We start from the raw sequence: 115,343 nt of genomic DNA on the forward strand, positions 1-115,343 counted from the left end.
GACTTCCTCGAAGGCTCATATCAAAGTGATTGGATTCGACGTTGAAAGAATGGCGCTGTGAATGCGCAGTGAAAATAAAAATGCCACCATCCCGTGAGCGTTGGGTACGCGATGGGAACGGGTGGCAGCATGGGTTATTTCTGTAGCCACTCAGGGAATGGGTACAAAAATATTGGGTTTAGTTTCAGTGAGTAACTAATTGTTAAGCATTATTCGCTTGTTGTTGGGTGAAGATGGGTTTATGTGTTGCTGTACCTAATCTTTGAGGGAATTATTATGTCTCAGTTTCACCAAGCAGCTTATAACACACTCAGACAATCTATTCGCATGTTTGAACGTGCTGGTGTCTCGTCATTATGTGTACCGATTGCAATCAGTAACTTACGGGCTCAATATCCCCATGTTTTTGGTGGTACCTACCATCGAACAAATACATTGCTCAACGAATTAGGATTTGTTTCCAGAAATGTAGACTCGTTGATTGCAGATGGTGCATCTTTACAACTTCGTACTATTGCCGGCCGTAGCCAACGAATATTAACCTTACTTCCCCACCGCTGCGATATAAGTCAGAGAATTTACGAGCAAGCAATACTTCCCTATATAGTCAATGGTCTCAATGGGGTCAGTGTGGATTTTGCTACGATTGTCCAGCTCCAATACAGCGATATTGTAGCGGCAGGAGTGATGACTTATTTGAGGCGTTCAGGAAATTATAACTTCTGATAGTTCAAGATATTCACCACCTCAGAACAAATGATACTGAGGTGGTGGCGTGCCTATTTGATAAGCGCAGCCGCATACTCAATTAACCAGACTTTGGGTGCTACAACTATCTGAATGACAGTAAACGCACAACGTAGGGAGGTAAAACCAAGCGCACAAACAACAGCAAAAAGAACTATATACACGCCACCTTCATTGTAAACATAGCTCTCTGTCGCTCTCTTCCATATGTAGCCAGCCAATAACGCCAGTGCCAGAAACAAGATAAACAACAAACCATTTACCCATAGCTGCCAAAGCATCAATTGTTCTATAACCACAGGCAGCTGATCTTTGCCAAACCCTATCATGCCGTCGATGCCAGACAGTGTCTTGTTAATTAGTTCGGCTAATGCCTTGTCAGTGTTTTCCATCTTTTCCTCTGCATTCAGCATTCACATACTCCTGCAAATATCTCAGTTTTGCTCGGTCGTTGATAATGCCTTCTCGGACATCGAGAACAGCTTGTCCAGCTTCTCTACTGAGTTCGACGGTGGTGTCATTGACCACGCTGCTGGAGGAAGCGGTTTCAGACACGGGACAGACGGCTTTGATGCGCAGCTTGCGACGGCCAGCGGCAACATCAGCGCGCAAAGTATCGATTTCAGTCTGGGCATTGGCGAGTTCCTGAGTGTGTTTGGTGTCCAGCTCGTGGAGTTGCTGAATTCGTGCTTGCTGGTTGGTGTTGATGGCGAGTTGTTCGTCATACTGTAGCTCTAACCTACGGTATTCTTCGGCCTTGTTCTGATACTCACTGTAGTAGAACCAGAGCAGGCCAGCGACAATCACCATTGCACCCAGAGTGAAGTACTGGCTATTGAGTTTCATATCACCCACCTTATTCAGTGCGTGTTGTTTTACCCTTACCTATTTCAGTCAGAACGAGATCCAACACTAAGTCAGTGGCTTGCCCGACCAATCCCCTTATCTTGCTTTCATGTTCAGGCCTGACAGACTTCCATGCATTAAGGCCCGTACCAAACACACTAGCGAGCTGCTTGTCTCTTTTTAACTCAGCACAGGCCTGATTTAGTTCTTCCATCACGTTACGTTTACGGGGATTAATCACTACACCCTTTGTCCAGTATTCATAAAGCACATCGTCGCATTCATCCTGATAGCGGATCACCTTATCCCTAATTTCAGGCTTAACTTTATTGGGGCTAATCGTGGCTAACCAGCCAGCCAACTTACGAAGGGCAAGGCAGGTCATTAATTGTAAGCCACCTTTTGTAGGTATTGAGATTTCCTCAACACCTTTACTAAATCTTTGTTTTAACTTGGTATATTGACCTGCCCAGTCCATCCCCATACCTTCGACAATAGGTCTCATTGGCACGTAGGGTTCATTGTTGTATTCCACTACATAAAGTTCATCATCATAAAAAGGGACTGTAATTGTATGCATCTTGCGTATTCCTATAGAAATAAGAGCCTGCTGACGTAGAAATATCGCCCATGAGAGGTCGCCACCTGGCGATAATTCTCAGGCTCTATTTCTATAAGCTCATGATTGGGTTTCGCGCACGTCAGTACGCAGATAAAAAGAAGCCCCGCAGATACGAGGCTCAGGATTCAGATTAAGCTGTAGGCTTTTTTGAATGTTTCTTCGGGGTAAGGCTGCTTGCCATTCTCCATCTGGATCATCGCCTTGACTAATGCTGTCATGACACGCTGATTGTTAACATCAATCACCGCATCGCGAGAGATATCCACCATATCGCTGACATAGGCAATGTAACTCTCGGTGTCATTTTCTATCTCCGGTGCCCAGCGAGAAATAAACTGGCGGATGGTGTTATGGCCATACTTGAGTTTGTAATTGCGCAGGATTTTGAGCATCGCCCGAATACCATATTCTGGTGCGATAAACTGACAGAATGACTTATCAGTCTGCCTGCTGCATAACCCCTGCCATTTGTCCCCGTGGCGAATGTTGCCAGGATTGTTATTGCGAATGCCTCTGCTCACTATTTATCCCCCAACCGTTTATTAATGGCACGAACAGCAAACTCGCGGATTTTCTCAACACCAATAAATCCAACAGCGCCTCCAATGGCAGGGGCAAAACTGATAGGAATGCCGAACATTTCCAGACCGCTGGATACGCTCCATGACAAAGCACCACAAAGCAGCGCCTCTACCCAACGGTTCTTGCGTTCCACCCCGTCGTAAATCAGGCGTCCGTAACAAATCAATGCAGCCAAAACTGAGCCGGATATCTGCGGCCACGAGTTTTTTAGGCCGTTTAGCATGTCAGCCCATAAATCAGGATTTTCTTTCATCTTCATATTCCACCCCATTAGAACAATGGGCGTCCGTGGGGTGAACGATGGTTACCCCTGTGAGTTGGTTAAAAGTAATAGGTTGATAGTTAAGGTAAGCTGCTAGATCAGCCAAAAATCAATCAACTAGTAGAGGGATGGCTGATTACCTCTGAACAAGGAAAAACATGGCATCTTTTGAAATAGGAACAGCTCTTGCAGAGTCAACATCAGATTATGATGTTGCTGCTGAGGCAGTGCTGATTTCCCTGATTGCCGTACTGGCAAAGCAATCTGAAAACGCCAATTCATTCATTTGGGAAATAGAGAACGAAGTGAAAGAACGTCTTTCTCTTAATAGGAGGCAAAATTCTCTTAGTATTGCACAGGGGATTCTTTCAGCGGTTCGCGCAAAAGCCCTGAAATAAATTCTCTTTTAGTTCAAGTGAGATCGCTGTAGCGGTTTCACTTTTTTCTGATATACCGTATCCCAAAACACTTGGATTCAAAACTGAATCAATAACAGAACGCTGATCTTCGGCATTACTCAATGAGATTTGTGAACGAAGTAATTTTTCTGTTATTTTCACCATTAAAGCCGCTTTGGTTACATCAATATCAACCTTTTTAACACCCCATGCAGCACTAGTCATTACCAAATGTTGGAGATCTGCCAAATGCTTATCTCTCTCTGAAATCATTCCCGTAATAACTTCATCAATTTCATTCATCATCATTCACCTCACGTGAGTTAATAGGTTGCCAGCCGCAATAGCGATACTGAGGTTCTGTGAGTGATTGCGGTGGCAGATATGAAAAAAGCCACGCCACGCGCAGCCTTGAATTTATAACCGATTGAATTTATTCCGTTATGGGATTTCCCATGTCGACTGAAAGCTCGGATATGAAATCACTAGTATTCTTTGAACGAGAATAATCAGCAAAATTTTTTCCAGCAGCTTTACACATAGCCGTTGCGTTAATATACCCATCATACGCACGCTGAGCTATTACCACGTTGTTCTCTTCACGAGCAATAAGTGGTAAGTCTAACTGTTTCATCTAACCTCCGTTCTAATTGCGTCAGATGAACACTCTAGCTCGTATCTAATTCATGCAAAATAACTTTTTTAGGTTATGTGACAAAGGCCACGCCATGCGCAGCCTTGGATAATTTTAAACTTAAAAGCAGGTATATTCGGAAGTTTATGTAGTAAGCTCCCAGTCACACCATGTCATGTCATCTTGCCCTGGCTGCCAAGAAACCAACCCAGAGTTACCATATTCGCCAGTCACCTGAATATTTTGAATGTTAGAGTTATTATTAACAGTGTACATTCCAATATACATGTTGGTAGGCCAAACCTTACGTCGCACAGTTTTATTCAAATACATCTGAATTAGCGCCCACGGGAATGAGCCTACTGGGGCAACTGTATCATTTTCAATTGTGACTTTGACTTTATATTGTTCAGGATTGAACGAACACTGTGTACTATCCAGCTTATTAACGTCAGACATCATTTCCTCACTTATTTATCGTTAAAGTTTAAGGTCATTTCATCTACTGCTAACTAGCCAGTTAATATTACTTAGGTCAGATTTTTATCTCAATGAGATGCGGTCTCACAATGATTAATACGCATTAATATAGGGCATCGCATTATAAAATATGACTATTCACTAAGCCAGTAATCCGCTGGAGTGTAAATTTGAAGTTTACTGCTGACAAATACCCTTTATTGAATACAGGGCAATAAAAAACCCCGCACGATGGCGAGGTAAAATGTCTGAAATTAAATAAACCTGTGATAACACTACGTCACTATTTCTCACTATTCGAGAAAAGCTAATAAGCTACGTGACATAGCTATCACTCTTATCACAATATATCGACTTTTGTAATTACGCAACCTGATTGACGACTTTTTTTTGTACGCATTTATCAAATTCCAAAATAATCCCGGAAACTGCTAAAACGCCTTCAATAAATCCCTCGGCAGCCTGCAATCTTTTAGCGACTTCGTTATGAGAAATGCCTAATTTATTTCCCATCGCCCTTAATGGCAGCGCTTTAATGTAGTGCATCACGATTAACTGGAAGTAATAGGCGTTGTACTTCTTCAATCGCAGAACAGCCGCATCAATGGCAATCCCATCATCATCACAACATTGTGTACGGCTCTTTCGGGTACTGGGAACCAGACCTTTGAACCCGGCCGCAATGGGTGACCAGTCAACATCACTATTCCCATTACCCGCCCATGCGCCCCATTGGTTGAGTATCATCCGCATATCACGCATTTGCACACTCCCTCACCAGCATTCCCATGAAGCCTCTTTTTTTCTGACAGTGTAAGTTAAGTAATTTTTTCATAATGCCTCTGCTGTACTGTCCTTTTATTTTCCCATTTGATGTTGTCTCAAAACCCCTGTTTGTTGTCTCATGTTGTCTCAATTTAAAAGTAAATATAATTACAATTCATATAGTTAATAAAAATGAGACAACTGAGACAACTGAGACAACAGGTTTAACCCTCACATGAGAAATTATTCGTCGTCGGGTTCTGGCACCAATACCATGATATAAGCCCGTTGCTGGATACCCCCCAAGTGCTTAAGGCGCGGTGTCTTTCCCTGAAAGCTCCTGCCACTGGCCGGCTTCCTGAGAATGCCATTTTTCACTAACGTATCCGCGAACATATCCACGTTAAACCCTTTGGCGATCTCCTGTTTGAATGTGCCAGGCAACGTATAGAAAACAATCGGCGCATCATCATGAACCCCCTTCTTCTCCCGGTAACCCGCTAAATCCCGTATCGGTAGATCCCTTTCGTCATAAGGCAACGGGGCATAACGGCTCATGCCATGAACATTCAAAAATGAAACGGCCTGCTCCACAATTTGCTCAAGCTCTTTATTCCCGGTGCCAAACTCAGCCACCCAGACATTAAAGATATATTGCAGGGCATCCCGGCACTCGCGCTCACTCCACCCGGTCACAACGCGCCCTAACAGCATGGCCGCTTCCAGCACCGCAAAGCGATCACTAACCCGCTGCACCTGCTCACCGTAGCTTTCAGGAATTAACTTGCCCCATCGGGTTTGGGCGTCAATATAGGCTTGCCTGGCTTCTTTTTGATGTGAGGACAAATAATCAATCCATTTCCTGCCTGCTGCTCCGTGGTGTTCCCGGCAACCCTGTTTTAAGGCGTCAGCATGTGCCTTGCCATTTTCCAGGCCGTGTAGCTCTTTGGCGCGTTCCATCGGAATATTCAGTAATCTGACCAATTGCCCGGCGTTAATTTTAATGCCCGCTTCAATGAGGAACGTGGGGATATCTTTTTCACCAGTACTGATAGCCACTGTTCGCCAGCTTGCCATAGGGCGGTTACCGCCTTCTTTCGCGCCCTGAATTTTGCCCTTTCCGTTAAACAGCGTGTAGGCTGACATGTGAACATGTTTCGGGTTCGCGCCCTGTCCGACTTCATCCAGCGATAACAGGCCGTCATTGTGTGCCAGGGCTTCATTGGCAATACCTAACGCAGTTCCGTACCATGTCAGACGCTGCTTATCGGGTTCACCGTATAAACTGGTGGCAATATCGGCGGTTGTCGTTTTACCTGCGGTTGACTGAGCATACAGATGAATGCCGAAGCCATCAGCCCCGACAATGCCCGCCAGAGGCGCAGCTAATGCAGTTGCAATACCCAGCATCATAAACGGGTTATTATTCGCCAGTGTTGCTACATGCTCACGCCAGCTTTCCGGCGTTCCTGAGACGGTATAGGCATTTGCTGACGCACTTCCCCCGTTAAACAAGACCGGTTGCCGGGGAATGCCAATCACTGAGCCATCCGGCATAATGTAGGCGCCTTCATGCCAGCCTGATTTTGCTGTGATACTCCAGATGTCCCTGGTATGGCTGCGGATTAACCAGTCAGCCAGGGTCGCCCTGAGATGACTTTTGGTTGTTACCTGTACGCCCCCTGCCTTGAGTATCCGCCAGCCTTCGCGCTCACCGATATCGGCTGACGCAATCCCTTTGGTGATCGGCTCCTTATTGCCGGTTGCTTCCCAGCGAACAATCAGGTATCGCTCATCATTTTCATCAATGCCTGTTCCGATAACCTCAACCCGTGAGCACAGCCATTGTTCTGATTTGACGATTTCACCCGTTTCCTTGTCTAACTTCGGTGTCACGTAAAAAATCCCCTCATTGCGCACATCAACAAACGGTATCAGCGGATCCTGTTCTTTCTCGCGATATGCTTCTAAATTAATCACCACTGACATTGGCTCCTTCTTCCCCACCGGATACAACCCGTTACTGAATGCCTGTTTTGCTGCCTCGATGCCGTTTTGCTGGCGATAATCGTCCCAGTCGGCTTTATGCTCTGTCGGTGGTAACGATACCCAGCCGTTAATAGCCCTGGCGGTCTTCTCTGCCGCTATCTTGCCGACATTCTTTTTGGGTTTACCCTTGTCGTCCAGTTCGTCCGGTGTGTGCCAGTCGTTATCTGCCGCCAGAATGATTTTTGCTTCTGACCATCGTTCTCTCACCAGTCCGGCAACCGTGGATAAATTGCCTTCATCAATTGCTGCCAGTATTAATCCCTCATGTAACTGGTTTACGGTTAAAGCGGTGGCGTAACCCTCGGTAATAATGATCGTGTCCGGCGTTCCAGTAATGGGGGATAAGGGGATAAAACTCCCCTTTTTCCGGGTACCAGAAACAAGGCGCTTTTCACCATTCGGCTTAATGACCTGAGCACCGGTAATTGTGCCGTCTAATACCTGAGTGACCAGTAACAACGAGCCATCTTTCAATAGCTTCTGATCGGGGCATTGCAGCCCCTTTTTAGTCAGATAATCAGATTGTCCGAAAACCGATTGAGCAAGCAACTTGTTAACCTTTTCGGCTATCGGAGGAGCCTCCGATTTCGGAGCCTCCTTTCTGGCGGGCTTGGGTTCAGGTAAAGGTGGCACCAGCGCCTCAGAAGCCGCTTTCACCGCCTCTGTGATCGTTATTCCCTTCGCCCTCATCAGTAAATCAAAGCCATCCCCGTAATTCGGGTTATCACACTGGCGACAGTGCCAGTCCCCGTTATCGTGGTCGTCCATGAAATGAAAGCGGTCAGTACCGCCGCATATCGGGCAAGCACCATGCTTACCCTTTGCCGGAACATCCACCCCACAGGCTGCCAGCACCCCTTGCCACTGCCCTTGCGCCGCTGTTTTCACTGACCGAACATCAATAGATTTCATTGAAATGCTCCCTTGGCTGCGTAGGTGTTCGCCAGTGCGTTGAGGCGGAAGTTTTTTGTTATGAGTGCCATACTTCCCCCTTAGTGTACTGTTGGTGTGGCGTTATTCAGAGCGCCATTGGCAACATCAAGCGTAAAGGCTTCGTGTAGGTTATCCATCACCTCAACCCCCATTGGTGACAGCTTTAAAGGGCCGTTATCGTCCAGCATGCCGCTGTACATTAAGATGGCGTTCTCTGTGCCTTGCACCTTACCGAACCGCTCAAGCAGCGCGCCCTCGATATTGTTTGCCATGGCAAAGCGTTCACAGTCCATTAGCAAAGGCAATGACACGCCATGATTACAGTAGTAAGGCATCTTGTTTTTGGCGGTGGTTTCCATGATGTAAAGCGTTGCGACCAGCCAGCGGAAAGCAAGTAAATCTTTCTCTGGATCGCCCTGTGCGTGGTCTAAATATTCTGCAATCAGGCGCATTCCTAACACTTTTTCGTTATCCCATTCACCGGCATTAGCACGAGTGGGAATATCTGCCAACGGTATCAGGCCACTATGCTCAAATATCCCGTTCTCGTTGCGCTTCATGACATTTACGTCTGCTCCGATAATTTCAGTGTGATATTTGTTCATTACTTACCCTCCATAGCGTCATTCAGTGACTGGTCAATTTCTCGTGCGCACGTTAAAGCGACACAAATCATATTGCGCGTTTCGTTATCTCGTTCCGCATCCAACCATGTAGAAAGTAAAGTGATTATCTGCTCAGTTTTTGCCTGGGGTATTTCAATTAAGCACTCAATCAGGCGTTTTTGCTCCGCACTCATTCCATCCCCTCCGCTGTCTTGTTAGCTTCCTCAATCAAAAACACCGCAATATCACCGGATAACCTCGCCATTAACGAAGAAATAACGGCTATTTCACTGCCCTCTATTCGATGGGGGTATGACTCAATCAGCTGGTTAATAAATTCGAGTTGTTGCGCCTTTTCAGCCGCTTGATGAAGGGTGATAAGCTTGCTCATTCTTCACCCCCGGTTAGTGCTTCACCTACGCGACGAAAACCCTTTCTGACTTCAATATGACTTACCATTTTGGAAATCCCTCCCGGTGATGAATTTCAAAATCTGCATGCTGCGCTGTGTCATTCAGAGCTTCGGCGATCCGTGGTAAATACATCAGCGCTTCACCGATACGACGTAAATCCTCTCTTGCCTGACGATTGTCATAGTTTTCGTTATCGGCTGACCAGAAAGCCAGTTCGCCCATTGCCGACATCGCCGCCATCACTGCGCTATGTGCACCGTCTGAATGCTTGCGTAAGTCTTTCAGTTCTTCAGTGTCCATCGTGCTGAGATTAGTACGTACCAAGTGGTTATAAATATCAGACATAATCAGGCTCTCCCTGCGTAGGTGTGTTCTTTAGTGAAACGGCTTAAAGGCATGGTGCACGGGCTTTGATACCCTTCACGGACAAACGTCACGCGATTAAAGGCAACTGACAGCACCTGAACGGTATCTCCGTTCTTATGGGTGTAATAGTCATGGGGGGTGGGGTTACGCATGGTTCACCCCCTGAACGGTAGACATATCGCTATGGTTGAAAGGGGTATCGATACCGATATCCCATGCTTGACGAGAGACGAATACCAGAGAGGGAATACCTGCCAGTAGACGGGCTTCACCTTCACTGTCTGCCAGTACGGTAATCAGGCGCACCGGGTGAATATCCACCAGCCGCTGAGTGCCGAATGCAATTAGGAATGTAAATTTAAGGCGAGTTTGGTTATGCTGTGGGGTATCCATAGCGTAAGCCTCCTTTACGTTATTGGTTAGAGGCCCAGTTAGTGTTCGCGCACTACTGGGCTTCGCTATTTGTATTCCTTGAACATTCAAGGTGTGTTTCATGTTATTTCTATGAGAAACACACGTCAAGGCTTTTTTGTATTTCTTTTTTGTGTATAATGAAACACACTTATTGTAAGGAGTTTCATTAATGCCAACGCCAAACAAAAATGCAAAGTCACAGTTAACTACCGTCCGTGTACCACATGATGTAATGGAGGGAATGGAAGAGGTAAAACAAGATAATGAAAGCAACGCCAGATTTATTGTTACTGCTATGCGTGGAGAAATAGCCCGCCGCCAAAGTGAGGGCGATTGCAAAGATCCGCTGCTCTCCTCCCTTGATGCCCTTGCCCGTGTTGAAGAAATCGGCACAAAAGCCAATGAAGAAATAAGACTGCTTATCAGTGTTGCGCAGGAAGAACTCCAGCAACGCAAAGCCAAAACTTCATCTGAGCAATAAATAACCAAGGCAATAATATTGACTTGGTTGACTGACCCTCTTAAAGAGGGGTAGTTAACTGTTTGATTTAATTCATGACGCAAATTTGCGTGATCCCAAAGGGTAGCATTCGCCGTGCTATCCTTTTCTTTTTGTGCTCCTCTTAATGATGACTGCAAAGTTTGCGCGTCGCTAAATGATACGAGCAAAGTTTGTGCAACCCTTAATGAGGTGTGCAAATTCTGTGAGTCAGTATTACTGCCCTGCAAAGTTTGCGAGTAACTAATAGTAACCCGCAAAGTCCGATTATCGGACATTGGATTTTGCAGCGACGAATTTCGTCGGCACAAATAATCACCTGTTTGCATACCGATATTTTCGGTGGTCAAATTATGACCAGACTGCATATTTGCAGCTTGATTAAATATCAATGGGTTAGGTAGCCACCCCGAAATTATCGGGGAGCCTAAACTATGACCAAACGCCAAATATGGCGTCTGGATATTTATCAATGAGTTATTGAGGTGTGAGAAATTTTTCGCATACCCATCAGCTAAAATTTCAGCCGATGATTGGAAAACCAAAGTGACGGCCTCGGACAAATCAATGAGTTGCTGTAGGTGTAACTGAACGGAAAATTTCGCTGAGTATTCATTGGTCATTGATTCAGTGGCCATTGAGCCAGCCAAAGTGAGGACCTCGGCTACAGCTTGGTATGCTAAGCATACTGAGTATTTTATAACCATACCTCTTAAAGAGGTGAGCCTCTGAGATTGAGAACTCCTTAACTTCAAGGAGTCACCAGAAATAATTGGATAACTTAAATCGATAAAATTGCTTCCGCGCATCATTTTATTTCTCTCACCTCAATACCATTAGCTGTATACCCCTGAACCCGAACGCCCTCGACACGGTGGCGCTTTTTAGTCAGAAAGCGAATGTGATCGGCATAGACATAGAGCCACTGACCATCTACAGCAATGCGCTTAAATGTTTTTATTGGTCGTTTTGTATACTGGACAAATGGAGTTATCTTATTGTTTTCACGTGATTGTTTTGAGCACACCTCTTTGAATCCTTTATCTTTGTGCCGATAAACCCAAAACAATTGATATTCACCTGTAATCTGACGAGTACGAACTTTGACATAACCCAGCCTGCGCATGAGTTTGCTAAATTCGGCATCATTGCGGATCAGCCTGCTCAGATATTCCAACGGCTCACGCTTCCAGCCTTTCGCCTGATAGCACTTCGCCAGTTCATGATGGTGCTGCTTATTGAGAATAGTGTATTTGTCCGGCTGGTTTGGATTGCGGTATAAAACCCAATTATCCACCGCTTGTTTTCGTTGTTTTTGCTCAATCAGTAATGCGAACGTCGTTAAGGGCACACCATTTTTGCGCGTGTGATATTCGGAACTGATTGAAGCGATGATATTTAGGGCATAGCTATCAATATCTTTTAGCTGGACAAATCCATAATAGTTACCACTATTCAAATGGTTAACTGAGCACACCTCTGAATAATACTCATAGGACTGCTTATCCCTCCCCGTCAGCCCTGTATCACTATCCGCATCGTGAACCGACACACCAGAATTAATCCAGACCAACCCTTGTCCATTGTGACGCAAGCCCAAATCAGTGAGTGTACAAATACCCCTATTAATCGATGACCAGTCACCGGAAATAACCACTTTACGGATAACTGAAATATCGTTCTGGCTGTTTTCAGAGTGAGCGAGTCCCTGACCATTTAAAGCCACCTTTTTAGATGTCATATTCTTACCCTGTCTTAATTAATTTGATTTTCGGCTATAGGGGTTATTTACATTCTCTACTGTTGGCGGGTTACGAACCCAATGAAGTAGATCACTGAGCAACCAAGCACAGGAGTTACGCCCAAAATGACAGCGGGGCGGGAATAAACCTAATCTTTCTAATTTATGGCAATGACTGCGAGAAATACCGGATATTTTCTCCCGTTCCCTTTCTCTTATTCGCCGTTCAATTTCACCATAAGCGGAAAGAATATATTTCCGCTGTTCGTCGGTAGGTAATATAAATTTCGGCATTACATCACCTCACTGCGAGATTCAGCGATGCGTTGTGATATCCAGTCATCTATTTCTGACTCAATAAAAGCAACTGAACGAGTGCCGATTTTGACTTGTTTAGGGAATCTATTATCTGCAATAAGTTTGTAGATCCACGCTTTACCGTAGCCAGTTCTGCGTTGAACTTCGGGTAAGCGGATAAGATTTTCTTTAAGTGGTGTTATTGCTGGCATGTAGCCCTCCCGTTATCTAGTCCTAGATATGTCTTAATGGACGTTATTTGATTTCAGGGAATGCTAAGCTAATTTTATTGAACAAGAAATGACACATTAATATAAATATGCACACTAATATGCCATGTTAATAACTAATTCTATAAGAAAGTAGAGAGTCATGACAAAAATGAGTGATTGTCTCTCTATCTTTGTCCTTTATAGGTTTTCCAACTCATACTCAAATTTATGCCTCAATAAATGTTTTCTACTGGAAAGCGGGTTTACATATTGACCTCTTCTCGTATCGGGAAAGTAGCATTGTGATCTTACCAACTCTTTTATTTTGTTTTTATTTTCACTTATAACCTCATTATAATATATTAAAGAATTATGTTTTTTTTCTTTGCTTTCCTTTGTTTTTTTTACAATCCTAGAGATTGTTCTTGGGTCAATGTAATTATTTAGCATGGGTGATGCAGATATTAGAAGTAACGCTTTTTGAATGCCCTCTTTATCATAACTCAAGAGGGATTTTGCAATTTCAGAAAGAAGCACTCTTTCTCTTTTTGTTTCATCATCTCTTTTAGTTATTAGTTCATTTTTAAGTGTGTTTATTTTTGAATCTATAACTATAGGATTTAAATTGCTGTCTCCATTTATAATATTATAATAATCCTCATTTGTATTTGAGGATAAAATCCAATGTGTATTTAACTCTAGTACATCTTGCAGTTTTTCTTTATATTTTTCTAAAAAAATTATTTTTCTCTCTAAATAGTTTGTTAAATCAAATTTAGCTAAGTATGCTGCAAAATGATTTGCTATTCTACATAATAATTGTATGTCATCAATTTTCTTAAACTCGCCGCTATCACATTTTGTTTCTTTATATCCATCAATGGATAAAAAATAAAGACTATACTCATAAAAATTTACGTTGTAATTATATTCCATTCCAAGCAATTCAATAGCCCGGTTAATAGAAGCCGTGGATATAAAATCATTAATGATTTTATGTGAATCATTAATTTTTACATCAAGTGAAAATTTTTCTAAGACCTTCTCACATTTTTTTGCCGTTTCCATTTTACCTTCAATAGTGTCAGTGCTTATCCTTATAGAAGCTAACGCACATAGCCTTATATCTCGATAAAATTGAAGGATTTGCATTGCATGGTAATTGATCAAATCAAAATCAATCGATTTAATATCCATATGCTACCCCACACCCTCTATTTAGTAGGAGCTATGCCAGCCCGTAGAGGTGTGCGGGTTTTCGGGAGCGACCCTAGACATAGCTTTATTCTTTAACATATTGTATAGTCTACTAAAGTCAATTACCTCTGTCTATTCATCCAGTTAGGCTCGTTTCCCAAATTTGCCATGTACCACATTTTCGCCTCGTTCGAGCGCTTCCATAAAATCAGCGTACCATTGAAGCATTTCCCTGCGTCCATCCAAATGAAGGGCATGATTATACGTGCCCCTAATAGTATTTTTATCAACATGAGCAAGCTGCAATTCCACCCATTCAGAAGGGAAACGTTGTTCATGTAGTACAGTGCTCATAGTGTGCCGGAACCCATCCCCGTAGCTCTACCGCCATACCCCATACGCTTCATCATCATGGTATTCATAGCCATTTCACTGAGAGGTTTTTTATAATCAGTTCGACTAGGGAATACATATTGGTATTCACCACTAATTGGGATTAATTGCTGAAACAAAGTCACCACCTGATCTGACAAAGGTACGCTGGTGCGGCCTACGCATCTTCATTCTTTCCGCAGGGATTTGAATAACCTTCTTTTCTAAATCAACTTCACTCCACTCTAATTTTCTTAATTCACCAGGGCGCAATTTCCGGTAATAATTAAAATTCTCAGTGCATGTCTAACAACCTGACTGCCCATGTGCTTATCAATGGATTTTAGGAATTCGGGTAACTCATCAACATCAAGGTGAGGGTAGTGCTCTCTTTTGTGGGGAATAAAAGCACTGGCAAGATCGGGGGCTGGATTATACTCAGCTCGACCGGTGATAATTGCGTATTTCCAAACTTCGCCACAACGTTGACGGACTTTTTTTAACTTCTCAGTCGCCCCACGTTTTTCCATTCTCGAAAGAACATCCAGTAATTCCAAGGGCTTTATATCTGCTATTGGTCTATTGCCAATATAAGGAAAGACGTCATTTTCAAAAGCACTCATCATGTCAGCGCGATACCCTGCCGACCACCTATCTTTGCGTTTTTCGTACCATTCAAGAGTAATTTTTTCAAAAGTATTTTCAGACATGATAGCGCTTTCTCGCTTCTTCTGCTTTCTATCTTCAGAAGGATTAACGCCATCAGCTAGAGCGGCACTCTGCTTCTCCTTGCCTTGCTTCCGCTAAAGATACCTCAGGGTAAGTACCTAAAGAAATCATCTTCTGTTTACCGTCAAAACGATAACGGAATCGCCAACCTCTAGATCCATTTGGTTCTATCAACAACCAAAGCCCATTTCCGTCAGATAGCGTATAAGACTTTGCTTCTGGCTTGGCTCTCTTAATTGCCACGTCTGTTAGCTTCATCATTTCACCCATGTGTATAGGAAGATATGTATAGGAAAAACTATACACAAAACTATACACAATTTCATGTCGCTTTCAGAAGACGTTAGTGAGATATTAGGAGACTTGGGTTTATTATTATTTATTGATTTTACTTGAAAAAGTGGACTTTAGGAGACGTTAGAAGAAGTGTAAATGGCGGAGGAGGAGAGATTCGAACTCTCGGATGGTTTCCCATCGGCGGTTTTCAAGACCGCTGCCTTCAGCCGCTCGGCCACCCCTCCGCGATGTCGAGCACTATAAACATCACCGTTCCCAATGTAAAGTATTTGTCTGTTCAACTGCCGTTAATTTATTCACAACACTGTCTCTTGGTCTATTTATTCAGCATTTTTGGTAATCTTTCTTGGGGATAGTAGTGATTTTTGCTAAATTGCGGCCATCGTTATTAGATGGTAAAAAGTTATGTTGGTATTTGAAAGTCGTGAGATCGAAACTGATGCACAAGGTTATCTAAAAAACTACCGTGATTGGCAAGAAGCCATGGCTCCTATCATTGCCGAGCAGGAATCAATCGCTCTAACCGAACAGCATTGGGAAGTTATCCGTTTTGTACGTGAGTTCTATGAAGAATTTAATACTTCACCCGCTATTCGTATGCTCGTCAAAGCGATCGCCCAAAAATATGGGGAGGAGAAAGGGAATAGCCGTTACCTCTATCGCCTGTTTCCCAAAGGGCCTGCAAAACAAGCAACAAAAATTGCAGGCCTTCCCAAGCCAGTCAAATGTATTTGATCTATTCATCCGCCGCTAATGGCGGATGCTAAAATCACTCATTTCTTCTACTTCACAAAACTGAGATTGAAAATGTTCTATTTTGGCACCAGGAGGCCCACCCCGCTCTAGCCAATGTGTTAACATTTTGATTTGTCCATCATTGCCACAAGCGACAATCTTCACACTTCCATCATTCATATTACGAACATATCCCACCAGCTTATTTTTCTTTGCCCAATGGTAAGTGTGATAACGGAATCCAACTCCCTGTACCTTTCCGTAAACATAAATAGTCATGCTGCATTTAGTCATCGTTATATTCCTCCCGGATAAGATGGTAAGAACTTTGAAACGTTAAACCTGCTTTTGTTATTGTATTTTATATACGCAACAGCTAACCTGAAATTATGAGATGGCGGTCACATGCTATCTTGATTTCAAAAATCATGCAAAATTCCGGCTACCGTTACCGGGAGTGCGCTTGAAATTCACCTTACCGCCCTTATATAAGAGTCATTGCAAGGTTTCTTTGGAGGTGGCTATGATGATCGCCAGCAAATTTGGTATCGGCCAGCAAGTACGACATAGATTGCTGGGTTACTTGGGTGTTATTGTAGATATTGATGCTGAATATTCTTTAGAACAGCCGCAGGAAAATGATATTGCATCTAATGCTACCTTACGTTCAGCGCCGTGGTATCACGTTGTGATGGAAGATGATGATGGTCAACCTATCCATACTTATTTGGCAGAGGCCCAATTGACTTACGAAACATCAGATGAACATCCAGAACAATCTTCTCTGGATGAGTTAGCCGAATCTATCCGCAGTCAATTACAAGCTCCACGACTACGAAATTAAATACTTTTATTACCGTTATCCAATGCATAACAGTAAGGTGGTGAATAATGAACCAATCGCCGCCTTATTCACTTTTCCATCCCCAACCGCGGGATTTCAATTTTTGGGCAACGATCCATCACAACGTCTAGCCCTTCATTTTCCGCCAATAATTTTGCTTCTTCATTGATAATGCCTTTTTGTAACCAAAGAACTTTGGCACCAATGGCAATTGCTTCCTCCGCAACACCATAAACAGCTTCTGCGTTACGAAATACATCAACCATATCGACGGGTTGTTTAATATCAGATAATTGCCTCACAACAGGCTGGTTCAATAAAGTCCGCCCTGCCAGTTTAGGGCTGACAGGAATAACTTTATACCCCTGATTCAGTAAGTATTCCATAACCTTATAACTTGGACGATCTGTTTTCTCACTCGCTCCGACTAACGCGATGGTTTTTACCTTTACCAATATATTCGCTATATGTTGATCACTCATTTTGTCCTCCCATCTCCTCTCAGCATTTTTCATTTGGTTTATCTGCTACAGTGTTTATGATAAATAATTTAACGCGATGCTCGACTTTAACATCCTATAACGTTGGCTTGTTGAAGCCAGTCGCGTTGACTTTTACCTTGTTTAAAATTGGCAAAAATACCCAACGTGTGAGAAAGCAGTTTTCTGGCAATTCGATTACCCAAATGCCACAAATCCCGCGCCCAGCACTTCTCGATAGCAAATTGCCCGGCGAGTTGACCAATCACGGTTTCAATTAAACGGCGTTTGTCATTAATACGCTTTCTGATTTCCCTGGGGATCGGATCATCCATATTGGCACGCACCGGCGTAATCATCTCAATGCCCTGCTTTTTCATTTCCTGTTTAAACTCAACGCCTAAATACCCTTTATCGCCCAGCAAATAGCCTTTTATCGGGACGGACAAATCCCAGGCCGCTTCACGCTCACTGACGCTCGCAGGTGTTAACGTGAGCCCCGTGACTACGCCGGTTTCATCTATCATCAGATGCCCCTTAAAGCCGTAGTATGTTTCGTTCTTGGCGGCACAATATCCATAATCCGCTTGCCCTTTAAAGTTGGCGCTGCCTTTCGCTCTTTTGAATCCACAGACGGGCAGGGGAAATCCGTCGATAATATGCACCGGTCTGTCGAGCGCGCCCAATAACGTCGCCAGCTGCTCTTGCAGCTTTTGTTTGACAACCCAAAGATTTGCCGCCTGTTTAGCAAAATTGGCGCGTGAGCCCAGTCCCGGAAACCACTCGCGCCAGTGGTCAAAAAAGTATTTCCAAATCCCTTTATCTGTTGAAAACCCTAAGAATTCACCAATCACTTCCATCGTGATGACTTCGGCATCGCTCATCTTAGGTGGGTGCCCCCGGCTTCGTAATCGTGTGCCTTGCTGTAACGCCGTTAAATTATCGTCTACCCAACAAAACACCCAAATGATAAAATCTTGCTGTGACATAGCCTTTTGTTCCTTTATTTCTCTATTTTTGGCGATTTAAAGTTATAAAGGAGCGGCTATGTCATTCAACTCAATAAAAGTCGAGATTGTATTCATATAAAGGTATCTCTATGGAATCAACTGGTCGCACCTTAGCTGAATCGAAAAATATTGCTCTTGTCGCACACGATCATTGTAAAAATTCCCTGCTGGCCTGGGTTAATACCCACAAGGCTTTGTTAGCAAAGCATACTTTATATGCCACAGGAACGACGGGGCATTTAATTCAGCAGAAAACAGGATTGTCTGTAACAAGTATGTTGAGTGGGCCAATGGGAGGCGACCAACAAATCGGTGCGCTGATATCGGAAGGCAAAATCGATGTTTTAATCTTCTTTTGGGATCCTTTGAACGCGGTTCCTCATGATCCTGATGTTAAAGCGCTGCTACGCGTGGCAACGGTTTGGAATATTCCTGTCGCAACAAACTGTTCAACTGCCGATTTTCTTATCAATTCAGCACTTTTCTCTCAAGATGTTGATATTAGCGTGCCAGATTATCAGCGCTATCTCAATGAGAGATTGAAGTGATTTCAACAGCCATCAGGGTGAAATTTAGGGCTTACGTTGAATCGGTACGCCCAATTGCGCCAGTTGATGAATGAAAATAGAAGAGTTTTTCAGCTTCTGCATTAGCCAAACCTGCTTTTTTGCTCGTGTCAATGCGACGTATAAAAGACGACGCTCTTCCGCATCAGGGAAATTTTCAGGTTGTGGCAATAGAACTTGTTCTATCACAGATTCCCTTTCCGGCGCCGGAAAACCGTCTTTGCCCTGTTGCAATCCCAATATAATGACATAATCCGCTTGCTGCCCTTTAGCCGCATGAATTGTCATGAATTCAATCTTCAAATTTGGCCAGCGCGTCGGCGCTTTTTTCAATAATTCGGGTTTGAGATAGTGATAGCGAGCCAATAATAAGATGGTTTCTTGTCGGGTAACATAACCACTCATTTTATTAAGTAATGCCTCTAATTGCTCTTCCGGTAAAATAACAACCGATTTTTTATTGCCTTTCGTCAGACTACTAAGAGGCTTTTTTAATTGATAAGGATTTTGTTGCACAAATTGGTTGGCAATCTCCCTAATACGGTCATTAAGACGATAAGTCGTATCCAATGCACATTCAGCTCCTTTACCAAAATAGGTTGAAAATGCTGTCGGTAACGATAATTCAGTGCCACTAAAGCGATAGATTGCCTGCCAATCATCTCCCACAACAAATAAATGACTTTGCTTATTTTGTGCCTGCAATGCCGTTAATAATTTGATCCCCAAAGGAGAAATATCCTGAAATTCGTCCACCAGAATATGTTTCCACGGGCTGATAAATCGACCTTTCTGTAAAATATTCACCACCTGATGGATCAAACCAGAAAAATCGATCGCGCCCTCAGATTTCAATGCCGATTTCCAGGCTTTCAGCAAAGGTGCCATCAGCCGCAGACGCTTCTGAAATGCATCAATATAAGCAGCAGGTGCCTGTTCAAACATCTCTTTTTGGCTGCCACCCTGCATACGCATTAATTCCAGCCAACCTTCTAAACGAACCGATAAACGAGACGTCAATGACCTATCATGCCAATATTCACCTTCCGGCAATTGCCAATTCAATTCTGCATTCAACCATTCTCGCCAACCTTTAGCCTGTGCTTTTTTTTCTCCACACTGTTTTTGCCATTCTTGAATGAGAAAATCACGGCGCTTTTGCATATTAATTTCCAGCTCGCTAATTTTTGGTGACTTATTACTGCCTTGCTGAATAATATGCAATGCCAGGGCATGAAATGTTTTGGCTTTTATTTCTTGGGTTCCTAAACGAGTCTGAATACGTTCATTCATTTTATCAGCAGCCTGGCAATCGAAAGCCAACAACAAAATTTGCTCTGGAAGTGCGTATTGACGTAACAATAACCACCCTGAACGCGCAATTAAAACAGCAGTTTTCCCACTGCCCGCCCCCGCTAATACCAGAATATTTTGTTCACCATTAATCACTGCCTGACACTGAGACGATCAAGTGGTGACACTTCTATTGTCTGGAAAAATTGTCCATATTGTACCCGCATATGATCAACCCATTGCCGGTTCAGCGTTTGGATTATTTTTTCGCCTTCTTCTGACCAATCCAGACAAATCTTATAATTGTCACGACAATTTTCAAATTGTGCGACTCGTTGTAATGGCAAAGGTAAAGCCTGAAATGTTTCCTGAATTTGTTGCTGCACGGAAGCTAAATCCGTAGTTTTCAGCCAACGATTCTGTTGTTTGACTTTAGTTATATCATTTACTTGAGCGGCCAAAACATCAGCACTGACTTCGCTCATGGCGAGGCTCCATTTTTGCCATTCTTTTAATAGATAATGATAAAAACGTTGTGTTTGCTGCCATTCAGTGCCATGCAAGCGAACCACTTTTCCTTCTGGCAGTTCAAATTCCAGTTCCCCCCAAACAATCCCTCGCTTACACTGGATACCAATTAATTGATTAAATGGGATAAGGTACTGGTGCTTATCACCGCTAATTTCAATGCCAGCATTAAGTAGACGTACCCGATTATAAGGATGCTGCGCGAGGCGTTGGCCGATTTGCGTTGATTTTAGTTCTATTGTCATGGCACCGTACCTGAAAATTGTTGAACTTCTTCATCACGTCAAGGTTGCTAGGGGTATTTTGTGCTAACGGTTTTATCCAGTTCCCGCCATTTTCTGTATAACAGTCATACCCTCTATTATATCCGTATATTCATTGCACTAACAGGAACCACCCTTATTCCCTGGTTATTAGGGGAAGAACTCAAAATAATCATTCCACTGCTACTGGGTGTTGTTGCGGCAGCATTAACCGATTTGGATGACCGTTTAGTTGGCCGATTACGTAACCTCACCATTACCTTAATTTCTTTCTTTGTTGCTTCCGCTTCTATTACATTGCTGTTTCCTTATCCATGGCTTTTTATGCCTGGTTTAGCTGTATCCACTTGTGGTTTTATTCTGCTTGGAGCATTAGGGCAACGTTACGCCACGATCGCTTTTGGTGCTTTGCTAATCGCCATTTATACCATGCTCGGTTCGTCAATCTTCCCTGTCTGGTATCAACAGCCTTTATTACTGCTTACCGGAGCAATCTGGTATAACTTATTAACATTAACAGGCCATTTATTATTTCCGATCCGTCCCTTGCAAGAAAATTTAGCGCGCTGTTATCAGCAACTTTCAGCGTATCTCTATACCAAAAACAGCCTGTTTGATCCCGATTCTGAGGCTGAGGAATATAAACAATCAATGTTTGATGTTGCCATGGCGAACAGTGCATTAGTCGCCACGTTCAATCAGGCCAAAAGTTCTTTGTTAAGTCGTTTAAAGGGAGACAGAGGACAACGGGGGACTCGCCATACATTGCATTATTATTTTGTGGCCCAGGATATCCATGAACGTGCCAGTTCATCCCATGTTCAATATCAAAAACTACGTGAAGTGTTTCGCCATAGCGATATTATGTTCCGCGTCCAGAGATTGCTTTCCATGCAAGCCCGGGCATGTGAACAGGTTGCACAATCTATTATCCTGCGTAAGCAATATCAACATAACCCACGGTTTGAAAGTGCATTCAGCTACCTTGAAAGTTCGATTGAACGTTTAAGAAATCAGCAAGGCACTGACACTAAGATGATGGCATTTGATAATTTGTTGAAAAATTTACGTGCCATTGACGCCCAATTAGCCGGGCTGGGTTCAGATCAATATCTTCTTTCTCAGAACACCTTTCTAAAAGATAAACAAGAAGAAACACAGTTATCCGAGGAGGCTTTAACTGGCTGGCGTGATATCTGGTTTAGGATCAGAAGTCACCTGACACCACAATCTGCCCTATTTCGCCATGCTATTCGTATGTCCATTTTGCTGTGTACTGGTTATGCCATTATTCAGCTATTTGATTTACAGCGTGGATATTGGATCTTGCTCACCAGTTTATTTGTCTGCCAACCGAACTATAGCGCCACTCGCCGCCGTCTGGCCTTACGTGTGATTGGTACACTGGCGGGAATTTTAATTGGCCTGCCCATTCTCTATTTTGTCCCTTCCATTGAAGGCCAATTAGTGTTGATTGTTATTTCTGGTATGCTGTTCTTTGTCTTTCGTAATAGCCAATATGCACATGCAACACTCTTTATCACTTTGCTGGTATTACTGAGTTTCAATTTATTAGGCGAAGGGTTTGAAGTAGCGCTGCCAAGAATCATTGATACATTAGTAGGTTGTGGTATTGCTTTACTTGCTGTTAGTTTTATCTGGCCAGATTGGAAGTTCCGTCAATTGCCTCAAGTGATTACCCGCACAATGGGAGCTAATTGCCGCTATCTTAGTGCAATTTTAATCCAATACCACCAAGGCAAAAGTAATAGCCTGAATTATCGGGTCGCCCGTCGTGAAGCTCACAATTGTGATGCTGAACTGGCATCAGTGATCTCAAATATGGCATCGGAACCCAAAAATTATCGTATTTCCCAAGAAGCCGCTTTTCGTCTGCTATGCCTCAATCACACCATGTTAAGTTATATTTCTGCATTAGGTGCCCATCGAGATAAACTTAACGATCCGGCAATCTTAGAAATTCTTAATAATGCAATCTGTTATGTTGAATCCACATTAGAACAAGGCCTGGTAAATGATGCTACATTGCAAGCCAAGGTGAATAATATGTTAGAAAAAATTAATCTGATACCTTCTGAAAGTAACAGTAAAGTCCAGCTTATACTACAGCAAATAGGATTGCTCATTGAACTATTACCGGAAATTGTTTGTTTAAAAAGACAATTTAGTGAGCAAGATCCACACTAATCAGTTATATCCAGGGGCAGTATCGCCTCTGGATATATGAGGGAATGATTGTCTCCTAATAAATTATTAAACACCATTAAAAAACCACCATCAAATAAATTATATAAATAAACACTCCATCAATTTTCAATAAAATTGATATTTACAAAAATTAATATCATAAGTGTTCGTTTTTGATATTGATTATATGTGAAACTTCTATAGAGTCGCAAATCTATAAAAAAACAATAACAAATTATATTTATTTGATTTTTTATTAATAGCGATAATTATCACTTTTGAATTTATAAACAAATGGAAAATAATATGGAAGAAACAATTGCCATTGCTAAATATCCGATTGGTCTGGATCCGGAAAAGCTTTTTGCCACCCCCAAACTTAACTATGCATTTATACGTATAAATAACATTTGTAATGCACGTTGCGAATTTTGCGATGTATGGCAAACTGCTCAGATTGATGCGCATAAACAAATAGATATGGCTAAACTTTGGCAAGAATTAGAAGCGCTCTCACCACAGGAAGTCAATATTCATGGGGGAGAAGCTTTTTTGTCGAAAGATTTTCTGACTATTCTTGATTGTAATAAAAAAACACCTATTTCTATCACCACTAATGGAACCGCTTTATCCAATAAGATCTTCAATCGTATACAGAACAAGAGCCATCTCGTCAAAAAATTTTACATCTCAATTGATCATGTAGAACCTGAAAAAAACGGTGAATCACGCGGCATTCGTTGGTTAACAAACAATCTCTATGATGCAATGAAATATATTAAGCAGGAAATACCAGGTTCCGTTATTGTCGTCAATCATGTTGTCACTTCATTAAATTACGACACTATCGATAAGTTCCTACTTAAAATGGCCGAACTGCGAGTTGATGGTGTTAATCTTATTCCGATTAAAGATTACCCTATGCTGTTTTTAAATACTATCCAAATTAAATTATTTATGCAGAAAATAAATACCCTATTGGAAAGCAAAAAATTTCCACGTCATTTATTTATGGATGCCAACTACGAAATTTTCGGCCGTAATGAAGAAGATTATTGCCGAGCTGAAATGGGGCATTATAACGCTTCCAGTAAAAAAGCGTGCGCTATTCCCCTGACAACACTATTTATTGATGCCGTAACAGGAAAAGTCTACCCTTGCGACACTACGATGTATCGGCCAAACCCTGAACAGTATGTTATGGGGAATCTCCTGGAGAATTCACTCTCTGATATTTGGCATGGTGATAAATTCTCACTGTTCCGTAAAAAAATGTATCCCGTAATTACTTGCGACTGCATTAAAGGCTGTGATCCTGCCAATAGATTAAGGTAAAACTATGTCTCCAGAAATACATATCAATAATCAGGCTAGTTTTCATCGCGGGAAGCCAACTATTTTCTGTATGCCAGATATTCAAGATAGTGAGTATTTTATTCGACTCTGCTATCAACAGCATTTAAATGTTATTCTGTTGGTCAAGAAAAAATGGTTAGATTCAACGGATTGTTCTTTAGCATTGGCATATTTAGTCGTTGATGATCCATTAGCTAATCATGCCTGTAAAAAAATAATAGAAGCACTGAAACAGGTCAAAGACACACTCTCAATTCCCACAGCTCCAATTCACATCGACTATTTCATGGCATTTTCTGAGCTTCATGTTGAATTAATGGCCGCTATCGCTGCTTATATTAACCAGGATACCCACATCATTGGTATAGCCCAATCATTTAGAGATAAATGGGTCATGCGCAAGATGGCCAATGAACATGGGCTATTTTGTCCCAAATTCACTCTGGCATCAGAGATGCTCACTTCACCTGAATATTTCGAGTCTTTTACTGAATCCGTTGAGAATTCTGCCAGACACAAAGGCAATCAAGTCGGTTTTATTGTAAAACCACGCTCATTTTGGGGATCAATGGGTGTGACCGAATATCCAGATCGCACTTCCTTGTTTTATGCATTACAGGAACTGAATGCACCTGAAGAGTATCTAGTGGAAGAAAAAATCCAGGGTAAGTTACTGCATGTTGATGCAGCAGTATTCCAGCATAAGATTATCTATCAAGGCATCGGAGTTTATGCCTGTTCATTACTCTCTTCCGATCAAACCAAACCTGAGCATTTTATGTGGCATACCATGTTGCCAGATTCTCCAGATAGCCATAAGTTGTTTGAATTTAACCACCGGGTATTGCAGGCATTCAATCTCGAATACGGTTTTACTCATACTGAAATCTTCATTGAAGAAAATACCGGTAATCTCATACTTTGCGAAACCGCATCACGTCCACCAGGACTCAGACTATTCGACCTTCATGCGCAAGCCTATAGTAAGCATGCCTTTGATGTCTTTATCAATGCATTAATTTCCCCAGCTTCGATTGGCAAAGAGTCTGCTTTCTCCATAAATAACCCTAATCTCAATTGTATTGGGATGATCATTTTTAACCCGCCGATTGGAGAAGTAAAATCCATAACGCCTATAGACGAAATTATTGATGAGCATGTGATTGAATGGGAGCAATATGCCGAAACGGGCTGTTATTTTTCCAACTCCCATTACACTGAAAAAATGGGGTACATTATTTGCTCTGCCAAAAATGAACATGAGTGTCTGAAATATTTAAACAATTACAATAATAAATTTTATTATACAACCATAAAACAAGATTAATATGATGATAAGATACCTGTTTCTTATTTCTTTATTTATTAATGGCGTTGGCTCCAGTATTCTTGCCGTCGGATACCCCTATATATTATTATCTGAGGGCACACCAATGACATACTATTATGCCAATATGGGCGTGATATTTTTATTTACATCCATTGGTGCTTTGTTATGGGGCTATAAAATAGACTATTCAACAGATATTTGGAAATTTCGTATTGTTATATTATTAATTGAAATATTTAGCACACTGTTATTATTAATATTATTATTGAGTAATATAGCATTTTCTCCCATGATGTTGCTTCTATTTATCTCATTGTTAGAATTTCTTTTTGCCTATGAAATTCCATGGTCTCGTGTTGCCTGGCACGAACTTAATGACTGGACAGAGCAACAAGGTGGCAAGCATTTGAATGTCTCTCTCTATATTGTTATTGCTACATCGCTTATTTCAGCTATTGGCCCTGGATTTGGTGCTTTACTGGGAATTACTCAAGGAATAGATACAATTGTGACAATCAAATTATTCTCCCTGTTGCCTTATTTTTATGTCTGTTATCTTATGATAAAAATGCAGATAAAACGGACAGCAGAACAAAAATCTCAGTTATCCGTTGGGTTACGTTCTGTATTTCGGCAGAGTTATTATAAGACATTTGCCATTGCCATTGTCTTTACAATTTTTGCCAATGCATTTTTGATGGTAGCACTTCCTGTTGTTGTTATGGAAAGTTTGGCGAATGAAAGTTATGGATTGGTCACCCTGTTCTATTTATTCAGTGCCCTGATACCCATTTTCTGTACAACATTACTCAATAAAACAAGCATCGATAATCATATCCAACGCTATCCCATTTCAATATTTATTGGGCTGTTTATATTTGGCATTCTGTTTTTTCAGTTACAAATTTTTTATGCGAAATCATTTTTCTATTTGCTCTATAACATCGCAATAATCTATTTCAATGTCTTAATTACCAAGACCATTTATCAAAAGGGTTTGGAAATGCAACAAGGTCGTCTGTTTTCTTTATTTCAGATCACAATGAATTTTTCATTCCCAATAGCTGCAATCACCGTATCCATTGCTCCTGGTTCCACACAATCTTTTTTACCTGTGGCCGGTTTCTCTATATTTTTTCTGATTGCAATAGCTGTTTATTTAATCATTCAAATGAATAAAGTACCTGCTCCGGCCCATCATTGGCACAGGTGATATTAATAAAAATATTGATTATTAGGACTATAATATGTCATATCTTAGACCTTACCTCGGTAATACCAAGATTGCTGATAATATACAATACCGTTTGCAAACCGTTCTTGATAATAAAGCGGTGTTTAGATATGCCACAGAGAGCCAATATTGCCGTCAGGCGGAAAGGCTGTTACAAAATATTCTGCATACCCAACATGCTATCCTACTGACAAATGGTACTGTTGCGCTCAAAGCGGCTTTGCTTGGACTCAGGCCCAAAACAGGGCAATGGGTACTCATTCCTTCCATTTCATTTATCGCTACTGCCAATGCCGTACTCAGTTGCGGATTAATCCCTGTTCTCGTTGATGTCGATGACAATGGCATGATGTGTCCAGAGACATTAAACAAGATGTTAAATCAAATGGATACCAAACCTCTGGCAGTTATTGCCGTTCATTTGGAAGGTACTGCTGCTTCAATTGCTCAGATCGCCCAAATTTGCCAACAGCATAATGTGTCCCTGATTGAAGACTGTGCCCAAGCGATAGGTGTGAATTATCAAAATCAACCTGTGGGTACATTTGGCGAATATGGCTGTTTCAGTTTTCAGGCCAATAAATTAATCAGTAGCGGTGAGGGCGGTTTACTGATTGCCAAAAATAATTCTCTATTCATCAATGCCTGCATGATGACTGACCACGGTGCTGAACGTACAGCAGAGGGCTATCCAGATTGGAGCAATAGTATTGGTTTTGGTGACAATAATAAATTCAATGAAATACAAGCTGCATTACTGATTAACCAACTGGAACTTATTGAACAGTTTCGTGCCTTATTAATAGAGCGTTATCAAGCAATCCTGAAACATTTACCCATAGATTGGATCACCCCACGCCCAGAGGGTACGATACCCGTTTCTGTCTGGTTAAAACGCAGCAAATTGCCCAAAGATCGCTTCAATTCCACACTGCTATATGATTGGCAAGCCTGGGATCTGGCTAACCATCCGATTATAAAAAATCAGCTTTCTCCCTACTCTGACCGTTTCCCTTGGACTCTACAAGAAAGTCCACTCCCTGTATCAACATTAGAAAAACATAAAGTCATCGTGAGTGACCGCATTTGCCTGCCTGTACCTATCGATAATGCGATTTACGAAAATGTCTTACAATGGGCTATGGAAGGAAACCTATCATGATATTAGACAAGAACTTTTTCACTCAGCTCAACGGGAATAACCAGCCTGTCCAATATGTATTGGGAGGTTCTTGTATCTGTTATGCAAAAGGTGTACCTGCCCGACTTTCACTGCAAGATTTGATCGATTCTGTGCTGCCAACAATCATTGCTTCGCAGTACAATGCTCCTGTTTATCTCTATTTTCAATCCCATGAAGCCATCATGATGGCCGACTTGTTGCATTTTGATCCTCAACAAGCTAACCACAAAACAATGAGAGAATGGTTAGAAGCCGGCATCGTTTATACTTTGGAGCAGCTTAACATCCCTTTACCCCCAATCTATTGGGTGGATACCTCCGAAGATAAAATTCGCCAGCATATTGATCAATTGATTCCCCACATCAAAACCGTGTTGCCAGCCTCAATGCTATATGGTCTCTACGCCAAAAAACCGGATGCCACTTATCCACAGGGAACAGATGAAGAACAGATGATGTTGGATGTATATTACCGCAACATTACCCTTTATACCCCCGAATTCCTCAGCACAGCACTTGAAATTTCTCCAGAGCAAACGCTGTTTGTGGAAAATACCACGCAACAAAAAGCAATCCAGATTTATTATCATGTCATTGGGCAGAATTGCGATATATTGCTCTACACCCCGCCACCAAATACACAAGGAAAGGAAATGTGTTTGGGTAACAGCAATCATAAAATCGAGTTACGTCTCACCGCAAAACAGATTATGCACCGTGCCGCTAAAATTGGTCATGACGATTATTATCAAACCGTCTTTAATCAGCATTCTATTGTCGATATCATGCGAGGCTGGCAATTAAAGGTATTAGGTAATGACGCATAAAACTGTTGTTGTGATTAGAGGAACACCGGCAAGTGGTAAATCCACAACGTGCAACCACTTGAAAGATATCATGCTGGCGCAGGGGCTAACTGTCTCCTATTTACCGTGGGATACTTTTCATCATTTTGTTGAACCAAGAACATACCTGACGCTAAAAATCATCATGGAAGATACCTTGCGGTTGTTAAAGGTTGCTGATGATTGCCTTGATGCGGGCAGTGACTTGATCATTCTGGATGGCGTATTCATTTATCCTGAAGAAATTGACGCTATCCATTCCCTATTTACGCAAAAAGGTGTTCGAATTCTGCATTATCGGCTCGTTGCGCAGGAACCCACGCTGATTACCCGTAATCAGGAACGAGCTGTAGAAGATCGTTTACCCGCTTCCCGTATTAAAGAAGTCGCTCAGGATAGTTTGTGGGAGCACAATGTCCCTCATGAAACTTTGCTTGATAGCGCGAAATATTCTCCAGACGGTATTGTGACGCTGATAAGCCAGGCCATTATGCAACAATCTGCACCAATTGCCCTTTTTACCAATCCGACCACTTCTCATTTATGGCGTTTAGGAACAGTATTACGTTACCCTGAATTCAGGCGTTTTGAGCATGTTGATCTGGTTTGGCAAAAAGACCCGCAACAGTGGCAAAGCAATACATTCTTCGATTTCACTTTTACGACTCAAGAAGAAAAAGAATTATTCTCTTTTTTAAAGCGGCAACCTGTTTTATTTAAGTATCTGAACGCAAAATCCCGCGCCTATTTCTACCTGCATGATTTAGCGCAACAGCACGATTTACAATGTCATGAAGAAAGCAAATGGTCAGCCCCTATTGTCAACATACCGCCTGAAACAACAGTCGCTGACTTCTTGATCCAGCACTCAACACGATTAAAACGCAGTCTTAAGAAAGCACGCACCCACCATACCGTCACACGTTACAGTACTTCGAGTCAAACTGAGCAATTGTGGCAAGATGCTCTGTATGTGGACGCGAAAGGCTGGAAAACCATTCAACAGAGTGATATGCGCAGCCTGGGCCGTGAAGACCTCCAATATCTCCCTGGCCTGTTATCCAAAAGTAACCAGTATCATCTGGCAGTCACTTATGACGATAACGGTACTCCTGGTGCCTGGTCATTGATGATAAATAACGGTGCGGGTCAATGGTATGCCGCTAAATGGGGTTGTAGCTATCTGGGTAGAGAAAAATTGATGGGAATCAATTGTCTGGTTAATCATCTGGAAACACTCTATTGCCCTTATACTGGCCTTCAACTTGATCTATGGGGCAGAGAAAATGAATTCTATGACCAGTTAGCTAATGAATATATTGAGCGTCTTCATCTCAGGATCACACCATGATATCTCACCGCAATCTACTCGCTTTGCAAGATATACCGTCTCAGCAACATATCATGTCGCTGGACAATATCATGAACTCTGGCTGTTCAGTCCGGCGTTTTTTCCGCGAAGATCTACAAGCCGTGGCGACTCAGGGCTATTGCTTGATGCCAGAGTGGATATGTCAAAGCATGGTTGAATCTGTTTACGCAGCCAATTGGCAGCCACTCTTCTATCCTGTTTTACCGCCAGAACATGCCAGCATGATTTTGCAAGCGGATATCCAGGCTACGATGGCAATGCTAAACTCTCTTCCACAACCATGTGCCATACTTCTCGCCCATCCTTTAGGTTATATCGATCCAGGATGCATAGAATTTTTGCGAGAAATTCAAAACAACCACAATATCCACGTATTTCTGGATCTTTCTCAGGGTTATGGCAGGAAAGATTGTTTACAGGAGCTCCTGCATGTTCATGCCGCTTATTATTCTTTCAACGGCAATAAACTTCTCCGTACCGGTGGAGCATTGCGCCTTCGCCTAATAAACAGAGAGCAGATTCCCTCTTCTGTCAGAAATATTTTGACTACCTTTTATACCGCAGCCGAAGAAAAATTCGCGGTATTGAGAGAGCATCTACAGTCTCACTTTATTGAAGATGATATCCACAATGTCTCACTGTACGCTTCTTACCAATCAAGCCCCTATCGTACCGTATTAGATTGGGAGAAATGTTCTTCCTCCCTGCAAAAATTACTTAAAAATCAGGGACTGGTTCAGCCGTTACTTGCTAAACCTCGACAAGAAAAAGCGCATTCCAGCTTAAATTATCATCAATGGTGTGAGAAAGTGATGTTGATGTTTAGTTCACCAAGAGTTGAATGGAGTCAGTAAAATGTTAGAACTCAAACAAGTTACCCCTCAATCCCCCTTGTGGAATTCATTTCTTCATCTTTATGGAGAATATTTTCAACGCCATTGGCCAGAAGTCTTTGGGGATCAGTCAGAAGAAGCTATTGCAAAGGAAAATCATACTATCCTTGAGCAACGCATCCTGCAAGGTGACAGGGGGCTGTTTTTGTTGCTAAATGCCGGACAATTAGCGGGATTAACCAATGTGTATCTTGAACGGGAAGAAAAAGTAACCCTGAATATTGCTGAATTTTATATCAGGGATGAATACCAGCGCCAGAAGCTGGGTTATGGATTATGGCATGCCATGTTGCAATGGGGACGTCGCCACGGTGCAACACATGTTCATCTGGAGACAGATGCAGGAAAAAATGCCAACTTTTTTTGGCAATCTCATGGGCTTTCAAGCCAGCAAGTGGATGAACGTATGCACTACAGTGGCCCCATACCGCCCCTGAAGATACTGTGGATCAGGCATGGGCAAATTATCCCGCTTGACCATCTAGATTACTGCCCTGAAGATAATGTGATCGCCCTTGATGCCAATTCAATCAAACAGGCTAAAGAAATTGGTAGACGAATATTGGGGAAACTTCCGTGGCAAAATATTTATACCTCACCTCAACGTCGGGCGCTTGAAACTGCCAGAGCACTCAGCTCAGCATATCAATCTGGTTCAATACAAGAAACTGATGCACTTTGTGAATTCTTTCCAGAAGAGCTTATTGGCATGAAACTGGCAGATATTCCGCATCGCTACGGTGCAGATTATGCTTATCGGTTACTGTATACCCCCCTTGATTCCCCTTTCAAAGATTCAGAACAGGTGATGGACGCGGCCGATAGAATCCATCGTTTTATTATGCAAATTGGCGATGAGCTTTCAATGTCTTCTATGCGGATTATTATCTCCCATCAAAATTTGCACAATATTTTCTTAGCTCATTTAATGACAAATAATCTCAATCTTTCTGGACGATTACATCTTAATAACCTACATGGTAGTACCTTTTTATATTGTCCTTATACTAAACAATTTGATATAGAAAATGTAAATATTCCTTTATGAGAGAACAATATGTTAAAAAATATTCCATATATTATTTTTGACGCAGACCCCTTCTGTTTTGGCCCAATATCCACCACGTTAAATGTGGTGGAGAAATTAAAGCATCGGAATAAATTAACACCGGACACTAAATTTATTTTATTAGGCACACTGACTTCTTCTCAATTAGGTCAAAAATCCGGCCTGTTTGATGAAATTTATGAATGTGATACTACTTCGGTTACAGAACTTTCACGCTATTCTGAACTTATTTCTGGTGCAAGTTTGTATATCATTAATACTAACCTTAACTCGATTGATTTCGTTTCAAAATTTAATACACCAATTATCTATATCGACACGCTATTTTGGATGTGGGATAATCTTCATGTTGATCTGCACAAAACTGAAAAAACATTTATTCAAGACTTTCATGGAATAGAACGCAATATTGAACGATTCCATGATAAGCTTGGTAATTATCAAGTTATTCCTCCAATTCTTCACAATTCTCTGCAACAATGCATGATGGATGACCATCCTCCAGAAGGTATATTAATTACTCTTGGTGGCATTGATACAGTCTACGCCGATACAACAGATTTTTATTATCATTTCCTCGAAGAATTATTATCTATTCCCTATCTGCAAAATGAAACTAACATTACTATTGCAGGAGGAGGTAAAACTATCGTAAATTTGGCAGAAATGTTTGCCAAAACGCATCCTCATATTCATATTGGTTGTTTTTCAAGGCATGATTTTCTGCAAAAATTACACCATGCTCGTAAGGTATTAGCCAATCCGGGTCTGACAACATTTTATGAATGTGTCGCTCTTAATAAAGATGTTTTTTTCTTACCACCACAAAACTATAGTCAACAATTACAATTAGAGGTGTATCTACAAAATTATTATCATCATGAAGACGGTTTCTTATGGCAACCGGAATATGGTTACCCTGACATACCCCCGTATCTACCAGAGAAAGACGGATTAGCATTAATTAAAAAATGCAATAACTTATTTATTAATAACCCTAAAGAACGAAAACGTGCCATGAATAAGATAAGTAAATTTCTTGAAAAAGAAAAAACCAACACTAATTCTTGTCATGACATTTTTCAAAATAATTCAGATGATATCATTGCTGATTACATTGAAAATAGGATGTCCAATCAAAAATTGTAATACGTAACCATAACTTAGATATAATACAATATTGAGAATATAATTTATTCCAATAATAATTTTTTAATGTCTGTATGTATGAAGAAATAAATTATTATCATCTATACTCGATAAACTTCAAGTTGCAATCCGCAAGACGACGCGAGGCCTTATATTTCCCCGCAGCAGGAGGAAAAATAACACGCACCTTGAAGTTTTGGTATATTCATAAATATTAAAGCTTATTTCCATAAGAGGCGACCCTATGTCCATACTATTTTCTGATGTTAAAGTATTTGTTGGTGGCCCGATCCAACACGCATTGAAATTCAGGGTATTAGACAATAACTTACAAGTTCACATTAAGTCTGCTATTCACCATCTGGAATCACTTGGTGCAGAAGTTTTTTCGGCTCATCGTACAGAACAATTTGGCGGAACAACGCACTTATTTACGCCAGAGGAAGTTTCCCAGCGGGACTGACAATGGATGGAACAATGTGACATTTTTGTTGCCATTTTGCCTGTCTGTCCACAACAAAAACAACTAATGAGAACAGATGGTACTCATATTGAATTGGGTTGGGCTTCCGCCTTAAGACGCCCAATCCTATTAGTCACCGAAAAACCCTTTGATAACTCTGCCAGTCATTTACTAAAAGGCCTGTCTGCTATTGCTCAAGTTCATCATATCCCTCTGAATGATTTTGTCTATGATCCGGCTATATTAAGCCATACGATTCAATATATTATAGAAAAGAAAGTTACCCCAAAATCTTCAGCCGTCGCATGAAACCAGGAAATAGTAGGGGCTTACGCCCCTATTCACTAAATTTCACTTATTATGGATGATTATCTGAATTATAGTGAACCAGCTCGCGGTGCCAGTTAATTAATTCGTCACGTAATTTTTCTGGTAATACTGCAACATGACACCCTTCTATTGCACCTGCTAATGCAAGCAACAAACTGACATTTGTTTTTTTCCTATGCTGCTGGAGTTTGAGGTAAGTCGCTTTTGCTCCCAATATTCTTAATTCTTCTACTTTAGAAATACCCACTTTCCATAATTGCCTTTCTAAAGCGATCCCTAAATTAGGGAGATCTTTAAGCCTAAGAGGTATTTTTTGTCTATTAATGATTTCTTTCACTGTGTATTGGTAGGCTAAATTGACATACTCAAATAATTGTTTTTGATCCTGCCAAAGTGATTCATTAACACGGTAATACCGTAAAGTCACAGGTATTCCTCTTTTTGAATAAATAAATTTTTCCATTCCCCGGGCTTTAAATAGTACCTCAGCGTGACTATTTCCTCGTAAATAAAGCTCTCCATCAGAACTGATGGCAAATAAAACATCATCAATTAACAATCCAATGCCGCCAAATTGAGATTTTTTCTTAAGCTTTCCCAGTGAAGATACACCATGCTGCAATTGAACAAAACGAGCTCCAGATAAAAACATTTTTTATCACTCCATGAATCACATTCCAAGGTAATGTTTAATCATGCCTTCTGTTAATAAAATAGATAACCAGAACAATTAATTAAAACCATACGCAATCTATTTCCAACTGCCAATCGTTAAGGCATAAAAATCCTAATTTCTGTAAATTTTTGCGAAGCGCTTTGAAAAAAAGAGACTTGCTTTTAATCAAATATCGTTATACTGTATAAATATACAGCCTATTGTGGCGAGGAACATTATGAGCATTCGATCAGCGTGGGCATATCTCACTGAGAAAAAAACAGCAGCTGCTAACACAACAGTGAACGAACATAAAACAGACAAAAAAATGGTTGGGATGACCATGAAAAGAGTGTCTTTTGTGGAACCACTTCAATGCACTTCACACACGATAAAAGGCATGGTCAGTGAGCTGGTTTACAATGAACACCAGCCTGCCATTAATCACATTCTTCTTCCTTTATTGCACCAGTCTGGAAAAGAAAATCGATGGTTACTTTGGGTAAATCCTAATAAGAGGTTAAATCGCCAATGGTTAATAGATGCCGGGCTTCCTTTAAATAAAATTGTCCAACTAAACCAAATCCATCCTATTGCTTCAATTAGTGCTATGGAAAAAGCGTTGGCAAGCGGCAATTATAGCGTTGTATTGGGTTGGTTACCGGAATTATCAGAATATCAATTAAATACGCTACAAATAGCTGCTCAAAAGGGTATTACTCTCGGTTTTATTATGCGACCACAAAATTTATCACATCCATTTATTGCACAAGCGAATAAGCTACAAATTCACTCTAATTATTATCATTGATTTAAATTAGGATTAATCCCAATATTTTTTATGAAAAATTAAGCTACTCATTGATAATCATTATTGTTTGTAATGAAAATCAATACATTAATACTGTAAACATTGTAAATATTAGTCAAAAATACTTATTTTTTGTCAGTCAATAATTAATTTTTTTGAGCCATGAGTCACAGTGCACTTGTAACTTTTTAACTTCGTTGTAGACTTTACACAGTTTAGGGAGTTGTGCTTACCGCTCTTATATTTCAGAACACATCTTCTGATTAAAGCATAGTTACCTAACAGAACATTTTAACCAGTGGCTAACAATAAGGCTTTTAAAGCCAATTGCCTATTTGGATGATAACGAGGCGTAAAATGAAAAAGACAGCTATCGCAGTAGCAGTGGCAGTGGCAACTTTCGCAACTGCTGCTCAAGCAGCTCCAAAGGACAACACCTGGTATACCGGTGCTAAACTGGGTTGGTCTCAATACCATGATGTAAATTTCTACGGTAATGGTTATGATAACCGGATTGGCAACGGCTCTGCCCATAAAAGTCAGCTAGGTGCGGGTGCTTATGTCGGTTACCAAGCAACTCCATACTTAGGTTTTGAACTGGGTTACGATTGGTTAGGTCGCATAGCTTATAAAGGCAGCACCGATAATGGAGCTTTCCGTGCCCAAGGCGTTCAGCTGACCACGAAACTGAGTTACCCAGTGCTGGACAATCTGGACGTTTATACTCGTCTTGGTGGTATGATATGGCGGGCAGACTCTTCTGCAACCTATAATGCCAATGCAATAGCCGGAACGGGTGAAAAAGACCAGCGTAGACTGAAAAACGACGACACAGGTGTTTCTCCTCTGGCCGCGATTGGTGTCGAATACGCATTGACCAAAAATCTGGCAACCCGTCTGGACTACCAGTGGGTTAACAACATCGGTGATGCCACTACCGTTGGTGCCCGTCCAGATAACGGCCTGTTGAGCGTTGGCGTTTCTTACCGCTTCGGTCAAGATGAAGCTGCGCCAGTCGTTGCACCAGTAGCACCTCCAGTTGTGCCAGCGCCTGTCGTTGAAAATAAGAGCTTTACTCTGCGCTCTGATGTTCTGTTCAATTTCAACAAATCAACACTGAAAGCAGAAGGTAAACAAGAACTGGACAACCTTTATAACGAACTGGCTAAAATCGACCCAACGCAAGGCAAGGTTCTGGTACTCGGTTACACTGACCGCATCGGCAGCCAAAATTACAACCTGCCATTGTCTCAGAAACGTGCTCAGTCCGTCGTAGATTATCTGGTTGCTAAAGGCATCCCAGCAAATAGCATCCAGGCTGCTGGTCGCGGTAAGGAAAACCCTGTCACTGGTTCTACCTGTGACAAAATTAAAGTTCGCACTAAACTTATCGACTGCCTGGCGCCAGATCGTCGTGTAGATATCAATATTCAGGGCACAACTGAAGTGGTCACTCAACCCAAAGCGGCTCAGTAATATCGTTATAATCAAGTTAATAAAACCCCATTTTAAATGGGGTTTTTGTTTTTTACTATCTATCGTGGGCTTATTTCCCTAATATTGCTTCCAAATCCTGCTTCAAACTCGACATTTGGTGAGTATACTTTTCCCGATATTCAGCATCTTCCAATAACTGTATGATTGTTTCTGACAGGGTATTGCCACGACGTCGGGATAGCGCTGAAAGCCGCTGCCAAACACGAAAATCCAAATCAATGGATTTCTTACGCGAATGTTGATGTTCAGCATTAAAATGACGTTTACGCCGCGCCCTAATCGTTTGCTTCATTCGGTTAGACAGATCTGGATTCATATGTAAAGAAATCCATTTCAGTACCTTGACTGGCTCGCTTTCTAAATTCATTAATTCATTGACCGCATCTTGTGCTGCACTTTTTTCAATGTATTTAGTAATCGGCTCACCTTCACGGTGTTTTTTTGCCAAATAAGCCCATTTCCAGCCACATTCCAGATTTTCCAATTGTTGATATTTCATTTCATCTCTCAGTGACAGCGTAACTTAAATCAAGCATAGCAACTATTTCTTTAAATTTCCTATAACAACACAGAATATTGGCATATCTTACAAGCAATGAAAGCGCTGGCCCAAATGTCGTTTCTTTCAAAATTCTGGCATGTTGGTTCATTGCCTAATCTTGTATAATAAAGGTTTCCCTTTTCACTATATGATGTAGCTATCACTTTGACGAATATAAAACTAGACTGGCAGGCATTACAGCCAAACAATGCGCCTTATCAGGCATTCTTTAATTCTGTCGCTGAATTGCCCCCCATTACAATGGATGTGGTTCAACCCAGGCTGCATAGTGGGTTATCCCTTTTTTGTCAGGCCTCCCTGCGTCAACCTTTTATGCTGCTGAAAGCAGAAGAAAGTGATGTTTATCTGTCTCTTCTATCCAATACTGTTTCCTCTCTGCTGCCGGAGAGCCGTCCCAATATCGGTGGTTATTACCAGATAGAGCACCAAACCATCACTTTGCACTCTTCAGGGGAAGGTATTTTTGCGCCAACTGAACGAGTTGCTTACCGTGAGTGGATTGAGCCAGAGCAATTATTTGGCAATGTCTATACGCACCAAGGGATACTTCAACTACAACCCGGCCTTATCCATCAAGTAAATGGTGGTATTTTAATTTTGCCTCTGCGCACCCTGCTTTCTCAGCCATTGATGTGGGTACGTCTCAAGCAGATGATTATTCAGCGCCGTTTTGACTGGTTGTCACACGATGAAAATCGTTCCCTGCCATTGCCGATACCTCCAATGGAATTGGATCTGCGTCTGATTTTAGTCGGTGACAGGCTCAGTCTCGAAGAGTTACAGGCCATTGAACCTGAGCTGACAAGCAATGCATTGTATGGCGAATTTGAGCTGGATATGCCTTTTCATGCAGAAGATGATCTAACAATATGGTGCCAGTACGTTAATGGAATCATTCAGCAACAAAACTTGCCGCCATTAAGTGCTGATGCCTGGCCTGAATTGATCAAACTTGCTACCCGTTACACAGAGGATCAATTCCGGTTACCTCTGGATCTTCAATGGATACCGCAAAAATTGGCAGCCGCAGCGAATTATCAGCAGGAAAAACAGATCACCAAACATTCCCTGCAACAAGCGGAAGATAATCGTACCTGGCGTCATGGTTATTTGGCTGAACGCAGCATAGATGAAATTCTGAAAGGCCAGATATTGATTCACACGCAAGGCTCAGTTATCGGCCAAATCAATGGGCTATCCGTACTCGAATATCCTGGCCATCCTGATCCAATGGGTGAACCTTCCCGTATCAGTTGTGTTGCGCATTTAGGCGATGGGGAATTTATCGATGTAGAACGCAAGGTTGAATTAGGCGGCAATATTCATGCAAAAGGCATGATGATCATGCAAGCTTATTTAATTTCTGAATTGAAATTAGATCAACCACAACCGTTCTCTGCTTCGATTGTATTTGAACAATCCTATAGTGAAGTGGATGGAGACAGTGCTTCACTCGCCGAATTGTGTACCCTTATCAGCGCGTTGTCACAACAACCTATCGACCAGCAAATTGCCGTTACTGGTGCCGTAGATCAATTTGGTTATGTCCAACCTATTGGTGGCGTTAATGAAAAAATTGAGAGTTTCTTCCGTATATGTCACTACCGAGGGTTAACCGGTCATCAGGGTGTCATTATTCCAACCACAAATGTTCAACATTTGTGCCTAAATCAAGATGTTATTGATGCGGTAAAAAATGAGCAATTTCATATTTGGGCAGTTGGGCATGTTTCTGAGGCTGTATCATTGTTAACGGGGATTCCTTATTATGATCCACAAAAAGAACACTTGTTAGCTATGATATGTGAACGCATTGCACAAGCTAATATTCAAGAACGACCCCGGCTTCCTTGGTTTCTCCGCTGGCTAGATTAACTCCATCACTATCTGATCGGAGTTGTTGAGCGTACAAGTGTACGCTACTCTCTAGCCCTACACGATTATAAGGCTATCTGAGAATATGTTTAAAAAACAAGAGTCCTACACGAAAGAAGAACTTCAAGCCTCTGGGCAAGGTAAATTGTTTGGTGAAAATGGGCCACCGCTGCCTTCTGGCAATATGCTGATGATGGATCGCGTCACGAAAATGACAGAAACCGGCGGTATTTACGATAAGGGGTATATCGAGGCTGAACTCGATATCAACCCTGAGTTGTGGTTTTTCGATTGTCATTTTATTAATGATCCTGTCATGCCCGGCTGCCTTGGCCTTGATGCCATGTGGCAGCTTGTCGGTTTCTTCCTGGGCTGGATCGGTGGAGAAGGTAAAGGCCGTGCACTCGGCGTTGGGGAAGTCAAATTTACGGGTCAGGTATTACCAACAGCCAAAAAAGTGACCTATCGCATTAATCTCAAGCGTGTCATTAATCGCAAGTTAATTATGGGCCTGGCTGATGGTGAAGTTCTGGTAGATGGCAGACTGATTTATACTGCAACTGATTTGAAAGTAGGCTTGTTTAAGGATACTAGTGCCTTTTAATGAATTATAACCTCTCTGAACACCTCCGCTACTACGGAGGTGTTTCGTCTTTTTGATTAACTCACATACGATCTTCTTGCGCCTGGCGCCATCCCCCTATGCATACTCGGTTAACGTTGCAAAGAGAGTTGCCGGGCAATGGATTTGACTAATTGGCTGTAACCCTTAGCTAAGGTAAGCACTAATTCAGCGTAGCCATCTTTTTCCTGTTTCAACTTAAGGCTGAATGGCCGTCTTATCACGCTGTCTGGGTTAGACAATATCCAATAGCCTTCAATCAATACCTGACCATCATAGCGCCCGTGAAAAGCAGTTATTGTGATATCCAGAGCATCTGCGTCTTTTTCTAATTCCTGCGGAGAAACCAAACGATGTGGAAATGCGGCACTCAGTTCTGCAATCAATACTTGTTGTAACTGTTGCTGCAATGGGCTAGCCCATAAATGGTTAGATGCATTGATATAGCTCACCTCCCCTGTCTGATACACAATTCCTGGAGCGGCAAGGTAGTCAGAAAGGTTAACCCTTTTAATCCACAACTGCTGTTCATGTTTAGCCCCCAATTTGCCTTCCTGCGATACCACGTTAGCCAGGACCGGTAACTGATAATATGTCTTTTGTGGCTGGCTATCACTGCATCCCGCAATAAGCCCACTTCCAACAATAAACACACTGGCGGAAATAAAAAAAGCCAATTTTGAAATCAATTTTTTCATCAGTTAGGCGCCTTTTTGGGTTCAGGATCTTTTATCGCTTCGGCTTCAAATACCAATGCATTACTCTTGTTATTGAGCGTCTTCAAAACAGGTTGCAATTCACGTAATACCTGCTCCAACTGTTGCATATTATCCATCAGCTGACTATAAGCCGGTGAGCCTGGCTGGGATCCCCTGCATACTGCGGTTCAACTCATGTAATGTATTTTGTATATCTTTAGGCAGTTCCTGTGCTTCCTTACTCGCAAGAACGCGATTTAATTCATCCATTGTTTTCTGCGCTGTTTTGATTGCTTTTTGACTTTCTTTAAGCGTCTGTGTTGCCTGAACAAGCACCGGTTCAATTGGCATATTGTTGATCTTATCCAGCACCGTAGTGACTTTTTGTTGAATTTGCGCCAAGCCACTACTTACTGTGGGCAAAGTCTTATAACCCGCGATTTCATATGGGCCTTTCCAGGGTTTCTCATTAGTGAAAAAGTCCAGATCAATAAACAACGCACCTGTGAGTAAATTGCCCGGTTTCAAGGTAGCTCTCAACCCCCTGGCAATAGTTTCCTTCAATTCTTTATCGGTGTTGAATCCATTACCTAACTCTTTCACAAATCGCCCAGGCTCTACATGAATCAATACAGGAATACGGAAGTCATTGTCGATGCGCTGCTTAATATCTTCACTGTAAAAAGGTACTCTTGCTACCGTTCCTACTCGAATACCACGGAATTCGACAGGCGCTCCCGGCTGTAAGCCACGCACAGAATCAGAGAAAAACAGTAAAAAGTCTGTATGTTCTGCATACAGTGCGTTTTGGATACTTTTCTCGCTATCGTAGAGTTTAAAGACCTCTTTTTCCTTCACTGAATTACCCAGTTCCCAACCTTTTGGTACATCAAAACTCACACCACCGCCAAACAAAGTCGATAATGAAGTAACTTCAACCCGTATACCTTGTGATGACATATCAAATGTGACGCCGCTGTCTTTCCAGAATCTGACATTTGTAGTCAGTAAAGCGTCATAAGGTGATTTAACGAAAATTTGGTAACTAACCAATCGGGATGTTGGATTAAAAGTGCCGGCCTCCACTGAACCCACACGATATCCCCGAAATAGCACTGGATCTCCGGGCGTTAATCGTCCTGCTTTTTCACTGGTCAGAATCAGACGAATACCTTTTGCATCAGGGGAAGCAAGCGGCGGGGCATCAAGCAATGAAAAGCGGTTTTCTTCTTCGCCTTGTGTGCCGGGCTGTAATTCGATAAAGACACCGGACAGTAATGTACTCAGACCAGAAACACCTTCACGGCCAATCTGAGGTTTCACAACCCAGAAAGCAGTATCTGTGCGTAGCAAGCGACTCATCCCATCATTTAGACGGGCTTTAATGATAACTTGCCCCAAGTTTTCGCTCAAAGACACGTTTTCGACAACACCAACGTCAACACTGCGGCTTTTAATTTTAGTTTTACCTGCCTCAATACCTTCAGCATTAGAAGTAATCAATGTGACTTCTGGCCCCTGATGACTGAAATGATAAAACAGTATCCAAGCCCCAATCAGCACTGTGATAATTGGTACGATCCATACAGGTGACCAACTCTTAAGTTTACGAATTCTGGCCTGAGTCAGATCTTCTTCTTTATCCGTCACCTTACAACTCCTCATTCTTATGCAGCCCAAATTTACGATTGGCTTTGTCCCAAGTTAAACGCGGATCGAACATGATTGATGCAAACATCGTCAAAATAACAACCAGGGCAAACAGGATTGCGCCCAGGGCCGGATAAATACTCATCAGTTGTCCCATGCGAACCAGTGCGGATAGGACGGCAATAACGAATACATCAATCATTGACCAACGCCCAACAAACTCCACCATTTCATAAATAAAATGCATCTTTTCGGAATCATGGCCCGTTTGACTTTTTGCATCCCAGCATAACCAACTAATAGCCAGCATTTTCAATAAAGGTATCATGATACTGGCAATAAAAATAACCATTGCAACAGGATATGAGCCAGAACCCCAAAGCAAAATAATGCCTTCCAGAATGGTGGAATTAATTTGTTGTCCCAGTGCCTGGGTCACCATGATAGGCAAAACATTCGCTGGAATATAAAGTATGGCTGATGTTATCAGTAGTGCCATTGTGCACTGAAGGCTATTGCGGCGGCGCGCGCCCCCTTTTGTGTGGCATCGGGGACACCGAGATTGTTGGGCGGACAAGATGGCGGTACAACTCTGGCAAAGCCTGACACCTTGCACCAGGCCCGGTTTTCCTGCCTGCAAGGTATGGCAAACTTTAGGAGCCGGAGCAATTTCATTCCAAAACCAATGCCTGTCAAGACACTGAAATGCCCTGACCTGAAACAGACAAAACAAACAGTAAGGGAAAAAACTCAGGCCGATACTGATTTCACCATGTGCCATAAGTTTAACAAAGCTGACCAATACGCCCGCAAGGAAGATTTCTGCCATACACCATGTTTTCATCTTAAACAGAATGCGCGCCAACTCTATTTTCAAGCGGCGCGCCATTTTGGCGTTCTGACATAAGAGGATGATGGCAACCATACAAAATGTCGGCACAAGCTGAACGAAGACCAAAAAAAGCGCAGCCATGCTGGAATAGTCTTCGTTGAACATCACCTGGGGGATCTGAGTCAACTTTATTTCACTCACAATCCCCGCCACACTCATGCTAACAAAAGGAAACAAGCAAGCGAGAAAAAGCATAATTAATGCGCTTAATGCATAGCCTGTTGGTTGATTGCGCGGCTCTCTCCACTTTGCTGTCAATAACGCATGACACCGTGGACAAACCGCCTTTTTCCCTTGTTCCAAATCAGGCACAGCCACCAGCATGTCACACTGGGGACAAAGAACCAGCTTGTCATGCTGGTGGTTATTGGAACACAAAGTGTTTCTCCTTTAGCAAAACCCACAAGTTTCTTTTATGCGGCAGCTATTATCCATTTTTCATCATTTCCAATTCCTGCCAGCGATCAAATGCTTTTTCCAATTCTTGTTCTTTATTTGCCAGTTCATTCAGAACATTTTGCGTAATTTCATGTGATTGATTGAAAAATTCCGGGTCACTGACCTGAGATTGCAATTTATTTATCTCTTCTTCTAATTTCTCTAATAATAATGGTAGTTGTTCTAATTCACGCAGTAAATGGTAACTTATCTTATTGTTTGTTCGTTTAGGTGATTGTTTCGGCTTAACTGCCTTGTTTTCAGCATTAACCATTTTCTCCGAAGCTTGACGCAGGGAAACTGTTTGTGCCTGTTGCTGCTGGGCATCGTAATATCCCCCCGTATAATTGTTGATTTCCCCGTTGCCTTCAAAAATCCAGCATTCAGTGACTGAATTATCAACAAATTGGCGGTCATGGCTGACCAAAATCACGGTTCCGGTATAGCTATCAACTAATTCTTCAAGTAATTCCAATGTTTCAACATCAAGGTCATTGGTCGGCTCATCAAGAATAAGCAAGTTACTTGGTTTCAAGAATAGACGGGCCAGCAACAAGCGATTACGCTCACCACCAGACAACGCGCGTACAGGGGTCATCGCGCGTTTGGGATGGAAAAGGAAGTCCTGCAAATATCCCAATACATGGCGGGAACGTCCATTGACCATGACTTCCTGCTTACCTTCAGCGAGGTTATCCATAACCGTCTTATCAGGATCCAGTGCAGCACGATGCTGATCAAAATAAGCCACTTCAAGTTTGGTCCCACAATGAATGCGCCCACTATCTGCTGACAAATCGCCGAACATTAACTTCAATAATGTCGTTTTACCGCAGCCGTTTGGTCCCACTAACGCAATTTTGTCGCCACGTTGGACTTGAGCCGAAAAATTTTTGACTAATGTTTTACCACCAATCTGGTAATTCACATTTTCCATTTCAAAGACAATCTTACCGGAACGTGTCGCTTCTTCGACCTGCATTCTCGCTGTTCCCATGACATTGCGACGTTCAGCATGTTCTACACGTAATGCTTTCAATGCCCTTACCCGGCCTTCATTACGGGTACGTCGTGCTTTAATACCCTGGCGGATCCAAACTTCTTCCTGCGCCAGTTTTTTGTCAAATTCGGCATTCTGCAACTCTTCAACCCGCAGCGCCTCTTCTTTTCCGTCAAGATATTTATCGTAATTTCCCGGCCATGAGGTCAGTTTTCCGCGATCCAGATCAACAATACGTGTCGCCATGTTGCGAATGAATGAGCGGTCATGGGAAATGAAGACAAGGCTGCCATTGAAGTCTTTCAGGAAATTCTCCAACCATTCAATAGTATCAATATCAAGATGGTTAGTTGGTTCATCAAGAAACAGCACTTTTGGAGAGCAAACCAGCGCCCTGCCCAATGCCGCCTTACGCAACCAACCACCAGACAATGAAGAGAGTTTCGCTTCTGCTGGCAAGGAGAGTTGTTTTAATACGTCGTCAATCCGGCTATCCAATGTCCATAGGCCACGGATATCCAGTACTTCCTGCAATTCTGCCAGATGGTTAAGATTTTTCTCGCTAGGATCGGTTTCTACCAAACGCGAAATATGATGGAACGCTTTGATGTATTCAGCCTGCTCTTTTACCCCTTCCGCAACAAAATCAAATACCGTACCTTCTATGTCACGAGGAGGATCTTGCTGTAAGCGTGCAACAATCAGGTCCTGTTCATAAATCACCAGGCCATCATCCAATGGTTGTTCTTTTGCCAACACGCGCAACAATGTAGATTTTCCCGCACCATTGCGCCCAACCAAACAGACTCTTTCGTTTTCTTCGATATGCAGTTCAGCATTATCCAACAGCGGTGCATCACTGAATGATAACCAAGCACCGGATAAACTAATCAATGACATAATGTTATTTGTCCTCGCCAACGTGATGCAGCAACCAGCAGTTATGGATCTGACGGTTACGGGTAAAATCCTGAGATAAAGTCTTTTCTGTTATTTCGTTTGCAACCAGACCTAGCTTATTTAATTCAGCAAAATCCATTTTAAAACCCCGTTTATTATTGGAGAACATTAAGGTTCCACCCGGACGTAACAGAAGTTTTAATTGTTTCATTAATTCGATGTGATCACGCTGAACGTCAAACGTGTTTTCCATTCGCTTGGAGTTAGAGAATGTTGGCGGATCAATAAAGATGACATCAAATTGTTCACGGGTCTGAGCCAACCATCCCAGGCAATCAGCCTGAATCAAACGGTGCTGATGCCCAGTTAAGCCATTAGCCTGTAAGTTTTTCTCTGCCCATTCAAGATAAGTGCGAGACATATCTACCGTGGTTGTCGAACGCGCGCCACCCAATCCTGCATGAACTGTCGCAGAACCGGTATAGGCAAATAAGTTAAGGAAATCCTTGCCTCGGCTCATTTCACCCAATTTTTTGCGCGCAATACGGTGATCAAGGAATAATCCCGTATCTAAATAATCGGTCAGGTTAACCCAGAATTTTGCACCATATTCGTTTACCAAAAAGAATTCTTGCTTCTCAGCCATTTTTTCATACTGGCTTTTGCCTTTCTGACGTTGGCGCGTTTTCAAGATCAGTTGGTTGGATGATAAACCGAGCACATTCATTGTTGCACTGATCACATCAAACAGGCGTTGACGGGCTTTATTAGCATTCACGGATTTCGGCGGGGCGTATTCTTGCACAACGATTTTATCGGCATAGCGATCAACAGCAACATTGTATTCAGGTAAATCTGCATCATATAAACGATAACAATCAATACCTTGTTGTTTGGCCCACTTGCTGATTTTTTTCTCATTTTTACGCAGTCGGTTAGCATAATCCTCAGCGATACCGATATCCAGTGGCTGAGATTTATCCGCTAGCTGTTCATTTTTCTGGATGAAATAATTCTTTTGGATACAATCCAGAGGGCCATTTTTAGCCTTAAACTCACGCTCTGCGCGTAATTGCAAACAACCCAACAATTCCGGCGAGGCACTGAACAGTGATAAACGCCAGCCAGGGAAGCGGTATTTCATCACGCGACCAAATACACTGTGCAATGCAATCAGTGCCGGTTCACTTTCAAGACGTTCTCCATAAGGCGGGTTGCTTAATACCGTTCCCTCTGGCCCTTCCGGCAGGGGATTTTCCAGTTTGCTGGCATCTCCCTGCTGGAACTGTATCAATTGGGACACCCCTGCCCTGCGTGCATTCGAACGTGCCATATCCATTACACGACGGTCAATATCTATGCCAAAAAAGCGGGAAGTCGTTTCCTGTAGCCCCTTACGGAAACGGACCTGTGCTTCTGTAGTCACTTCACGCCAGATTGTTTCATTGAATTGCAACCATGATGTGAATCCCCAATGCTTACGATACAAGCCGGGGGCGCAATCTGTTGCTATCATGGCCGCTTCTATCAGCAACGTTCCTGAGCCACACATTGGATCAACCATTGGCGTTCCTGCATTCCAGCCAGAACGTAAAATAATCGCGGCGGCAAGGTTCTCTTTCAGTGGTGCTTGTCCAGCCAGATCACGGTAGCCACGGATATGAAGGCTATCTCCACTCAAATCGAGTGATACGGTTGCTTTCTCTTTATTCAGGAAAACATGGATACGGACATCAGGTTGTTGTTTAGCAACATCAGGACGTTGTTTTATTTTGCGCATAAAACTATCGACAATAGCGTCTTTTACTTTCAATGCACCATATTGTGTATTTCTGATTTCCTCATTCGTGCCGCTGAAATGTACAGAGAACGTACTATCAACGGAGAAAATCTCGCTCCAGTCAATAGACTGGACACCAAGATACAGATCCAAATCACTATAAACTTTAAATTCGTTAAGCGGCATCATGATACGGGATGCCAGTCTGCTCCACAGCAAACTTTTATACATCGTCCGCTCATTGCCCTGAAAATGAACCCCACCTTGGGCAATCCTACAGGATTGTCCTCCCAGGATTTCCAGTTCGTTCTTTAACAGTTCTTCCAGCCCACGTGCCGTGCTGGCAAAGAGAGAGTTCATCTTATTAATCATCACAAAAGTTCACCACCAAAAAAATTGTGGCACATTATAGCCAATACCTTCGACATGTCCTAAAGTTGCTGACACAATAAAGCTAAAAATACTTTGGCAAAGATAAAAATATTTGGGAGATAATGAATGTTAACTCTGTCGCGCCTCTATACCTACCCCGTCAAATCCATGCGTGGATTACAACTCTCTCATTCTCTCGTCAATGAAAGTGGCCTGATGTTTGATCGCAATTTTATGATCACCAGCACAGACGGTACTTTTATTACTGCCCGCCAATATCCGCAGATGCTGCTATTTACTCCAACTATGCTCCATAACGGTCTGTATTTGCAGGCACCAAACGGAGAAAGCGCCACTGTACTTTACGATGATTTTAAAGAGGAGCGCTTCCCTACCGAAGTTTGGGGAAATCATTTTACCGCGTTAGTCGCTCCTGAGAGGGTGAATAGTTGGCTCAGTGACTTTTTTAATAAACCTGTACAATTACGTTGGCTCAGTGAAGAACTAACACGACGGGTCAAGAAATTCCCCGATATTTCTTTATCATTCGCAGATGGTTTTCCCTATTTAATTATCAATGAAGCCTCTTTTTATGCCTTGCAACAACGCTGTCCTGCCAGTATTAAATTAGAGCAATTCCGTGCCAATATCATTGTCACTGGTGCAACTCCTTTTGAAGAAGATAGCTGGCAAACCATCCAAATCGGCGATATTGTTTTCGATCTACCAAAACCATGCAGTCGCTGTATTTTGACAACAGTCAGCCCAGAAAAAGGCCGTAAAAATCCGCAAAGTGAGCCACTGGCGACACTACAGTCTTTCAGAACAGCCAAAGAAAATAGGGAGGTTGATTTTGGACAGAACGCCATTGCCCGTAATAGCGGCATTATCCGAGTTGGGGATCGTGTCACCATTTTGGAAAAGAGAACGCCACGCGAATATGGTAGTGGTGAACAAGCGGCTGATTTGCCTATAAAGGAAGAAGTTCAACAGTCCGTTACTATTGAATTCAATGGACAACGTTTTATTGGCAATAATCAGCAAATTATTTTAGAACAACTCGAAGATCAAGGTATTCAAATTCCCTATTCATGTCGTGCCGGTATTTGTGGCTCCTGTAAAATATCTTTGGTCCAAGGGGATGTATTGCCATTAAAATCAACGTCCATTGAGGATAATGGACAAATTCTGGCATGTAGCTGTATACCTCAAAATGATTTAGTTATCGAACTAAGATAAACATTAATAATATATAACGATAACATTTGTATTTAAATCAGGCAGTATAAGTAAGCTAGCTGTCTGATTTTTATTACTGAGCTTTTAAGCAAGAAATATATTATGGAAAAAACATTCCATTGACTGACGCTATAAATATAGGTGAATGATAAAGGGCAATCAATAATGCTGATAGAAGTAATTTATTTAAGTTAATAATATTATGAACATAGCGGCCTAATGGCACTAGATTGCCCTATCATATATTGTTGATTGCACAGGCTCGACATAGGGCATGATGCGATCATTCATGACCTTAATGGGATCACAAAAATTCATGACACGATCGGGCATCTCTAATTTTTGCTGGGCCAATAGACACAAGCTGGCATTGTTACCCACTTCTGCAACCATAAACAGCGCCTCAGTACCGCTATCCTGTAATTTAAGCTGAATAATTTCACCGTGTTCTGGTTTCTCTACCAAAGAAAAATGGGAAAAATACCAGCTCTTAGGCATTTGTGGTTTCATAAAACGTAACGCAACCACCCCGTTCAAAGCTAATTCAGCTCTAAACGCAGGAGCCATATTGATACGACGTAAATGTTCTTCAAAAGTGTAAAAAAGTGCGGCATCATCAACTGAGAATGACATTTCTTTCATTGTAACAGCGTAATCAGTCAACATCTTGGCCGGGAAACAAGAACGAAAAACCATGCCATTAGCGAGATCAAGCATGACACGGTTATGCTCAGGATCAAAATACCAGCGCCACTGATCATCAGGTCTAATTTTCATTGATTACCCTTTTATGCTCAAAATAGCTTTTTTGGTTAAAATAAGCATTGCCAACGAAATAAGAAGTTAAAAAATAAATGATATAATTTAATCTATAAGACAAAATATAGACGAGTTGAGGGCAGAAATAAACCCCCACCCCCAAAATTGCAGCAAATATTCAGATATGATTAACAATATCTTTGATGAGTTTTGGCCCTTTATAGATAAAACCGGAATATATCTGAATTAATGAAGCACCTGCTTCTATTTTTTCTCTGGCTGCAACAAGTGAATCAATTCCCCCTACACCAATAATAGGTATTTCACCTTTTAATTCTTGCGCAAGGCGACGGATAATCTCTGTACTGCGCAATTGCACCGGACGCCCACTCAATCCCCCGGCCTGCTGACAGTGATTCAAACCTTCGATAATCTTTCTATCCAATGTGGTATTTGTTGCAATAACACCATCAATATGGTGGCGCATTAAACTATCAGCTATTTTTATTAATTCTTCTTCTGAAAGATCGGGTGAGATTTTAACAGCAACAGGAACATACTTTTGAAACTTTTGCTGAAGTTCACTTTGTTTATTTTTAATTGCAGACAAGAGATCATCCAGTGCATCACCGTACTGTAATGTCCTCAAACCAGGCGTATTAGGAGAAGAAATATTGATAGTGATATAACCTGCATGAGGATAAACTTTATCCATGCAAATTAAATAATCATCTTTTCCATTTTCGACCGGAGTATCTTTATTTTTGCCAATATTGATCCCGATAATCCCGTCATATTTTGAGCGCTTAACATTTTCAACCAGATTATCTACCCCAAGGTTATTAAACCCCATCCGGTTGATGATCCCTTCCGCTTCAACCACCCGGAATAATCTTGGCTTATCATTTCCAGCTTGCGGGCGCGGTGTTACTGTACCAACTTCAACAAACCCAAAGCCCATTGCGCCAAATGCATCAATGCAATCACCATTTTTATCAAGACCGGCGGCTAAACCCAGTGGATTTTTGAAGGACAATCCCATACAAGTAACGGGCTTAGTGGCAACTGACTGGCGGATAAGAAATTCGAAAGGAGTACCGGCAACACGTTTGAGTTGGCGGAAAGTCAGCTCATGTGCCTGTTCAGGATCAAGCTGGAACAATGCCTTCCGTACTAGAGAGTAATACATTTAAATTAACCTATTGTTCTTTATGATTGTTTTTACGTGAGAATTATCAGTGATACATTTTGAACTACACGCAATCTCATACATATATAATTGCTGCGCTGTTGTAGCAGGAAGAGAGCGTTAATTTACCATTATATGAGTAAACAAAAAAGCCCTCTCTATATAAGCAAGCAGGCAAAAACAAACCCCATTTAAAACAACAACGGGGTTTGTTCGCAATCTCATTTCCGACAATAACCGAAGAATATGTTACATATTAACTTTCAAGCGCCTTAGTAATCTTTTCGAACAGATCACCAGATAAGTTCTCTATTCCTTTCAACTGCTCCAGTGCCGCACGCATCAAAGCCTGACGTTTCTCATCGTAACGTTTCAGACGAATCAATGGATCAATCAAATGTGATGCTACTTGCGGATTCAGGCTATTCAGTTCGGTTAGCACTTCCACCAAGAATTGATAACCACGACCATCTTCAGCATGGAAGGCCACGGCATTTTTGCTAAAGAACATTCTCAACAGTGAATAAACACGGTTTGGGTTGCTCAAGCTGAAAGAACGATGTTTCATCAAGCCACGCACTTTCTCAAGCACATCAAAGGCCGGATTGGTTGCTTGCAGCTTGAACCATTTATCCATAACCAAGCCATTCTGATGCCAACGCTGATCAAATTCATCCATTAATTGATAACTGCAAGGCAATTCAGCTGATACAGCCGCAGATAAGGCAGCGATACTGTCAGTCATGTTATCAGCGTGATAATATTGCGCCGCCACTAATTTATCAGCCAACTCTTTGGTATCAATAAAGGCCAGATAATAGAGGCAGGTATTACGCAAGTCACGTTTCGCAATATCCTTATGCTCTATACGGTATGCGCCTGTCTGGAGACTATGATAAACCGCAGAAAACTCATCCGCCATTTCATTAGCCAGTGCCTTTGTCATGGCACGAATGACATCATGGATAGCTTTCGGATCTACTACCATAAGCAGTTCTGCCACTTCATTTTCAGACGGCAGGGTCAAGATCAATGCAGCCAGAGCCGGATCAATATCTTTATCCAACAATACAGCACGGAAAGCATCAATGACATGCATTGGCAATTCCAGTGGCAGGGATTTTTGGTGACGGGCAACATTCAGCTTCACATAGTTGGTTAGCAATGTCTGTGCCGCATCCCAACGGGAGAATTCATTACGCGCATGTTGCATTAAAAATGAAAGCTGCTCATCACTGTATGGATAATCCAATTTCACTGGTGCAGAAAACTCACGCAGTAAAGAAGGGACAGGCTGTGATGGAACATCATCAAAGATAAATGATTGTTCTGCATTAATAACATTTAAAACATGATGCACAGGCTGACCATCGCGGCGCAACAGGATAACCCTGCCTTGTTCATCATAAAGCTCCATATCCAAAGGAATATGTAATGGCTGTTTCCCTTTCTGATCTGCCGTTGGTGGCGTCATTTGGCTAACATGCAAAATATATTGTTGTTTTTCTGCATCGTATTCATCACGGACAGTCAGCACAGGTGTCCCGGATTGGCTATACCAACGGCGGAAGAGAGTCAAATCGACGTTTGAAGCGTCTTCCATCGCCTGTACAAAATCATCACAGGTGGCAGCGCTACCATCATGACGATGGATATAAAGCTGCATACCCGCCTGAAATTGTTCTTCACCCAATAAGGTGTGGATCATCCGAATCACTTCTGCGCCTTTTTCATAGACGGTCAACGTATAGAAGTTATTCATTTCCATCACCTGATCAGGACGGATAGGGTGAGCCATAGGACCGGCATCTTCGGCAAATTGTGCAGAACGCATAACACGCACATTCTTGATACGGTTAACCGAACGTGAACCCAGATCAGAGCTGAATTCCTGATCACGAAATACTGTCAGCCCCTCTTTCAGGCTTAACTGGAACCAGTCACGACAGGTAATGCGGTTTCCGGTCCAGTTATGAAAATATTCATGCCCGATCACAGCTTCAATGGCGAGATAGTCTTCATCAGTCGCCGTTTCCGTTTTTGCCAGAACATATTTGGAATTGAAGATGTTCAATCCCTTGTTCTCCATCGCCCCCATATTGAAGAAATCAACAGCGACGATCATATAGATATCAAGGTCATATTCCAGACCAAAGCGGGTTTCATCCCATTTCATCGAATTTTTCAACGATGTCATGGCCCAGTCAGCACGATCCAAGTTACCTCGATCAACAAACAGCTCCAGTGCAACCTCACGGTCACTACGGGTCACAAACGTGTCACGCAGGACATCAAAATCCCCCGCAACCAATGCGAACAAGTAAGCAGGTTTTGGGAACGGGTCCTGCCATTTTACCCAATGACGCCCATCTTCCAGCTCCCCTTGTTCAATACGGTTACCATTGGAAAGCAGGAATGGGTATCTGGATTTATCCGCAGTAATGCGAGTTGTAAAACAAGCCAGAACATCTGGGCGATCCAAATAATACGTGATGTGACGAAATCCCTCTGCCTCACACTGGGTACACAAAGCATCACCAGAGACATACAGCCCTTCAAGTGCGGTATTTGCTGCCGGGTGAATTTCATTCACAATTTTCAAAGTAAACCGGGCTGGAAGTTGTTCAATCAGCAACTTTCCATCCTGTTCCTGATAATGCTCCCACGCTTTATCATCGATATAGATGCCTTTTAACGTGAGATTTTCTCCATCCAAAACCAGTGGGGTAATGCCATTGACCTGACGTTTTACCTGACTGATTGCCGTCACCGTTGTTTTTTCAGCATCCAGTTCAAAATCGAGATCAATGTTAGTAATTGTGTAATCTGGTGTTTTATAATCCAGACGGTGTTTAACGAGTCGCTGTTGTGTCATAGGGAACCTTTTCCATTATTTTTAAAAGCATAAACGCTGCCATAGAGAAACTTTCCTTTCAATCAATAAGTCTCTTTTTTTAGATGTTAATAACTTATTAAATAAAGGTATAAACAATGTGGTCAGCATATTAGTACTTTCGTGCTAATTGTCATCTCATATCTCATTTAACATGATATTATCTATAAATGGATTAACCATAATCTTTAGATTCGGGAAAATATATGCAGTTATATGGCTTCAATAACCCAATAATCACGGTATACTCTCCCGACTTTATCGATTTAGCTGACACGAATATGCTCCGCGAGGATGCCTGACGCGCCATGACTTTAGACGCTACCCCGATTATCAAATCACTGCTTGATACAGATGCCTATAAGTTTCACATGCAGCAAGCAGTGTACCACCATTACAACAATATTCCTGTTGTTGCAGAATTTCGTTGCCGTGGTGATGAACGGCTCGGAGAATACGCCGAGTCATTACGTCATCAAATTGACATGATGGCAGACTTAACATTGACAGAATACGAAGTCGATTATCTTTCTCGCCTTCCGTTCTTCAAAGAGGATTACCTGAACTGGTGCAAAACATTCCGCTTTAATCCTAAACAAGTCGAAGTTTCTGTTACCCATGAAGGGCAATTAGCCATCCGCATTTCCGGTTTATGGCACGAAGTTATCTTGTGGGAAGTGCCTCTGCTTGCCCTGATCAGCGAATTGGTTCATCGTCATCACTCACCTGAAATAACGCCGGAAGATGCCGTTATTCAGCTGAGAAAACTGATAGAGCTGTTTTACAAAGACGCTGCGGAAAAAAATATCGATCTATCCGGTTTTAAATTAATGGATTTTGGTACTCGCCGTCGTTTTTCACACGCAGTGCAATATGCCATTATCAATGAGCTGAAAAATAGCTTCCCTTATTTGATTGGAACCAGTAATTATCAACTGGCAGAACAGCTTGATCTTCCGCCTCTCGGTACACAAGCCCATGAATGGTTTCAAGCCCACCAACAAATTAGTCCGGAACTTGCCAATAGCCAGAGAGCAGCACTCCAAACCTGGCTGAATGAGTATCCAAACCAGTTAGGCATCGCCCTGACTGACTGTATTACCATGGATGCTTTTCTGCGAGATTTTGACAAACCATTAGCAACAGCCTACCAAGGCCTGCGTCATGACTCAGGTGATCCCATTGAATGGGGTGAAAAAGCCATAGCGCATTACCAATCATTGGGTATCGATCCAATGACGAAAACCTTGGTGTTCTCTGACAGTTTGGATCTGCAAAAAGCACTGGCGCTGTATCACCATTTCCATAAGAGAATTAATGTTGTTTTCGGCATTGGCACACGACTGACTTGTAATATTCCGGGCATAAAGCCACTGAATATTGTTATCAAATTGGTCGAATGCAATGGTAAACCCGTGGCAAAACTGTCGGATAGCCCCGGAAAAACCATCTGTGAAGATGATGAGTTTGTCAACAGGTTACGTCGGGCGTTCGACATTCCCTATATAGAGAAAGTGGTATAGAAAAACGGCATAACCTGTCTAATTATCTTTTGCGTAACCGGCTTCATGCGGGTTACGCAAATAAAAAAACAACTTTTCCCTCTGTTTCCCCATTAAGACCCGCAATTTCCTCTTGTTTCCTGAGAGATGACAAGTAAGATAGGCAATCTGCTCCCTGACTAAGGGAGTATTTGGTAAATCTATCTAGTTATTAATCCACTATATACAAAAGAGAGAAATTTATGAGCGTAGCGCCTGTAGTCGATGTACTGCAAGGCCGGGTTCCGGTTGACAACGAAGTCACCGTTCGCGGTTGGATACGTACAAGGAGAGATTCTAAAGCTGGTATCTCGTTCCTCGCCGTCTATGACGGTTCCTGCTTTAATCCATTACAGGCCGTCGTTAATAATAATTTACCTAATTATCAGGATGAAATATTACATTTAACCACGGGCTGTTCTGTCGAAATCACCGGTACGGTGGTGGAATCGCAAGGTAAAGGTCAGGATTTTGAATTGCAGGCCACTAAAGTCGTTGTTGTTGGCATGATTGATGATCCTGATACTTACCCAATGGCGGCTAAACGCCACAGTATTGAATACCTGCGCGAAGTGGCTCATCTTCGCCCGCGCACCAATTTGATCGGTGCCGTTGCCCGTGTTCGCCATACACTGGCCCAGGCCCTGCATCGTTTCTTCCATGAAAAAGGCTTCTTCTGGGTATCCTCTCCGCTGATCACTGCATCAGATACAGAAGGCGCTGGCGAAATGTTCCGCGTTTCCACGTTGGATTTGCAAAACTTGCCACGCACAGATAAAGGCGAAGTGGATTTCAGCCAGGACTTCTTCGGCCGTGAAGCTTTCCTTACTGTATCCGGTCAGTTAAACGGCGAAGCTTATGCTTGTGCATTAAGCAAAATCTATACCTTCGGACCAACTTTCCGTGCAGAAAATTCCAACACCAGCCGTCACTTGGCAGAATTTTGGATGGTTGAACCCGAAGTGGCTTTTGCCGATCTAAATGATATTGCCAGGCTCTCTGAAGACATGCTGAAATATGTTTTCAGGGCTGCATTAGAAGAACGTGCTGATGATCTGGCCTTCTTTGCAGAACGAGTTGACAGCGAAGTTATCACTCGTCTGGAAAAATTTGTTGATTCAGATTTCGTTCAGTTGGACTACACCGATGCGATAGAAATTCTGGAAAATTGTGGTCAGGAATTTGAAAACCCTGTTTTCTGGGGTGTGGATTTGGCATCAGAGCATGAGCGTTATCTGGCAGAAAAACATTTCAATGCGCCAGTGATCATGAAAAACTATCCAAAAGACATTAAATCCTTCTATATGCGCATGAATGACGACGGTAGAACTGTTGCAGCAATGGATGTATTAGCGCCAGGCATCGGTGAAATCATCGGTGGTTCCCAGCGTGAAGAACGTCTGGATATGCTGGATCAACGTATGGAAGAAATGGAGCTAAATAAAGAAGATTACTGGTGGTATCGCGATCTGCGCCGTTACGGCACCGTTCCTCATGCCGGTTTCGGTTTGGGCTTCGAACGGCTGGTCGCTTATGTTACTGGCGTATCCAACGTTCGTGATGTTATCCCATTCCCACGGACACCAAGAAACGCAAGTTTCTAATGAATTAGCTCAATAAATAAGCTAAAAATCAATCCCATGAAAAGCCAGCGAAAGTTGGCTTTTTTTATTTTATAGCGAAAAGCACACTAAAAAAGTTCCCTGACATTTACATTTTGAAACATCTATTTTCACTTTGTTACTGATTCTGTGCTTTTGTAGCATTTTGAGGGTAGATAAAATTCATTACCAATGGAACACTGGTCGCCGACTAATAAGACACTCGATACCCACAAATAGTTCCAAAATTTTTTAGTGTTCTATTTCTGGCAGTGGCAGGTGTCTAGATAACACCAATGAGGGTAATAATAATGAAACGCAATATTCTTGCAGTGGTAATTCCAGCTCTGCTGGCTGCTGGTACAGCAAACGCAGCTGAAATTTTTAATAAAGATGGCAACAAACTGGATCTGTACGGTAAAGTAGACGTTCGTCACCAAATCGCTGATGAAAGAAGCGGCGAAGATGGCGACGATTCTTATGCTCGTATCGGTATCAAAGGCGAAACTCAGATCACTGACCAACTGACTGGTTTTGGTCGTTGGGAATACAACCTGAAGGCTAAGGGCGCAGAAGCTGATGGTGCAGATACTGCTACTCGTTTAGCTTTCGCTGGTTTGAAATTCGCTAACTACGGTTCACTGGATTACGGTCGTAACTACGGCGTAAACTACGACGTTAACGCATGGACTGACGTACTGCCAATCTTTGGTGGTGACTCCATGTCTAAAACTGATAACTACATGACTGGCCGTGCTACCGGTCTGTTGACTTACCGTAACACTGACTTCTTCGGTCTGGTTGACGGCCTGAACTTTGCCCTGCAATACCAAGGTCAAAACAGCGAGCACACCAAAAATGACCGTAGCGGTACTACAGCAAACGGCGATGGCTACGGTTTGGCTACTACCTATAACGTAGGTTACGGTATCACTGTGGGTGGTTCTTACGCTAATTCTACTCGTGCAAACGATGATTGGGATAATAATGCCTATGCTAAAGGTGAACGCGCTGAAGCATGGAACTTGGGTGCTAAATACGATGCTAACAACGTATATCTGGCAGCAATGTACGGCGAAACCCGTAACATGACTCCTGGTTCAGCACGGTTTAATGGTGTGGAAGCAAAAGGTGTTGCTAATAAAACCCAGAATATCGAATTAGTTGCACAATACCTGTTCTCTGATTTCGGTCTGAAACCATCTCTGGCTTACGTTCAGTCTAAAGGCAAAGAGCTGGGTGAAGGCGAAAAACGCTACAGCGCTGACCTGGTTAAATATGTTTCTGTAGGTACTTACTACTACTTTAACAAAAACCTGTCTACCTACGTTGATTACAAAATCAACCTGCTGGACAAAAACGAAGGAACAGACGCAGGCGCTCGCAACGTATTCGGTGTTGGCCTGACTTATCAGTTCTAATTACTGTTGATGAATTATTTAGCGAAACGCTAATCGATTTATCTCAGAAAAAGCAGCGCTGCGGCGCTGCTTTTTACATTTTACCTCACTGTTTTTTCAGGCTCTTTTCTCCACTCCGTAAACCACTTCACAAGATTTTATTCTTTTTGCTACAAGTGGTTGGCAAATGAGTTCCTTAAGGTTACCCTGAGCGGCGTATAACTTATTTTGGGCTTAACTCTCCGAGTCTTGGAATCAAAAAAATGTTTGAAGAAATCACAGCAGCGCCTGCCGACCCTATTCTTGGTTTAGCCGATAGCTTTAAAACCGATCCCCGTGAAAACAAAATCAATTTAGGTATCGGCGTCTACAAAGACGAAACCGGTAAAACCCCTGTTTTAACTACTGTTAAAAAAGCAGAGAAATTCCTGCTGGAAAACGAAACTACCAAAAATTATCTGGCAATTAGTGGATTACCTGAATTTGGCCGCGTCACTCAGGAACTGCTTTTCGGTAAAACCAGCCCTATCGTCACTGACAAACGCGCCCGCACTGTACAAAGCCCAGGCGGAACTGGCGCACTCCGTATTGCCGCTGACTTTATTGCTAAACAGACCAATGCAAAACGTGTCTGGATCAGCAACCCAACCTGGCCAAACCATAAAGGCGTTTTCTCCAGTGCTGGCTTGGAGATCCGCGAATACAACTATTACGATGCAGAAAGTCATGCCTTGGATTTCGATGGCATGTTGGCAAGTTTGTCTGAAGCACAAGCAGGTGATGTCGTTCTGCTGCATGGTTGCTGCCATAATCCAACGGGTATCGATCCAACCGTTGAACAGTGGCAAAAACTGGCTGACTTATCTGCTGCAAATGGCTGGTTGCCCGTATTCGACTTTGCTTACCAAGGTTTTGCCAAAGGATTAGATGAAGATGCAGAAGGCCTGCGTATCTTTACCAGAAACCACAATGAATTGATCGTAGCTAGCTCTTATTCCAAAAACTTTGGTCTGTACAATGAACGTGTCGGAGCTTGCACCATCGTTGCAGCAGACAGCGATACTGCCGAAAAAGCATTCAGCCAGGCAAAATCCATTGTACGTACCAACTACTCTAACCCGCCAGCGCACGGTGCTTCTGTTGTGACAACCATTCTGTCCAATGATGACCTGAAAGCAGAATGGATTCAGGAATTGGCAACAATGCGTGAACGCATTAAACGTATGCGCCAACTGTTTGTAAACACCTTACAAGAAAAAGGTGCGAAGCAAGACTTTAGCTTTATTAGCGCTCAAAATGGTATGTTCTCATTCAGCGGATTGACTAAAGAACAAGTTGATCACCTGCGTGAAGAGTATGGTATTTACGCGGTTAGCTCTGGTCGTATCAACGTAGCGGGTCTGACACTGGAAAATATGGTTCCTCTGTGTGAAGCTATCGTTGCAGTAATCTGAGTTTCTCAAAAGCCGCTGACAAAGCGGCTTTTATCTTCTTCACATTATCTTACGACAAAAAAACGTTTGCGATTAATCCTGTAAGAATGGATTGGTTTTCCGCTCATGTCCTAAAGTTGACATTGGGCCGTGACCAGGTATGAATTGATACTCGTCCCCCAATGGTAATACTTTTTTCTTAATAGATTGAATCAATTCATCATAGCTTCCACCCGGAAAATCAGTGCGGCCAATACTGCCCTTAAACAATACATCTCCCATTGAGATGATTTTATCGGTGTGGTTAGCAAGGATAATATGCCCCGGTGTATGCCCCGGACAGTGCAAAACGGATAATTCAATACTGCCAATTTTTAGTGTATCCCCTTCATCAAGCCAACGATCTGGCGTAAAAGAGGGGCATGGTTCAACACCAAACATTTGGCATTGAATTTCCAAGCCTTCTATCCAAAAAGCATCTCCCTTATGTGGCCCGTAAACAGATACGCCAAAATGCTTCGCGACTTCGACAGTAGCACCGACATGATCATAATGACCATGTGTCAGCAAAATTTGGGTGATTTTCAGCCCACGACGCTCTATTTCAGCGATAAGTTGTTCAGCATTACCACCAGGATCAACAATCGCCGCTTCCTGAGTTTCTTCACACCAAATTAATGTGCAATTTTGCATCGCCCTTGTGACGGGGATAATGTGGTATTTCATTATATTGTTTCACTCCACAATCAAGACTCATTATAAGTAATAAGATTACCACGTCCTGACCGGGCCTGTATCAATATGAATAAAATTACTCTTTGGATAAAACCCTACTCCCCCTGCCCGCATTTTCAGTGCCGCCTTACGAATATGTGTGAGATGAATACCATCAATATGGAAATCCATGGCTTGTCCACGGGTATGATAACTATGTTTTGCCACGCCACCACTGGCGTGACGCAACATATTATTTGTTGCCAAGGAACGATAACCCGAAACTAATTGAACAGGTTTATTTATTCCCATCAGCATTTGCAATAAATAAATTTGATCAAATAATTTCGGGTCAATGTTTTTAACCTTATTTTGTCGAAAATCGCGGAATAAATAATTCAGGCGAGCCAATTCTGATTTATTATACCGATGACCATCAAAGAATTCGGCTTTGAGTGTTTCTCCGGTATGCAGGTTATCAAAACGTAAAATTCGAGGACGTGGCGTTGTCAATGCAGCCAAAACCGATTGAGGTAATAAACTTAGTCCCAATGCGGCCACACTTATACCGAGCCACTTTCGGCGATCATGGTCAATGTTATTCATGGATAATATGCCCTGCTATTCTTTAATGTATTAATACTATCTAAATGCATTTATAATTCAACTTAATCATCTAGTAAGACATCAGAAAATAAAAAATAGTTTCAATCATTTTGTATTTTACTGTAAATTTACCACCTTATTATTGTGATCTATCTAACATAATTGATAATATTAGAATTGTAATCAATAAAAAACAGCTCATTAAAAACAAGCCATAGTAAAAAACACTTTTAAAATAATGAGTAATAAAAGATAACAGAGAAGAAAACATTATTTTCTTCTCTGTTTACAATATAGATATCAACACCAATTTTATTTCTTTAAGTTTCATTGGTAACGGAAGAAATTATAAATCATTTCTGGCTACCAAGATCTTGTCAAGTAACGCTGAATGCTGCCTTGCATTCATATCATAATTATAGATATCATCTCGGTATTGTGGTTTCCCTCCCTTATCGACCCACGCTGTTTGATAATAGAGAAACACAGAAATTCTTTTGGGAATATTGACATATTTTGTTGACCATGTTTTCAATGAACTATTAACTTTAGTTTTATCCCAACCCGCACCTCCCAACAACATATTAGCCAATTCAGGTGCTTTATTGACACGCACGCAACCAGAACTAACCGCCCGCATTTCTCGGCTGAAAGAAGCTTGATTAGGTGTATCATGCAAATAAATGGCTTCTGAATTTGGCATATTAAATTTAAAACGCCCCAATGAATTAGTTGGGCCTGGTGATTGCCTAATACGATAAGGGAAATTACTCGGTGTTATTACGCCCCAGTTAATAGACGAAGGATCGATAACTTTAGCGTCATTGCTCCAACTGGAAAAGACCGTATAACCACGCGTACGAAAATAACTTGAGTCACGCATCGCCCTTGGTGCAATATCTTTTCGGGTCATGCTGGTGGGTACATTCCACGGAGGATTGATCACCACATTATTTAATTCACTACTCATGATAGGTGTTTTTCGGCTGGGACGCCCGACGACGACTTTAGAACTCAATACTTCTTTGCCATCCAGATAATAGAAAAGTGAGTAGTCAGGGATATTAACTAAAATACCTGTAGGAATATCTCCGGGAATAATTCGTAATCGTTGGATATTTAAGGCCATAATACGAGCGCGAGTTTGTGGGGTCGTATTTAACCATGCTTTAGTGGATTTACCGATAACCCCATCGGCTGATAACCCATGTAAGGCTTGAAAATGTTTTATAGCCGCTGTTAATTCTTTATCATAAACCCTACTATCGGATTTGGCAGAAGATAAATCCAATATCCCTGAACGAGCCAATATTTTCCTTAATACAATAACACTTTCACTACTTTGTCCTGGTCTTAAAGTTCCTTTAAATGAAAACTCAGTCCATGGCCGTTGATCAGCCAATTGGAACCGCATCTCCTTACGCATATTTTCATACATGGGATGATTCGGTGATAAACGCGTAATATAAGAAAAAATGCTATTGCTATTGATATGCTGTTGCCATGTATTAATTAAAGAGGACGGAGGTAATTCAAGCTTATAAGGAGACTTACTATATAACCATGAGATGCCTTTTTTATCAACATTATTAATAAAATGGAGATAACCTAACATAGCATCAGATAAGATAACATCACGCCCTATTTCACTTAATTCAGGAGAATGAAGTTGTATCAGCCATTTTTCGAATTGAGGTTGAAAACCCGCTAGCGACATTTCAACTAATTGTTCTTCAAATTGCTTAATAGCTTTATTATCTGACCACAATGGTTGCATTTTATTGTTAGCATATAAATTTGTTAAACGATCAAGAAATATCGGTTTTACTTGTTGTGGTAACCAATTTTGTAACTGTTTTCTATTTTCATCAATAGAATTCACTGGAGAAATAGGAATTGTCTTATCAATTAAAATAACAGAACCTTCTATTTTTGGTTCTGTTGGTAATTGTTGCATACCACTTGATGACAGTCCACCTTGTTGATTTGCAAGAGTTCCTGCTGATACCACCAATGTGCTACAGATAAAAGAAACTTTCAGTAACCTGACCGTGTTCTTCACCATAAGAACTCACCTCACCTTATTATATATGCAGCTATCCAATGACTTATTATAATTATCCGCAGACCTATTTTATCAGAAAGAATACTGCTAATTATATACATAATTACTCTTTAAGATAGGATGCCTACCTAATCAAATTTGATCGCACCAGGTAAAATAAAATCTAAGAAAAATAAAATTTTCATCATAATAATTTAAATTATTATGGCTTAAAACTTAAAAAGAGCACCTTTAGTACCTTTAATCAGGTATATTGTATTGAATTTTAAGATTAATACTCAGAATTAATGACGACTTCTTCTCCAAAGCGGCCAGCTTTAGGCAGGGGCTGATAAGAAGAGTTTGATGCTCTCAAGATACGAATACCTCGAATATTCAATTCACGAGCAGCGGCAATATCAGTATCTGCATCGCCATAATAAATTTTCAATTTATGCTCTCTCATCCAACTGACTTTGTTATTTTTACCTGATTCATCTCCCGCGAAAATAACGGCATTCATTTTATCGGCTGGAATATGTAAGTCTTCCTGTAAGTATTTGGTCACCGCTTCTGTCTTAGTTTTTGTCCGGGCTGTAATGAAATAAATGTCATCACCCCGCTTTAAGTGCATCTGAACCAATTCAATGCCGATCTTTTTTGGTATACTGAATTTATCCCATTCATTATTCATTTTTTCCCAAAATGCCAGGTTTTTCAGATAACTATTGTCATTAGGCGAATACTCCGATTTACCACGATAAAAACCTGGGCTTGAAAACAGTACGGTATCATCGATATCAAAACCTACCGCCATTACGGGTTGGTTTTGCAGACTTTGCTTAATCTGCTCTACGGATACCCAATGCACCGCATGACGTTGAGCCAACTCTGCCACAGAAACGCCTGAATCAACTTGCTCAGGCATAAACATTTTTGCTTGTGCCATGTTGTTCAAACCAAAAGTGAGCACAATTGTACTGAATACTAGAGTAACTTTACGCATCGTTATTCCTTTTTTACATTATTAGTAACGGTGCGAAATAGTAAACTTTCTCATCACATCAAAACGAGACATACTGCACAAGGCGACATATAAGATTATCTCAATAAGGGGGAACATAATATGTTCCCCCTTAGAAAAATATTATGCAGTGATAAAGTTATTCCTGCAATATAGGCTGTATCTGGTTTTGTGGCTGTTCAATAACCGGCACATCCTGCCCAAAACCACGCAGCCCCACAACATGTACATGTTCCTGATTATTGAAAATCTTACGTACCAGTTTATAGGTTGTCCCTTTTTCTGGGCTGATGTTTTCCGGCGCAGCAATAATTAACTGCATCTGTAGACGTTCACATAGCTCAAACAGCGTTGCAATGGATTTCGCATCCAATCGGGCAGCTTCATCAAGGAACAGCAATCGGCATGGTGAAATATCTTTACCACGCAGACGACGTGATTCCTCTTCCCAACTTTGTACGACCATGACCAGAATAGACATCCCCGTACCAATCGCTTCTCCGGTAGAAAGTGCTCCACTTTCCGCTTTCAGCCAGCCATCCGAACCTCGGTTGACTTCAACCTCCAACTCAAGGTAATTGCGGTAATCCAGCAACTCTTCACCAATAGTCTGCGGCAGACGCTGCCCGATGTCGATTTGTGGGTTCAGACGCTGATAAAGCTTCGCCATCGCTTCTGAGAAGGTCAGTCTCTGGCTGTTGAACAGATCCTGATGCTGCTCCTGCTGCTCAGAAAGTACATCCAGCAAGAGGGAATGACTTTCACGCACATTCACATTCAAGCGCACGCTGCCAACCTGTCCAAAAGAAACCGCCTGCAATCCTTGATTAAGCATGCGAATGCGGTTTTGTTCACGTTGAATGGTTTTGCGAATGATATTCGCCACGCTTTTGGAACTAATCGCCAGTTTCTGCTCACGAGAGGTTAATTCTTCAGTCAGACGAGCCAGCTCAATTTCCATCTGTTCAATAGCATCGACGGGATCATCCGTACGAATGATATCCTGCCGAATACGTTCGCGCAGATGTTGGTAAACCGCCACGAAAAATTGGATTTTACGCTCAGAACGCTTCGGATCTTCGGATAAACGCAACGCATCGCGCAGGTGTTCATTATCGGACACAGCTAGACGCAATGCCCCCAGCGCCTTATCCGACATTGAACGCAGCTCATCACCATCCATATAAGCCAGTTCGCGACGATGTAAGCGACGTTCAACGCCATTGTCTTTCACCATGCGCATAACTGCACACCAGCCCGCCTTAGAAGAGACCACTTGTTCACGCTTCTGGTCATAATCACGCTCGGATTTGCGCAGTTTTTTCTGGAGGTTTTCCATTTCTGCCTCACAGAACGCGATCTGTTTCTCAAGCTGGTTAATGCGGGAACGGTTAGCATTCACAACAGCGTGAAGCTGATCACGGCGTTCACGGGCACGATTTTCGGCGTTGGCATCTGCCTGGACACCGATATCTTTCAACTCCTGCTCAAGTTCTCTCAACATATCTTGCTTGGTGTCATAAGAACTTTTCAGTGATGCCAATACTTGATTAAATTGCGCGCATTGTGCTTGCTGCTGACGCAATTGTTCACGCGCACGGCTACGATCAGATTCTGCGTGTTCAAGGCGCTGGCGCAGTTTGTCGTTCAGGTCGGCATTTTCGTTAAGCATACCGGCAGAGTCGCTATAGCTGAAATGCGCACGGCGTTGCACAACTTCCGTCAGGGCAAAGGCTTGTTGTTTAGCCTGATTCTGGCTCTGTTTCGCAGCCTCATAATCCTTCTGCAACTGCTCATGTTGCTGTGGATCACTTTGCAAGACCGAAACCAAGGGTTCAAGTTTAGCCAAAGCATTGCCGTGTTGTTGCAGGAAACGCGCCGCTTCCTGAGCCTCACTCATTTCTTCTCGGACTGTTTCCACTCGATCAGGCAGGGTTTCATCCAACAAAATCGTCATTTGTGGAATCAGGCGATTCAGCATTGATAGGCTCTCTTTCACCTGAACCAGTTTCTGTTGATGCTGCTGAGCCTGAGTTTCAAATTGCGATAACTCACGCCCCAATTCAGTACGACGCTGACTCAGGCGACGCATTTCTGCTTCTGGATCATCATCAAATGCAACAGAAAGATGTTTCCCCACAAAACGGCTAAAAGCCTGATGCGCACGCTGAACTTTCTGCACATCAAACGAAAGTGTCGCGTAGCGCTCTGCCAGCGTATCACGCTCAAAACTGAGTGCTTCCAGACGACTTTCTCTTGCTGCCCGTCCAAATAGCGGAACCTCGGGATAACGGGAATAACGCCATTGGCGATCGGATGATTTCACCAGAACTGCGTTTTCCTGCTCTTCAAAATGGAATACGCTGTCGTCAAAAGACTGCGGATCTCCCTCAATTAAATAGAGATCTTCCGGGCAATCTTCCAATGTTTCCAGATGTGGACGAACCAGTGAGAGATCAGGCACGACAATTGCGTGCCGCGCAGGACCATAGAGTGCGGAGAAATAAGGTGCATCATCAATGGTAATGTCATCATAAATTTCAGACAACAAAACACCACCAAAACGCTCTGCCAATGCAAGCAATCGGCTATCTTCGGCACCACTTGGTTGGTTCAGACATTCAATCTGTTTTTCCAGTTCACGTTTCTGTGCAGCAATATCATCACGCTCAACCGTAATTTCGCGTTCTTGTTCGAGCAATTGCTGCATATATTCAGTCACATCGTGACTATTTTCGAATGTTTCATTGCATTGTTCACTAAGCTGGTCCAAGGCTTCCTGGGCTGCCAACCATACAGGCGCCCGTGCTGTCAGCTCTTGAATTTTTTGCTTGAGCTGTTCAAGCTCCTGACGTATTTGAATACGACGTTCACCGCTTTCATTGGCGCCCAGGCTCAGCTCTTCCAATTGAGCTTCCAGTTCTCCCCGTAACGCCTCCAAGTCTTCTGCCTGATATTGCTGGTTATGGCGCTTACAGAATTCCTCCAGCAAACGCTCTGCATTTTGCTGACTGTTCAGGCGTTGTTCTAGCTCGGCCAACTGGATACGCAAAGGTTGGACGCGTTCAGTCAGATGACGCAGGGATGACCATTCACGCAATGCTTCACGAGCGGCTTGCCACGCTTCACTGCGGCTTACTTCACCAACAATACTTTTTACCAGTTGATAAGCCTGCTCAAACTGACTATGCGCCGCGTCAGCAACGCTCAATTTCTGTTCCAGTGCCAGCAACATCTCTGTCGCTTGCTGCGCTTTAGCCTGATAGGTTTCCTGCCAATCGTCGGCATTTTCTATCGACAGATCGGGAAGTTGGCAAAGTTCACGGGCACGTTCTAACGCTTGCAGTGCTTGCTGATATTGAATAGCGCGAGTTTGCTGTACATCCAAAGCTTGTTGATAATCAGCAAGCTGGCTTTTCAGTTCATCAACTTCTTGTTCTGCCGCTTCAAATGTGGCTTCATATTCTACTTGAAGATCTCTCGCCTCTTCGACAACTTCACTCTGTTCTTCCAGTCGGTATGTGAGTTCTTCAATATCAGATTGGTAGCGATCGATTTTTTCCTGCTGGCGCACCGCTGTTTGAACCAGATTCAGGTGATCACTGGCTGCCTGATAATCCATGTCTAAATCAGAAGATGCACCGCTTTGTTCTGCCAGTTCCCTCGCCATTTCAACATGGCGATATTGTTCAGCAACCAGTTGACGACGGCCGCCAAATAGTTCACTGCGCAAAGCCAGTGCCTCATCCAGATGAACGCGGCGTTCGTTGGCATGGCGCATATAGTCAGCAGACACATAAGCCGTAGCTTCTGTGATAAGGTGCTTGAAAAGATCACGGTCAGATTGGGTGACACGGATAGCTTCTAGCGTAATGCGGTTTTCACGCAATGCGGCTTCCATATCCTGAAATGCTTTTCTGACGCCGCTGTTTTCCGGTAACAAGTAATCACGCAATGAACGGGTAATCGCACTGGAAATTCCGCCATATAATGATGCTTCTATCAGGCGATAAAATTTGCTGCGGTCACTCGCTGAACGCAAACGTTTTGGGATCACGCCCAAATCAAACATCAGGGCGTGATAATCTGTAATCGAGTTAAATTGCTTGAACTGAACGCCTTCCATCTCATCAAGGCGTTCCTTTAGTTCATTTAAGGGCAGAACCCGCGCCTGACGTTCGTTGATATTGTCAGTCAATAACTGTGTTGGCTGAATCGACGCAGGAACGCCCTGGATCATAAATGGCTTAATATCAACTTTTCGATCACGTCCTGCCACTTGTTGTAAACGGACTCCGGTGATGATCCGTTGATGGCGAGAGTTAACAACATCCAGCGTGGAATAGCAAACACCTGCCCGTAACTTACCGTGCAACCCTTTATCACGTGAACCCGAGGTGGCGCCCGCTTCTGTCGTATTGCGGAAATGGAGCAGTGTTAAATCAGGGATTAATGCGGTCACAAACGCCGCCATTGTGGTTGATTTACCTGCACCATTACCGCCGGATAAGGTCGTCACAAGCTCGTCAAGATCAAACGTTCTGGCAAAAAAACCGTTCCAGTTAATTAACGTCAGTGAGCGAAATTTACCGCGTTCAATCATGATTGTTCATCCTCCGCATCTTCTGCTGAATGCCCTGATGCTTCTTCATGTTCATTATCTTCCTGCGATGTTTCCCCTTCTACTGGCATGGCTTCACCATCACGGATCATGCGTAATTGTGCCTCGCGTGGGTCATCACCGCTGCGTACATCTGCACCGAAGCGAAATACCGCTTCGGTAATCGTAAATTTATTGCTGTCGTTTTGCAGGAAATAAACCATACCCAGACGGCGTAAGCGGTTTAAGGCTGTGCGCGCTTTTTCCTGCAATTTCTGTTTGTCCAGATCTGAGCCTGTCGAGCGTTGATTCATTAATTTCATTAGCTTATTTTCATCTGCCAATGACAGTAATTCTTCGTACAGCTCCTGAAAGGTAAATATTCCCTGATTAGACAGGCGCTCCGGGCTAAGGTAGAGGTAGCACAGGAGCTTACCTACCATCATATCTAATTCGGACAGCACAGATCGCGGGATCAGCGTCGTAGAACGGGGACGCAGATAGAAAAAACCTTCTGGTGCACGGATTAATTCGACGTTATAACGCGCATAAAACATTTCCAGCTCTTCCTGAAAGTCCATCAAAAAAGCATGATTATCAAGATCATCCAGACTGATATGACGCCCTGCTCGCAGTTGGCTGTCTAATTCAGGGAAAAGTGGATTGGATAATGCCTGAACCAGTTTCACTGGCATAAGTTGTTCAATATGTGTCGATGACATGTGCCTGTACCTTGGCTCCGTAATCATTAATCGCTAACCATTCCGCTGGCAAACCAGAGAAATCCGCTTCTGCAACGCCCAACCTGACTGCTTGATCCACCAAGATACGTGCCACATCAAAATGGCGTTTACGTGGATACTGGACAAGGTAGTCGCGCAGTACAGCCCCCAAATCCAGAGGAAGTTTTGCCTGTTGGTAAATTGCCAGCGCCTGCTCTACCATTTCAGCTAATTGTTCATTGATTTCACTAAACTCTTCATATTCCATTTCTGGCGGTAATTCTCCCATTACCTCTTCATTACGCAGAGTCAACTCTTCATCACGCATATCCAGAAAACGTTCTGCATTAGCGACAGTCAGAGTCCACGGGCTGTCAAAATAGTGTTGAATGGATTGACGAAGGCGCTGGGCAAAAATGCGGTTTTTATCCATATCAATGGCGGTTCGGATAAATTTGTGAACGTGGCGGTCATAACCTATCCACAGATCAATGGCTTGTTGCCCCCAACTGATAATGCGATCCAGTTTGCTTTGCAAGTCAAAAACCAGTTTATCCACCAACTCAGAGCCACCGCTATCCATATTCGCGGCCTGGATGCGTAATAGATTAGCCTGCAATTTATCACCCGCGGCTTCTAACGTATCCTGAAGTTCCCGCAGTGTGCCGGAGGTTTCAGACAGTAGTTGTTCACAATTAGCGATGGCGGCCTGCCAATCCTGATTGAGTAGTGCGGCGATATCGGTTTTTACGCTGTGTTGCTGTTCATCCATCAAGCGCTGAGACATGTCAATGCTGTCAAAAATTTCAGCGACAGAATATTTAAGAGGGGCAAAAACATTGCGATGCCAATGTAATTCATCACCCCCTTCTTCGGCTGCCTCTGCCGCTCGGTGCAATTCGTTAGCAACGATGGATAACTGCATAGAAAGACGCAATGTGGAGAATTCACGCTGGCGAATGTAATAATCACTGATACCAATACCCAATGGAGTCAGGCGATAAATGGCATTGCCATCCGCCAATTCACTGGTAAAACGGTTAAGTAATTTCTGACGAACCATATCGTTAATAGCATTATTCGCCCTGACAGATACCGCTTCCGAAGTCTGCTCAAAACCCTTACACACTTCACGAAAGGCATCCACCAGCTCCCCTTCACTCATTTCACCATCAAGCCGTTCACTGTTTAATACGGCAATAGCCAGCAAAAAAGCCAAGCGTTCCGGTGGTAACGAAATTGAAAAGTCATTTTTTCTGGCCCAGGACACAAGTTCAGGAACCGTCTGGGAATATTCACTCATAATTCGCTCTTTAAGGTAGGCTTGCGTGCCATCACATGAATATAACGCCCCAGGCTGGTATAGGGCTCCTGTCTGCAATAACGCTGTTCAAGTTCAAGCAACGCTGGAAAATCTGTGTCTTGTAATTGACGACTTTGCAGGTAATCATGAAAAACTCTCACGCCTGTTTTACCTGTTATTTCCATCTTAAGTTCAGTTAGCCATTGATATACCTGTTCCGGTACTAACGGATGTTGTGGCGACAGAGAGCGCTTCCGACGACGCTGGATATTAGGTGTCGCCAAATGAAAATTACCCAGGATAGCGTTACGCATGACCAGCCCATTAGCATTATAAAACATTAATGAAAGTGCACCACCGGGCGTTATTATCTCTTCCAATGTCTCTATTGCATCTTTTTGGTCGATGATCCACTCCAATACAGCATGAAATAAAATCAGATCAACGGGCTGTTCAATATGCTGGTGAATTTCCTGTACCGGGCTTTGGATAAATTGTATCTGATCGAGAAGACCCCGCTCTTCGGCGTTATGTTCCGCTCTTTGAATCATCTCTTTTGATAGATCACAAAGTATGACCTGATGTCCCAATTCAGCTAATTGGCAGGCCATATTACCTTCACCGCCCCCCGCATCCAAAATGCGCAAAGGACGTTGAGGCAAATGATTCAGCAATTCGTTAATATCCTGCCAGACAACGGCCTGCCTGATTTTACCTTTGGTTGTGCCGTAAATATTACGCGAAAATTTGTCTGCAATATCATCGAAATTGCGATCCCGCATGAAAAGCTGCCCCGCTTATAATCTAAGTTTAATTTATCTATTGAGTAATTATGCTATCTACTGTTATTTTGGCACAGTAATCATTTAATTAACTACTTTTAGCCTTAAATTTGCCATTGCGCGATTATAATTTAACCAACCCAAGGCCAATCAATGTTATTTCTGCTAAAAAAATATATCGGCTCGCTATTAATGCCTTTACCGCTGATTATTATCGTCTCTTTTGCCGCTCTGTTATTACTCTGGTTTACCCGCTGGCAAAAAACAGGAAAAACCATTTTATCACTCAGCTGGATGGCATTACTTTTATTTAGTTTACAGCCTATCGCAGATAAATTCTTACTCCCTGTCGAGGGAAAATATGTTCAGCGCTATGAACCAGACACAACATCTATAACTCCCGTAAAATATATTGTGGTTCTTGGGGGCGGATTTACTTATAACCCCCAATGGGCTCCCAGCGCCAACCTTATCAGTAACAGTTTGCCCAGAGTGACTGAGGGGATTCGGTTATATCATCTCAATCCTGGTGCTAAAATGATTTTTACTGGCGGTAAAGGTGTTAATGCCATTAGCAGTGCCGAAGTTGCTGCTATGGTAGCACAATCTCTGGGAATTCCTGTAGAAGACACGATAGCATTAAAAAAACCCCTGGATACAGAAGAAGAGGCTGCTGAAGTTGAAAAAATCGTCGGGCAACAACCTTTCATTCTCGTCACTTCTGCCAATCATATGGAACGATCTCTCAAGTTTTTTGCACAACGAGGTCTGCATCCAATTGCGGGTCCTGCCAATCAATTGGCTGTCACAACGCCTTTATATTCGTGGGAAAAATATCTTCCTTCTTCCTACTATTTATCACACACTGAGCGCGCCTGGTATGAGACATTAGGACGCATCTGGCAGACTATTAAACCGGTAAGTCAGGATATACGTATTGAAAAATCAGAAGGCTCTCAGCAAAAAGGTGATGAGAAATAACATCAGAATTAGAAGTGAAGCGTGCCAAAACGAGAAGAAAAAAGAGAATGCGGTATAAACGTTACGGCATTCTCTTTTAAATCTCACCCGATTTCAGACAAGAAGATCAGAGCGTGGCAAAAACTTTTCTGACGGTTTCCAGATCTTCCGGTGTATCAACACCCGCACCGGGCGCTTGCAGTGCTTTTGCTACATGAATCTTTTCACCGTACCAAAGCACTCTTAACTGTTCGAGCATTTCGATACTTTCCAATGGACTTGGCGCCCACTGAATATAGCGTCGAATAAACCCTGCCCGATACGCATAAATCCCAATATGGCGTAGGAAATACTCTCCAATAGTTTCTGTTGATTGCATAAAACGGTCCCGTTCCCACGGGATCGTAGCGCGGGAAAAGTAGAGAGCATAACCTTGTGAATCCATCACAACTTTAACGGCATTAGGATTAAATGCTTCTTCTGCATCCTGGATCGGTACAGCAAGAGTTGCCATTCCTGCATCACTGCCAGCTAAATTATCAGCCACCTGTTTGATGATCTGTTCTGGAATAAGGGGTTCATCGCCCTGAACATTCACAATAATTTCATCATCAGTAAATTGGTATTTATCGATAACCTCAGCCAGACGCTCCGTACCTGAATGGTGATTTTCGCGTGTCATACAAGCCTCACCGCCTGCGGCAATCACTGCATCAAACACGTCTTGATTATCTGTCGCCACAATAACCCGATCAGCACCAGAACGGATAGCCCGTTCCATCACACGCACTACCATTGGCTTACCATGAATATCAGCCAATGGTTTTCCAGGTAAACGGGTTGAGGAAAAACGTGCTGGAATGATAACGGTAAACATGGGTTATTGGTTTTCCTCTGTCGGCAAGACACGTGCTTCATTCTCTAGCAACACAGGGATACCATCACGGAAAGGAAAAGCGAGACGATCAAACTTACAAATCAGTTCAAGGTTTTCTTTATCATAACTAAGTTTGCCATGACATAGCGGACAAGCAATGATTTCGAGTAAACGGTGATCCATATATCCCCCAAAGGGCCTCAAATTTAATGTGGCTCAGAATACCACAAGCAATGTATCACCGTTAACTTTGTTGCTTTGTTTAATTTCCCTTATTTTCTTTAGAATGGTGAGAATAGCCCAACATTATTAGCGAGTATTTAATTCTGGCAATAAAGCACAGATATCGTTCAATACCTTTTGCCCTTTTTCTTCTGGCAATTCAGCGTGTACAGGTAAATACCACCAGTTAGGTTGCGCAAATTGAAAACATTTAACCGCATCTTTTTCTGTCATCAATAAATTTTGATCACTAGTTGCCAGAGCCAATAATTGAGATTTTTCGTACGCCTGATGATCAGCAAAAGCGTGTGTTTTCTGTAATTTCGCCCCTAATTGCTGCAATGTTGCAAAAAAACGCGGTGGATGCCCAATCCCAGCCATCGCAACACCATTGGGAAGATCTGTCACTTTTCGCGTTTCACCAGTCAGTAAGTTAACCACCAAATCCCCCTTTAAGGTCATGGGTAGTTCACCCGCTTCCGGTGTCCCACCATTAACAATGATGGCATTGACGCTATTTAAGCGCCCTGCCAATTCTCGCATAGGGCCAGCAGGTAACCAACAGCCATTACCAAAACGACGAACCCCATCAATCACCACAATCTCATAATCACGCTGCAAAGCATAATGTTGCAGGCCATCATCGGTAATGACGATATCAACCGGAGTGTGTGCCAATAATGTCTGAATGGCTTCGGCTCGCTTTGGTGCTACCGTAACAGGCACACCAGTACGACGACGAATTAAAACCGGTTCATCTCCTGCTTGCGCCGTTGTCACTTCATCGGTAATCAATAACGGATAATGTTCCGACTTCCCGCCATAACCACGCGAAACAACGCCAACCCGATAGCCTCTTTGCTGCAACTGTTCAACCAGCCAAATAACAACCGGGGTTTTGCCATTTCCCCCTGCTGTTAAGTTACCAACAACAACAACAGGCACTGGCGCTTTCCAGGAGCGACGCCATCCTCGCTTATAACTTAAACGACGCAAGCCGCTTATCAGCCCATAAAGGGCTGATAATGGTAATAATACGATATAAAGCCATGAGCGGCCTGACCATATGCGTTCAATCATTGGCCAAATTGCATCCTATGTAATTGTGCATATGCCCCATCATGTTGCAACAGAGTCGCATGGTCGCCCCTTTCTATGATATTCCCATCTTCAATGACGATAATTTCATCGGCATTTTCAATAGTAGAAAGACGGTGAGCAATGACCAATGAAGTTCTGTTTTTCTGCAATTCATCTAATGCAACCTGAATTGCACGTTCAGATTCTGTATCTAATGCAGAGGTTGCTTCATCCAAAATTAAGATCGGAGAATCACGCAATAAAGCACGGGCAATCGCAATACGCTGACGCTGTCCCCCAGAAAGCAGAACGCCATTTTCACCAATCATTGTATCAAGGCCATTATCCATCTTTTTGATAAAGTCCATTGCATAAGCCATTTCTGCCGCCCGCTCTATCTCTTCACGGCTAAAGCATCCTTCGCTGGCGTAAGCAATGTTATTGGCAACCGTATCATTGAATAGATGAACATTTTGCGATACCAACGCGATTTGGTTACGCAGTGAAGCCAGGGTATATTCACGCAGGTCATGACCGTCTAATACTATCTCACCTTCATTTATGTCATAAAAACGCGTCAGGAGATTGGCAATTGTCGATTTACCTGATCCTGAGCGCCCAACTAATGCAATCGTCTTTTCTGCCGGGATCGTCATTGAAATATTTTTCAACGCAGGATGATCTTTGGTTGGATAACAGAAAGTGACATTACGGAATTCAATGTTGCCTTTTGCCTTTTTAATTTCCAATTTACCTTCGTCTTTTTCCTGCTCCATATCCAGGATAGTAAATAAGGTCTGGCATGCAGCCATACCACGTTGGAATTGGGCATTAACGTTAGTCAGAGATTTCAATGGGCGCATCAGGGCAATCATAGATGAGAATACAACGGTGATTTTCCCCGCGGTTAAGGCGCCCATAATTTCAGGGAAACTGGCCGCATACAGGATAAATGCCAGTGCAAAAGAAGCAATAATCTGGATAATCGGATCTGAAATGGAATCAGCAGAAACCATCTTCATACCCTGCTGGCGCATATGATTACTGACTTTGTTAAAGCGTTCAGTTTCAACTTTTTGACCACCAAAAATTAAAACTTCTTTATGCCCTTTCAGCATCTGTTCGGCACTGGTTGTTACCATCCCCATGCTGCTTTGCATATTTTTACTGATATTACGAAAACGCACGGAAACAAGACGAATAACTCCCGCAACTATCGGCGCAATGACAATCAAAATAAGGGAAAGTTCCCAACTGTAATAGAACATCAGTATAAACAGGCCAATAATTGATGCTCCTTCCCTGACAACCGTCACTAAAGCACCGGAGGAAGAGGAGGCAACCTGTTCTGAATCGTATGTAATGCGGGAAAGTAAAGTTCCCGTGGATTGCTGGTCAAAGAAGGAAACAGGCATTCCCATCATATGATTGAACAGGCGGCGACGCATCTGCATGACCACTTTGCCTGATACCCAAGAGAGACAATAACTCGATACAAAACCGGATATGCCACGCAACAACATCAGTCCGATAACAACCAGTGGCATCCACTTCAATACGCTAATGTCTGCCTTGCCAAAACCCTCATCAAGCAAGGGCTTCAACAAGGAAAGCATCAATGTATCACCGGCAGCATTAATAACTAACGCAACCGCCGAAACTATCAGACCGATTTTAAAAGGAGTGACAATCGGCCACAATCGGCGAAAGGTCTGCCAGGTAGAAAGGTCTTTATCATTCATTATTGAGTTACCAAAACCAAAAGAAATAGCGAATCATTCTACTCATGATCGCCACGAATACCAAACCACTGATGATACCATCGTGACACTATTTGTTGTCGATAACCTTCTAATTTAATACCATCGCGATAAAAATAGCCGGTTATCTGACCAGAAACGGCTGTGCTATGCCATTCAACTCCGGCATTTTTATAGCGTTGTTTCACTTTCATTGAAGGTAGCCTCCACGGGCTATAGCGTGCAACTGAAGCCAAAGCATATTGAGGCATAACTCTGCGTATAAATACCGAAGCAGAAGAGGTGTTACTCCCATGATGAGGTACTTGTAGTACTGTTGCATGCAGATGATTTTTCTCAAGCTCCAATAAGCGGTATTCGCCCTGCTTTTCTAAATCTCCTGTTAATAACAGACTGTATTTACCATCATCAATGCGGATCACGCAAGATTGATTATTGCCAACAATAGCTGACTTTTCTGGCGGCCAGAGAACGGCAAAATTTAACTCCTGCCATGTCCACCGTTCACCACGGATACAAGGCAAATGAGTCTGATTCAAGGAAGGGCTTCTAATTTGGATATCAGGATATTTTTCAAGTAGATATTCCATTCCTCCCGTATGATCCAAATGATCATGACTCAGGATTATCTGCCCTGGTGTTAAACGATGCCAACGTAAATAAGGTTCAATAACTTTTTCTGCCATGCTGCCCGTTTCCCAACGATTTCCTGTATCAAATACAATCGCTTCTCCTCCCTTGTCAATGACCACAGCTAATCCATGCCCCACATCCAGCATGGAAAAACGCCATTGATAATCATTGGAACGTTTGGAATAACACACAATAATGCCAATGCAAACGCCCAACAACCATTTATAAGATCGCCACCAACCTAAGCGCCAAATCACAACAAAAAACCAGCCTACTAACGTAGTGACAATCGGATAGTGCCCTGTTTCAAACCATGAATATGTCAAAATAGGTAAAGGTGCCAAAGCAAATAAAATGCTGTTATCAACAAGCTGCCATAAAAACGGTTGGATAACCGGAAGAAAGAGACAAACTATCCCCAATATAACCAACGGAACAGATAAAAAAGAGATAATCGGAACAGCCCACAGGTTAGCCACCAATGATGCAATATTAACGCCCTGAAATAACAAAAGCTGCAACGGTAACAACATTAGCAACATGCCCAACTGCATATGCAATCCGCGCAGCCATGACCACTGCCAACCATGACGTATTGTTTCTGGCAAAGGCATCCAATAAAACCAAAATAACAGTGCCATCACCGCAGTAAATGAGAGCCAGAAACTGTCAGAAAGTATTGCCAAAGGATCGAAAAATAAAATAAGGGCGGCACTCCATAAAGCCCATTGCCATGAAAAACAATGCCTGCTTTTGCACCGTAAATAAATCCATAAAGTTAGCCCCAATATTGCCCGAATGGCTGGAATTCCCCAACCAGACAACCATCCATACAGCATTGCGGTTAACCAGCACATGATCAATGGAAAGCGAAATCCAATCCATTTTGCCGGAAAGAACAATTGCGTCATTCTTGCCAAACCCCAGCCAAATAAGCTGGCCATTGCAATATGCAGCCCTGAAATTGCCATCAAATGAGCAATACCTGTCTGCTGTAATAGCAAGCGAGTGGATTTATCCAACCACGTCCTTTCACCAAACGAGAGTGCTAATGCAATACCAGCCTGTTTTAATGACTGAATTTCTGGTAACAACTTATTCATGAAACTTTGTCGAAGATTACAATTTTTATTGAGTGGTTTTGCCTCAATAATTTTTCCATTCAATGGCTGGCGAATAGAAAGTAAATATCGTTGGCTATCAAAACTACCGTGGTTTAGTTGAGCATGAACAGGCCTGAGTTTCATTGTCATCTGCCATTTCTGACCGGCGCATAACAACTCTTTAGAGTTCCATGATACTGACGCATATAAGGCAGGAATAATATATTTCCCTTCACTCTCAATTAGCCTGATACGATAACGCGCCTTTTTATCATCTTCCTTTGTATTATTTTCCAACGATACACTATCAATCATAACGATTGCAGTACGGGACGTTTCGCTGAAATAAGTGACTTGTGCCAATATATGATGACCATGCCAACATCCGAAGATAAACGCCCATAATCCTAATGATATTAGTCGTATAATTTTATAAGGAAAAAATAATAAGCAACATGCAATGGTAACCAGATATTGGATGACTTTTTGTTGAGGAAGCTCTGCAAGGAATAATAAGGGAAAAATTCCCAATATAATGGCTAATGCAGCCAAATTTAGACTGATAAGTGGCGTCGGTTTTCGCCAAATGGCAAATAAATAGGTAAAAAGAGAAAATATTATCGGCTGCATCCATTATGCCTCTGTGCTGACATTCCATTCACGCAAGAGAGATTATGACATAGTAAATCTTACTGCCAGTTAGAGAAATGTTTCTGTGGAATCGCTTCGCAAATTAACATTTAAACAGAAGAAACGATGCCAAAAAAATACGTCTATTCTCACAAAAACCAGAGACACAAAATTTGGATAGACAAAAAACGGCACCCTAGGGTGCCGTTAGTTTAATTAAGTAATAACTGATATCTTAGCTATCGCTATAGATATTCACGCGATCACGTAACTCTTTACCGGGTTTAAAGTGGGGGACATATTTGCCGTCCAATTCCACTTTATCACCTGTTTTGGGGTTACGCCCCACACGCGGAGCCCGGTAGTGAAGAGAAAAGCTGCCGAATCCGCGAACTTCAATACGTTCACCTGCGGCTAGTGTTTCTGCCATATGATCAAGCATTTCTTTCACTGCATCTTCAACGGCTTTGGCCGGCATGTGAGATTGCTGCTCTGCAAGTCTTTCGATTAATTCAGACTTGGTCATGGTACCTCCCTAAACTACCGTATTCGGGCAATATTCTCATTATAGAGTATTGCCCGCCGTTATTGACTTAGATTATTCGCCTTTAGCTGCTTTGAAAGCTTCAGCCATTGCGTTGTTAGCAAAGTTTGTGTCTTCTTGTTTGTTCACAGAAGCGATAGCGTCTTTTTCATCAGCTTCGTCTTTTGCACGAACAGACAGGTTGATTACGCGGTTTTTGCGATCAACGCCAACATATTTAGCTTCAACTTCATCGCCAACGTTCAGAACTTGAGTTGCATCTTCAACGCGGTCACGAGAAGCTTCTGATGCACGCAGGTAACCTTCAACGCCGTCAGCTAATTCAACTGTAGCACCTTTTGCGTCAACTGCAGTGACTTTACCAGTAACAAATGCACCTTTCTTGTTTACAGACAGGTAATTGTTGAATGGATCTTCTGCCAGTTGTTTGACACCCAGAGAGATACGCTCACGCTCTGCATCTACTTGCAGAACTACAGCAGCGATTTCGTCGCCTTTCTTGTATTCACGAACTGCTTCTTCACCTGCAACGTTCCAGGAGATGTCGGACAGGTGAACCAGACCGTCGATGCCGCCTTCCAGACCAATGAAGATACCAAAGTCAGTAATAGACTTGATCTTACCTTCAACGCGATCGTTCTTGTTGTGCGTTTCAGCAAATTGCTGCCAAGGGTTAGACTTGCACTGTTTCAGGCCCAGGGAGATACGACGACGTTCTTCATCAATATCCAGAACCATAACTTCCACAACGTCACCCACGTTAACAACTTTGGATGGGTGGATGTTCTTGTTGGTCCAATCCATTTCTGAAACGTGTACCAGACCTTCAACGCCTTCTTCGATTTCAACGAAGCAGCCATAATCAGTCAGGTTAGTTACGCGACCAGTCAGTTTAGTACTTTCTGGATAACGTTTAGCGATTGCTACCCATGGATCTTCACCTAATTGTTTCAGACCCAGAGATACGCGAGTACGCTCACGGTCGAATTTCAGTACTTTAACTGTGATTTCATCGCCCACATTGACAATTTCGCTTGGATGTTTAACACGTTTCCAAGCCATATCAGTAATGTGCAGCAGGCCATCAACGCCGCCCAGATCAACGAATGCACCGTAGTCAGTCAGGTTCTTAACGATACCTTTAACTTCCATGCCTTCTTGCAGGTTTTCCAGCAGCTGATCGCGTTCTGCGCTGTTTTCAGATTCGATAACTGCACGACGAGAAACAACTACGTTGTTGCGTTTCTGATCCAGCTTGATGACTTTGAACTCAAGCTCTTTGCCTTCAAGGTGAGCAGTGTCACGAACTGGGCGAACGTCAACCAGTGAACCTGGCAGGAACGCACGGATACCGTTCAGTTCTACAGTGAAGCCACCTTTTACTTTGCCATTGATAATACCAGTGACAGTTTCAGCTTCTTCGTATGCTTTTTCCAGCATCAGCCATGCTTCGTGACGTTTCGCTTTCTCACGAGACAAGACAGTTTCACCGAAACCATCTTCTACCGCATCCAACGCTACGTCGATTTCATCGCCAACTTGGATTTCCAGCTCACCTTGAGCATTTTTGAATTGTTCTACAGGAATTGCAGATTCTGATTTCAGGCCTGCGTCAACCAATACAACGTCTTTATCGATAGCAACCACGACACCACGGACGATGGCACCTGGACGAGTTTCGATAGTCTGTAGGGATTCTTCAAAGAGTTGAGCAAAAGATTCTGTCATGTTTATGATCTTCAAGATTTTTAATTAACGTCCATTTAGCTTCCCGCCGAATGGGGTTGTTTTACATACCTCGCAACTTCCCTTTTCCCTGTTACAAGGTGTTTTAGTGTACCAGAATATTTCACTACCAATACACCAGAATTCTATATACATCTTCTTGATACACTACTGCAATAGTGTACTTGAAAAATTAACAATTATGCGGATATTTCCAGCGCGTTTCTCGCATAAGCCAGTGCGTTATCAATCACTTCTTCGATAGACATGCTGGTCGAGTCCAGGATTAATGCATCTTGTGCAGGCACTAAGGGCGCGACTACCCGATTGCGATCACGAAAATCCCGTTCTTGTATCTCAGACAAAAGATTTTCAAAGTTAACATTAAAACCTTTCTCCTGCAACTGTAACATACGTCTGCGGGCGCGTTCTTCCGCACTTGCATCAAGAAATATTTTCACTGGCGCATCAGGAAATACGACCGTTCCCATATCACGACCATCAGCTATCAGCCCAGGCGCAATGCGGAAGGCTCTCTGCCGACGTAAGAGTGCTTCACGGACACGTGGGAATGTTGCCGCCTGTGAAGCCGTATTTCCAACGGTTTCGGTACGAATTTCATTGCTGACATCTTCGCCTTCCAGAATGACCCGGAGTTTGCCATTTGCAGGTACAAAACGTACATCCAGATTTGCAGCCAGAGGAACCAGTGCGTCTTCAGACTGGATATCCACCTGATGATGGATGGCAGCCAGTGCCAATACACGATAAATGGCACCTGAATCAAGCAACTGCCAATTTAACGCTTCAGCCAATGCCTGACATAGTGTTCCCTTGCCAGCACCACTTGGCCCATCAACGGTTATTACTGGGGCTATCGCCGCCATCATTATCCTCCTTTTCGCATAACATTCGCATAGCAGACAGATCATTTACCGAATGCAAAAAATTGCTCAATTAGCAAGCAATAAAAACCTGTCCTATTATACGCGCTCAATAGATGAGAGAAACAGGTAAAGCCCGTTTATTTCTACCCCTACCGACTTTTGCTTCTCCATCTATTTTGCGTACTGGCTGAGTTTTTCAAGCTGATTGAAATAGTCTGGGAATGTCTTTGCTGTACAGCCGGGATCAAGGATAGTGACTGGCGTATCCGACAGAGCTACCAACGAAAAACACATCGCAATGCGATGGTCATTATAGGTCTCAATTTCAGCATGATTAAGTTTTTCTGGCGGAGAAATTCGAATATAATCATGTCCCTCTTTCACTTCGGCACCTATTTTTTTTAATTCAGTTGCCATTGCATTTAGCCGATCGGTTTCTTTTACCCGCCAATTGTAAATATTGCGGATAACAGTTTCTCCCTGTGCAAACAACGCAGTTGTCGCAATTGTCATTGCCGCATCAGGAATAGCATTCATATCCATATCAATGCCTGCCAATGTACCGCGTTCGCATTCGACAAAATCGTCCCCCCAACGAATAATTGCCCCCATCTGTTCCAACACATTGGCAAATTTAGTATCCCCTTGCAGGCTATTTCTGCCAATGCCCGTGACACGAACGATTCCGCCTTTAATTGCCGCCGCAGCCAGAAAATAAGATGCCGATGAAGCATCACCTTCTACCAGATACTGCCCCGGAGACAAATATTGCTGCCGGCCTTTAATGTGAAAAACCTGATATTGTTCATTGTCTACCGTTACACCAAAACTTTTCATCAGTGCCAATGTAATATCAATATAAGGTTTAGAAACCAAATCACCTTGTATGTGGATTTTCGTGTCGTTTTTTGCCAATGGCGCTGCCATCAACAAAGCGGTCAAAAACTGGCTGGAAACAGTGCCATCAACGGTAACTTTTCCACCTGAAAATCCCCCTTTGATATGTAAAGGCGGGTAATTTTCCTGTTCAAGATAATCAATTTCTGCCCTTCCTTGACGCAATGCATCGACCAAGTGACCAATTGGGCGTTCTTTCATACGCGGTTCACCGGTCAATACTACGCTTATGCCACTGTCTCCCAAACTGCTGTCCCCTAAACATAGAACCGCGGCCAATGGGCGCATTGCTGTACCTGCGTTGCCCAGAAACAGTTCAATATCATTTTTGCCCGTAATGCGCCCGCCAATGCCATCTACTTCACAGATAGTACGATCGGCAGAGAGACGATAGGAAATACCCAATACAGCCAGAGCATTAAGCATGTAACGGATATCATCGCTGTCCAGCAAATTGGTCAATCGGGTTGTTCCCTTAGCAAGAGCAGCGAGTAACAAAGCACGGTTAGAAACGCTTTTAGAGCCAGGCAAGTTAATTGTTCCATTAATATGGGAAACAGGTTGTAACGTCAGGGATTGCATAAAGAGAGGAATCTCCAGATATGATTTTAGTTTTTAGGATAGATCGAGGATTTTGATATCGGGAGGTTTTATCCCTCCCGACGATAAAAAATTATGCGTTGCGGCGTTCAAAATCAGCCATAAATTCAACCAATGCGTTCACACCCTCATAAGACATAGCGTTATAAATCGAAGCACGAGCGCCACCCGCAACTTTGTGCCCTTTCAATGCATGTAACCCGTGTGCATAGGCTTCTTCCAGAAACTGACCATCTAACGCTGGGTTAGCCAGTTGGAAAGGGACATTCATGATAGAACGGTTTTGAGGAGCAACACGGTTGATATACAACTTGCTGTTATCAACAGCATGATAGAGGTGTTTAGCTTTAGCATGATTGCGTTTACTGATCTCTTGTAGCCCGCCCTGCTCTTTCAACCACTTGAACACCATGCCAGACAGATACCATGCAAATGTCGGTGGCGTGTTATACATAGAGTCGTATTGAACCTGCACAGTATAATCCAGGATAGATGGCGTATGCTGGTGTGCTTTACCCAGTAGATCTTCACGAATAATAACGACGGTAATCCCTGCTGGCCCGATATTTTTTTGTGCCCCGGCATAAACAACACCATAACGGCTAACATCAATGGGTGCAGAAAGGATGGTTGAAGAGTAATCGGCAATGACAATTTTATCGTCACCAAAATCAGGCTCTTCAAAAATAGCAACACCTTCAATCGTTTCATTAGGACAATAATGAATATAGGCAGCATCACTGCTTAAGGTCCATTCACTCATCGGCTTCACACTTTTGACGCCGTCCGTTTCTGTTCTGATATCAATGATATTTGGAGTGCAATATTTTTCTGCTTCTTTCGCTGCACATTCAGACCAGTAACCACTAACGATATAATCTGCTGTCGATTTATCACCCAATAAATTCAGTGGTAACGCCGAAAATTGCCCACGAGCACCGCCGTGACAAAACAGCACTTTGTAATTCTCAGGTATTACTAATAAATCTCGGAGATCTTTTTCTGCTTCTGCCGCAACAGCCACAAATTCTTTGCTGCGATGACTAATTTCCATCACAGATGTCCCCAATCCGTGCCAGTTGCAAAGTTCCTGCTCTGCACGTCGTAACACTTCTGCTGGCAACATAGCTGGGCCAGCACTGAAATTATATACCTGACTCATTAACTTCACCCTATCAATGGATACAATAAAATCGGACGTATTGGTTTTATCACTCCCGCCCTGCCGCTGCAATAATTATTGAACATTTGTTACAAGCGACAGTATCACTTTCTGATAGGCCATTTATTATAAATAACGCAATAAATTATAAATAAAAGGCCATCTTATTATAAATAAACGCAATAAATTATAAATAAAATAACGAAAGCTACAGGAAACCAGGAAAAATAATCTGGATAATATCCGCCTTATTTAATACCAAAGAATAAAAAACCATTTAAAACAGCGATAATTTATCTAAAAAAATACGCATAAAAAAGAATATAAAAAGAGGCGCATTTGATGCGCCTTTTTATATGATTAAATCAGGAATTAATACTTACTAAACATTTCCTGAATTTTTTCTACATCAGAAGTTTGCGTCAGAGCCAATTGCAGAAGAACGCGGGCTTTCTGTGGGTTCAAACGCTCTGAAGCCACAAAACCATATTTGCTGTCGTTAACTTCAGCATTTTGGGTCGTGTAGCCGAAAGGAATACGGCTGGAACGAACAACAACAACCCCCTCTTTAGCTGCTTTAGCCAATGTGTCAAGAATAGACTTATAGATGTTACCGTTACCTACACCTGCGCTGATAATACCCTGATAGCCATTTTCAACGAAAGCTTTTGCTGGCAAATCAGAGGCGTTGGAGTAGTTATAAACAATACCTACTTTCGGCAACTTATCCAATTTGCTTACATCAAAAACGGTTTTGTTTGCCTTTACTGATGCCGCAGAATAATAGCGCACTTTGCCATTGTGAACGAAGCCCTGGGCGCCGGCATTCACAGCCTGAAATGCCTGAACTTCCGTTGTGCTCAGTTTACCGATATCACGGCCATGGATAACGGAATCATTCATCGCCAGCAACACACCACGGTTTGCCGAATTTTTATCAGCAGCAACAACCACAGCGTTGTACAGGTTCAACGGACCGTCAGCCCCCAGCGCTGTAGATGGACGCATCGCGCCAACCATCACAATAGGCTTCTGGCATTGGGTGGTCAGATCGAGGAAATAAGCCGTTTCTTCCATGGTATCAGTACCGTGGGTGATCACAAACCCGTCGGTTTTGTCACATTCTGCATTGATTTTCTTCGCCAGTGTCAGCCACACCTGATCGTTCATGTCCTGAGAACCGATGCTGACAACCTGCTCGCCTTTCAAATCAGCAATATTTTTAATTGCCGGTACAGCATTCAGCAGAGCATCAATACCTACTTTACCCGCTGTATAATTAGATTGCGTTGCAGATTCACCACCCCCAGCAATTGTGCCCCCTGTTGCCAAAACAGTAACATTTGGCAAAGCGAATGCAGAACCGCTAACTAAAGCCAGAAAACCGGCTATTGCTGTTATTTTAGTCTTTTTCATTATTCAACCTCTTGTAAAAAAGCCATTTTATTATGTAAACCAAGAATAAATAAACTCTAATTAACAATAATTTTTGGGAATTGATAGAGCGGATAAAAAAAACGCCGTATGATATGCGCCTTTGACATAATTTGAAGTGAATCACGATGACGCAAACCTATATCCCAGGCAAAGACGCCGCGTTAGAGGACTCCATTAATCGCTTTCAGCACAAACTGAAGTCCCTCGGTTTTAATATTGAAGAAGCCTCATGGCTGAATCCTGTCCCGAATGTTTGGTCAGTCCATATCCGCGATCGCGACTGCCCACTGTGCTTTACCAACGGCAAGGGTGCCAGCAAGAAAGCGGCATTGGCTTCTGCATTGGGAGAATATTTTGAGCGCCTGTCGACAAACTATTTCTTTGCTGATTTTTATCTGGGTAATACCGTTGCCAATGGCGAGTTTGTTCATTACCCAGATGAAAAATGGTTCCCGTTGCCAGAAGATGACTCTCTGCCAAAAGGTATCTTAGACGAACGCCTGCATCGTTTTTACAATCCAGATAACGCGCTCTGTGCCAGCCAGTTAGTGGATCTGCAATCTGGCAATGAAGAGCGGGGGATCTGTGCCCTGCCATTTACTCGCCAGTCAGATAATCAAACGATTTATATTCCAATGAATATTATCGGAAATCTGTATGTTTCAAACGGTATGTCAGCCGGCAATACCATGAACGAAGCACGTGTACAAGGATTATCTGAAGTATTCGAACGCTATGTGAAAAATCGCATTATCGCAGAATGCATCAGCCTGCCTGAAATTCCACAAGATATTATGAATCGCTACCCAAGCGTCGTTGAATCAGTCAATAAGTTGCAAGGAGAAGGTTTCCCACTCTATTGTTACGATGCCTCACTGGGTGGACAGTTTCCAGTCATTTGCGTCGTCCTGTTCAATCCTGATAATGGCACGTGTTTTGCCTCCTTTGGCGCCCATCCCGATTTTGGTGTTGCACTGGAGCGTACAGTCACAGAACTGTTGCAAGGCCGGAGCCTGAAAGATCTGGATGTCTTCACTCCACCAAGCTTTGATAATGAAGAAGTTTCTGAACATACCAATCTGGAAACTCACTTTATTGATTCAAGCGGTGTAATCAGTTGGGATCTATTCAAGCAGGATACTGACTATGCATTTGTTGACTGGAATTTCAGCGGAACAACAGAAGAAGAGTTCACCACCTTGATGGGGATCTTCAATAAACTGGATGCTGAAGTTTATATCGCTGATTATGAGCATCTTGGCGTTTACGCCTGCCGCATTCTGGTTCCTGGTATGTCAGATATTTATCCGGTGGAAGATCTGCACATTGCCAATAACACTATGGGAATCCATCTGTGTGATACTCTTCTGGCATTACCGGAAAGTCAATGGCAGCCAGAAGAATATCTGGCTCTTCTCGAACAGTTAGATGATGAAGGCTTGGATGACTTTACCCGTATCCGTGAGTTATTGGGCATTGCTGTGGGTAAAGATAACGGTTGGAGCAACCTGCGTATCGGCGAATTGAAATCTATGCTGGCACTGGCTGGTAAAGATTTGGAGCAAGCTTTGATTTGGGTTGAGTGGACACAGGATTTCAATGCTTCTGTTTTCACCACTGAACGAGCTAACTATTATCGCTGCCTGCAAACGTTGTTACTGTTAACCCAAGAAGAAGATCGCCAACCAGATCAATATTATCAGGCATTTGTAAAAATGTACGGTCAAGGTACTGTTGATGCTGCCTCTGCTGCCATTGCCGGAGAAAACAGCTTCTATGGTCTGTGGGCTATTGATTCAGAATTAAAATCATTGCCCGTCCATCAAGCATTATTAGATGCTTATGAGAAGTTGCAAAAAGCCAAACGTGAATTTTGGGCTAATAAATAACCCATCACATTAGCGTTTATTACCATAAAAAGTAAAATACAGGTTAAATACAATTTATTTTTGAATAACAAATAAATGACAATTTAACCTGTTATTTTACTTTTAATATCTAACAGGCTAAAACTGCTCATATAAAATATTTTTATAAATTTTAAAAAATATTTTTCCTTATAAATCATATCATTAATCTTATATCACCGCATTTAGACTGCCATATCTCACTAGACTTTCGGTCTAATATGATCCATATCAAATTCAGGTCAATCCCCGTTTGTTACTATTAACGCGTGCTATGATTAATTAAGGATAAAGAGAGTGTTAGGATGAAAACTGACAGCCCTTTCAATTTATTTTCACCTGCTGTAATGGCACAAATCGCTGATGATATTGGTGTATATAAAGTCAATAAACATCCCGCAGTGACTTATTTATCAGCAATCATGGCAGGTGTATTCATTTCCATCGCTTTTGTTTTTTATATTACAGCAACAACAGGAACCTCTTCCATTCCCTATGGGGTAGCTAAATTAACGGGTGGGATCTGTTTTTCTCTTGGTTTGATGTTAGTGGTGATATGTGGCGTCGATCTCTTCACTTCCACCGTGTTGACGATCATTTCAAAAGCAACAGGACGTATTACCTGGTCTCAAATGTTCAAAAATTGGATTAACGTTTACATCGGTAATTTGATTGGCGCTCTGTTTTTCGTAGCTTTGGTTTGGTATTCCGGCCAATATACCGTCGCCAATGGTGCTTGGGGACTAAATGTATTACAAACAGCAGATCATAAAATGCACCACTCCTTTATTGAGGCAGTATGTCTGGGTATTTTAGCTAATCTAATGGTATGTCTTGCTGTCTGGATGAGCTATGCCGGACGCAGTCTGATCGATAAGTTATTCGCGTTGATCCTGCCAATCGGTATGTTTGTCGCCAGCGGTTTTGAGCACAGTATCGCTAACATGTTTTTAATTCCGTTCGGGATCATTATCAAAAACTTCGCACCAGATGAATTTTGGCTGAAAACAGGGACAAGTCCTGAACGATTTCCACAGCTTAATGTTTCAAGCTTTATTACCGATAACCTGATCCCTGTCACGATAGGTAACATTATTGGTGGTGCGGTATTGGTTGGGTTGACCTATTGGTTGATTTATTTACGTAGCGGCAAAAATCATTAATTCGCCGCCAAGTCAGGTTTCTTAAAAATTCCACTGTTAAAAGGTAAAAGTATCATGTCCGAGTCAAACGAAAAATTCTCAGTAGCATGGCAAGGCTTTAACGAGGGTAGCTGGCAGAATGAAGTCAATGTCCGTGGTTTCATTCAAAAAAACTATACCCCGTATGAAGGTAATGAATCATTCCTTGCGGGTGCCACAGAAGCGACAAAAGCTTTGTGGGAAAAAGTCATGGAAGGTATCAAAATCGAAAACCGCACCCATGCACCGCTAGACTTTGATACTGACATTGCGTCTACAATTACCTCTCATGATGCGGGTTATATTGAAAAAGATCTGGAACAAATCGTTGGTCTGCAAACCGAAGCGCCACTGAAACGAGCCATTATTCCATTTGGTGGCATTAAAATGGTTGAAGGTTCTTGTAAAGCCTACAACCGTGAACTGGACCCAAAACTGAAACAAATTTTCACTGAGTATCGTAAGACTCATAATCAGGGGGTATTTGATGTCTACACCCCTGATATCCTGAAATGCCGTAAATCTGGTGTATTGACTGGCCTGCCTGATGCTTATGGCCGTGGGCGCATCATCGGTGATTACCGTCGCGTTGCGTTGTATGGTATCGACTTTCTGCGTGATGAGAAATTTGCCCAATTCACTTCCCTACAGAAAAAATTGGAAAATGGCGAGGATTTGGAAGCGACCATTCGCCTGCGCGAAGAACTGGTCGAACAACATCGCGCTCTTGGCCAAATCAAAGAGATGGCGGCTAAATATGGCTATGATATTGCCAATCCCGCTACCAATGCTCAACAAGCCGTGCAATGGACTTATTTCGCCTATCTGGCAGCCGTTAAATCCCAAAACGGTGCTGCAATGTCCTTTGGTCGTGTTTCCACCTTCCTGGATATCTACATCGAACGTGATATCCAAGCAGGTAAGTTGACTGAACAACAAGCCCAAGAACTGATCGACCATTTGGTCATGAAACTGCGTATGGTGCGTTTCCTGCGTACTCCAGAATATGATGAACTGTTCTCTGGTGACCCAATTTGGGCAACCGAATCACTGGCGGGTATGGGTTTGGATGGACGTACTCTGGTCACCAAAAACAGTTTCCGTTTCCTGCATACGCTATATACCATGGGACCATCCCCAGAACCTAACATGACCATCCTGTGGTCTGAAAAACTGCCCACTGACTTTAAAAAGTTTGCAGCAAAAGTTTCAATCGATACTTCATCCCTGCAATATGAAAATGACGACCTGATGCGCCCTGACTTCAACAGCGATGATTACGCTATCGCGTGCTGCGTCAGCCCAATGGTGGTTGGTAAACAAATGCAGTTCTTTGGTGCCCGTGCAAACCTTGCAAAAACCATGCTATATGCCATCAACGGCGGTGTGGATGAAAAAATGAAAATGCAGGTTGGCCCGAAAGAAGAGCCAATGAAAGACGCTGTGCTGGATTATGACAAGGTTATGGCACGTATGGATCATTTCATGGACTGGCTGGCAAAACAGTATGTCACTGCCCTGAATATCATCCACTATATGCATGATAAATACAGCTATGAAGCTTCATTAATGGCACTGCACGATCGTGATGTACACCGTACCATGGCATGTGGTATCGCAGGTCTCTCTGTTGCTGCTGACTCATTATCTGCCATTAAATATGCGAAAGTTTCCCCAATCCGCGATGAAGATGGCCTGGCAATTGATTTCAACATTGAAGGTGAATACCCACAATTCGGTAACAACGATCAGCGTGTCGATAATATCGCGAGTGATCTGGTTGAACGCTTCATGAAGAAAATTCAGAAGCTGCAAACATATCGCAATGCGGTTCCAACCCAGTCTGTACTGACCATTACCTCAAACGTCGTTTATGGCAAGAAAACGGGTAATACCCCTGATGGACGTCGTGCTGGCGCACCATTTGGACCAGGTGCTAACCCAATGCACGGCCGTGATCAAAAAGGGGCAGTGGCTTCATTGACTTCGGTCGCTAAACTGCCGTTTGCTTATGCCAAAGACGGTATTTCATACACTTTCTCTATCGTACCTAATGCGCTGGGTAAAGATGATGAAGTCCGTAAAGCAAATCTGGCGGGCCTGATGGATGGTTATTTCCATCACGAAGCAGATATCGAAGGTGGACAGCATTTAAACATTAACGTGATGAACCGTGAAATGCTGTTGGATGCCATGGAAAATCCTGAGAAATACCCGCAATTGACGATTCGCGTATCGGGTTACGCTGTGCGGTTTAATTCTTTGACGAAAGAACAGCAACGAGATGTTATCACCCGTACATTTACTCAAACCATGTAATTATTAAAAATGACAGACAATAAAGGCTCCTTAATACTTGGGGGCCTTTATTAGCTTGCTAGTTTTGGAGAAGTCCTTTCATGTCCGTACTTGGTCGTATCCACTCTTTTGAATCTTGCGGAACCGTAGATGGCCCCGGTATCCGCTTTATCGCGTTTTTCCAAGGTTGCCTTATGCGCTGCCTCTATTGCCATAACCGCGATACCTGGGATACCCATGGCGGAAAAACGGTAACAGTTGAAGAATTAATAAAAGAAGCAACGACCTATCGCCATTTTATGAATGCTTCGGGGGGTGGAGTTACCGCTTCCGGTGGTGAAGCCATTCTTCAGGCCGAATTTGTTCGTGATTGGTTCAGGGCTTGCCATGAAGAAGGCATTCATACTTGCCTGGATACCAACGGCTTTGTTCGCCGTTACGATCCGGTGATTGACGAACTACTGGATGCTACCGATCTGGTTATGCTGGATTTAAAACAACTTAATGATGATATTCACCAAAAATTGATCGGTGTATCCAATCATCGGACACTTGAATTTGCTCGTTATCTGGCAAAACGTAATCAAAAAACTTGGGTCCGTTATGTTGTCGTTCCTGGTTGGTCGGATGATGATCAATCGGTTCATTTACTTGGTGAATTCACCAAGGATATGAAAAATATTGAAAAAATAGAGCTATTACCTTACCACGAACTTGGTAAACATAAATGGATTGCTATGGGAGAAGAATATCAACTGGAAGGTGTTAAACCTCCTCCAAAAGAAACAATGGAACGGGTAAAAGAAATTTTAAAAAGTTATGGGCATCACGTGATCTATTAGATTTATTCCCTCTTAACATTATTTTCTTTCTATTAATTTATGCAACAATAACCCTCCCCCCCCCCACTTTGTTAACAAATGCAGATTATCTTGATAGCTATCGGGTAAAATGATAGCAGTATTTCTTTACCTGGGCGTTTTGCCTGGTAAGGAACCCCAACATCTGATACTCTCAGTATTATGAAAACCTATTTAGATATACCTGATATGATCAACATAACTTCAAATCATAACAAGTTATATTCATTAACTTTAAATTCCAATTTACATCACTGAGACAAATTACACGTATCCTAAAGTTAGATTGATATACTCACAATGAGTAAAATATTTTGCTCTAAAAACAGATGCTATCTGATATCCAAAATAAAATCATTTACTTTATGTAAAGATAAATTAGAAGATTAAACCAAAATTACATCATATTCATTAATGCAATAAATTATATACATTCATTATTACCTGCAAAAATGCTTCTTTCTCCGCCGATAAGAGTTGAATTAATACTTGTTGATTAATAATTTTTATATGATAATCCTTCCGCTTTCTATAACGATTTGTGTTAATAAAATAGAAATAGAGAAACCCAATTCAACAATTACCATTCAATAAAATAAATCGGAAAAATATGGATACTCAAGATATAAATTTCAATTCAGGAGAGAACGGCGTCTCTCTGAACAAGGAAAAAAATACATTCATTCCAGGCGGTCGTGCTGCAGGAGCTGGAGCGGCAACAGAGTGGATTGGTAATGCATGGGAAATGTTTAAAGCAAAGCCAATGAAATGGATACTACTAACTTTAATCTATATTGTTATCATGATAGCCTTCCAATTCATTCCTATCCTCGGTATTTTCGCTTTTCTGTTTAGTCCAGTATTTATTGCTGGATTTATTGCTGCCAGTGAGAAACAGCGAACAACGGGTGATTTTGACATAGAATTGCTTTTCCATGGTTTTAAAAATAAGCTAGGCTCATTGGTTGCTGTTGGTGGGCTTGCCTACGGCATAAGTGTACTGGGTTTCTTTGCTGCTGTTATACTTGAAGGGACTAGCCTACTTCAACTATTTTTTGCAGGGCAGGATCCAGACCCGATGCTATTAACGGGCAGTTTTTCTAGTTTAATGCTGGCAATGTTGGTTATATTGTTCTTTAACATCGTTGCCCTTGCATTCAGCTGGTTTGCTCCTGCTTTGATTATCATTAATGATTTGAAATTTGGTGAAGCAATATCAATGAGTTTAAGTGCAGTAAGAAAAAACCTATTCGGTGGTTTTCTGTTCTTCTTACTGATGGGCATTCTGATGTTTATTTCCGCAATTCCACTTGGTTTAGGTTTGTTTGTTACTTTTCCTATGTATATGGCAACCTATTATACAACTTATCGCAGCATTTTTTATGCGCCAGAAACCCAAGAAACAAAATCTCATTTAATCAATTAAATATTTTTCAATAGATATTGATATGTAAAAAGCGCCATATTCGGCGCTTTTTTATTAAGAATAGATGATATTAACCAATGTATTCCAATCCATTCATATAAGGACGCAATACTTCTGGGATTTCAATGCGGCCATCTGCTTGCTGATAGTTTTCCATCACCGCAACCAGGGTACGGCCTACCGCAAGACCAGAACCATTCAATGTATGTACCAACTGAGTTTTCTTGTCATCTTTACCACGGAAACGCGCTTGCATACGGCGAGCCTGAAAATCCCACATGTTAGAACAAGAGGAAATTTCACGATAAGTATTTTGCGCTGGTAGCCAAACTTCCAAATCGTAAGTTTTTCTTGCGTTTGCCCCCATGTCACCCGTGCACAGCAGCATTTTACGGTAAGGAAGATTCAGTAACTGTAATACCTTCTCAGCGTGCCCAGTCAATTCTTCCAGTGCTTCCATGGATTTTTCTGGATGAACAATCTGAACCAACTCAACTTTATCAAACTGGTGCATACGAATAAGGCCACGGGTATCACGACCATAAGAACCTGCTTCAGAGCGGAAGCAAGGAGTATGTGCCGTCATCTTCAGTGGTAACCCGCTTTCATCCAGAATTTCATCACGAACTAAGTTAGTGACCGGGACTTCGGCTGTTGGAATCAAAGCATAATGACTACCAGATTCTTCTTCCAATGGTCTGGTATGGAACAGATCTTCACCAAACTTAGGTAACTGACCTGTACCATATAAAGAATCATGGTTAACCAGATAAGGGACGTAAGTTTCCAGATAACCATGCTGCTCTGTATGCAGATCCAGCATGAACTGGGTGATGGCACGGTGCAGACGAGCGATCTGCCCTTTCATTACGACGAAACGTGAACCAGTCAATTTAACCGCAGCCGCAAAATCAAGGCCGCCAGTCAGCTCACCCAATGAGACATGGTCTTTGATTTCAAAGTCATATTGGCGTGGTTCACCCCAACGGCTAATTTCCAGGTTATCACTGTCATTTTTTCCGTCAGGAGAAGAATCATCAGGAATATTCGGCATGCTTAATGCGATATTACGGATTTCAGCCTGCAACGTTTCCAGTTCAGCTTTTGCTGAATCCAATTTTTCTCCCAATTGATTCACTTCCTGACGCAGTGGTTCAATATCTTCACCACGGGCTTTAGCTGCACCAATAGCCTTCGATCGGGAATTACGTTCTGCTTGCAGGGTTTCAGTTTCAACTTGTAAAACTTTGCGGCGCTCTTCTAGATTGCGCAGCGTCTCCACATCAAGGGTATATCCCCTGCGAGCCAGTTTTTCGGCGACTGCGTCTAGCTCATTACGCAGTATATTTGGATCGAGCATGCTAGTCCTGTGCTTGTTGTTATTGAAAAATGGTTATTGAAAAATCGTCAAAAACTACAGCTTTTAGCTATAATTTGGCATTGTTGGATATAAACCTTACCGTATCAGGAAAATTAACGATAGCGTTTTATTGGGCTATTTTGATCCTGTTCTATTAACCAGTTTAACTTTTCACCTATCTTACCTTCCAACCCTCTGGCAGTCGGATAATAATAACGTGTTTGTTGCATTTCTGGCGGAAAATAGACTTCACCGGCGGCATACGCATTCGCTTCATCATGGGCGTAGCGATACTCTTCACCAAATCCAATTTCTTTCATCAGCTTAGTCGGGGCATTACGCAAATGGACAGGAACGTCATAATCCGGTTTGTTTTGCGCATCCGCCATAGCTGCCTTGAATGCGGTATAAACAGCATTACTTTTCGGTGCACAAGCAAGATAAACAATTGCCTGTGCGATCGCCCTTTCTCCTTCAGCCGCTCCTACACGCGTAAAACAATCCCATGCAGCAATAGCGATCTGCATTCCGCGTGGATCAGCATTACCCACATCTTCAGAAGCAATTGCCAGTAACCGACGGGCAACATAAAGGGGATCACCGCCTGCGGTAATAATTCGGGCGTACCAGTAAAGCGCGGCATCAGGTGCTGAACCACGGATTGATTTATGCAAAGCAGAAATTAAATCGTAATATCGATCACCTTTATTATCAAACCTGGCACTTCTTTCCCCGCTTACTTCTTTCAGTAATTCCGGCGTCAAAACCCGCTGCCCTTGCGCATTGATTTCTGCCATGTCCGACATCATTTCCAGCAAATTCAGTGAGCGGCGTGCATCTCCCGCCACAAGCTCTGCTATCATCTGGCGAGTATTATCTGGTAATACGATATTTTGCCCGCCAATGCCACGCGCTGTATCATTAATGGCCTGAATAAGTACCCGTTCAATTTCTGCCGTCGAAAGTGATTTCAATAAATAGACACGAGCCCGTGATAACAAAGCTGAATTTAATTCGAAGGAGGGATTTTCGGTAGTTGCACCAATAAATGTGATTGTACCGTCTTCAATATGTGGTAAAAACGCATCCTGCTGACTTTTATTAAATCGATGAACTTCATCAACAAATAAGATGGTTCTACGCCCTGAATTACGATTTTGTCGTGCTCTTTCTATGGCTTCACGAATTTCTTTTATGCCAGAAGTGACTGCTGAAATACGTTCAATATCAGCTTGCGCGTAATATCCAATAATTTCAGCCAGTGTTGTTTTTCCTGTTCCGGGCGGTCCCCATAAAATCATGGAATGAAGATGACCTGCTCGGATTGCTCGCGGCAAAGGTTTTCCTTCCGCCAGTAAGTGTTGCTGACCGATATATTGATCTAATGTGACTGGCCGCATTCTTGCGGCCAGTGGCTGAAATTCATTTTGTGAAAAATCGAGAGAAAGATTGTTCACTTAAACCTCACTGGCGTTGATCATCCAGCGTGACACCTTCCGGTACGGTAAATTTGAATTTCTCCGTATCCACGTTTACATTTTGCTGCCCTTTCAACTGGTAAGCACTTTTTTGCCCATCCTGTTCAACGGCAGTAAATTTTTGGATTGTTCCTTCTGGTGTCACGGTAATTGAAAAAAGTTTTAAATTGCCATTGGCATTATGAGGCGTCAGCTCAAAGCTATTACCGTTTTGCATAACCTTGTACTGTTTCCAGTCGGCAGGATCATTGCGTGCAATCAGCATAAATGGCGTATTTCCCGTTGCTTCTTTTAACCAATTCGCCGTCACCTGTTCAACAAAAGGATTATAAAACCACAGCGTCTTACCATCAGAAACCAAAACACTCTCATCAGGTGATGTCATATGCCAGTTAAACAAATTAGGGCGTTTGATCCAAAGCTCTCCCTCTCCTTTTTGGACCGTTGAACCATCATTGCTAATCACTGTTTGAGTAAAACTGGCATGAAAACTATTCACCTTTCCCAAACGCCCTTGCAGATCCTGCGTCGCATCAGCCCAAGCAGAACCTATGCTCACCCCCATCATCAGACAACCAATCAACATCAGTTTTTTCATGTGCGAGATACCTTCAATTCGTTTTATTATCAGACATCAATTACCGATACTGTTTACATTGCACAACGATAATTAATGTTCATGGGGAGGAGGTGCCAAAACTTCACGATTGCCATTATGCCCAGGTGCACTCACTATCTGTTGTGCTTCCATTTGTTCGACAATCCGGGCTGCCCGGTTATATCCAATCCTGAATTGACGTTGCACGCCCGAAATAGAGACCCGACGTTTTTCGACCACAAATTCAACCGCTTGATCAAACAGGGGATCTAGCTCTTCATCGCTATCAAATCCCATACTGCCTTCACCGTCTTCACCCCCTTTGACAATACTGTCTATATATTGAGGGCGGCCACGAGCTTTCCAGTCATTCACAACTTCATGCACTTCTTGATCGCGCACGAATGCACCATGAACACGTACAGGAATGGAAGAGTTTGGTGCCAAATAAAGCATGTCCCCCATACCAAGCAATGATTCTGCACCACCTTGATCAAGAATGGTACGGGAATCTATTTTACTGGATACCGTAAATGCAATACGTGTCGGAATATTGGCCTTAATCAATCCGGTGATAATATCAACAGAAGGCCGCTGGGTCGCCAATACTAAGTGGATGCCTGCCGCCCGTGCTTTCTGAGCCAAGCGTGCAATTAATTCTTCCACCTTTTTCCCGGCTGTCATCATTAAGTCGGCAAATTCATCAACCATAACAACAATATAAGGCTCTTTTTTCAGCATAGGATGCGTTGCATCTATGCTGTCACCCGGTTTCCAGAACGGATCAGGGATCGGGCGCCCCATATTTTCAGCTTGCTTGATCTTGTCGTTATAGCCCGCAATATTGCGCACTCCCAAAGCTGACATCAGCTTATAACGTCGCTCCATTTCATTTACACACCAACGCAATGCATTGGCTGCATCTTTCATATCGGTGACAACTTCAGTCAATAAATGAGGAATGCCCTCGTAAACCGATAACTCAAGCATTTTCGGGTCAATCATAATAAAGCGGACATCCTCTGGTTTCGCTTTATACAGAATACTGAGGATCATCGCATTGACCCCCACCGATTTACCCGAACCCGTCGTTCCTGCTACCAATAAGTGAGGCATCTTACCCAAGTCAGCCACAACCGGCTGCCCTGCAATGTCTTTTCCTAAGACGATGGTTAACGGTGAAGGGTTATCACGGAATTTCTCACAGTCCAAAACTTCCCGCAGATAAACTGTTTGGCGTTTTTTATTGGGTAATTCCAAACCAACATAAGGTCGGCCCGGAATAACTTCCACGATACGGACGGCTACCGCTGAAAGCGAACGAGCGAGGTCACGTGATAAGTTAGAAATACGCGAAGCTTTCACCCCAGGAGCTAAATCCAATTCAAATCGTGTAATAACAGGCCCTGGAGAGAATCCAACAACATCCGCTTTAACGCGATAATCATTCAAACGCGCTTCAATTAAACGAGAGGTTTGCTCAAGCGCAAACATATCAACCGGTTCTTCTTCCGCTGGCGGTTCTGCCAAAAGATCCAAAGAAGGCATAGGCGTCGTTGGCTTTGGCAATGGCTGATCATTGCGCATCAAAAATGGATGGAACAGGCTATCTTGCTGCGGTTGCTGCACAAAAATATGCTGATTTTTCGATTCGTGAGAATCAAGAGCAGTCGCTATATTTTTTTCCTGAACTTGTTGATTCAGTGGCTCTGTTGGCATAAATACAAATTCAGCAGGCTCAGGTTGATTTACTTGGTAACGTTCACGTTGCTGTTGCTCAAATGCTATCCGCAACGCTTCTTCCTGTGCTTTTTGTTCATTTATCAGCTGTTCGTTTACTATTTGTTCATCTATGATCTGGTTATCTGCGCTATTTTTCGTAAACTCATCAGCTGCCGTTGATTGCTTATGTATCAGCGTACTTGCTTCACGAGACTCTGACTCTCTGTTTCCTTCCTCAAAATCAACACCATAGCGCTCACGTTGCTGATAGAGGAATTGCTGACGCAACATGTCTTGCTGTTGGGCATCCATTCGCTGTTCATTAGCTTCTGCAACCAGCTCATTCTGTCTCTCTTTTTCTTTCCGTTGCATGTGTTCTGCCAAACGGTGAGAAGGCACTTTTATACCATACAATTCGCGACGGGTTGGGATCCTAACAGGATTAGGGCGTGGCATTTCAGGACCAATACCTTGTTTAACCTGTGGATTCTTCACCACAACAGCAGAACTCGTAATATCCGCTGCCGCGTTTTTCAAATTAACATGATCATTTGCAGGAAAAGTAAACGTATCTGTTACATCATCTTGTGAATGCGGATTTGTGCCAGCAGAACTGTTTGTGGATAGATTTGAAATAGCCTGAGAAGAGTCATCGGATTGTGGATTAGTATCTGATTGGTCATCATCCGGCAATTCAAAAGAATAACGAACAGATTCCTGTTCCTGAGATTGATCCAATGCTGGAGAGGTTGGAGAAACGGATGCAGGCTGTAACGCTGAATCTGTATTAGCTAATTCGGTTAATGTTGGAGCTGTCAATAATACATCATCTTCATCTTCATCTGCGTCTGGCATTTCAGTAGCAACCGCAGATTTAACTATTTCAGGTTTATCTGCATGCTCCGCGGTTTTTTGTTCACTGGCTGAAAGTTCGGAACCTAACGTATTCTCTAAATTATTTTCGTCATATTCAACATTATTGCGGCCACGATTGACGACAAAACTCAGTGAATCCAGAATAACTGCACCAATTTTTTCTGCAATCGTGAGCCATGACCACCCTGTAAACAATGTGAATCCAACGACCCAAATACCAAGCAGGGCCAATGTTGCCCCCAGGATGTTAAACCAGGGCAGAATCGCATTGCTGAATAAATTACCAATGACTCCGCCAGCAGCAAAGTCATTTAAATCATCAATATTGAGGGCAGCCAAACCACATGACGTCAGTATCAGGGCTAAGGCACCAATAACGCGTAATGCAAGTGTGAAGAAATCAATGTACTCTTGCCTATCTTTCTGACGGAAAGCATTCCAGCAACCTAACAACATAAATGGCGGGACTGCATAGGCAAGAATACCAAATGCCGAGAATAGCGTGTCAGATAGCCAAGCACCAACACTGCCGCCCCAATTGTGGACGGGTTCATGCCATGACGTCTGTGACCAACTGGGATCAGATGGATTGAAGCTGATAAGCGCTACCATCAAGTACACAGCACAGATAGCAATAACCAACAAAACGGCTTCCAGAAGCCGGCGGCCACTACTTATCTTCTTTAATTTAACACGTTTGTCTTCTGTATATTCCTGGTTCAAGAAAGGCTCTCCAGGTTTTTCTGTTGATTAAACGGAACAACGCTGAGGGTAACTCAGCGTTGAAACTGTATGCATAAACAGGAGTGTACCTAAGTTTTTCCTGTTTTGCATCTGTACATTTTAGATGAAAGTTTAACGAGTCTTAATCACTAAACGATTACTCTGCTTCACCTCTTCCATTACAACATAAGTACGGGTGTCATTAACACCAGGAAGACGTAGCAGAGTTTCTCCGAGCAATTTACGATATGCAGACATATCTGGCACGCGTGTTTTCAGCAAGTAGTCAAAATCACCAGAAACTAAATGACATTCTTGGATTTCTTCTAGTTTTTGAACAGCAGTATTAAATTGTTCAAATACATCTGCTGCCCCCCGATTCAGCGTAATTTCAACAAATACCAGCAATGATGCATCCAAATAATGAGGATTCAGCAAAGCCGTGTAGCCAGAGATAAAGCCTTGACGCTCTAAACGACGCACACGTTCCAGGCAAGGTGTGGGTGACAAACCAACTCTCTTGGATAACTCCACATTAGAAATACGGCCATCTTTTTGCAACTCGTTAAGGATATTACGATCTATACGATCAAGATCTTTTCCTGGACGCTTCTTATTATCTATCATCTTATTGCTCTCTCTTTAATATTCCTACACCTAAAACATTTTCCCTATCTCTTTCAAGCGGTTGAGCTGGAAAAGATGTCTTCAAAGGTTAACACTTAATCTGTAACCAAGGTTTAAGAACTACTACAACTCTAGAAACCATCTCCCAGAATACAATTTCCCAGACCACAATCTCCCAGAATTCGATTAATTATCCCTTTTACTTTCCAAGTTGCTGCTATGTTAGCTGTGCTCACTCACCCCAATCACTCAGTTACTCATATATCAGCCACTCATCACTCATATTAGTTTCTATGCGCTTGAGGTTTTGTTCCCTTGCCGCCGCACTACAACTTGAAATCCATTAGGAATACGACACGATTTACCAGAACATTGTCTCTCAGAAACATCATTTCCCAGAACACTATCTCTTAAGATACTAGCTCCCAAAACACTAGGTTTTTCAGAAACAACTTAACGGCAATTTTTATATTCTATGAGAAAATCACCCACACTAGTTTGTCTATTTTATAGAAACAATTGATTAGCAGGAGAGATAATTATCTCTTACACAGATGTTTTCGCAAATGCACAGCCGATTGTCAAAGTAAATGAACAAAAATCAGAACAACCTGCCAAATAAATTTTCAGTAAATCGTTTCGATAGCTTGTTTTATGTCTCATATGTATAAATGACGTTCAATTCAGAAAATTAAACAATCGTCTCTTACAATACGATTACATCATAGTTACTATCTATCGGTAAAATCGTTAATAACATGAATATTTTATCTGATAATTGCTTTTTTTAACTTATTATTTCTCCTACAATCCCCAAATCTGCAATATGCGATAATGGAAATGAGGTATTCATGAGCACAGCCAAACACAGTAAACTTATCATTCTTGGCTCAGGTCCTGCTGGCTATACCGCTGCTGTGTATGCAGCCCGCGCTAATCTAAATCCCGTCCTCATTACCGGGGTTGAAAAGGGCGGCCAATTGACCACCACGACTGAGGTTGAGAACTGGCCCGGAGATCCTGAAGGGTTGACTGGCCCTGGCTTGATGGAGCGCATGTTCCAACACGCCGAAAAATTTCAAACAGAAATTATTTCTGACCATATTCAGAAAATTGATTTCTCAAACAGACCATTCCGTTTATTTGGTGATGATCAGGAATATACCTGTGATGCTTTAATCATCGCGACAGGAGCATCAGCCCGTTATCTCGGATTGCCTTCCGAGGAGGCTTTCAAAGGTCGTGGTGTATCTGCCTGTGCAACATGTGATGGATTTTTCTATCGCAAACAAAAGGTTGCTGTAGTTGGCGGGGGCAATACTGCCGTTGAAGAAGCACTGTATTTGGCAAACATTGCCTCTGAAGTACATTTGATTCACCGTCGTGATACTTTCCGTTCAGAGAAAATCCTGATTGACCGTATGATGGAAAAAGTGAAGAACGGCAACATTATTTTGCATACTGATCGTACGTTGGATGAAGTTCTGGGTGACGATATGGGTGTTACTGGCATCCGCATTCGCGACAAGAAAAGTGATAATACCGAAGAACTGGATGTTACCGGCGTTTTCATCGCCATCGGCCATAGTCCAAATACAGGCATCTTTGATGGCCAACTGGAACTGGAAAACGGCTATATCAAAGTCCAATCTGGCTTGCATGGTAATGCCACCCAGACTTCTATTCCAGGTATCTTTGCCGCTGGAGATGTGATGGATCATGTGTATCGCCAAGCTATCACCTCAGCAGGTACGGGCTGTATGGCTGCACTGGATGCTGAACGTTTCCTTGACGGGCTGGCAACTAAATAATCTATCTTTCCCAAAGCGCTATTCCGGTAGCGCTTTTTAACAGGTAACATACAGCTTGTTTTGATATTCCGTATCATCACCCGCTAATCAGAAAATTTTCTTATGGACAAAACAAGACAATCTGAACTTGTTCGATGGCTGAAACAGCAAACTGCGCCTGCCCGTCGGTGGCTTCGTTTATCAATGCTCCTTGGCTTAATCAATGGATTGCTGATTATTTCCCAGGCCTGGCTCTTAGCGACAATCCTGCAAGCCCTGATTATGGATAATGTTCCCCGTGAAAACCTTATCGACCAATTTCTAATGTTGGCTGCTACTTTTGCATTACGAGCGATTGTCAATGCTGTTCGGGAGCGTGTCGGATTTATTTGTGGCAAAGTTGTACGCCAACAAATTCGCAATATGGTACTGGATAAACTTGAACAACTAGGTCCAATGTGGGTTAAGGGGAAACCCGCCGGAAGTTGGGCAACCATTATCCTAGAGCAGATAGAAGACATGCAGGATTTCTACTCTCGCTATCTACCTCAAATTGCTCTTGCTACGATGATCCCTATCTTAATCCTGATTACTGTATTTCCAATTAATTGGGCCGCAGGATTGATTTTATTTGTAACCGCGCCATTGATTCCGCTATTTATGGCATTGGTGGGCTTAGGAGCCGCAGATGCCAATCGGCGCAATTTTGTTGCTCTCAGCCGATTAAGCGGTAATTTTCTCGATCGTTTACGGGGTTTGGAAACTTTGCGCCTGTTCCACCAAGGGGCAGCGGAAGTTAAACAAATCACAGAATCAACAGAAAACTTTCGCCGCAGAACGATGGAAGTTCTGCGTATGGCATTCTTATCCTCAGCGGTTTTAGAATTTTTTGCCGCAATTTCTATTGCCGTTGTTGCTGTTTATTTTGGTTTTTCCTATTTGGGAGAATTGCACTTTGGTAGCTATGGCGTAGGTGTTACGTTGTTTGCAGGTTTCCTCGCGTTAATCCTCGCCCCCGAGTTTTTTCAACCACTGCGCGATTTAGGTACGTTTTATCACGCCAAAGCCCAGGCAGTCGGGGCGGCAGAATCTCTCTTCACCTTACTTAGCAGCGATGGAGAACAGGTCGCAAGTAGTGGTGAAAAAACACTGTCAGATAAAGAACCTGTTACCATTGAGGCCTGTAGACTGGAAATTATGTCCCACGATGGACATTGTCTTGCTGGTCCTTTGAATTTTACCATTGATAGGCGCCAACGGATTGCTCTGGTTGGAAAAAGTGGTGCGGGAAAAAGTTCATTAATCAATGTATTGCTGGGATTTTTACCTTATCATGGTTCCTTGAAAATCAATGGAATTGAGTTGCGTGAACTCAGCCTCACCAAATGGCGTGAACGCTTAAGTTGGGTTGGGCAAAACCCACACCTGCCAGAACAGACACTGCTCGATAATATTCGTCTTGGTCAATATGACGCAACGCAAGAGCAAATCAATGATGTGATGGAACGGGCTTATGTCAATGAGTTTATTCACGACCTTCCAGATGGTATTAATACGGTAATAGGTGACAATGCTGCTCGTCTGTCTGTCGGACAAGCACAGCGTATTGCGCTAGCGCGAGCGTTGTTAAATCCTTGCCAATTATTGCTATTGGATGAACCCGCAGCTAGCCTTGATGCCCATAGCGAACAGCGTGTGATGATGGCCTTAAATCAGGCCTCGCATCAACAAACCACATTACTGGTTACTCACTTGCTAGAAGAAACGCTATCATATGACCAGATTTGGGTAATGGAAAATGGATTGCTTATAGAACAAGGTGATTATCAAACTTTAAGCCAATCTCAAGGTGTATTTTCTCGTTTGTTATCTCACCGTAGTGTGGAGCTTTAATCATGCGTGTATTACTTCCATTTCTCGCGCTCTACCGCCGCCATTGGTTTCTCATCAGCTTAGGTATGCTATTGGCGATTGTGACGCTGCTAGCCAGTATTGGGTTGCTAACACTCTCTGGTTGGTTCCTTGCTGGCACAGCCCTGGCTGGGTTCGCAGGGTTATATACGTTTAACTATATGCTGCCTGCCGCCGGTGTTCGCGGTGCTGCCATTTTTCGTACTGCTGGTCGTTATGGTGAGCGGCTTGTCAGCCATGATGCAACATTCCGGGTATTAGCACATTTACGTGTTTTCGCGTTTCAAAAAATACTGCCTCTTTCTCCTGGAGGCATTGCTCGTTTTCGTCAAGGTGAGTTGCTAAATAGGCTTGTTGCAGATGTCGAAACACTGGACCATCTGTATCTGCGAGTTATTTCCCCTGTCCTCGCCGCTTTCGTTGTCATTCTCACTCTAACATTCGGCCTGAGCTTCCTTGATTTCACCTTCGCCTATACTATTGGCGGTATTATGTTAGGGTTGCTGCTGATATTACCTTGCGTGTTTTACCACGCAGGAAAACCTTATGGCAGAAACATGACTCAACAACGCGGTCAGTATCGTACATTACTGACCAGCGCCTTGCAGGGGCAAGCTGAATTAAGCGTGTTTGGCGCACTCAAACGCTTTCGTCAATCCATGACAGAGATTGAAAATGATTGGTTGAAAAGCCAGCAAAAACAAGCCGGTTTGACCGGACTTTCACAAGCTATCATGATTTTTTCCACTGGTATGACAGTGACGCTGATACTGTGGCTAGCTGCGGCAGGTGTGGGAGAAAATAGTCAGACGGGTGCATTAATCGCACTGTTTACATTTTGCACCCTTGCTGCGTTCGAAGCACTTGGGCCAGTTACCGTGGCATTCCAGCACATGGGGCAAGTCATTGCATCTGCGACTCGTGTTTCTCAGTTGATGAATCAAAAACCGGAAGTCACCTTTCCTACTCATGGACCGCAGGCAAATAGCGAGTTCAGCCTTGAAATAAAAAATGTTGATTTCACCTATCCGGGTCAGCCACAGCCAGTATTGAAAAATATCTCTCTATCCCTGACATCAGGCGAGCACCTTGCTTTACTGGGAAAAACAGGGTGCGGAAAATCCACGCTTTTGCAATTATTGACGCGGGCCTGGGATGTCAATAGCGGTGAGATTCAACTCAATCAGCACCTTCTCTCCCACTATGATGAGTCAACATTGCGTTCAATGATGTCTATCGTTCCCCAGCGGATACATGTTTTTAGCCATACTTTGCGTGAAAATCTCTTATTGGCAAAACCAGGTGCTGATGACGCTGAATTAACAACCGTACTGCAACAAGTTGGTTTAGGATACTTGCTAGACACTGATAAGAAGCTAAACTGTTGGATGGGAGAGGGTGGACGTCAGCTTTCCGGTGGAGAACAACGGCGCTTGGGTATTGCCAGAGCATTGTTGCACAATGCCCCTTTAATGCTGCTGGATGAGCCAACTGAAGGGCTAGATGCAGATACAGAACAGAAAATTCTGTCGCTGCTATACCGTAGTTGCCAGCACAAGACCTTGATTATTGTTACCCACCGACTCACAGGCTTGCAATTCATGGATCGAATCTGCGTTATGGATGAAGGACGCATTATTGAGCAAGGTAAGCATAATATGCTACTGGCTCAAAAAGGGCGTTACTATCAATTTCATCAGCGGCAACAATTTCATCAGCTACAGAGCTATCCTGAGCAAAGGTGATTCAACTGATGTCGATAGCTCAACTGGGTAACTCATATGAATTCCCCCATCCCACTAATGCGCTGGTTGAACCCAATGGTTTATTGGCATTTGGAGGAGATCTAAGTGCAGAACGTTTACGAGTAGCGTATCATGGGGGAATTTTTCCGTGGTATTCGCCTGATGAGCCGCCTTTATGGTGGTCTCCCGATCCCAGGGCCGTGTTAATTCCAGGAGAATTGCATATTGGCCGAACACTACGTCGATTTATTCACAAACATACTTACCAAATTACGGTAAACTATGCTTTTGATGAAGTGATATATAATTGTGCTCAACGACAAGAAGGCACCTGGATTGGGTCAGATGTTCAAAAAGGTTATCAAACCTTACATAAAGAAGGATTAGCTCATTCAATTGAAGTCTGGCATGACCATCAACTTGTGGGGGGTTTATACGGCGTTTGTGTCGGTACACTATTTTGCGGTGAATCAATGTTTAGCAAAATGGAGAATGCTTCCAAGTGTGCTTTTATCGCATTCTATCACCATTTTTTACGTCATGGCGGCCAACTATTTGATTGTCAGGTGTTAAATCACCATACAGAATCATTGGGCGCTAAAAATATTCCGAGAGAAAAGTTTCTCCAGTATCTTTATCAATTAAGAAAGCAGTCATTGCAATCAGGCTGCTGGTCTGTACAAAAGCTGGATTTATAATCATCTCTTAGAAATAAATGCTGTTCATGGTGGGAATGTCATTAGTCATCATAGTATCGTATGTAAAATGATGGCTTAAAATACGACATTCCTTTACATAGTGATGGTTTTTCGGCATTATCTTGCCGGTTAAAAACTATGGTTGTTACATTTAGAGGATTAGATGGCCAAAGAAGACACTAATTTTGAAATGCAAGGTACTGTTTTAGAAACACTGCCAAATACTGTGTTTCGCGTTGAATTAGACAACGGACACATTGTCACTGCTCATATCTCAGGAAAAATGCGCAAGAACTATATCCGCATCCTGACAGGAGACAAGGTTACAGTTGAGCTAACTACATATGATCCGGAAAAAGGACGCATTACTTTCCGTAGCCGCTGATTAAGATATCTTAGCACCACAGGTGATCGTATTTTTCAAAATTCACCTGTGGTGTAGCTGCTAATTTTTACTTTTTATCACCAGTCAGTTACCCGTTTAACATGTTACAATACAGCATCTTCTGATCTCTTTTTATTCGATTTTTGGGCACTCTTAAAATCGTATACCAATGCCTGTTTAGCTTTATCAAGTTTAATCTTGACTGAGCCTCCATGCACCAAAGAGCCAAATAGCAACTCATTCGCCAGTGGTTTTTTAAGATTATCCTGAATGATACGGGCCATAGGTCGTGCTCCCATCGCCTTATCATAACCTTTGTCACATAACCATTGGCGGGCTGCTGCACTGACCTCCAAAGAGACGCCTTTTTCATCCAGTTGGGCTTGTAACTCGACAATAAATTTATCAACAACTTGCTGAATAACTTCAGGAGAGAGTGCATCAAACCAAATGATGCTATCAAGACGATTGCGGAATTCAGGTGTGAAAATCCGTTTTATCTCTTCCATACCATCCGGGCTGTTATCCTGCTCGGTGAATCCAATGGATTTACGCTGTATTTCACGTACCCCTGCATTGGTTGTCATCACCAAAATAACGTTGCGGAAATCCGCCTTGCGGCCATTATTGTCAGTCAATGTACCATTGTCCATCACCTGTAACAGCAGGTTAAAGACATCAGGATGGGCTTTCTCAATCTCATCCAGTAACAGAACAGAATGAGGATGCTTGATAATTGCATCGGTCAATAATCCTCCCTGATCATAGCCAACATAACCCGGAGGAGCACCGATTAAACGACTGACAGTATGTCGCTCCATATACTCTGACATATCAAATCGCAATAATTTGACATTCAAAACCTTGGCAAGTTGGACTGTGACTTCTGTTTTCCCCACTCCCGTTGGCCCTGCAAACAAGAAAGATCCTACTGGCTTATAATCTTGTCCCAATCCAGCACGGCTCATCCTAATGGCTTCCGTCAGGGCAGCAATCGCTTTTTCTTGACCAAAAACCAACATTTTCAAACGCTCATCCAGTGTCTTCAATACATCTTTATCACTGGCTGACACCGTTTTTTCTGGAATACGGGCTATGCGAGCAACAACAGTCTCAATATCAGCAACATTGATCGTCTTCTTACGGCGGCTGGCTGGCACTAATCTGGTCCTTGCACCAGCCTCATCAATAACATCAATGGCTTTATCCGGTAAATGACGATCGGTAATATACTTCACAGATAACTCGACTGCTGCCCGAATGGCCTTCGCTGTATAACGAACATCATGATGTACTTCATATTTAGCACGCAACCCATTGATAATTTGTACCGTTTCTTCAGAAGAAGGCTCAAGAATGTCAATTTTTTGGAATCGGCGAGCCAAGGCCCGATCTTTTTCAAAAATATTGCTGAATTCGTGGTACGTTGTTGAACCAATTACCCGTATACGCCCACTGGACAACAGCGGTTTAATGAGATTGGCTGCGTCCACCTGCCCACCCGATGCGGCACCGGCGCCAATAATAGTATGGATTTCGTCGATAAAGAGAATACTTTTACTGTCCTGTTCCAATGTTTTTAACAAAGACTTGAAGCGCTTCTCAAAATCACCGCGATACTTTGTTCCTGCCAACAATGAGCCAATATCAAGAGAATAGATGGTACAATCCTGCATCACTTCGGGAACATTCTTTTGCACAATACACCATGCAAGCCCCTCAGCAATGGCCGTCTTACCAACACCCGATTCGCCAACAAGCAGAGGATTATTTTTGCGGCGACGACAGAGTACCTGAATAGTTCTCTCCAATTCACTCTGACGGCCGACAAGCGGATCAATTTGTCCTTTCTGTGCCAATTGATTCAGATTAGTCGTGAAATTTTCCAATCGATCTTCACTAATTACCGGCTCTTCCTGAACTGGATTGATACTGTGGTAAGCATCATTATCTGATTCATCTTTGCGCGTTCCATGAGAGATAAAGTTCACAATATCCAAACGACTGACGTCGTACTTACGTAGTAAATAAGCAGCCTGGGATTCCTGTTCACTAAAAATAGCAACTAAGACGTTCGCTCCAGAAACTTCCGAACGCCCCGAAGATTGAACATGAAATACCGCACGTTGCAAAACACGCTGAAAACTTAATGTCGGTTGTGTATCCCTGTCATCGTTTTCAGATAACAAGGGGGTGGTTTGTGCAATAAAACTTTCTAATTCTTGGCGTAACATCGCCAAATCGACTTTACAAGCCTCCAGTGCTTCTCGCGCTGATGTGTTACTTAACAACGCCAGCAACAGGTGCTCTACAGTCATAAATTCATGTCTGTTATCCCTTGCTTTGGCAAAAGCAATATTGAGACTAAGCTCCAGTTCTTGATTGAGCATAAGCACCTCCTCCTAAATTTCAATAAGCCAGATCAGACCTTTTCCAGCGTGCAAAGTAACGGATGCTCGTGCTCCTTAGCATACATGTTCACTTGCGCAGCTTTAGTTTCTGCGACCTCTGCCGTATAAATTCCGCAAACTGCTTTCCCTTTGTAATGGACATTCAGCATTAGTTGCGTTGCTCGTTCAACATCATAAGAAAAGAACTTTTGCAATACGTCAACCACAAACTCCATAGGGGTATAATCGTCATTGTTAAGAATAACCTTATACATTGATGGTGGTTGTCGTTTTTGTTTTACATCATCCTTAATAAATTCTTCAACTTTCAAATCGTTATAAAACTCAGTCATTATTCTTCCGCTGGGTATTAACTGTCCGCTGGATTTTAGTATGAACTCATTCATTCTACTGCTATATATTTTATCACTTCATAAAGCACTCTGCTTACCCCTTCCTTGATTAGCAGATCAGGATTTTGCCTAAAAATCGGATACCGTTATCTATATCAAACTTTAGTCATTTGAGACAACCTGACGTTGTTTATATGCTTGACGACGTAATGAATTTCACTACAGTATATTTTATGAACACCGCTTTCTGTCTGGGCGTTTGTTCATATTTTAAAATTTTTAGTGACTCCTAAATCCGAAATCGTGATACGAGGGATAGAGAAGTATGGAAACAGGTACTGTTAAATGGTTCAATAATGCAAAGGGCTTTGGATTTATTTGTCCGGCCAGCGGGGGCGAGGATATATTCGCTCACTATTCAACCATTCAGATGGATGGTTATAGGACGCTGAAAGCGGGGCAAAAAGTGAACTTTAGCGTTCATCAAGGCCCCAAAGGTAACCACGCCAGCCTTATTGTACCTCTGGAAAATGGTTCAAAATCAAAAAAATAGTGACCCGATAAATTCGTAATTTCCACGCCACAAATGGACAATAGGCTTATTTGTGGCGTGCTATTTTATTCCCTTGCCAGTGCTTCTATAGGATCGAGGTGAGCTGCATTTTTTGCCGGTAGGAAACCAAAGATTATCCCTATTGCCGTTGAACAACCAAATGCAATGATAAATGCAATGAAGTTATAAACGAAATCCCAGTTCGGTAACATCAATTGCACCATAAAAGAAATGCTGTATGACAGAATAATCCCCAGTATCCCCCCTATTAAACAAACCAAAACAGCTTCAATAAGGAATTGCTGCATAATGTCACTGGTTCTGGCCCCTACGGCCATACGAATACCAATCTCCCTTGTACGCTCGGTAACTGATACCAACATGATATTCATGACACCAATTCCCCCGACAACCAAGGATATTACCGCAACTAACGTTAAAAATAGTTGCATCGTCCGTGTTGTTTTATCCATTATTTTAATGGTCTTATTCACGTTATAAGTGTGAAAGTCTTTTTTACCATGACGGAATATCAGCAATTGATTAATTTTTTCTTCTGCTTCATTGGACGCATAGCCATCTTTCAACCTGACAACAATCGAATTCAAGTAATTTTGATTCATCAAACGGCTGTTCATCGTACTGTAAGGCACCCAAACTTGTAATGTATTACTGCTATAAAGACTTTGCCCATTAGCAATGACACCAATCACAGTCAAGGGCATATTTGTTAACAGTAACTCTTTGCCTACCACATTACTCTGGTAAGGAAAGAACTTCTTACGTGTATTATCATCAATGATAACCACTTGAGACTGACGCTCAATCATGTCTGAAGTAAAAGGAATGCCTTGAGAAAATTTCATTGCATATACCTGAAAAAAATCACTTCCTACCCCCGATATTTGTGCTTTAGCATCCATATTGCCTTGACGCAAGCGCCCGCCATTCATAAATTCGGGAGAAACAGCCTGAACATAGGGCTGAGATTTTATTGCTGGAATATCAGTAAGTTTCAGTGCCCGCATATCCAAAGCGTTATCACTGCCAAAATCTTTTCCTGGATAAATTGATATAGAGTTAGTTGCAATAGATTTAATATGTGATAACACCATCGATTTTGCCGCATCACCAATCACTACGATCGTTACAACAGAGGCAATGCCTATTATGATTCCAAGCATTGTCAGCAGAGTCCGTAGCTTATTCACATTCATGGCACGCCATGCCATCAATAAAGCTTCATTAAAACGTCCCCAGATTTGTTGCACTGAAGAGGTTTGTACATTGACAGTTTTTGTATCTACAGAAGAAGGGATATGAGGTAATTTTTGGTGTTCAGAAGAGCGTACCTCACTCATGATACGCCCGTCTTTAATTTCAATCACCCTTTGCGCCTGTGCAGCAATATTAGGATCGTGCGTAACAATAACAACCGTATGTCCTCGTTGACAGAGTTTCTTCAAGATATCCATCATTTCCTGGCCGGAAGTACTATCCAATGCTCCGGTCGGTTCGTCAGCAAGGATGACCTGACCGCCATTCATAAGTGCCCTGGCAATACTGACCCGTTGTTGCTGTCCACCTGAAAGCTGGCTTGGTCGATAATCAATCCGATTTTCCAATCCAAGGCTTTTTAGCAATTCAATAGCCTGCTCACGACGTTGCATTTTGGAAACACCGGAATAAATTGCCGGAATTTCAACATTTTGTTCGGCGGTTAAATGAGTCAATAAATGGTAACGCTGAAAAATGAACCCAAAATATTCCCTGCGTAACTCTGCCAATTGATCACTATCCAAATCAGCAATATTTCTTCCTGCGACCCAATATTCTCCACTGCTAGGTTTATCTAAGCAGCCAAGTATATTCATTAAAGTAGACTTACCTGAACCAGAAGCGCCAACAATAGCCACCATTTCTCCGGCCTGTATAGATAACGAAATATTATCCAGAACAGTGAGTTGCCCTTCTCCAGCGGGATAATTACGACTAACGCCTTTTAGTTCCAGTAATGTATCCATTATTACTCCTCTACACTACTATCACTGAGGCTGGTGATCACACGTTCGTTTTCCTTCAACCCAGAGAGCACCTGGACATTCGCGTTATCAAAGGCTCCTATTGTGATTTTACGTTTTTCTGCTTTGCCATTATGCAAAACACTCACTTCATATTGCGTAGAAAGTACATGCTGAGTTGAAGACGTATATTGGTGAGAAGCTATTTCCAAAGCTGAAATTGGGATCATCAATACATTATGCAAAGTTTGAAGCGCTATTTTTACTTGCGCAGTCATCTGCAAACGCAGAATATGTCCGGGATTAGGTACTTCAAAGCGGGCATAGTAGAAAATAGCGTTATTCTCAACTTGTGGTGTTGGCAAGGTATCTTTCAGGACGCTGTGAAATAGCCTTCCTGGCGCCCCTAAGATGGTAAATGAGACTTTCTGTCCCGGCGCTAAATTGATGACATCAGCCTCCGATACTTCTGCATTTACAATCATAGTATCAAGATTTGCGAGGGTCAGGATGGTCGGTGCTTGCTGTGCAGCAATCACGGTTTGTCCCTGAAATGTTTTGATATCTGTCACAATGCCCTCGATTGGGGCAGTAATTCTGGTATATTGCAAATTCGTTTTTGCCGTATCAAGTTTGGCCTTATTTTGCTTAATTTGCGCCGCTAAGTCGTCAATTCTGGCGGTCTTAAACTGCATATCTGTTATGCTGGAGTCCAATTCTTGCCGGGAAATTAAATGTAATTTAACCAAATGATTCAGGCGATTTACTTTGAGTTGTGCAAGTTTTAGTTCAGCCTGCGCTCCACGGAGATTAGCCTCCAGTGATTTTGCTGTTTCCTGAATTTCAGCCACAGTGTTTTTTGCTGTTTGTGGATCAATCAATGCCAATAATTGGCCTTGCTTAACCTTATCCCCCAATTTCACATAAAGCTCTTTCAACTGACCACTAACCTGAGCCCCTACGTCAACTTTACTGACCGCATCCAATTTACCCACCGCCAGGACACTTCTTTCGAAATCTCCCTTTATCACTGCTCTTGTCTGATATGTGATAGGCTTCGGCAGATAGAAGAAATAGAACCACACAGAAACAATAGCTATGAGAACAAGCCCAGCTCTAACCCAGCGATACTTGGCAAAAAGAAGTTTCATCAATAAATACCTACCATTAAAATATGTCATCTCATCTAATGACTTCATTTGAACTTTACTGTATGAAACATAAACAAACCCTATCAACGGGATATTTCTGATATGTATTCTTTAAAAAATTTCTAATGTCAAACGTAGCCAAAATGACGTTAATACTTTTGAAAGTGGGAAAGACCCTTGAGCCAAACAAACCCTGGATAATATCTCTTCTTTAAAAAAACACGTAAGTAGTCAAGATGGTTAAGAGTTGACTTTCCCTGCGCTCGCCAGCCAAACAACCTGGAAAATATCTCCTTTAAAGGTAAGTAGGATAGTCGTAACACCCTGTTCTCTGCGTCATTCCATATCGGATTAACTTAGTTTTATTTATAACACCCGTTCTGTTAGAGATTAAAAATGCGTTGAGTTTCAGTATGTTTCCCTTTATCCTGCTTGTTATTTTGGTGTGAATTTTTTGTTTCTGTATGTTTTCTGGTTTTTGTGCCTAGTTTTCGTGATTAAGACTAGATAAAAGACGTTTTTTATTGGATAAGGATGAGGATCATGTATTCAGGATTAATA

Annotated in this window: 99 protein-coding genes, 1 tRNA gene and 5 pseudogenes (1 of these 105 running past the window's edge); 40 read left to right on the forward strand and 65 right to left on the reverse strand. The window is 42.5% G+C overall.

From position 1 onward, the window contains the following. Positions 1 to 276: 276 nt before the first annotated feature. Entirely contained in the window at positions 277 to 726 is a 450-nt protein-coding gene (locus tag ACSJJG_RS11630) for a hypothetical protein (RefSeq protein WP_189761325.1), read from the forward strand. A gap of 53 nt (positions 727 to 779) precedes the next feature. Here ACSJJG_RS11630 and ACSJJG_RS11635 read toward each other — a convergent pair whose 3' ends face one another. From ACSJJG_RS11635 to ACSJJG_RS11655, 5 genes are all read right to left on the reverse strand, one after another. Beyond that, positions 780 to 1,160 (reverse strand): hypothetical protein, encoded by a 381-nt coding sequence (locus tag ACSJJG_RS11635; protein ID WP_189761326.1) that lies wholly within the window; start codon positions 1,158 to 1,160, stop codon positions 780 to 782. After that, positions 1,126 to 1,593 (reverse strand): lysis protein, encoded by a 468-nt coding sequence (locus ACSJJG_RS11640; protein WP_189761328.1) that lies wholly within the window; start codon positions 1,591 to 1,593, stop codon positions 1,126 to 1,128. The genes ACSJJG_RS11635 and ACSJJG_RS11640 overlap by 35 nt, the downstream gene beginning before the upstream one ends. 10 nt (positions 1,594 to 1,603) lie before the next feature. Next, entirely contained in the window at positions 1,604 to 2,173 is a 570-nt protein-coding gene (locus tag ACSJJG_RS11645; protein WP_189761327.1) for a phage antirepressor N-terminal domain-containing protein, read from the reverse strand. A gap of 167 nt (positions 2,174 to 2,340) precedes the next feature. Further along, a complete protein-coding gene (locus ACSJJG_RS11650) occupies positions 2,341 to 2,736 on the reverse strand; it encodes a structural protein (protein ID WP_193836453.1) in 396 nt (131 codons plus the stop codon). Beyond that, positions 2,736 to 3,056, reverse strand: coding sequence for a phage holin, lambda family (locus tag ACSJJG_RS11655; protein ID WP_399494378.1), 321 nt, complete (start codon positions 3,054 to 3,056; stop codon positions 2,736 to 2,738). Before ACSJJG_RS11655 ends, ACSJJG_RS11650 begins: the two co-directional genes overlap by 1 nt. A 161-nt stretch (positions 3,057 to 3,217) precedes the next feature. Between ACSJJG_RS11655 and ACSJJG_RS11660 the strand changes: the two genes are divergently transcribed. Then, a complete protein-coding gene (locus ACSJJG_RS11660) occupies positions 3,218 to 3,457 on the forward strand; it encodes a hypothetical protein (protein WP_189761445.1) in 240 nt (79 codons plus the stop codon). Here the strand turns inward: ACSJJG_RS11660 and ACSJJG_RS11665 are convergent. The 11 genes from ACSJJG_RS11665 to ACSJJG_RS11715 form a co-directional block, all read right to left on the reverse strand. Next, positions 3,428 to 3,766 (reverse strand): hypothetical protein, encoded by a 339-nt coding sequence (locus tag ACSJJG_RS11665; protein ID WP_282885465.1) that lies wholly within the window; start codon positions 3,764 to 3,766, stop codon positions 3,428 to 3,430. The two genes, ACSJJG_RS11660 and ACSJJG_RS11665, sit on opposite strands and share 30 nt — an antisense overlap. A gap of 124 nt (positions 3,767 to 3,890) precedes the next feature. Beyond that, the gene (locus ACSJJG_RS11670) at positions 3,891 to 4,091 is read right to left on the reverse strand and encodes a KilA-N domain-containing protein (RefSeq protein WP_189760817.1); all 201 of its coding nucleotides are present in this window, start codon (positions 4,089 to 4,091) and stop codon (positions 3,891 to 3,893) included. Positions 4,092 to 4,235: 144 nt separating this feature from the next. Further along, a complete protein-coding gene (locus ACSJJG_RS11675) occupies positions 4,236 to 4,553 on the reverse strand; it encodes a Thoeris anti-defense Tad2 family protein (protein ID WP_282885616.1) in 318 nt (105 codons plus the stop codon). 381 nt (positions 4,554 to 4,934) lie between these two features. Beyond that, positions 4,935 to 5,333 carry an antiterminator Q family protein gene (locus tag ACSJJG_RS11680; protein ID WP_189760819.1) on the reverse strand — a complete coding sequence of 133 codons (399 nt, stop codon included), beginning with the start codon at positions 5,331 to 5,333 and terminating at the stop codon, positions 4,935 to 4,937. A 246-nt stretch (positions 5,334 to 5,579) separates the two neighbouring features. After that, a complete protein-coding gene (locus ACSJJG_RS11685; RefSeq protein ID WP_189760820.1) occupies positions 5,580 to 8,297 on the reverse strand; it encodes a TOPRIM and DUF927 domain-containing protein in 2,718 nt (905 codons plus the stop codon). Between the two features lie 80 nt (positions 8,298 to 8,377). Beyond that, positions 8,378 to 8,923, reverse strand: coding sequence for a hypothetical protein (locus tag ACSJJG_RS11690; RefSeq protein WP_189760821.1), 546 nt, complete (start codon positions 8,921 to 8,923; stop codon positions 8,378 to 8,380). Further along, the gene (locus tag ACSJJG_RS11695) at positions 8,923 to 9,117 is read right to left on the reverse strand and encodes a hypothetical protein (protein WP_189760822.1); all 195 of its coding nucleotides are present in this window, start codon (positions 9,115 to 9,117) and stop codon (positions 8,923 to 8,925) included. The genes ACSJJG_RS11690 and ACSJJG_RS11695 overlap by 1 nt, the downstream gene beginning before the upstream one ends. Beyond that, positions 9,114 to 9,314 (reverse strand): hypothetical protein, encoded by a 201-nt coding sequence (locus ACSJJG_RS11700; RefSeq protein ID WP_189760823.1) that lies wholly within the window; start codon positions 9,312 to 9,314, stop codon positions 9,114 to 9,116. The genes ACSJJG_RS11695 and ACSJJG_RS11700 overlap by 4 nt, the downstream gene beginning before the upstream one ends. 61 nt (positions 9,315 to 9,375) lie before the next feature. Continuing rightward, entirely contained in the window at positions 9,376 to 9,681 is a 306-nt protein-coding gene (locus ACSJJG_RS11705; RefSeq protein WP_189760824.1) for a hypothetical protein, read from the reverse strand. A 2-nt stretch (positions 9,682 to 9,683) separates the two neighbouring features. Beyond that, a complete protein-coding gene (locus tag ACSJJG_RS11710) occupies positions 9,684 to 9,854 on the reverse strand; it encodes a DUF4222 domain-containing protein (protein ID WP_189760825.1) in 171 nt (56 codons plus the stop codon). Next, positions 9,847 to 10,095 (reverse strand): hypothetical protein, encoded by a 249-nt coding sequence (locus ACSJJG_RS11715; RefSeq protein WP_189760826.1) that lies wholly within the window; start codon positions 10,093 to 10,095, stop codon positions 9,847 to 9,849. The genes ACSJJG_RS11710 and ACSJJG_RS11715 overlap by 8 nt, the downstream gene beginning before the upstream one ends. A gap of 190 nt (positions 10,096 to 10,285) precedes the next feature. Between ACSJJG_RS11715 and ACSJJG_RS11720 the strand changes: the two genes are divergently transcribed. Further along, positions 10,286 to 10,597 carry a YlcI/YnfO family protein gene (locus ACSJJG_RS11720; RefSeq protein ID WP_189760827.1) on the forward strand — a complete coding sequence of 104 codons (312 nt, stop codon included), beginning with the start codon at positions 10,286 to 10,288 and terminating at the stop codon, positions 10,595 to 10,597. Positions 10,598 to 11,423: 826 nt separating this feature from the next. On the opposite strand, the gene ACSJJG_RS11725 is transcribed toward ACSJJG_RS11720, so the two are convergent. From ACSJJG_RS11725 to ACSJJG_RS11750, 6 genes and pseudogenes are all read right to left on the reverse strand, one after another. Continuing rightward, entirely contained in the window at positions 11,424 to 12,356 is a 933-nt protein-coding gene (locus tag ACSJJG_RS11725; protein ID WP_189760828.1) for a hypothetical protein, read from the reverse strand. Positions 12,357 to 12,374: 18 nt separating this feature from the next. Beyond that, entirely contained in the window at positions 12,375 to 12,650 is a 276-nt protein-coding gene (locus ACSJJG_RS11730; RefSeq protein ID WP_189760829.1) for a helix-turn-helix transcriptional regulator, read from the reverse strand. Then, positions 12,650 to 12,865: a helix-turn-helix transcriptional regulator gene (locus ACSJJG_RS11735; RefSeq protein WP_047767012.1), complete on the reverse strand. Its 216-nt coding sequence runs from the start codon at positions 12,863 to 12,865 to the stop codon at positions 12,650 to 12,652. Before ACSJJG_RS11735 ends, ACSJJG_RS11730 begins: the two co-directional genes overlap by 1 nt. A gap of 198 nt (positions 12,866 to 13,063) precedes the next feature. Further along, positions 13,064 to 14,062 (reverse strand): hypothetical protein, encoded by a 999-nt coding sequence (locus ACSJJG_RS11740; protein WP_189760830.1) that lies wholly within the window; start codon positions 14,060 to 14,062, stop codon positions 13,064 to 13,066. 144 nt (positions 14,063 to 14,206) lie between these two features. Then, positions 14,207 to 15,421 (reverse strand): annotated as a pseudogene (locus ACSJJG_RS11745) (tyrosine-type recombinase/integrase). Positions 15,422 to 15,596: 175 nt separating this feature from the next. Then, positions 15,597 to 15,684: transfer RNA gene (locus ACSJJG_RS11750), tRNA-Ser, on the reverse strand. A gap of 181 nt (positions 15,685 to 15,865) precedes the next feature. On the opposite strand from ACSJJG_RS11750, the gene tusE reads away from it, so the two are divergent. After that, a complete protein-coding gene (tusE, locus tag ACSJJG_RS11755) occupies positions 15,866 to 16,195 on the forward strand; it encodes a sulfurtransferase TusE (RefSeq protein ID WP_481089443.1) in 330 nt (109 codons plus the stop codon). A 15-nt stretch (positions 16,196 to 16,210) separates the two neighbouring features. On the opposite strand, the gene yccX is transcribed toward tusE, so the two are convergent. Next, positions 16,211 to 16,489 (reverse strand): acylphosphatase, encoded by a 279-nt coding sequence (gene yccX, locus ACSJJG_RS11760; protein ID WP_481089444.1) that lies wholly within the window; start codon positions 16,487 to 16,489, stop codon positions 16,211 to 16,213. 229 nt (positions 16,490 to 16,718) lie between these two features. Here yccX and hspQ point away from each other — a divergent pair, with 229 nt between their 5' ends. Next, the gene (gene hspQ / locus ACSJJG_RS11765) at positions 16,719 to 17,039 is read left to right on the forward strand and encodes a heat shock protein HspQ (protein ID WP_187651412.1); all 321 of its coding nucleotides are present in this window, start codon (positions 16,719 to 16,721) and stop codon (positions 17,037 to 17,039) included. Positions 17,040 to 17,107: 68 nt separating this feature from the next. Here the strand turns inward: hspQ and ACSJJG_RS11770 are convergent, their stop codons facing one another. Together ACSJJG_RS11770 and ACSJJG_RS11775 are read right to left on the reverse strand one after the other, a co-directional pair. After that, positions 17,108 to 17,521: a CoA-binding protein gene (locus ACSJJG_RS11770; RefSeq protein WP_481089445.1), complete on the reverse strand. Its 414-nt coding sequence runs from the start codon at positions 17,519 to 17,521 to the stop codon at positions 17,108 to 17,110. A gap of 86 nt (positions 17,522 to 17,607) precedes the next feature. Then, on the reverse strand, positions 17,608 to 18,507 hold the full coding sequence (locus ACSJJG_RS11775; protein ID WP_481089446.1) for an IS982 family transposase: 900 nt from the start codon (positions 18,505 to 18,507) through the stop codon (positions 17,608 to 17,610). 110 nt (positions 18,508 to 18,617) lie between these two features. On the opposite strand from ACSJJG_RS11775, the gene mgsA reads away from it, so the two are divergent. Continuing rightward, positions 18,618 to 19,076, forward strand: coding sequence for a methylglyoxal synthase (gene mgsA, locus ACSJJG_RS11780; protein WP_481089447.1), 459 nt, complete (start codon positions 18,618 to 18,620; stop codon positions 19,074 to 19,076). A gap of 24 nt (positions 19,077 to 19,100) precedes the next feature. Here the strand turns inward: mgsA and helD are convergent. Beyond that, positions 19,101 to 21,154: pseudogene (gene helD, locus ACSJJG_RS11785) on the reverse strand (DNA helicase IV). Positions 21,155 to 21,220: 66 nt separating this feature from the next. Here helD and yccS point away from each other — a divergent pair. The 12 genes from yccS (at position 21,221) to ACSJJG_RS11845 (ending at position 34,589) form a co-directional block, all read left to right on the forward strand. Then, positions 21,221 to 23,386, forward strand: coding sequence for a YccS family putative transporter (yccS, locus tag ACSJJG_RS11790; protein WP_481089448.1), 2,166 nt, complete (start codon positions 21,221 to 21,223; stop codon positions 23,384 to 23,386). 306 nt (positions 23,387 to 23,692) lie between these two features. Continuing rightward, positions 23,693 to 24,721: a radical SAM protein gene (locus ACSJJG_RS11795; RefSeq protein ID WP_481089449.1), complete on the forward strand. Its 1,029-nt coding sequence runs from the start codon at positions 23,693 to 23,695 to the stop codon at positions 24,719 to 24,721. Positions 24,722 to 24,725: 4 nt separating this feature from the next. After that, positions 24,726 to 26,069 carry an ATP-grasp domain-containing protein gene (locus tag ACSJJG_RS11800; protein ID WP_481089450.1) on the forward strand — a complete coding sequence of 448 codons (1,344 nt, stop codon included), beginning with the start codon at positions 24,726 to 24,728 and terminating at the stop codon, positions 26,067 to 26,069. 106 nt (positions 26,070 to 26,175) lie between these two features. Further along, positions 26,176 to 27,285, forward strand: a complete 1,110-nt coding sequence (locus tag ACSJJG_RS11805; RefSeq protein ID WP_481089451.1) for a hypothetical protein — start codon at positions 26,176 to 26,178, stop codon at positions 27,283 to 27,285. A gap of 34 nt (positions 27,286 to 27,319) precedes the next feature. Beyond that, entirely contained in the window at positions 27,320 to 28,468 is a 1,149-nt protein-coding gene (locus ACSJJG_RS11810; protein ID WP_481089452.1) for a DegT/DnrJ/EryC1/StrS family aminotransferase, read from the forward strand. Beyond that, entirely contained in the window at positions 28,465 to 29,316 is an 852-nt protein-coding gene (locus ACSJJG_RS11815; protein WP_481089453.1) for a hypothetical protein, read from the forward strand. The genes ACSJJG_RS11810 and ACSJJG_RS11815 overlap by 4 nt, the downstream gene beginning before the upstream one ends. Then, positions 29,306 to 30,685: a P-loop nucleotide/nucleoside kinase family protein gene (locus ACSJJG_RS11820; RefSeq protein WP_481089454.1), complete on the forward strand. Its 1,380-nt coding sequence runs from the start codon at positions 29,306 to 29,308 to the stop codon at positions 30,683 to 30,685. The genes ACSJJG_RS11815 and ACSJJG_RS11820 overlap by 11 nt, the downstream gene beginning before the upstream one ends. Continuing rightward, positions 30,682 to 31,560, forward strand: coding sequence for a hypothetical protein (locus ACSJJG_RS11825; protein WP_481089455.1), 879 nt, complete (start codon positions 30,682 to 30,684; stop codon positions 31,558 to 31,560). Before ACSJJG_RS11820 ends, ACSJJG_RS11825 begins: the two co-directional genes overlap by 4 nt. A 1-nt stretch (position 31,561) precedes the next feature. Continuing rightward, positions 31,562 to 32,647, forward strand: a complete 1,086-nt coding sequence (locus ACSJJG_RS11830; RefSeq protein WP_481089456.1) for a GNAT family N-acetyltransferase — start codon at positions 31,562 to 31,564, stop codon at positions 32,645 to 32,647. Between the two features lie 9 nt (positions 32,648 to 32,656). Beyond that, positions 32,657 to 33,817, forward strand: a complete 1,161-nt coding sequence (locus ACSJJG_RS11835) for a hypothetical protein (protein ID WP_481089457.1) — start codon at positions 32,657 to 32,659, stop codon at positions 33,815 to 33,817. Positions 33,818 to 34,061: 244 nt separating this feature from the next. Further along, entirely contained in the window at positions 34,062 to 34,280 is a 219-nt protein-coding gene (locus tag ACSJJG_RS11840) for a hypothetical protein (protein ID WP_481089458.1), read from the forward strand. Positions 34,281 to 34,286: 6 nt separating this feature from the next. Beyond that, entirely contained in the window at positions 34,287 to 34,589 is a 303-nt protein-coding gene (locus ACSJJG_RS11845) for a hypothetical protein (RefSeq protein WP_481089459.1), read from the forward strand. 49 nt (positions 34,590 to 34,638) lie between these two features. Here the strand turns inward: ACSJJG_RS11845 and ACSJJG_RS11850 are convergent, their stop codons facing one another. Then, complete coding sequence (locus ACSJJG_RS11850; RefSeq protein WP_481089460.1) at positions 34,639 to 35,262, reverse strand: TfoX/Sxy family DNA transformation protein; 624 nt, start codon at positions 35,260 to 35,262, stop codon at positions 34,639 to 34,641. 241 nt (positions 35,263 to 35,503) lie between these two features. Here ACSJJG_RS11850 and sulA point away from each other — a divergent pair, with 241 nt between their 5' ends. Together sulA and ompA are read left to right on the forward strand one after the other, a co-directional pair. Then, entirely contained in the window at positions 35,504 to 36,076 is a 573-nt protein-coding gene (sulA, locus tag ACSJJG_RS11855; RefSeq protein WP_481089461.1) for an SOS-induced cell division inhibitor SulA, read from the forward strand. A gap of 357 nt (positions 36,077 to 36,433) precedes the next feature. Continuing rightward, positions 36,434 to 37,552 (forward strand): porin OmpA, encoded by a 1,119-nt coding sequence (ompA, locus tag ACSJJG_RS11860; RefSeq protein ID WP_481089462.1) that lies wholly within the window; start codon positions 36,434 to 36,436, stop codon positions 37,550 to 37,552. Positions 37,553 to 37,622: 70 nt separating this feature from the next. Here ompA and matP read toward each other — a convergent pair whose 3' ends face one another. Beyond that, on the reverse strand, positions 37,623 to 38,072 hold the full coding sequence (gene matP, locus ACSJJG_RS11865) for a macrodomain Ter protein MatP (RefSeq protein ID WP_481089463.1): 450 nt from the start codon (positions 38,070 to 38,072) through the stop codon (positions 37,623 to 37,625). Positions 38,073 to 38,279: 207 nt separating this feature from the next. On the opposite strand from matP, the gene ACSJJG_RS11870 reads away from it, so the two are divergent. Beyond that, a complete protein-coding gene (locus ACSJJG_RS11870; RefSeq protein ID WP_481089464.1) occupies positions 38,280 to 40,010 on the forward strand; it encodes an AAA family ATPase in 1,731 nt (576 codons plus the stop codon). Between the two features lie 85 nt (positions 40,011 to 40,095). Continuing rightward, positions 40,096 to 40,614, forward strand: a complete 519-nt coding sequence (gene fabA / locus ACSJJG_RS11875; protein WP_481089465.1) for a bifunctional 3-hydroxydecanoyl-ACP dehydratase/trans-2-decenoyl-ACP isomerase — start codon at positions 40,096 to 40,098, stop codon at positions 40,612 to 40,614. Between the two features lie 110 nt (positions 40,615 to 40,724). On the opposite strand, the gene pqiC is transcribed toward fabA, so the two are convergent. From pqiC to rlmKL, 5 genes and pseudogenes are all read right to left on the reverse strand, one after another. Beyond that, positions 40,725 to 41,330: a membrane integrity-associated transporter subunit PqiC gene (gene pqiC / locus ACSJJG_RS11880; RefSeq protein WP_481089466.1), complete on the reverse strand. Its 606-nt coding sequence runs from the start codon at positions 41,328 to 41,330 to the stop codon at positions 40,725 to 40,727. Next, positions 41,330 to 42,980, reverse strand: a pseudogene (gene pqiB / locus ACSJJG_RS11885) (intermembrane transport protein PqiB). Before pqiB ends, pqiC begins: the two are co-directional and overlap by 1 nt. A 1-nt stretch (position 42,981) precedes the next feature. After that, complete coding sequence (gene pqiA / locus ACSJJG_RS11890; RefSeq protein ID WP_481089467.1) at positions 42,982 to 44,250, reverse strand: membrane integrity-associated transporter subunit PqiA; 1,269 nt, start codon at positions 44,248 to 44,250, stop codon at positions 42,982 to 42,984. A 49-nt stretch (positions 44,251 to 44,299) separates the two neighbouring features. After that, on the reverse strand, positions 44,300 to 46,210 hold the full coding sequence (locus ACSJJG_RS11895; RefSeq protein WP_481089468.1) for an ABC transporter ATP-binding protein: 1,911 nt from the start codon (positions 46,208 to 46,210) through the stop codon (positions 44,300 to 44,302). Positions 46,211 to 46,214: 4 nt separating this feature from the next. Further along, positions 46,215 to 48,350 carry a bifunctional 23S rRNA (guanine(2069)-N(7))-methyltransferase RlmK/23S rRNA (guanine(2445)-N(2))-methyltransferase RlmL gene (gene rlmKL / locus ACSJJG_RS11900; protein WP_481090428.1) on the reverse strand — a complete coding sequence of 712 codons (2,136 nt, stop codon included), beginning with the start codon at positions 48,348 to 48,350 and terminating at the stop codon, positions 46,215 to 46,217. 138 nt (positions 48,351 to 48,488) lie between these two features. On the opposite strand from rlmKL, the gene ACSJJG_RS11905 reads away from it, so the two are divergent. After that, complete coding sequence (locus ACSJJG_RS11905; RefSeq protein WP_481089469.1) at positions 48,489 to 49,601, forward strand: YcbX family protein; 1,113 nt, start codon at positions 48,489 to 48,491, stop codon at positions 49,599 to 49,601. A 225-nt stretch (positions 49,602 to 49,826) separates the two neighbouring features. Here ACSJJG_RS11905 and ACSJJG_RS11910 read toward each other — a convergent pair whose 3' ends face one another. From ACSJJG_RS11910 to pepN, 3 genes are all read right to left on the reverse strand, one after another. After that, positions 49,827 to 50,378: a cell division protein ZapC gene (locus tag ACSJJG_RS11910; RefSeq protein WP_481089470.1), complete on the reverse strand. Its 552-nt coding sequence runs from the start codon at positions 50,376 to 50,378 to the stop codon at positions 49,827 to 49,829. A 160-nt stretch (positions 50,379 to 50,538) separates the two neighbouring features. Continuing rightward, positions 50,539 to 51,549, reverse strand: coding sequence for a quinone-dependent dihydroorotate dehydrogenase (pyrD, locus tag ACSJJG_RS11915; RefSeq protein ID WP_481089471.1), 1,011 nt, complete (start codon positions 51,547 to 51,549; stop codon positions 50,539 to 50,541). A 256-nt stretch (positions 51,550 to 51,805) separates the two neighbouring features. Then, positions 51,806 to 54,424, reverse strand: coding sequence for an aminopeptidase N (gene pepN / locus ACSJJG_RS11920; protein ID WP_481089472.1), 2,619 nt, complete (start codon positions 54,422 to 54,424; stop codon positions 51,806 to 51,808). Between the two features lie 326 nt (positions 54,425 to 54,750). On the opposite strand from pepN, the gene pncB reads away from it, so the two are divergent. The 4 genes from pncB (at position 54,751) to ACSJJG_RS11940 (ending at position 60,438) form a co-directional block, all read left to right on the forward strand. Beyond that, entirely contained in the window at positions 54,751 to 55,965 is a 1,215-nt protein-coding gene (pncB, locus tag ACSJJG_RS11925) for a nicotinate phosphoribosyltransferase (RefSeq protein ID WP_481089473.1), read from the forward strand. A gap of 221 nt (positions 55,966 to 56,186) precedes the next feature. Further along, positions 56,187 to 57,587, forward strand: a complete 1,401-nt coding sequence (gene asnS, locus ACSJJG_RS11930; protein WP_481089474.1) for an asparagine--tRNA ligase — start codon at positions 56,187 to 56,189, stop codon at positions 57,585 to 57,587. Positions 57,588 to 57,895: 308 nt separating this feature from the next. Then, entirely contained in the window at positions 57,896 to 59,005 is a 1,110-nt protein-coding gene (locus ACSJJG_RS11935) for a porin (protein ID WP_481089475.1), read from the forward strand. Between the two features lie 242 nt (positions 59,006 to 59,247). Further along, entirely contained in the window at positions 59,248 to 60,438 is a 1,191-nt protein-coding gene (locus ACSJJG_RS11940; protein ID WP_481089476.1) for an amino acid aminotransferase, read from the forward strand. Between the two features lie 72 nt (positions 60,439 to 60,510). Here ACSJJG_RS11940 and ACSJJG_RS11945 read toward each other — a convergent pair whose 3' ends face one another. The 8 genes from ACSJJG_RS11945 to cmoM all read right to left on the reverse strand — a co-directional run bounded on the left by ACSJJG_RS11945 (position 60,511) and on the right by cmoM (position 72,212). Next, positions 60,511 to 61,143, reverse strand: a complete 633-nt coding sequence (locus ACSJJG_RS11945) for an MBL fold metallo-hydrolase (protein ID WP_481089477.1) — start codon at positions 61,141 to 61,143, stop codon at positions 60,511 to 60,513. Positions 61,144 to 61,188: 45 nt separating this feature from the next. Next, positions 61,189 to 61,737: a peptidoglycan L,D-endopeptidase MepK gene (gene mepK, locus ACSJJG_RS11950; RefSeq protein WP_481089478.1), complete on the reverse strand. Its 549-nt coding sequence runs from the start codon at positions 61,735 to 61,737 to the stop codon at positions 61,189 to 61,191. Between the two features lie 346 nt (positions 61,738 to 62,083). Next, the gene (gene ldtD, locus ACSJJG_RS11955) at positions 62,084 to 63,802 is read right to left on the reverse strand and encodes a L,D-transpeptidase (RefSeq protein ID WP_481089479.1); all 1,719 of its coding nucleotides are present in this window, start codon (positions 63,800 to 63,802) and stop codon (positions 62,084 to 62,086) included. A gap of 271 nt (positions 63,803 to 64,073) precedes the next feature. Then, positions 64,074 to 64,787, reverse strand: a complete 714-nt coding sequence (gene aphA / locus ACSJJG_RS11960; protein WP_481089480.1) for an acid phosphatase AphA — start codon at positions 64,785 to 64,787, stop codon at positions 64,074 to 64,076. Between the two features lie 157 nt (positions 64,788 to 64,944). Then, positions 64,945 to 69,408: a chromosome partition protein MukB gene (gene mukB / locus ACSJJG_RS11965; RefSeq protein WP_481089481.1), complete on the reverse strand. Its 4,464-nt coding sequence runs from the start codon at positions 69,406 to 69,408 to the stop codon at positions 64,945 to 64,947. Next, on the reverse strand, positions 69,405 to 70,127 hold the full coding sequence (gene mukE, locus ACSJJG_RS11970) for a chromosome partition protein MukE (RefSeq protein WP_481089482.1): 723 nt from the start codon (positions 70,125 to 70,127) through the stop codon (positions 69,405 to 69,407). The genes mukB and mukE overlap by 4 nt, the downstream gene beginning before the upstream one ends. Then, on the reverse strand, positions 70,108 to 71,430 hold the full coding sequence (gene mukF / locus ACSJJG_RS11975; protein WP_481089483.1) for a chromosome partition protein MukF: 1,323 nt from the start codon (positions 71,428 to 71,430) through the stop codon (positions 70,108 to 70,110). Before mukF ends, mukE begins: the two co-directional genes overlap by 20 nt. Further along, positions 71,427 to 72,212 carry a tRNA uridine 5-oxyacetic acid(34) methyltransferase CmoM gene (gene cmoM, locus ACSJJG_RS11980; RefSeq protein ID WP_481089484.1) on the reverse strand — a complete coding sequence of 262 codons (786 nt, stop codon included), beginning with the start codon at positions 72,210 to 72,212 and terminating at the stop codon, positions 71,427 to 71,429. Before cmoM ends, mukF begins: the two co-directional genes overlap by 4 nt. 153 nt (positions 72,213 to 72,365) lie before the next feature. On the opposite strand from cmoM, the gene elyC reads away from it, so the two are divergent. Next, complete coding sequence (gene elyC, locus ACSJJG_RS11985; protein WP_481089485.1) at positions 72,366 to 73,193, forward strand: envelope biogenesis factor ElyC; 828 nt, start codon at positions 72,366 to 72,368, stop codon at positions 73,191 to 73,193. Positions 73,194 to 73,299: 106 nt separating this feature from the next. Here elyC and kdsB read toward each other — a convergent pair whose 3' ends face one another. The 11 genes from kdsB to ansB form a co-directional block, all read right to left on the reverse strand. After that, on the reverse strand, positions 73,300 to 74,049 hold the full coding sequence (kdsB, locus tag ACSJJG_RS11990) for a 3-deoxy-manno-octulosonate cytidylyltransferase (protein ID WP_481089486.1): 750 nt from the start codon (positions 74,047 to 74,049) through the stop codon (positions 73,300 to 73,302). 3 nt (positions 74,050 to 74,052) lie between these two features. Next, positions 74,053 to 74,232, reverse strand: coding sequence for a Trm112 family protein (locus ACSJJG_RS11995; RefSeq protein WP_481089487.1), 180 nt, complete (start codon positions 74,230 to 74,232; stop codon positions 74,053 to 74,055). A 126-nt stretch (positions 74,233 to 74,358) separates the two neighbouring features. Beyond that, entirely contained in the window at positions 74,359 to 75,351 is a 993-nt protein-coding gene (gene lpxK / locus ACSJJG_RS12000; RefSeq protein ID WP_481089488.1) for a tetraacyldisaccharide 4'-kinase, read from the reverse strand. Continuing rightward, positions 75,348 to 77,096, reverse strand: a complete 1,749-nt coding sequence (msbA, locus tag ACSJJG_RS12005; RefSeq protein ID WP_481090429.1) for a lipid A ABC transporter ATP-binding protein/permease MsbA — start codon at positions 77,094 to 77,096, stop codon at positions 75,348 to 75,350. Before msbA ends, lpxK begins: the two co-directional genes overlap by 4 nt. 35 nt (positions 77,097 to 77,131) lie before the next feature. After that, positions 77,132 to 79,477, reverse strand: coding sequence for a ComEC family protein (locus ACSJJG_RS12010; RefSeq protein WP_481089489.1), 2,346 nt, complete (start codon positions 79,475 to 79,477; stop codon positions 77,132 to 77,134). Positions 79,478 to 79,712: 235 nt separating this feature from the next. Then, positions 79,713 to 80,003, reverse strand: coding sequence for an integration host factor subunit beta (gene ihfB, locus ACSJJG_RS12015; RefSeq protein ID WP_045969974.1), 291 nt, complete (start codon positions 80,001 to 80,003; stop codon positions 79,713 to 79,715). A gap of 72 nt (positions 80,004 to 80,075) precedes the next feature. Beyond that, entirely contained in the window at positions 80,076 to 81,749 is a 1,674-nt protein-coding gene (gene rpsA / locus ACSJJG_RS12020) for a 30S ribosomal protein S1 (protein WP_481089490.1), read from the reverse strand. A 197-nt stretch (positions 81,750 to 81,946) separates the two neighbouring features. After that, positions 81,947 to 82,633, reverse strand: coding sequence for a (d)CMP kinase (gene cmk, locus ACSJJG_RS12025; RefSeq protein ID WP_481090430.1), 687 nt, complete (start codon positions 82,631 to 82,633; stop codon positions 81,947 to 81,949). A gap of 171 nt (positions 82,634 to 82,804) precedes the next feature. Continuing rightward, positions 82,805 to 84,112 carry a 3-phosphoshikimate 1-carboxyvinyltransferase gene (aroA, locus tag ACSJJG_RS12030; RefSeq protein WP_481089491.1) on the reverse strand — a complete coding sequence of 436 codons (1,308 nt, stop codon included), beginning with the start codon at positions 84,110 to 84,112 and terminating at the stop codon, positions 82,805 to 82,807. Between the two features lie 91 nt (positions 84,113 to 84,203). Next, entirely contained in the window at positions 84,204 to 85,292 is a 1,089-nt protein-coding gene (gene serC, locus ACSJJG_RS12035; RefSeq protein ID WP_481089492.1) for a 3-phosphoserine/phosphohydroxythreonine transaminase, read from the reverse strand. A 372-nt stretch (positions 85,293 to 85,664) separates the two neighbouring features. After that, entirely contained in the window at positions 85,665 to 86,708 is a 1,044-nt protein-coding gene (gene ansB / locus ACSJJG_RS12040) for an L-asparaginase 2 (RefSeq protein WP_481089493.1), read from the reverse strand. A 146-nt stretch (positions 86,709 to 86,854) separates the two neighbouring features. Between ansB and ycaO the strand changes: the two genes are divergently transcribed. The 5 genes from ycaO (at position 86,855) to ACSJJG_RS12065 (ending at position 94,401) form a co-directional block, all read left to right on the forward strand. Next, positions 86,855 to 88,618 (forward strand): 30S ribosomal protein S12 methylthiotransferase accessory factor YcaO, encoded by a 1,764-nt coding sequence (ycaO, locus tag ACSJJG_RS12045; RefSeq protein ID WP_481089494.1) that lies wholly within the window; start codon positions 86,855 to 86,857, stop codon positions 88,616 to 88,618. Positions 88,619 to 88,941: 323 nt separating this feature from the next. Next, on the forward strand, positions 88,942 to 89,799 hold the full coding sequence (gene focA, locus ACSJJG_RS12050; RefSeq protein WP_481089495.1) for a formate transporter FocA: 858 nt from the start codon (positions 88,942 to 88,944) through the stop codon (positions 89,797 to 89,799). A 54-nt stretch (positions 89,800 to 89,853) separates the two neighbouring features. Further along, positions 89,854 to 92,136: a formate C-acetyltransferase gene (gene pflB, locus ACSJJG_RS12055; protein ID WP_481089496.1), complete on the forward strand. Its 2,283-nt coding sequence runs from the start codon at positions 89,854 to 89,856 to the stop codon at positions 92,134 to 92,136. An 80-nt stretch (positions 92,137 to 92,216) separates the two neighbouring features. Further along, positions 92,217 to 92,957: a pyruvate formate lyase 1-activating protein gene (pflA, locus tag ACSJJG_RS12060; RefSeq protein ID WP_481089497.1), complete on the forward strand. Its 741-nt coding sequence runs from the start codon at positions 92,217 to 92,219 to the stop codon at positions 92,955 to 92,957. Positions 92,958 to 93,585: 628 nt separating this feature from the next. Then, on the forward strand, positions 93,586 to 94,401 hold the full coding sequence (locus ACSJJG_RS12065; protein ID WP_481089498.1) for a BPSS1780 family membrane protein: 816 nt from the start codon (positions 93,586 to 93,588) through the stop codon (positions 94,399 to 94,401). 70 nt (positions 94,402 to 94,471) lie between these two features. Here ACSJJG_RS12065 and serS read toward each other — a convergent pair whose 3' ends face one another. The 6 genes and pseudogenes from serS to lrp all read right to left on the reverse strand — a co-directional run bounded on the left by serS (position 94,472) and on the right by lrp (position 101,785). Next, positions 94,472 to 95,761 carry a serine--tRNA ligase gene (gene serS / locus ACSJJG_RS12070; RefSeq protein ID WP_481089499.1) on the reverse strand — a complete coding sequence of 430 codons (1,290 nt, stop codon included), beginning with the start codon at positions 95,759 to 95,761 and terminating at the stop codon, positions 94,472 to 94,474. Positions 95,762 to 95,874: 113 nt separating this feature from the next. Next, positions 95,875 to 97,218, reverse strand: coding sequence for a replication-associated recombination protein A (locus ACSJJG_RS12075; protein ID WP_481089500.1), 1,344 nt, complete (start codon positions 97,216 to 97,218; stop codon positions 95,875 to 95,877). A 7-nt stretch (positions 97,219 to 97,225) separates the two neighbouring features. Further along, complete coding sequence (gene lolA, locus ACSJJG_RS12080; RefSeq protein ID WP_481089501.1) at positions 97,226 to 97,837, reverse strand: outer membrane lipoprotein periplasmic chaperone LolA; 612 nt, start codon at positions 97,835 to 97,837, stop codon at positions 97,226 to 97,228. 72 nt (positions 97,838 to 97,909) lie between these two features. Then, a pseudogene (locus ACSJJG_RS12085) lies at positions 97,910 to 100,045 on the reverse strand (DNA translocase FtsK); the annotation flags it as partial. Between the two features lie 600 nt (positions 100,046 to 100,645). Then, positions 100,646 to 101,047 (reverse strand): annotated as a pseudogene (locus ACSJJG_RS12090) (DNA translocase FtsK 4TM domain-containing protein); the annotation flags it as partial. Between the two features lie 243 nt (positions 101,048 to 101,290). Continuing rightward, positions 101,291 to 101,785, reverse strand: a complete 495-nt coding sequence (gene lrp / locus ACSJJG_RS12095; RefSeq protein ID WP_004256338.1) for a leucine-responsive transcriptional regulator Lrp — start codon at positions 101,783 to 101,785, stop codon at positions 101,291 to 101,293. An 851-nt stretch (positions 101,786 to 102,636) separates the two neighbouring features. Here lrp and trxB point away from each other — a divergent pair. The 5 genes from trxB to infA all read left to right on the forward strand — a co-directional run bounded on the left by trxB (position 102,637) and on the right by infA (position 108,314). After that, complete coding sequence (gene trxB / locus ACSJJG_RS12100; protein ID WP_481089502.1) at positions 102,637 to 103,596, forward strand: thioredoxin-disulfide reductase; 960 nt, start codon at positions 102,637 to 102,639, stop codon at positions 103,594 to 103,596. A 102-nt stretch (positions 103,597 to 103,698) separates the two neighbouring features. After that, entirely contained in the window at positions 103,699 to 105,468 is a 1,770-nt protein-coding gene (cydD, locus tag ACSJJG_RS12105; RefSeq protein ID WP_481089503.1) for a heme ABC transporter permease/ATP-binding protein CydD, read from the forward strand. Between the two features lie 2 nt (positions 105,469 to 105,470). Beyond that, on the forward strand, positions 105,471 to 107,231 hold the full coding sequence (gene cydC, locus ACSJJG_RS12110) for a heme ABC transporter ATP-binding protein/permease CydC (protein ID WP_481089504.1): 1,761 nt from the start codon (positions 105,471 to 105,473) through the stop codon (positions 107,229 to 107,231). Between the two features lie 8 nt (positions 107,232 to 107,239). Next, positions 107,240 to 107,929 carry a leucyl/phenylalanyl-tRNA--protein transferase gene (aat, locus tag ACSJJG_RS12115; protein ID WP_481089505.1) on the forward strand — a complete coding sequence of 230 codons (690 nt, stop codon included), beginning with the start codon at positions 107,240 to 107,242 and terminating at the stop codon, positions 107,927 to 107,929. Positions 107,930 to 108,092: 163 nt separating this feature from the next. Beyond that, positions 108,093 to 108,314 carry a translation initiation factor IF-1 gene (infA, locus tag ACSJJG_RS12120; RefSeq protein ID WP_047767507.1) on the forward strand — a complete coding sequence of 74 codons (222 nt, stop codon included), beginning with the start codon at positions 108,093 to 108,095 and terminating at the stop codon, positions 108,312 to 108,314. A 104-nt stretch (positions 108,315 to 108,418) separates the two neighbouring features. Here infA and clpA read toward each other — a convergent pair whose 3' ends face one another. Both clpA and clpS read right to left on the reverse strand, forming a co-directional pair. Next, the gene (gene clpA / locus ACSJJG_RS12125) at positions 108,419 to 110,704 is read right to left on the reverse strand and encodes an ATP-dependent Clp protease ATP-binding subunit ClpA (RefSeq protein ID WP_481089506.1); all 2,286 of its coding nucleotides are present in this window, start codon (positions 110,702 to 110,704) and stop codon (positions 108,419 to 108,421) included. Between the two features lie 32 nt (positions 110,705 to 110,736). Further along, positions 110,737 to 111,057: an ATP-dependent Clp protease adapter ClpS gene (clpS, locus tag ACSJJG_RS12130; RefSeq protein WP_481089507.1), complete on the reverse strand. Its 321-nt coding sequence runs from the start codon at positions 111,055 to 111,057 to the stop codon at positions 110,737 to 110,739. 325 nt (positions 111,058 to 111,382) lie between these two features. Between clpS and cspD the strand changes: the two genes are divergently transcribed. Then, positions 111,383 to 111,610, forward strand: a complete 228-nt coding sequence (gene cspD / locus ACSJJG_RS12135) for a cold shock-like protein CspD (RefSeq protein ID WP_074018308.1) — start codon at positions 111,383 to 111,385, stop codon at positions 111,608 to 111,610. Between the two features lie 65 nt (positions 111,611 to 111,675). On the opposite strand, the gene macB is transcribed toward cspD, so the two are convergent. Then, on the reverse strand, positions 111,676 to 113,634 hold the full coding sequence (macB, locus tag ACSJJG_RS12140) for a macrolide ABC transporter ATP-binding protein/permease MacB (RefSeq protein WP_481089508.1): 1,959 nt from the start codon (positions 113,632 to 113,634) through the stop codon (positions 111,676 to 111,678). Between the two features lie 2 nt (positions 113,635 to 113,636). After that, positions 113,637 to 114,782 (reverse strand): macrolide transporter subunit MacA, encoded by a 1,146-nt coding sequence (gene macA / locus ACSJJG_RS12145; protein ID WP_481089509.1) that lies wholly within the window; start codon positions 114,780 to 114,782, stop codon positions 113,637 to 113,639. A gap of 543 nt (positions 114,783 to 115,325) precedes the next feature. Between macA and ACSJJG_RS12150 the strand changes: the two genes are divergently transcribed. Further along, positions 115,326 to 115,343 carry the start of a LysO family transporter gene (locus ACSJJG_RS12150; RefSeq protein WP_481089510.1) on the forward strand. Its footprint extends 885 nt past the window's final position, so 18 of the gene's 903 nt are visible here — the first part of the coding sequence; its start codon is at positions 115,326 to 115,328; its stop codon lies beyond the right edge, outside the window.

The sequence above is a fragment of the Xenorhabdus sp. SGI 60 genome, assembly GCF_056632175.1.

Bases quoted from the DNA above. Each gene is read 5' to 3' on its own strand.
- ACSJJG_RS11630 (WP_189761325.1), top strand. From the start codon at position 277: ATGTCTCAGTTTCACCAAGCAGCTTATAACACACTCAGACAATCTATT.
- ACSJJG_RS11635 (WP_189761326.1), bottom strand. From the start codon at position 1,160: ATGCTGAATGCAGAGGAAAAGATGGAAAACACTGACAAGGCATTAGCC.
- ACSJJG_RS11640 (WP_189761328.1), bottom strand. From the start codon at position 1,593: ATGAAACTCAATAGCCAGTACTTCACTCTGGGTGCAATGGTGATTGTC.
- ACSJJG_RS11645 (WP_189761327.1), bottom strand. From the start codon at position 2,173: ATGCATACAATTACAGTCCCTTTTTATGATGATGAACTTTATGTAGTG.
- ACSJJG_RS11655 (WP_399494378.1), bottom strand. From the start codon at position 3,056: ATGAAGATGAAAGAAAATCCTGATTTATGGGCTGACATGCTAAACGGC.
- ACSJJG_RS11660 (WP_189761445.1), top strand. From the start codon at position 3,218: ATGGCATCTTTTGAAATAGGAACAGCTCTTGCAGAGTCAACATCAGAT.
- ACSJJG_RS11665 (WP_282885465.1), bottom strand. From the start codon at position 3,766: ATGATGATGAATGAAATTGATGAAGTTATTACGGGAATGATTTCAGAG.
- ACSJJG_RS11670 (WP_189760817.1), bottom strand. From the start codon at position 4,091: ATGAAACAGTTAGACTTACCACTTATTGCTCGTGAAGAGAACAACGTG.
- ACSJJG_RS11675 (WP_282885616.1), bottom strand. From the start codon at position 4,553: ATGATGTCTGACGTTAATAAGCTGGATAGTACACAGTGTTCGTTCAAT.
- ACSJJG_RS11680 (WP_189760819.1), bottom strand. From the start codon at position 5,333: ATGCGTGATATGCGGATGATACTCAACCAATGGGGCGCATGGGCGGGT.
- ACSJJG_RS11685 (WP_189760820.1), bottom strand. From the start codon at position 8,297: ATGAAATCTATTGATGTTCGGTCAGTGAAAACAGCGGCGCAAGGGCAG.
- ACSJJG_RS11690 (WP_189760821.1), bottom strand. From the start codon at position 8,923: ATGAACAAATATCACACTGAAATTATCGGAGCAGACGTAAATGTCATG.
- ACSJJG_RS11695 (WP_189760822.1), bottom strand. From the start codon at position 9,117: ATGAGTGCGGAGCAAAAACGCCTGATTGAGTGCTTAATTGAAATACCC.
- ACSJJG_RS11700 (WP_189760823.1), bottom strand. From the start codon at position 9,314: ATGAGCAAGCTTATCACCCTTCATCAAGCGGCTGAAAAGGCGCAACAA.
- ACSJJG_RS11705 (WP_189760824.1), bottom strand. From the start codon at position 9,681: ATGTCTGATATTTATAACCACTTGGTACGTACTAATCTCAGCACGATG.
- ACSJJG_RS11710 (WP_189760825.1), bottom strand. From the start codon at position 9,854: ATGCGTAACCCCACCCCCCATGACTATTACACCCATAAGAACGGAGAT.
- ACSJJG_RS11715 (WP_189760826.1), bottom strand. From the start codon at position 10,095: ATGGATACCCCACAGCATAACCAAACTCGCCTTAAATTTACATTCCTA.
- ACSJJG_RS11720 (WP_189760827.1), top strand. From the start codon at position 10,286: ATGCCAACGCCAAACAAAAATGCAAAGTCACAGTTAACTACCGTCCGT.
- ACSJJG_RS11725 (WP_189760828.1), bottom strand. From the start codon at position 12,356: ATGACATCTAAAAAGGTGGCTTTAAATGGTCAGGGACTCGCTCACTCT.
- ACSJJG_RS11730 (WP_189760829.1), bottom strand. From the start codon at position 12,650: ATGCCGAAATTTATATTACCTACCGACGAACAGCGGAAATATATTCTT.
- ACSJJG_RS11735 (WP_047767012.1), bottom strand. From the start codon at position 12,865: ATGCCAGCAATAACACCACTTAAAGAAAATCTTATCCGCTTACCCGAA.
- ACSJJG_RS11740 (WP_189760830.1), bottom strand. From the start codon at position 14,062: ATGGATATTAAATCGATTGATTTTGATTTGATCAATTACCATGCAATG.
- tusE (WP_481089443.1), top strand. From the start codon at position 15,866: ATGTTGGTATTTGAAAGTCGTGAGATCGAAACTGATGCACAAGGTTAT.
- yccX (WP_481089444.1), bottom strand. From the start codon at position 16,489: ATGACTAAATGCAGCATGACTATTTATGTTTACGGAAAGGTACAGGGA.
- hspQ (WP_187651412.1), top strand. From the start codon at position 16,719: ATGATGATCGCCAGCAAATTTGGTATCGGCCAGCAAGTACGACATAGA.
- ACSJJG_RS11770 (WP_481089445.1), bottom strand. From the start codon at position 17,521: ATGAGTGATCAACATATAGCGAATATATTGGTAAAGGTAAAAACCATC.
- ACSJJG_RS11775 (WP_481089446.1), bottom strand. From the start codon at position 18,507: ATGTCACAGCAAGATTTTATCATTTGGGTGTTTTGTTGGGTAGACGAT.
- mgsA (WP_481089447.1), top strand. From the start codon at position 18,618: ATGGAATCAACTGGTCGCACCTTAGCTGAATCGAAAAATATTGCTCTT.
- ACSJJG_RS11795 (WP_481089449.1), top strand. From the start codon at position 23,693: ATGGAAGAAACAATTGCCATTGCTAAATATCCGATTGGTCTGGATCCG.
- ACSJJG_RS11800 (WP_481089450.1), top strand. From the start codon at position 24,726: ATGTCTCCAGAAATACATATCAATAATCAGGCTAGTTTTCATCGCGGG.
- ACSJJG_RS11805 (WP_481089451.1), top strand. From the start codon at position 26,176: ATGACATACTATTATGCCAATATGGGCGTGATATTTTTATTTACATCC.
- ACSJJG_RS11810 (WP_481089452.1), top strand. From the start codon at position 27,320: ATGTCATATCTTAGACCTTACCTCGGTAATACCAAGATTGCTGATAAT.
- ACSJJG_RS11815 (WP_481089453.1), top strand. From the start codon at position 28,465: ATGATATTAGACAAGAACTTTTTCACTCAGCTCAACGGGAATAACCAG.
- ACSJJG_RS11820 (WP_481089454.1), top strand. From the start codon at position 29,306: ATGACGCATAAAACTGTTGTTGTGATTAGAGGAACACCGGCAAGTGGT.
- ACSJJG_RS11825 (WP_481089455.1), top strand. From the start codon at position 30,682: ATGATATCTCACCGCAATCTACTCGCTTTGCAAGATATACCGTCTCAG.
- ACSJJG_RS11830 (WP_481089456.1), top strand. From the start codon at position 31,562: ATGTTAGAACTCAAACAAGTTACCCCTCAATCCCCCTTGTGGAATTCA.
- ACSJJG_RS11835 (WP_481089457.1), top strand. From the start codon at position 32,657: ATGTTAAAAAATATTCCATATATTATTTTTGACGCAGACCCCTTCTGT.
- ACSJJG_RS11840 (WP_481089458.1), top strand. From the start codon at position 34,062: ATGTCCATACTATTTTCTGATGTTAAAGTATTTGTTGGTGGCCCGATC.
- ACSJJG_RS11845 (WP_481089459.1), top strand. From the start codon at position 34,287: ATGGAACAATGTGACATTTTTGTTGCCATTTTGCCTGTCTGTCCACAA.
- ACSJJG_RS11850 (WP_481089460.1), bottom strand. From the start codon at position 35,262: ATGTTTTTATCTGGAGCTCGTTTTGTTCAATTGCAGCATGGTGTATCT.
- sulA (WP_481089461.1), top strand. From the start codon at position 35,504: ATGAGCATTCGATCAGCGTGGGCATATCTCACTGAGAAAAAAACAGCA.
- ompA (WP_481089462.1), top strand. From the start codon at position 36,434: ATGAAAAAGACAGCTATCGCAGTAGCAGTGGCAGTGGCAACTTTCGCA.
- matP (WP_481089463.1), bottom strand. From the start codon at position 38,072: ATGAAATATCAACAATTGGAAAATCTGGAATGTGGCTGGAAATGGGCT.
- fabA (WP_481089465.1), top strand. From the start codon at position 40,096: ATGTTTAAAAAACAAGAGTCCTACACGAAAGAAGAACTTCAAGCCTCT.
- pqiC (WP_481089466.1), bottom strand. From the start codon at position 41,330: ATGAAAAAATTGATTTCAAAATTGGCTTTTTTTATTTCCGCCAGTGTG.
- ACSJJG_RS11895 (WP_481089468.1), bottom strand. From the start codon at position 46,210: ATGTCATTGATTAGTTTATCCGGTGCTTGGTTATCATTCAGTGATGCA.
- rlmKL (WP_481090428.1), bottom strand. From the start codon at position 48,350: ATGAACTCTCTCTTTGCCAGCACGGCACGTGGGCTGGAAGAACTGTTA.
- ACSJJG_RS11905 (WP_481089469.1), top strand. From the start codon at position 48,489: ATGTTAACTCTGTCGCGCCTCTATACCTACCCCGTCAAATCCATGCGT.
- ACSJJG_RS11910 (WP_481089470.1), bottom strand. From the start codon at position 50,378: ATGAAAATTAGACCTGATGATCAGTGGCGCTGGTATTTTGATCCTGAG.
- pyrD (WP_481089471.1), bottom strand. From the start codon at position 51,549: ATGTATTACTCTCTAGTACGGAAGGCATTGTTCCAGCTTGATCCTGAA.
- pepN (WP_481089472.1), bottom strand. From the start codon at position 54,424: ATGACACAACAGCGACTCGTTAAACACCGTCTGGATTATAAAACACCA.
- pncB (WP_481089473.1), top strand. From the start codon at position 54,751: ATGACTTTAGACGCTACCCCGATTATCAAATCACTGCTTGATACAGAT.
- asnS (WP_481089474.1), top strand. From the start codon at position 56,187: ATGAGCGTAGCGCCTGTAGTCGATGTACTGCAAGGCCGGGTTCCGGTT.
- ACSJJG_RS11935 (WP_481089475.1), top strand. From the start codon at position 57,896: ATGAAACGCAATATTCTTGCAGTGGTAATTCCAGCTCTGCTGGCTGCT.
- ACSJJG_RS11940 (WP_481089476.1), top strand. From the start codon at position 59,248: ATGTTTGAAGAAATCACAGCAGCGCCTGCCGACCCTATTCTTGGTTTA.
- ACSJJG_RS11945 (WP_481089477.1), bottom strand. From the start codon at position 61,143: ATGAAATACCACATTATCCCCGTCACAAGGGCGATGCAAAATTGCACA.
- mepK (WP_481089478.1), bottom strand. From the start codon at position 61,737: ATGAATAACATTGACCATGATCGCCGAAAGTGGCTCGGTATAAGTGTG.
- ldtD (WP_481089479.1), bottom strand. From the start codon at position 63,802: ATGGTGAAGAACACGGTCAGGTTACTGAAAGTTTCTTTTATCTGTAGC.
- aphA (WP_481089480.1), bottom strand. From the start codon at position 64,787: ATGCGTAAAGTTACTCTAGTATTCAGTACAATTGTGCTCACTTTTGGT.
- mukB (WP_481089481.1), bottom strand. From the start codon at position 69,408: ATGATTGAACGCGGTAAATTTCGCTCACTGACGTTAATTAACTGGAAC.
- mukE (WP_481089482.1), bottom strand. From the start codon at position 70,127: ATGTCATCGACACATATTGAACAACTTATGCCAGTGAAACTGGTTCAG.
- mukF (WP_481089483.1), bottom strand. From the start codon at position 71,430: ATGAGTGAATATTCCCAGACGGTTCCTGAACTTGTGTCCTGGGCCAGA.
- cmoM (WP_481089484.1), bottom strand. From the start codon at position 72,212: ATGCGGGATCGCAATTTCGATGATATTGCAGACAAATTTTCGCGTAAT.
- elyC (WP_481089485.1), top strand. From the start codon at position 72,366: ATGTTATTTCTGCTAAAAAAATATATCGGCTCGCTATTAATGCCTTTA.
- kdsB (WP_481089486.1), bottom strand. From the start codon at position 74,049: ATGTTTACCGTTATCATTCCAGCACGTTTTTCCTCAACCCGTTTACCT.
- ACSJJG_RS11995 (WP_481089487.1), bottom strand. From the start codon at position 74,232: ATGGATCACCGTTTACTCGAAATCATTGCTTGTCCGCTATGTCATGGC.
- lpxK (WP_481089488.1), bottom strand. From the start codon at position 75,351: ATGATTGAACGCATATGGTCAGGCCGCTCATGGCTTTATATCGTATTA.
- ACSJJG_RS12010 (WP_481089489.1), bottom strand. From the start codon at position 79,477: ATGCAGCCGATAATATTTTCTCTTTTTACCTATTTATTTGCCATTTGG.
- ihfB (WP_045969974.1), bottom strand. From the start codon at position 80,003: ATGACCAAGTCTGAATTAATCGAAAGACTTGCAGAGCAGCAATCTCAC.
- rpsA (WP_481089490.1), bottom strand. From the start codon at position 81,749: ATGACAGAATCTTTTGCTCAACTCTTTGAAGAATCCCTACAGACTATC.
- cmk (WP_481090430.1), bottom strand. From the start codon at position 82,633: ATGGCGGCGATAGCCCCAGTAATAACCGTTGATGGGCCAAGTGGTGCT.
- aroA (WP_481089491.1), bottom strand. From the start codon at position 84,112: ATGCAATCCCTGACGTTACAACCTGTTTCCCATATTAATGGAACAATT.
- serC (WP_481089492.1), bottom strand. From the start codon at position 85,292: ATGAGTCAGGTATATAATTTCAGTGCTGGCCCAGCTATGTTGCCAGCA.
- ansB (WP_481089493.1), bottom strand. From the start codon at position 86,708: ATGAAAAAGACTAAAATAACAGCAATAGCCGGTTTTCTGGCTTTAGTT.
- ycaO (WP_481089494.1), top strand. From the start codon at position 86,855: ATGACGCAAACCTATATCCCAGGCAAAGACGCCGCGTTAGAGGACTCC.
- focA (WP_481089495.1), top strand. From the start codon at position 88,942: ATGAAAACTGACAGCCCTTTCAATTTATTTTCACCTGCTGTAATGGCA.
- pflB (WP_481089496.1), top strand. From the start codon at position 89,854: ATGTCCGAGTCAAACGAAAAATTCTCAGTAGCATGGCAAGGCTTTAAC.
- pflA (WP_481089497.1), top strand. From the start codon at position 92,217: ATGTCCGTACTTGGTCGTATCCACTCTTTTGAATCTTGCGGAACCGTA.
- ACSJJG_RS12065 (WP_481089498.1), top strand. From the start codon at position 93,586: ATGGATACTCAAGATATAAATTTCAATTCAGGAGAGAACGGCGTCTCT.
- serS (WP_481089499.1), bottom strand. From the start codon at position 95,761: ATGCTCGATCCAAATATACTGCGTAATGAGCTAGACGCAGTCGCCGAA.
- lolA (WP_481089501.1), bottom strand. From the start codon at position 97,837: ATGAAAAAACTGATGTTGATTGGTTGTCTGATGATGGGGGTGAGCATA.
- lrp (WP_004256338.1), bottom strand. From the start codon at position 101,785: ATGATAGATAATAAGAAGCGTCCAGGAAAAGATCTTGATCGTATAGAT.
- trxB (WP_481089502.1), top strand. From the start codon at position 102,637: ATGAGCACAGCCAAACACAGTAAACTTATCATTCTTGGCTCAGGTCCT.
- cydD (WP_481089503.1), top strand. From the start codon at position 103,699: ATGGACAAAACAAGACAATCTGAACTTGTTCGATGGCTGAAACAGCAA.
- cydC (WP_481089504.1), top strand. From the start codon at position 105,471: ATGCGTGTATTACTTCCATTTCTCGCGCTCTACCGCCGCCATTGGTTT.
- aat (WP_481089505.1), top strand. From the start codon at position 107,240: ATGTCGATAGCTCAACTGGGTAACTCATATGAATTCCCCCATCCCACT.
- infA (WP_047767507.1), top strand. From the start codon at position 108,093: ATGGCCAAAGAAGACACTAATTTTGAAATGCAAGGTACTGTTTTAGAA.
- clpA (WP_481089506.1), bottom strand. From the start codon at position 110,704: ATGCTCAATCAAGAACTGGAGCTTAGTCTCAATATTGCTTTTGCCAAA.
- clpS (WP_481089507.1), bottom strand. From the start codon at position 111,057: ATGACTGAGTTTTATAACGATTTGAAAGTTGAAGAATTTATTAAGGAT.
- cspD (WP_074018308.1), top strand. From the start codon at position 111,383: ATGGAAACAGGTACTGTTAAATGGTTCAATAATGCAAAGGGCTTTGGA.
- macB (WP_481089508.1), bottom strand. From the start codon at position 113,634: ATGGATACATTACTGGAACTAAAAGGCGTTAGTCGTAATTATCCCGCT.
- macA (WP_481089509.1), bottom strand. From the start codon at position 114,782: ATGAAACTTCTTTTTGCCAAGTATCGCTGGGTTAGAGCTGGGCTTGTT.